Origin of the sequence: Clostridium swellfunianum (assembly GCF_023656515.1) — a bacterium.
GTDB classification, from domain to species: Bacteria; Bacillota; Clostridia; order Clostridiales; family Clostridiaceae; genus Clostridium_AT; species Clostridium_AT swellfunianum.
In genome coordinates this window covers 811715-927057 of sequence record NZ_JAMOFV010000006.1, presented here as the reverse complement: position 1 = coordinate 927057, position 115343 = coordinate 811715, and the positions used below count along the sequence as shown (strand labels likewise).

At 35.9% G+C, this 115343-nt stretch carries 94 protein-coding genes and 1 other annotated feature (2 of these 95 running past the window's edge); of the genes, 18 read left to right on the top strand and 76 right to left on the bottom strand.

Annotated elements, in window-relative coordinates; genetic code table 11:
- The 15 genes from NBE98_RS04205 to NBE98_RS04135 all read right to left on the bottom strand — a co-directional run.
- Positions 1 to 823 carry the 5' portion of an Ig-like domain-containing protein gene (locus NBE98_RS04205; RefSeq protein ID WP_250812898.1) on the bottom strand. Its footprint begins 1943 nt before the window's first position, so 823 of the gene's 2766 nt are visible here — the first part of the coding sequence; the start codon lies at positions 821 to 823; its stop codon lies beyond the left edge, outside the window.
- A gap of 167 nt (positions 824 to 990) precedes the next feature.
- Complete coding sequence (locus NBE98_RS04200) at positions 991 to 1884, bottom strand: helix-turn-helix domain-containing protein (RefSeq protein WP_250812896.1); 894 nt, start codon at positions 1882 to 1884, stop codon at positions 991 to 993.
- Between the two features lie 53 nt (positions 1885 to 1937).
- The gene (locus tag NBE98_RS04195) at positions 1938 to 3014 is read right to left on the bottom strand and encodes an SGNH/GDSL hydrolase family protein (RefSeq protein WP_250812895.1); all 1077 of its coding nucleotides are present in this window, start codon (positions 3012 to 3014) and stop codon (positions 1938 to 1940) included.
- A 29-nt stretch (positions 3015 to 3043) separates the two neighbouring features.
- Positions 3044 to 3730, bottom strand: coding sequence for an N-acetylmannosamine-6-phosphate 2-epimerase (locus tag NBE98_RS04190; RefSeq protein WP_250812894.1), 687 nt, complete (start codon positions 3728 to 3730; stop codon positions 3044 to 3046).
- 4 nt (positions 3731 to 3734) lie between these two features.
- The gene (gene nagA, locus NBE98_RS04185; RefSeq protein WP_250812893.1) at positions 3735 to 4904 is read right to left on the bottom strand and encodes an N-acetylglucosamine-6-phosphate deacetylase; all 1170 of its coding nucleotides are present in this window, start codon (positions 4902 to 4904) and stop codon (positions 3735 to 3737) included.
- A gap of 16 nt (positions 4905 to 4920) precedes the next feature.
- Positions 4921 to 5919, bottom strand: a complete 999-nt coding sequence (locus tag NBE98_RS04180) for a hydroxyacid dehydrogenase (RefSeq protein WP_250812892.1) — start codon at positions 5917 to 5919, stop codon at positions 4921 to 4923.
- Between the two features lie 171 nt (positions 5920 to 6090).
- Positions 6091 to 7557, bottom strand: coding sequence for an extracellular solute-binding protein (locus tag NBE98_RS04175; protein ID WP_250812891.1), 1467 nt, complete (start codon positions 7555 to 7557; stop codon positions 6091 to 6093).
- Between the two features lie 24 nt (positions 7558 to 7581).
- Positions 7582 to 9378 (bottom strand): sensor histidine kinase, encoded by a 1797-nt coding sequence (locus tag NBE98_RS04170; RefSeq protein WP_250812889.1) that lies wholly within the window; start codon positions 9376 to 9378, stop codon positions 7582 to 7584.
- Positions 9379 to 10554, bottom strand: a complete 1176-nt coding sequence (locus tag NBE98_RS04165) for a response regulator (RefSeq protein ID WP_250812887.1) — start codon at positions 10552 to 10554, stop codon at positions 9379 to 9381.
- Between the two features lie 91 nt (positions 10555 to 10645).
- Entirely contained in the window at positions 10646 to 11533 is an 888-nt protein-coding gene (locus NBE98_RS04160) for a carbohydrate ABC transporter permease (protein WP_250812885.1), read from the bottom strand.
- A 12-nt stretch (positions 11534 to 11545) separates the two neighbouring features.
- A complete protein-coding gene (locus NBE98_RS04155; protein WP_250812882.1) occupies positions 11546 to 12499 on the bottom strand; it encodes an ABC transporter permease in 954 nt (317 codons plus the stop codon).
- A 188-nt stretch (positions 12500 to 12687) separates the two neighbouring features.
- Positions 12688 to 14550, bottom strand: a complete 1863-nt coding sequence (locus tag NBE98_RS04150; protein WP_250812880.1) for a beta-N-acetylhexosaminidase — start codon at positions 14548 to 14550, stop codon at positions 12688 to 12690.
- Between the two features lie 35 nt (positions 14551 to 14585).
- Positions 14586 to 15725, bottom strand: coding sequence for a GNAT family N-acetyltransferase (locus NBE98_RS04145; protein ID WP_250812878.1), 1140 nt, complete (start codon positions 15723 to 15725; stop codon positions 14586 to 14588).
- Positions 15726 to 15743: 18 nt separating this feature from the next.
- Complete coding sequence (locus NBE98_RS04140) at positions 15744 to 17657, bottom strand: hypothetical protein (protein ID WP_250812876.1); 1914 nt, start codon at positions 17655 to 17657, stop codon at positions 15744 to 15746.
- Between the two features lies 1 nt (position 17658).
- Positions 17659 to 18555, bottom strand: a complete 897-nt coding sequence (locus NBE98_RS04135) for a Gfo/Idh/MocA family protein (protein ID WP_250812874.1) — start codon at positions 18553 to 18555, stop codon at positions 17659 to 17661.
- Positions 18556 to 18751: 196 nt separating this feature from the next.
- Here NBE98_RS04135 and NBE98_RS04130 point away from each other — a divergent pair, with 196 nt between their 5' ends.
- The 3 genes from NBE98_RS04130 to NBE98_RS04120 are packed head-to-tail and all read left to right on the top strand — an operon-like array spanning position 18752 to position 21951.
- Positions 18752 to 19696 carry an ROK family protein gene (locus NBE98_RS04130; RefSeq protein ID WP_250812872.1) on the top strand — a complete coding sequence of 315 codons (945 nt, stop codon included), beginning with the start codon at positions 18752 to 18754 and terminating at the stop codon, positions 19694 to 19696.
- Positions 19689 to 21263 carry an FAD-dependent oxidoreductase gene (locus NBE98_RS04125; RefSeq protein ID WP_250812870.1) on the top strand — a complete coding sequence of 525 codons (1575 nt, stop codon included), beginning with the start codon at positions 19689 to 19691 and terminating at the stop codon, positions 21261 to 21263. Before NBE98_RS04130 ends, NBE98_RS04125 begins: the two co-directional genes overlap by 8 nt.
- Before the next feature lie 16 nt (positions 21264 to 21279).
- A complete protein-coding gene (locus tag NBE98_RS04120; protein WP_250812869.1) occupies positions 21280 to 21951 on the top strand; it encodes an SGNH/GDSL hydrolase family protein in 672 nt (223 codons plus the stop codon).
- Between the two features lie 134 nt (positions 21952 to 22085).
- On the opposite strand, the gene NBE98_RS04115 is transcribed toward NBE98_RS04120, so the two are convergent.
- The 17 genes from NBE98_RS04115 to NBE98_RS04030 form a co-directional block, all read right to left on the bottom strand.
- Positions 22086 to 23354: an MFS transporter gene (locus NBE98_RS04115; RefSeq protein ID WP_250812866.1), complete on the bottom strand. Its 1269-nt coding sequence runs from the start codon at positions 23352 to 23354 to the stop codon at positions 22086 to 22088.
- A 272-nt stretch (positions 23355 to 23626) separates the two neighbouring features.
- A complete protein-coding gene (locus NBE98_RS04110) occupies positions 23627 to 24595 on the bottom strand; it encodes an ABC transporter ATP-binding protein (protein ID WP_250812864.1) in 969 nt (322 codons plus the stop codon).
- Position 24596: 1 nt separating this feature from the next.
- Entirely contained in the window at positions 24597 to 25646 is a 1050-nt protein-coding gene (locus NBE98_RS04105; protein WP_250812862.1) for an ABC transporter ATP-binding protein, read from the bottom strand.
- An 11-nt stretch (positions 25647 to 25657) separates the two neighbouring features.
- Complete coding sequence (locus tag NBE98_RS22380; RefSeq protein WP_284703596.1) at positions 25658 to 26938, bottom strand: ABC transporter permease; 1281 nt, start codon at positions 26936 to 26938, stop codon at positions 25658 to 25660.
- Positions 26939 to 26941: 3 nt separating this feature from the next.
- The gene (locus NBE98_RS04090) at positions 26942 to 27871 is read right to left on the bottom strand and encodes an ABC transporter permease (RefSeq protein ID WP_250812859.1); all 930 of its coding nucleotides are present in this window, start codon (positions 27869 to 27871) and stop codon (positions 26942 to 26944) included.
- 92 nt (positions 27872 to 27963) lie between these two features.
- Positions 27964 to 29832 (bottom strand): peptide ABC transporter substrate-binding protein, encoded by a 1869-nt coding sequence (locus NBE98_RS04085; RefSeq protein ID WP_250812857.1) that lies wholly within the window; start codon positions 29830 to 29832, stop codon positions 27964 to 27966.
- Positions 29833 to 30080: 248 nt separating this feature from the next.
- Entirely contained in the window at positions 30081 to 34427 is a 4347-nt protein-coding gene (gene polC, locus NBE98_RS04080) for a DNA polymerase III subunit alpha (protein ID WP_250812855.1), read from the bottom strand.
- Between the two features lie 124 nt (positions 34428 to 34551).
- Positions 34552 to 38853, bottom strand: a complete 4302-nt coding sequence (locus NBE98_RS04075) for a 2-hydroxyacyl-CoA dehydratase (protein WP_250812852.1) — start codon at positions 38851 to 38853, stop codon at positions 34552 to 34554.
- Positions 38854 to 39158: 305 nt separating this feature from the next.
- Positions 39159 to 39554, bottom strand: coding sequence for an ATP synthase F1 subunit epsilon (atpC, locus tag NBE98_RS04070; protein WP_250812850.1), 396 nt, complete (start codon positions 39552 to 39554; stop codon positions 39159 to 39161).
- A 14-nt stretch (positions 39555 to 39568) separates the two neighbouring features.
- A complete protein-coding gene (gene atpD, locus NBE98_RS04065; protein ID WP_250812849.1) occupies positions 39569 to 40969 on the bottom strand; it encodes a F0F1 ATP synthase subunit beta in 1401 nt (466 codons plus the stop codon).
- 21 nt (positions 40970 to 40990) lie between these two features.
- On the bottom strand, positions 40991 to 41845 hold the full coding sequence (gene atpG, locus NBE98_RS04060) for an ATP synthase F1 subunit gamma (protein WP_250812848.1): 855 nt from the start codon (positions 41843 to 41845) through the stop codon (positions 40991 to 40993).
- 13 nt (positions 41846 to 41858) lie between these two features.
- Positions 41859 to 43376 (bottom strand): F0F1 ATP synthase subunit alpha, encoded by a 1518-nt coding sequence (gene atpA, locus NBE98_RS04055; RefSeq protein ID WP_250817465.1) that lies wholly within the window; start codon positions 43374 to 43376, stop codon positions 41859 to 41861.
- A 10-nt stretch (positions 43377 to 43386) separates the two neighbouring features.
- A complete protein-coding gene (locus NBE98_RS04050; RefSeq protein ID WP_250812847.1) occupies positions 43387 to 43926 on the bottom strand; it encodes a F0F1 ATP synthase subunit delta in 540 nt (179 codons plus the stop codon).
- 5 nt (positions 43927 to 43931) lie between these two features.
- Entirely contained in the window at positions 43932 to 44408 is a 477-nt protein-coding gene (locus NBE98_RS04045) for a F0F1 ATP synthase subunit B (protein ID WP_250812846.1), read from the bottom strand.
- Positions 44409 to 44464: 56 nt separating this feature from the next.
- On the bottom strand, positions 44465 to 44698 hold the full coding sequence (gene atpE, locus NBE98_RS04040; protein WP_250812845.1) for an ATP synthase F0 subunit C: 234 nt from the start codon (positions 44696 to 44698) through the stop codon (positions 44465 to 44467).
- Between the two features lie 92 nt (positions 44699 to 44790).
- The gene (locus NBE98_RS04035) at positions 44791 to 45471 is read right to left on the bottom strand and encodes a F0F1 ATP synthase subunit A (RefSeq protein WP_250812844.1); all 681 of its coding nucleotides are present in this window, start codon (positions 45469 to 45471) and stop codon (positions 44791 to 44793) included.
- Positions 45472 to 45486: 15 nt separating this feature from the next.
- Positions 45487 to 45855, bottom strand: a complete 369-nt coding sequence (locus tag NBE98_RS04030; protein WP_250812843.1) for a hypothetical protein — start codon at positions 45853 to 45855, stop codon at positions 45487 to 45489.
- Between the two features lie 250 nt (positions 45856 to 46105).
- On the opposite strand from NBE98_RS04030, the gene NBE98_RS04025 reads away from it, so the two are divergent.
- The 3 genes from NBE98_RS04025 (at position 46106) to NBE98_RS04015 (ending at position 48165) form a co-directional block, all read left to right on the top strand.
- Positions 46106 to 46876 carry an ABC transporter ATP-binding protein gene (locus NBE98_RS04025; protein ID WP_250812842.1) on the top strand — a complete coding sequence of 257 codons (771 nt, stop codon included), beginning with the start codon at positions 46106 to 46108 and terminating at the stop codon, positions 46874 to 46876.
- Entirely contained in the window at positions 46863 to 47660 is a 798-nt protein-coding gene (locus NBE98_RS04020) for an ABC transporter permease (RefSeq protein WP_250812841.1), read from the top strand. The genes NBE98_RS04025 and NBE98_RS04020 overlap by 14 nt, the downstream gene beginning before the upstream one ends.
- Positions 47661 to 47808: 148 nt before the next feature.
- Complete coding sequence (locus NBE98_RS04015; protein WP_250812840.1) at positions 47809 to 48165, top strand: tetratricopeptide repeat protein; 357 nt, start codon at positions 47809 to 47811, stop codon at positions 48163 to 48165.
- 7 nt (positions 48166 to 48172) lie between these two features.
- Here NBE98_RS04015 and NBE98_RS04010 read toward each other — a convergent pair whose 3' ends face one another.
- The 10 genes from NBE98_RS04010 to NBE98_RS03965 all read right to left on the bottom strand — a co-directional run bounded on the left by NBE98_RS04010 (position 48173) and on the right by NBE98_RS03965 (position 63019).
- Positions 48173 to 49039, bottom strand: a complete 867-nt coding sequence (locus tag NBE98_RS04010) for a polysaccharide deacetylase family protein (RefSeq protein ID WP_250812839.1) — start codon at positions 49037 to 49039, stop codon at positions 48173 to 48175.
- 89 nt (positions 49040 to 49128) lie between these two features.
- The gene (locus NBE98_RS04005; protein ID WP_250812837.1) at positions 49129 to 50310 is read right to left on the bottom strand and encodes a transglutaminase-like domain-containing protein; all 1182 of its coding nucleotides are present in this window, start codon (positions 50308 to 50310) and stop codon (positions 49129 to 49131) included.
- A gap of 32 nt (positions 50311 to 50342) precedes the next feature.
- Positions 50343 to 53162 (bottom strand): AAA family ATPase, encoded by a 2820-nt coding sequence (locus NBE98_RS04000; protein ID WP_250812836.1) that lies wholly within the window; start codon positions 53160 to 53162, stop codon positions 50343 to 50345.
- Complete coding sequence (locus tag NBE98_RS03995) at positions 53162 to 54514, bottom strand: metallophosphoesterase family protein (RefSeq protein ID WP_250812834.1); 1353 nt, start codon at positions 54512 to 54514, stop codon at positions 53162 to 53164. Before NBE98_RS03995 ends, NBE98_RS04000 begins: the two co-directional genes overlap by 1 nt.
- Positions 54515 to 54627: 113 nt before the next feature.
- The gene (locus tag NBE98_RS03990) at positions 54628 to 55827 is read right to left on the bottom strand and encodes a YgeY family selenium metabolism-linked hydrolase (RefSeq protein WP_250812832.1); all 1200 of its coding nucleotides are present in this window, start codon (positions 55825 to 55827) and stop codon (positions 54628 to 54630) included.
- A 60-nt stretch (positions 55828 to 55887) separates the two neighbouring features.
- Entirely contained in the window at positions 55888 to 57342 is a 1455-nt protein-coding gene (locus NBE98_RS03985) for a sigma-54 interaction domain-containing protein (protein ID WP_250812830.1), read from the bottom strand.
- Positions 57343 to 57724: 382 nt separating this feature from the next.
- Positions 57725 to 59080, bottom strand: coding sequence for a PLP-dependent cysteine synthase family protein (locus NBE98_RS03980; RefSeq protein WP_250812828.1), 1356 nt, complete (start codon positions 59078 to 59080; stop codon positions 57725 to 57727).
- A 41-nt stretch (positions 59081 to 59121) separates the two neighbouring features.
- Positions 59122 to 60354: a threonine synthase gene (locus NBE98_RS03975; RefSeq protein WP_250812826.1), complete on the bottom strand. Its 1233-nt coding sequence runs from the start codon at positions 60352 to 60354 to the stop codon at positions 59122 to 59124.
- Positions 60355 to 60462: 108 nt separating this feature from the next.
- Entirely contained in the window at positions 60463 to 61320 is an 858-nt protein-coding gene (locus NBE98_RS03970; RefSeq protein ID WP_250812824.1) for a 2-oxoacid:ferredoxin oxidoreductase subunit beta, read from the bottom strand.
- A 22-nt stretch (positions 61321 to 61342) separates the two neighbouring features.
- Positions 61343 to 63019 (bottom strand): 2-oxoacid:acceptor oxidoreductase subunit alpha, encoded by a 1677-nt coding sequence (locus NBE98_RS03965; RefSeq protein ID WP_250812822.1) that lies wholly within the window; start codon positions 63017 to 63019, stop codon positions 61343 to 61345.
- A gap of 487 nt (positions 63020 to 63506) precedes the next feature.
- Here NBE98_RS03965 and gltX point away from each other — a divergent pair, with 487 nt between their 5' ends.
- Complete coding sequence (gene gltX, locus NBE98_RS03960) at positions 63507 to 64967, top strand: glutamate--tRNA ligase (protein ID WP_250812820.1); 1461 nt, start codon at positions 63507 to 63509, stop codon at positions 64965 to 64967.
- A gap of 352 nt (positions 64968 to 65319) precedes the next feature.
- Here the strand turns inward: gltX and NBE98_RS03955 are convergent, their stop codons facing one another.
- From NBE98_RS03955 to NBE98_RS03930, 6 genes are all read right to left on the bottom strand, one after another.
- Complete coding sequence (locus tag NBE98_RS03955) at positions 65320 to 66717, bottom strand: FAD-binding oxidoreductase (RefSeq protein ID WP_250812819.1); 1398 nt, start codon at positions 66715 to 66717, stop codon at positions 65320 to 65322.
- Between the two features lie 51 nt (positions 66718 to 66768).
- Complete coding sequence (locus tag NBE98_RS03950) at positions 66769 to 67965, bottom strand: electron transfer flavoprotein subunit alpha (RefSeq protein ID WP_250812818.1); 1197 nt, start codon at positions 67963 to 67965, stop codon at positions 66769 to 66771.
- A 22-nt stretch (positions 67966 to 67987) separates the two neighbouring features.
- A complete protein-coding gene (locus NBE98_RS03945; RefSeq protein ID WP_250812817.1) occupies positions 67988 to 68776 on the bottom strand; it encodes an electron transfer flavoprotein subunit beta/FixA family protein in 789 nt (262 codons plus the stop codon).
- A gap of 27 nt (positions 68777 to 68803) precedes the next feature.
- Positions 68804 to 70354 carry an L-lactate permease gene (locus NBE98_RS03940; RefSeq protein WP_250812816.1) on the bottom strand — a complete coding sequence of 517 codons (1551 nt, stop codon included), beginning with the start codon at positions 70352 to 70354 and terminating at the stop codon, positions 68804 to 68806.
- A 254-nt stretch (positions 70355 to 70608) separates the two neighbouring features.
- Entirely contained in the window at positions 70609 to 71307 is a 699-nt protein-coding gene (locus tag NBE98_RS03935; RefSeq protein WP_250812813.1) for a FadR/GntR family transcriptional regulator, read from the bottom strand.
- 29 nt (positions 71308 to 71336) lie between these two features.
- Positions 71337 to 71801, bottom strand: coding sequence for a pyridoxamine 5'-phosphate oxidase family protein (locus tag NBE98_RS03930; RefSeq protein ID WP_250812811.1), 465 nt, complete (start codon positions 71799 to 71801; stop codon positions 71337 to 71339).
- 212 nt (positions 71802 to 72013) lie between these two features.
- Positions 72014 to 72227 (top strand) — a binding site (T-box leader).
- A gap of 94 nt (positions 72228 to 72321) precedes the next feature.
- Here NBE98_RS03930 and proS point away from each other — a divergent pair.
- On the top strand, positions 72322 to 73719 hold the full coding sequence (gene proS / locus NBE98_RS03925; RefSeq protein WP_250817463.1) for a proline--tRNA ligase: 1398 nt from the start codon (positions 72322 to 72324) through the stop codon (positions 73717 to 73719).
- 58 nt (positions 73720 to 73777) lie between these two features.
- On the opposite strand, the gene NBE98_RS03920 is transcribed toward proS, so the two are convergent.
- Positions 73778 to 75724: a M56 family metallopeptidase gene (locus NBE98_RS03920; RefSeq protein WP_250812809.1), complete on the bottom strand. Its 1947-nt coding sequence runs from the start codon at positions 75722 to 75724 to the stop codon at positions 73778 to 73780.
- A gap of 1 nt (position 75725) precedes the next feature.
- Positions 75726 to 76100 (bottom strand): BlaI/MecI/CopY family transcriptional regulator, encoded by a 375-nt coding sequence (locus NBE98_RS03915; protein ID WP_250812807.1) that lies wholly within the window; start codon positions 76098 to 76100, stop codon positions 75726 to 75728.
- 191 nt (positions 76101 to 76291) lie between these two features.
- Between NBE98_RS03915 and NBE98_RS03910 the strand changes: the two genes are divergently transcribed.
- Together NBE98_RS03910 and NBE98_RS03905 are read left to right on the top strand one after the other, a co-directional pair.
- On the top strand, positions 76292 to 76855 hold the full coding sequence (locus NBE98_RS03910; RefSeq protein ID WP_250812804.1) for an accessory gene regulator B family protein: 564 nt from the start codon (positions 76292 to 76294) through the stop codon (positions 76853 to 76855).
- 27 nt (positions 76856 to 76882) lie between these two features.
- The gene (locus NBE98_RS03905) at positions 76883 to 77026 is read left to right on the top strand and encodes a cyclic lactone autoinducer peptide (protein ID WP_250812802.1); all 144 of its coding nucleotides are present in this window, start codon (positions 76883 to 76885) and stop codon (positions 77024 to 77026) included.
- A 2-nt stretch (positions 77027 to 77028) separates the two neighbouring features.
- On the opposite strand, the gene NBE98_RS03900 is transcribed toward NBE98_RS03905, so the two are convergent.
- Both NBE98_RS03900 and NBE98_RS03895 read right to left on the bottom strand, forming a co-directional pair.
- Positions 77029 to 78294: a sensor histidine kinase gene (locus NBE98_RS03900; RefSeq protein WP_250812799.1), complete on the bottom strand. Its 1266-nt coding sequence runs from the start codon at positions 78292 to 78294 to the stop codon at positions 77029 to 77031.
- The gene (locus NBE98_RS03895; RefSeq protein ID WP_250812797.1) at positions 78281 to 79045 is read right to left on the bottom strand and encodes a LytR/AlgR family response regulator transcription factor; all 765 of its coding nucleotides are present in this window, start codon (positions 79043 to 79045) and stop codon (positions 78281 to 78283) included. Before NBE98_RS03895 ends, NBE98_RS03900 begins: the two co-directional genes overlap by 14 nt.
- A 259-nt stretch (positions 79046 to 79304) precedes the next feature.
- On the opposite strand from NBE98_RS03895, the gene NBE98_RS03890 reads away from it, so the two are divergent.
- On the top strand, positions 79305 to 79490 hold the full coding sequence (locus NBE98_RS03890) for a hypothetical protein (protein WP_250812795.1): 186 nt from the start codon (positions 79305 to 79307) through the stop codon (positions 79488 to 79490).
- A gap of 260 nt (positions 79491 to 79750) precedes the next feature.
- Positions 79751 to 80965, top strand: a complete 1215-nt coding sequence (locus tag NBE98_RS03885; protein ID WP_250812793.1) for a lysophospholipid acyltransferase family protein — start codon at positions 79751 to 79753, stop codon at positions 80963 to 80965.
- A gap of 37 nt (positions 80966 to 81002) precedes the next feature.
- Here the strand turns inward: NBE98_RS03885 and hpdA are convergent, their stop codons facing one another.
- From hpdA to NBE98_RS03810, 15 genes are all read right to left on the bottom strand, one after another.
- Entirely contained in the window at positions 81003 to 81944 is a 942-nt protein-coding gene (gene hpdA, locus NBE98_RS03880) for a 4-hydroxyphenylacetate decarboxylase activase (RefSeq protein ID WP_250812791.1), read from the bottom strand.
- 124 nt (positions 81945 to 82068) lie between these two features.
- Entirely contained in the window at positions 82069 to 83361 is a 1293-nt protein-coding gene (locus tag NBE98_RS03875) for an MFS transporter (protein WP_250812788.1), read from the bottom strand.
- Between the two features lie 74 nt (positions 83362 to 83435).
- The gene (gene hpdC, locus NBE98_RS03870; RefSeq protein WP_250812786.1) at positions 83436 to 83702 is read right to left on the bottom strand and encodes a 4-hydroxyphenylacetate decarboxylase small subunit; all 267 of its coding nucleotides are present in this window, start codon (positions 83700 to 83702) and stop codon (positions 83436 to 83438) included.
- A gap of 5 nt (positions 83703 to 83707) precedes the next feature.
- Positions 83708 to 86425, bottom strand: a complete 2718-nt coding sequence (hpdB, locus tag NBE98_RS03865) for a 4-hydroxyphenylacetate decarboxylase large subunit (RefSeq protein WP_250812784.1) — start codon at positions 86423 to 86425, stop codon at positions 83708 to 83710.
- Between the two features lie 162 nt (positions 86426 to 86587).
- Positions 86588 to 87472 (bottom strand): response regulator, encoded by an 885-nt coding sequence (locus NBE98_RS03860; protein WP_250812783.1) that lies wholly within the window; start codon positions 87470 to 87472, stop codon positions 86588 to 86590.
- Between the two features lie 20 nt (positions 87473 to 87492).
- Entirely contained in the window at positions 87493 to 89535 is a 2043-nt protein-coding gene (locus tag NBE98_RS03855) for an ATP-binding protein (RefSeq protein ID WP_250812782.1), read from the bottom strand.
- Positions 89536 to 89547: 12 nt separating this feature from the next.
- Positions 89548 to 90276, bottom strand: coding sequence for a LuxR family transcriptional regulator (locus tag NBE98_RS03850; protein WP_250812781.1), 729 nt, complete (start codon positions 90274 to 90276; stop codon positions 89548 to 89550).
- A gap of 166 nt (positions 90277 to 90442) precedes the next feature.
- Positions 90443 to 92296, bottom strand: coding sequence for a M6 family metalloprotease domain-containing protein (locus NBE98_RS03845; protein ID WP_250812780.1), 1854 nt, complete (start codon positions 92294 to 92296; stop codon positions 90443 to 90445).
- Positions 92297 to 92465: 169 nt separating this feature from the next.
- A complete protein-coding gene (gene lplA, locus NBE98_RS03840) occupies positions 92466 to 93449 on the bottom strand; it encodes a lipoate--protein ligase (protein WP_250812779.1) in 984 nt (327 codons plus the stop codon).
- Positions 93442 to 95175, bottom strand: a complete 1734-nt coding sequence (gene lpdA, locus NBE98_RS03835; RefSeq protein ID WP_250812778.1) for a dihydrolipoyl dehydrogenase — start codon at positions 95173 to 95175, stop codon at positions 93442 to 93444. The genes lplA and lpdA overlap by 8 nt, the downstream gene beginning before the upstream one ends.
- Before the next feature lie 175 nt (positions 95176 to 95350).
- Positions 95351 to 95704 (bottom strand): carboxymuconolactone decarboxylase family protein, encoded by a 354-nt coding sequence (locus tag NBE98_RS03830; RefSeq protein ID WP_250812776.1) that lies wholly within the window; start codon positions 95702 to 95704, stop codon positions 95351 to 95353.
- A gap of 170 nt (positions 95705 to 95874) precedes the next feature.
- Positions 95875 to 96222, bottom strand: coding sequence for a MarR family winged helix-turn-helix transcriptional regulator (locus NBE98_RS03825; RefSeq protein ID WP_284703692.1), 348 nt, complete (start codon positions 96220 to 96222; stop codon positions 95875 to 95877).
- Between the two features lie 245 nt (positions 96223 to 96467).
- Positions 96468 to 96905 carry a putative ABC transporter permease gene (locus NBE98_RS03820; RefSeq protein ID WP_250812774.1) on the bottom strand — a complete coding sequence of 146 codons (438 nt, stop codon included), beginning with the start codon at positions 96903 to 96905 and terminating at the stop codon, positions 96468 to 96470.
- Positions 96906 to 97004: 99 nt separating this feature from the next.
- A complete protein-coding gene (locus NBE98_RS03815; RefSeq protein ID WP_250812772.1) occupies positions 97005 to 97895 on the bottom strand; it encodes an MBL fold metallo-hydrolase in 891 nt (296 codons plus the stop codon).
- Between the two features lie 228 nt (positions 97896 to 98123).
- Positions 98124 to 98666: a superoxide dismutase family protein gene (locus NBE98_RS03810; RefSeq protein WP_250812770.1), complete on the bottom strand. Its 543-nt coding sequence runs from the start codon at positions 98664 to 98666 to the stop codon at positions 98124 to 98126.
- A 278-nt stretch (positions 98667 to 98944) separates the two neighbouring features.
- Between NBE98_RS03810 and glcT the strand changes: the two genes are divergently transcribed.
- The 3 genes from glcT (at position 98945) to NBE98_RS03795 (ending at position 102856) form a co-directional block, all read left to right on the top strand.
- Positions 98945 to 99799: a glucose PTS transporter transcription antiterminator GlcT gene (gene glcT, locus NBE98_RS03805; RefSeq protein WP_250812768.1), complete on the top strand. Its 855-nt coding sequence runs from the start codon at positions 98945 to 98947 to the stop codon at positions 99797 to 99799.
- A 353-nt stretch (positions 99800 to 100152) separates the two neighbouring features.
- The gene (nagE, locus tag NBE98_RS03800; protein WP_250812766.1) at positions 100153 to 101595 is read left to right on the top strand and encodes an N-acetylglucosamine-specific PTS transporter subunit IIBC; all 1443 of its coding nucleotides are present in this window, start codon (positions 100153 to 100155) and stop codon (positions 101593 to 101595) included.
- A gap of 340 nt (positions 101596 to 101935) precedes the next feature.
- Entirely contained in the window at positions 101936 to 102856 is a 921-nt protein-coding gene (locus NBE98_RS03795; protein ID WP_250812764.1) for a DUF7916 family protein, read from the top strand.
- Positions 102857 to 103031: 175 nt separating this feature from the next.
- Here the strand turns inward: NBE98_RS03795 and NBE98_RS03790 are convergent, their stop codons facing one another.
- Together NBE98_RS03790 and NBE98_RS03785 are read right to left on the bottom strand one after the other, a co-directional pair.
- Positions 103032 to 103250 (bottom strand): DUF2922 domain-containing protein, encoded by a 219-nt coding sequence (locus tag NBE98_RS03790; RefSeq protein WP_250812762.1) that lies wholly within the window; start codon positions 103248 to 103250, stop codon positions 103032 to 103034.
- A 36-nt stretch (positions 103251 to 103286) separates the two neighbouring features.
- A complete protein-coding gene (locus NBE98_RS03785; protein WP_250812760.1) occupies positions 103287 to 103511 on the bottom strand; it encodes a DUF1659 domain-containing protein in 225 nt (74 codons plus the stop codon).
- 194 nt (positions 103512 to 103705) lie between these two features.
- Between NBE98_RS03785 and NBE98_RS03780 the strand changes: the two genes are divergently transcribed.
- Positions 103706 to 105088 (top strand): MATE family efflux transporter, encoded by a 1383-nt coding sequence (locus NBE98_RS03780; RefSeq protein WP_250812759.1) that lies wholly within the window; start codon positions 103706 to 103708, stop codon positions 105086 to 105088.
- An 85-nt stretch (positions 105089 to 105173) separates the two neighbouring features.
- Here NBE98_RS03780 and NBE98_RS03775 read toward each other — a convergent pair whose 3' ends face one another.
- The 7 genes from NBE98_RS03775 to NBE98_RS03745 form a co-directional block, all read right to left on the bottom strand.
- Positions 105174 to 106430, bottom strand: a complete 1257-nt coding sequence (locus NBE98_RS03775; protein WP_284703595.1) for a zinc-binding dehydrogenase — start codon at positions 106428 to 106430, stop codon at positions 105174 to 105176.
- Positions 106431 to 106447: 17 nt separating this feature from the next.
- The gene (gene pfkB, locus NBE98_RS03770) at positions 106448 to 107404 is read right to left on the bottom strand and encodes a 1-phosphofructokinase (protein WP_250812758.1); all 957 of its coding nucleotides are present in this window, start codon (positions 107402 to 107404) and stop codon (positions 106448 to 106450) included.
- Positions 107382 to 107906 (bottom strand): PTS mannitol transporter subunit IIA, encoded by a 525-nt coding sequence (locus NBE98_RS03765; RefSeq protein ID WP_250812757.1) that lies wholly within the window; start codon positions 107904 to 107906, stop codon positions 107382 to 107384. Before NBE98_RS03765 ends, pfkB begins: the two co-directional genes overlap by 23 nt.
- A gap of 20 nt (positions 107907 to 107926) precedes the next feature.
- Positions 107927 to 110002, bottom strand: coding sequence for a BglG family transcription antiterminator (locus NBE98_RS03760; protein ID WP_250812756.1), 2076 nt, complete (start codon positions 110000 to 110002; stop codon positions 107927 to 107929).
- Between the two features lie 560 nt (positions 110003 to 110562).
- Positions 110563 to 111957, bottom strand: a complete 1395-nt coding sequence (locus NBE98_RS03755; protein ID WP_250812755.1) for a PTS mannitol transporter subunit IIBC — start codon at positions 111955 to 111957, stop codon at positions 110563 to 110565.
- 241 nt (positions 111958 to 112198) lie between these two features.
- Positions 112199 to 113383 carry a MalY/PatB family protein gene (locus NBE98_RS03750; RefSeq protein ID WP_250812753.1) on the bottom strand — a complete coding sequence of 395 codons (1185 nt, stop codon included), beginning with the start codon at positions 113381 to 113383 and terminating at the stop codon, positions 112199 to 112201.
- 31 nt (positions 113384 to 113414) lie between these two features.
- Positions 113415 to 114155 carry a flavodoxin family protein gene (locus NBE98_RS03745; RefSeq protein ID WP_250812751.1) on the bottom strand — a complete coding sequence of 247 codons (741 nt, stop codon included), beginning with the start codon at positions 114153 to 114155 and terminating at the stop codon, positions 113415 to 113417.
- Positions 114156 to 114345: 190 nt separating this feature from the next.
- Between NBE98_RS03745 and NBE98_RS03740 the strand changes: the two genes are divergently transcribed.
- Together NBE98_RS03740 and NBE98_RS03735 are read left to right on the top strand one after the other, a co-directional pair.
- Complete coding sequence (locus NBE98_RS03740) at positions 114346 to 115035, top strand: response regulator transcription factor (RefSeq protein WP_250812750.1); 690 nt, start codon at positions 114346 to 114348, stop codon at positions 115033 to 115035.
- A gap of 6 nt (positions 115036 to 115041) precedes the next feature.
- Positions 115042 to 115343 carry the 5' portion of a sensor histidine kinase gene (locus NBE98_RS03735; protein WP_250812749.1) on the top strand. 1132 nt of this gene lie beyond the right edge of the window, so 302 of the gene's 1434 nt are visible here — the first part of the coding sequence; the start codon lies at positions 115042 to 115044; the stop codon falls past the right edge of the window.

Here is a 115343-nt window from a genome sequence, read left to right as displayed (position 1 = left end):
GTGTGCAGAAAGGCCCGTTAAAAAATGCAAACAGGTAATTTCTTACTACTGTCATTCCATATACTGCTCCCATTTTGCTTGAGAAGCCATAATGTGGTTCTCCAGCCTTCGCTTGAGGGATTTGTATTTGAGCTTTCTCTCCTGTATTAGGATTTATCTTCCATACTCTCCCATTAGAAGTTCCTGTTCCTGCATATACATGCCCCTTATAATAAGCAATTGATCTAACATATTGCTCTGCTTTTCCATCATCTCCTGCTGTCTTGCCATTGTCAACCTGGCCATAATCAGTAAATTTTTTCGTTTCAGGATCGTACTTGAAAACTGATCCAGCTGAGTAAACTCCACCATAAACGTTTTTTCCATCTGTAGTTAATCCCCATATGGATTGTGTACCTTGGGAGGGTACTCCCAAATCTTCTATGCCTTTTGTAACTGGTGAATATTTAAATAATTTATGTGATGCCCCTATGTATACACTACCATCTTCTGTTTTTGTATGAGCCCATGAGCTAGAAGCCCCATCTAAAGGAAGGGATCTGAGTAACTTTTGACTGTCCATATCTACTACGTTAAATACAGCTGGAGTACCCGAACTAGCACTTCCAGATACCGTAGTGTATACTACGTTGTTTCCATCTTCAATTCCAAAGGCAGCATCTATAGCCGCAATAGACTGTATAGGAGCTCCGATATGTACCGGCTCACTGTAGACCTTCTGCAGCTTTCCTTCTGCCTTGGCTGGTATTGATGAAATTAATGATGTACTAATCAATACTGTTAAGACTCGACTCAGATGCTTTTTAAAACTAGATTTTAACATTTCTTTTCCCCCTAAAATTAAACGTTTTCCATGTAACCAATTGTAATTTTAGCATATATTTACTTTTATGTATTTGTTTTAACTAGCACTCTAGTTTGTCATTATTAGTGATATAATCTATATAAAAATTGCTCATGTCCGCTAACAAAAGCGAGCATGAACAACTTTTATATTTTAATGGATTTATTCCTTTGAAATGCAGCTGGTGATACACCTACTGCATTCTTAAAGGCTTTGCTAAAAGAATGTATAGACTGGTAAGACAAAGTTTCAGCTACTTCTGAAACACTTTGATTTTTTTCTATTAAAAGCTCTTTAGCTTTTTGTATACGCTTGTTTAAGAAATACTCCTGCAAAGTAACCCCTATCTCCTCTTTAAACGTATGAGAAAGATGTGAATAACTATATCCCAAAGAATTAGAAATCTGTTTTAATTTCTTAATTTTAAATATATTATAATCAATGTAACTAATAGTATTATATATAAGTTCCTTCTTGGTTCCCAGAATATTATTGAACTTATAAATTGGATTCTCTATGTTAGATAAGCTTGTCAAGGTCTTTATGAGTATCTTATTTAAGCAGCTTTCAATCATTAACTCGCTAAACTCATTTGCATTGCTTAATTCATTTAAGGCATACAAAAAGGACTCTCCTATATTGTTTTTATCTTCAAAATAAGGTTTATCTATATATCTTATGGTACGAAGCTTATCCATAAATAGCTTCTTATACCTGCTGCTGCTTTTAATATCAAAGCCAACATAGAAAAATCTAAAATACTCGTCTCCATCCGCATGTATTGAATGTAGTTCTCCAGGTGCATTTATGCAAACATCACCTTGGGCAAGGAAATATTTGCTTCCATCAATAATAAAACTTCCTCTGCCTTCATAAATGTAGCTTATCTCAAAGCATTCCTGCTCATGTTCTTCAATTAAATAGCCTTTTTTACAGCTTAAATCACCTATTTGATATAGCCTAAAATGGCTATATTCTTTAGGGTTCTGTCTATATAAATTATCAAAATGGAAAATCTTTTTTGATTCATAACCTCTCATAATTAAGAATCCTCATCTCCTTTTAACAAAGCAAGATAAACAATTTTTTAACTCTATAAAATTCCTAGTAAAGCCTTCTCTAGGTTATCAGCCATTCTCAAAAATCCTAAGTCGGTAGGATGAACCCCATCAACGGTGCACTCCTCATAATCATTACCTAAAAGGTTCTCTCCATCATAAAAATAAATGTGTGAATCGCCCATTTCCCTGAAGCTTTCTACAGTATTTTTCTGTAGTAATTTCCTTTCAAGGCGCTGCCTATGGAGCTCACCGTTAAATCTTTCCATAGCATATGGCGCCCTTGAAACAACTAATATAGGTACATTGGCATGAGCTTTTCTATAAATTTCAATAAATTGCGTTAAGGTTTTGCTTAATAGTTCAGTGCTCACACAATTGCCTTCATAATCTAGTACAAGACAAGCAGGCTTATCAATCTCTGTAAGAATTTGTGCAACCTCAGGTTCTCCTTTTCCATTTCCAGAAAATCCGAGGTTAAATATTTCCATATTTAATCTTCTACTAATAATATTGGTATAGGCCATTCCTGGTCTTGAAGCACATCCTCCCTGTGTAACTGAAGTACCATAAAAAATAATTCTCTTATCTGAAGTATAAGAATGCGGTTCTTCTAAGCCTGCTGTTTCTTCTACTCCAATAAGCACTTCCTCTACACCCTTATAAAGAGGAAAATTAATAACAACATTTTTCCAAGCTTTACTTTTCATTTCAAAAAGCTTAATTTCATATTCAGCCTTAGTATGATCATATCTGGTTGTATTGCAATAAAATACTTTGTCAGCAATGCCAACATAGAAGTCAAACCCGCATTGACCTGTAGCAGGCATATGAACCATATTAGCAATGCCTGATAATTTTACTCTTATAAAAAGTTTCTCACTGTCTGTTCTGAATCGTATCTGCCCACCTGCTATGCAATTCGCTAATAAATCTACTTCTTCTGGTATTGGATATTTAGGTGACTTAGGCAATCTTCTATAAATATGTTCCTTTGCAAACCAAGGGAATCCCCCTAATTGAAAAGGCTTCTCCTTTGGTGACAACCATTTCAGTTCCACCTTATTCCCTGTTTCTATATTCATGTTTTTGTCTATTTTTTGAACATCCAATTGCTTGCTTTCCACCTCATCACCTTTAATTAAAGACTGCTTAAAGCCTTTACAAATCTTTCTGTTATCTCCCTAGGTCTTGTCACTGCTGTGCCAACTACCACTGCAAAGGCCCCCATATTTATTGCTTTTGCTGAATCTTCCCTTGTCCATATTCTGCCCTCGGCTATAACAGGTCTATCAATGTTTTCTGACAGCTCTTTTATAAGCTTAAAATCTGGTCCATCTAATTTCTCAGTATAAGAAGTGTATCCTGAAAGTGTTGTAGAAACTATATCAAAGCCAAGCCTCCAGGCTGTGATTCCTTCCTCAAATGTAGATACATCTGCCATCAATAAAAGATCATCATATTTGCTGCGAATTTCTTTAATAAATTCTTCTAGTGAAATGTTATTTGGTCTTATTCTATTTGTAGCGTCTAAGGCAATAATATCAGCCTTAGCTTTAACCAATTCATCTACTTCAGTCATGGTAGGAGTAATATATATTTCAGAATCCTCATAATCTCTCTTAACAATTCCTAGAATCGGCAGATCAACCGTTTTCTTTATATAAGCTATGTCTTCATAGCTGTTTGCACGTATGCCAATAGCACCACCTTCTTTTGCTGCATACGCCATTCTTGACATAATATAAGATGAGTGAAGAGGTTCATTTTCCAACGCCTGACAGGAAACTATAATTCCTCCCTTTAAACCTTCTATAATTTTGTTCATATTTTTATCCTCCTATAATATTACTAACTTTTTCTATTATTTTTCCTTTTACAAAGGTTTTTACAACCTCTAAACTACTATTCAAAACAACCAAATCCGCATCTTTACCTATAGAAATGCTTCCTTTCCGATTATCTATTCCTAAAAACCTTGCTGGATTTATGGTCATCATCTTAATAGCATCTTCTAACCTAATGCCAAAACTCACAGCTTTCTTAAGAGAACTATCAAGCATTGTAGTGCTTCCTGCTAAATTTCCTGTGGATGTTCTTGCTATGCCATCTGTAACAGTTATTTTTTCTCCTGACCTCATATAACTATCATTTACAAGCCCTGCTGCCTCTACAGTATCACTTACAATTATCATATTTTCAGACCCCTTTATTTTATAAACCAGTCGAATCACAGCTGGATGCACATGAATTCCATCGCATATAAGTTCAACGGTGATATCACTATCTAAAGCAGCACCAGTTGCACCTGGCTCTCTGTGATTTAGTCCTGTCATTGCGTTAAAAAGATGAGTAGCATGGCTTACTCCATTTTCAATAGCATCTTTAGCAGTATTATAATCCGCAGAGGTATGAGCCATAGATATTCTAATTTTCTTATTACTCAATTCTCTTATAAACTCCATCGCTCCACTTGTTTCAGGTGCAAGGCTTATAAGCATAATATTATTTCCAGAGACTTTCTGAAGCCTATTAAATTCCTCAACTGAAGGCTCTCTTAGAAACTTCTCACTTTGTGCACCTTTAAGTTTTTCTGAAAAATAAGGTCCTTCCATATGTATCCCTAAAACCTCAGCACCTTCAACTTCCTTTTCAATACAAGCACCTATATTTTTAAAAGCCTTAGCAAGTGTTTCATAGATTTCAGAACGTGAAGTTGGAAGAAAAGAGGTTACTCCATGACTGGCCATAAACAGAGATATTTCATTTATAGCCTCAAAGCTTCCTTCCATGCAGCCCCTTTTACTGCAGCCATGAGTGTGAATATCTATAAGTCCAGGAATGAGCATAAATCCTTTAAGATTTAGACATTCCTCATGTTGCTGCTGCATTGTATAACCTTCAGATTCATATATTTTTTTAATCACACCATTTTGAATCTCAATATCTACATTGCAAAACTTAAAATTTTCATTAAGAACCTTTGCATTTTTAAAAATCATGTTAAATCCTCCAGATTTACTGCTTAGTCATGGATAAACCATAACTCCTTGGAATCTCCATTTCTGTTTTTTTTCCCTTAAAAATACTATTTATATTCTCTATAAGCTTTAAGGTTACATAGGAACGTCTATCAACTGTTGGACCTCCCATGTGGGGAATTAACAGGACATTTTCAAGCCTTCTCAGCTTACTATCTATGGGAAGAGGTTCTGTTTCAAACACATCTAAAACAGCTTTAAATCTTCCTTTCTCAAGCTCTGTAATAAGCTCTTTTTCATCAATTATGTTTCCTCTTGCTGTATTAACAAGTAGAGCACCATCAGGCATCAAGCTTAAAAGCCTTTTGTTAATCATGTGATAAGTATCTTCTCTTTGAGGTAAATGAAGTGATATAATATCACTATTTTTAAAAACATCTTCAAGTTCTACCCTTTCAACTTTATGTTCCTTAAGAATTTCTTCAGAAACAAAAGGGTCGTAGACAATAATTTGGCATCTAAAAGGAAACAGAAATTTGACTAGATATCTAGCTACAGCCCCAAAACCTATGAGACCTACCTTCCTATCCAGCAGGCTTTCATTAATAAAATTATCCTCACGCCAACCGCCATGTTTAACTTTATTGTCATAATAGGAAAGCTCTCTTAATGCACATAGTGTATAGGCAATTACGCCTTCAGCCACAGACTCTGCATAAATATCATTTCCGCTTAAAACTCTTATACCTTTGTCATATAGCGCCTCTGAAGCAATGTTAGCCACAGAGCCTCCTGTATGAGCAACTATTTTTAACCTATTTGCCTTTCCTAATACATAAGAATCTAACTGTGCACATCCCCAGCCAGTAATGCATACATCTGTATCTTTAAGTCTTTCTCTTAGCTCTTCCTTTGTAAAATGCCTATTTGAGGTGTTCCAAACTATATTACCCATAGGTTTAAGCTTTTCCACTACCTTTTTAGTAAAGAAACTTTTTCTTGTATCACCTTCAGGCTGAGCAATCAATATATTCATAAAGCATTCCCCCTGGTATTCTATTCTGTACCAAAAGATTATTAGTCCTTTTGATTATTGTATGTTTTATATACGCAATAACTATTATTCAATGTATTTCTCTAATGTGACTTAAAAAAGTTATTTAAAAAATCAGCCCAAGAAAGGCTGATTTTTAAGTTGTATTAAATACTATTTCTTCTTTGTAGCATACCAGTCGTTTGCTTCTTTTTTACTTTCTGCTCCGCCCTCGTTTTTCCATTGCTCAACGAATTTATTGTAGTTTTCAAGCTTTTCCGCTCCAGCTATAGCCTTTAATATATAATCATTTTCAAGCTTTGTTATCTTTTGGCTATATTTTGCTACTGTTGCAAGTGGTGGTGCCTTAGTTAAAGGATCTTCAACTGCATAAGGCATTTGCTTTTGGATTTCTTCAAAGGCTTCATAAAGAACTTTATCCTTTCTTACTCTTAAGAGCCATAAATCTTCATAAGCCTTTTGATCTGTACTAGTTATAAACCAGTCTGCATTTCCTCTTTCTTCATTAAACTTTGGTAGTATAGGGAATAGTTTTCCATCAGCTTCCTTCTTATAAGTAACGTTTTCTTCTCCAATTGCTAAATTCTTAAACAATTCTGGTTGAACCTTTAAGTCCATATATTTCATAGCATCTTCCTTGTGCTTTGAAGCCTTAGGAATTGCTATATACCAGCCAACACCAGTTGCTTGAACCCAAGTTCCCTGCTTTCCATCTTTGCCCTTTAAACCAGCAAACATAGTTATTTTTGAGTTAGGGAAATTTTTATTTAAAGCAGTAGTAACAGCAGGTGCTACTCCCCAGCCGTATGTCATCATAGCCGCCTTACCGCTTGTGAACTTTTCTTGAACCTTTGCAGAATTATTTACTGGCCATTCTTTATCTATAAGCCCTTCATTATATAGCTTATTCATAAAGGTTATATATTCTTTCATTCCTGGCTCTTCAAGTCTATGTGTTATTTTTCCATCTTTAACTTCCCATGGAGTTACAACCCCAAAGGCACCTGATATTTCATGAATAACACTTTCAAAGCCTGTTAATGGAATTATGTTCTTCTTGTCTTTAATTGTTTTTAATAAAGTATAGAATTCATCTGTAGTTGTTGGAACCTTCATTCCGAGTTCGTCTAAAATATCTTGTCTTACGGCGATAGCAGAAGATGTAAATGGTCTTGCTGCTTTTTCAGGAATACCATATATCTTTCCATTTACCTTTGCAGTTTCAAGGCTTTCTTGGCTATTAACCTTTAATAATGTCTGCCCGTGTTTCTTTAAAAGATCATCAAGAGGTTCTAATGCTCCTTCGTTAGCTAATTTGCTGTATTGGGAACCTGACAATTTTACAATGTCGATTTCTTCTTTGTTAGCCATAAGAAGATTAAGCTTATCATTAGGATTCTCAATTGGAAGGGCTTCATATTTTACCTTATAGCCTGTTTTTTCTTCTAGCATTTTTGCTACAGGGTCATTGTTAGGATCAAAGTTTCTTTGAAATCCAACTTGTCTTAATACTGGTTTTTCAGCAGAAGTACCTTTGCCTTCAGTTCCTTTTGACTGACAGCCTGCTAACATACTAGCTGCTATAGATGCAGTTAATACAAGAGTAAGTATTCTTTTCATTTTTCTCCCCCTAAATTTAAAATTTTATATGTTTCTTTCCATGTCACTGCTTAAAGACAATGCTGGGAAAGTTACATTCACTATTGTTCCTTGGCCTATCTTGCTTTCGTAAGCCAGTCCGTACTCTTTACCAAAATAAAGTTTGATTCTTTCATTAACATTTTTAATTCCATAACCACCTCCTTTATCCTTAGCTAATAATTTATTTAAAGCTGACTCATCCATACCCTTACCATTGTCTTCAACAGTAATAACTATTAGGTTATTATCTAGTTTTCCAGTAATTTTTACATAACCTTTCTTGCTTTCACTTTCGTGTATGCCATGAATAATAGCATTTTCAACAAGCGGCTGAAGAATTAGCTTCACTGTTGCCATTGTATTAAGTTCCTCTGACATATCAACAATAGCTTCAATATCACCATCAAATCGTTTAGTTTGTATATCCAAATACATCTTTACATGAGTGATTTCATCATTAATCGAAACTATATCTCGACCACTATTAAGGCTTAATCTAAAGAACTTTGCAAGTCTTCCTACAATATCTACAATATCATCTGCTCCATATTTCATGGCCATCCAGCATATCATGTCAAGAGTATTGTATAAAAAGTGTGGATTTATCTGAGCTTGAAGTGCTCTAAGTTCTGCACTTTTTTTATTTATTTCTGCCTGGTACTTTTCTTTTATTAATGTTTTAATATTTTTAATCATACGATTAAAATTCTTCTGCAGAACACCAATCTCATCTGTACTATCTACAGGTATAAATACATCCCAGTTTTCAGCCTCGATTTTTTTCATATTTTTTGTAAGGTGTCTAATTCGTTCTGTAATAGTTCCTGATATATAGTAGGCTGCAACAATGGCTGCCACTGATACGATAAAGGTTAATATAATAATAAAACTTGAAATTTCATTACTGCCCTTTATAATTTCCTTTACCGGTATCAACGCCACTAAAGTCCAATCGGTATTTTCAACTGTCTTATGATATACAATTGAGGTTATATCGTTAATCTTCAGCCTCTCATGGCCTTCATTATTTTCCTTTATGCTCGAAAAATATTTTTCTTTTGAAATATCTGTGCCTATCTTTTTAGAGCCAGCCGATGAAATAATTTTTCCGTCATTATTTATAAGAAAAACCTCACTAGATTCAGTTATCCCTACTTGACTTACTATTTCATAAATGCTTCTTTCTAGAATATCTACAGATATGACTCCAAGATGTCTTCCATCAAAGCCACCGCTGTTTATGCTTCTAACTATAGACATAAGACTTTGTTTTTCTCTTGCATCCTTAAAATCATACTCATAGGTAGACCGCCAATATATGCTTCCCTTGCGATCCAAAACATCTTTATACCACTTTTCAGAGCTTGCTTTAGCTTCACTTATAATTTTGTTTCCATCACCTGCATACAAAAAGTTGTTGTTTACATAAAGTCTAATGCCATATATTTCTCTGCTGTTTTGCATAGAATTAAGTATTTCAATTAGCCTATTGTAATCATCAATCTGTTCCACCAAAGGATAGTTCTGTGGTGATTTTGACAAGATACTTTGAATTTCCTTATTCATAAAAAGCATGCTAGATACGTCTTTTACGTTGTTTAACTTATAGCTTATAAAGGTATTAGCTTGCTCAAAGGCACTTTTAGTAGATTCTATAGTTTGGTTTTCAAGTACTTCTGAGGATTTTTTATAGGTTAATACTGCAATGGTAGTTATTGTAAAGCCGATAAAAAGTAGATAGGATAGAAGAATCTTATTTCTTATTTTTAAATTTTTTATAATATTAATTTTCATTTTCATCTAATTTTTATCCCTGTATTCTGATGGTTTATAACCAAAGGTCTTTTTAAATACCTTTGCAAAATAGTTTGGATCATTAAAGCCAACTTTGTCAGCTACCTCATATAGTTTTAATGTTAGGTCCTTAAGAAGTTCCCTTGCAGCCTCCATCCTTACCTCAGTTAAGTAATCATTTACGGTTCTACCAGTTTCTTTTTTATATAAAATACATAAATACTGTGGGGTTAAATATACAGATTCGGCGATGGAATTCACACCTATATTGTTTTTATAATTATTCTCAATATATCTTTCAATGCTTCTTATAATTGCCCTATCCTTATTTAAATCAAAAACAGCAACAGGAATTTTCATTTTTTTATTTATCGATTTTACAGCTTCCTTAGCCTGCTTATAGGCTTTACCTATATTAGAGATTCCTTCCACGAAATCGCCTATTCCTGCTGCCATATCCGTTTTATTGTTTCCCTTAATATCATTTACTATTTTAGAACATAGTATTTTTATTGCTTCTATTGTTCCATCTTCGGGAGCTGAGCCTATAACTATAATTTCTCCCAGTTCTATACCAGCTATATATTTTATATTTTCCTTATCAAACTCTAAGCTTATTTTTTGTAATATACAATGTTCATACTGATAGTTTGACAGTGTAAAAATTACACAGAAATACTTTCCATCGAGAGGCAGCTGCACTCTTATATGCTTTAAACCATCATTTACTCTGTCTAAGTCAATCACTTCATCCTTAATAAGATGATCAATCAGTCCTCTTTGTAAATATGCTAGCTTTTTTTTATCCTCTCTACAGCTTTCAGCAGTCCTTTTTAAAAGTTCTTGAAACTCTTTAAGGTTTACTGGCTTTTCTACATAATCTACAGCTTTTATTTGAATTGCAGATTTTAAATACTCTTTATCTGAATAGCCGCTTAAAAATATGATCTTGCAATTTGGTAGAAGTTCTTTTAAATGCTCTGCAAGCTTAATGCCGTCCATCTTAGGCATCCTTACATCGCATATAGCTATATCAGGATTAGTACTTCTGGCTAATTCAATCCCCTCTAATCCATCAGTAGCCTCTCCCACTACCTCGATGCCTGCACTGCTCCAGTCAACATAGTTTAGTAATCCTTTTCGAGTCATTTGCTCGTCATCTACTATAATGGCCTTAACCATAGTTTCTTCATCTCCTTATCATGCAACTAATAGTTATATTATAAGTTAATTTTCATAGTTAAGAAACCATACTAAAAGTTAGTTACATACTTTAACCTTTCACAGAGCCTATTAATACTCCTTTAACAAAGTATTTTTGCAGGAAAGGATATACACATAGTATTGGGACTGTAGCTGTAACTATAGATGCAGCCTGCACAGCTTCCGGGACAACATTTAGTTGGCTTTCTATGTCTGGATTGAAGCCTCCCTGCTTTAAAACATCCATTGTAGAAGTAACTAATTCTTTAAGATAAAGCTGAAGAGGTTTTAACTTTGGATTAGTTATATACATCATTGCATTAAAATAGCTGTTCCAGTGTGCTACTGCAAAGAATAACGTTATGGTCGCTAGTACTGGCATAGATAGCGGAAGTATTACTCTAAATAATATTGTAAAATCTGAAGCTCCATCTATCTTAGCAGATTCTTCTATACTCTCCGGCAAGCTTTCAAAATAATTTTTCATTATTAGCATATTGAATACATTTACCATTGCTGGTAGTATAAGAACCCATATTTTATTTACAAGCTTAATCTTTTGCATTACCAAATAAGTAGGTATTAATCCTCCGTTAAACAACATAGTAAATATAAATATTAAAAGGTATATTTTTCTTCCTCTCAATCGAGGTTTTGATAAGGGATATGCAGTAATTACTGTCATAATAATCCCAAATAATGTTCCTAAAGCTGTAATTACTATAGTAACTATAAAGGAATTCATAAACTGCTTATTGCCAAGCACAAACTTATAGGTTCCTGTTTGAAAATCTATAGGCAGCAGTGTTACCATTCCTGAAACTACAGCAGCTTCGCTGCTAAAAGATTTTGCTATAAGATTTACAAATGGAAACAAGGTTAGAAATCCAAAAACCGTAAACAAAATATAATTTATAACATTAAATATTCTTTCTCCTTTTGACTCTTTAATCCTCAATGGTTACCCTCCTTACCATATGCTTCTTCCTAAGAACTTCTTGCAAAGGTAGTTTCCGCCAACAACTAGTACAAAAGCAACTACTGAGTTGAATAAACCTACTGCTGTTGAAAAACTATAATCGGAGGTTCCAAGCCCGACTCTATACACATAAGTTCCTATTACGTCTGATACATTGTAAACAACTGGATTATACATAGCTATTATCTGCTCTGTTCCTGCTTCAAGCAGTGAGCCTAATCTTAAAATAAACATAAGCACAACTGTTGGTGCGATACCTGGTATAGTAATACTCATTATTTGCTGAAACTTGTTTGCACCGTCAATTCTTGCGGCCTCGTACTGTTCTTGCTCTATGCCAGTTATTGCAGCAAGATATACAATTGTACCCCAGCCTACTTCCTTCCACCCTTCTGTACTAACAAGAAGTCCTCTAAATAGCTTAGATTCCATGAAGAAAGGAATAGCGTCTCCACCTAGTCTAGTTATAATACTATTTACAATGCCTCCATTAATAGAAAGAATATTCATAAATAGCCCGCTTACAATAACCCAGGATATAAAGTGCGGCAAGTATATAACAGTTTGTACAGATTTTTTGAAAACAATACTTTTTATTTCATTTAATAGTACTGCCAAAACTATTGGTATTGGGAAAAGGAACACTATCTTATAAATGCTAATAAGTAGCGTATTTCTCAATACATTAAGGAACTCAAGCGATGTAAATAACTTTTTAAAATTTGCAAGCCCAACCCAATCACTTCCTGATATACCTGAGAAGATATTAAAATCTTGAAAAGCTATTATAAGTCCATACATAGGCGTATACTTAAAGAGGACTAAACATAGCAGCCCTGGTATAAGTAATAAATGCAACTGCCAATCTTTTTTGAAGTCAATCCATACTTTGCTTTTAGTTTTTAAAGATTGGTTCGACTGTGTTTTTTTTGATGTTTCCTGCATTAGTTTCATTCCTTTCTAAGTAGTTTTTCTATAATTAATTCTATCGAAAATTTGAAAACCTTTAAATATAACAAAATTACGATTATAAGGAATATATTAAGGTGTTACTTTTTATTTAAAAATTTACTCTTCACGGTGTTTAAAAAATAGTAGAACCTGAGAAATTCAGGTTCTATAAAGCGTAATCATTATTCAATTGTTCTTAAAAAATTACTTATATAAATGAAACTCTCCTTTATTCTTATAAGTTCGCTTTCCTTGTTTCTTTCTCTCCATACACTGCAGTAATCAGCCAGCCAGTATTCAATTAATGAAGCTAACTTTGCCGGCTCTAGTACGGGCTCTACCTTTTCAAAACCAAAGCTATATTTCTTTATTGGCAAAAATGCTGCCTGTGTAAGAGCTATACCTCTGGCGGATACTATAAATTCCTTCATATCTAATTTTCTATGTTCTGGTATTATTGCAGCAAGTCTTAACAGCTCCTTTTCAATTTCAAGAGCCTTATAATAAGCTTCACTTGCCTTGTTATGATCTATATTTCTTACCACTTCTAACCAAGGATTTATAAAATCCTTATCAACTATATCTTTTTCTTTCCAGAAGGTTAAATAAGACCAATGGAAAGGTTGCTGTCTTGATAGCTCTCTTAGAGTGTTCATCAAGTTTTCTGCTCTTTCTCCAAACTCTAATACAGAAATAGCCTTGTCAGCCTTTTCAATATCCTTCTCTCCATCCGGATTCCAGGAAAGTGAAGCTCCAAAAATCATACCAGGCATGGAATTTCCAAATAAATTAACATGCCCATAGTCACCCCAGTCTGTATTTAGAACTCCTACAGCATTGTAATTCCTTCCATACTCCACCATTTTTCTAATATTAACAGAAGCGTTGTCCATTTCATTCATTAATCTATTCCAGCCAGTAACTGCAGGACAAACATACTGAGGAACTCCAGATTCTGCTATAGTTCTTGTATTATCCTCAGTTACAGAAGCATGATAACCCCAGTTTAGGCAGGTTACATCCTTAGGTATTTCCGATAATAATTCTGGATGCTTTAATATTATATCTCCCCAGAACATTACCTCTTTATCATATCTTTTAACAGAGCTTATCACTTTCGTTAGAAAGTCAGTATAAAGTCTTCCTTCGCCGACTTTTTTAGCTAATTCAGCATTTTTACCTTTTCCAAGATCAAAAGTTTCATCGCAGCATATATTGAATTTCTTTGAAGTGAACAATGGGACAAATTCTTCCAGCATGCTTTGTACTAACTTTAAGCTTTCTTCATTAGAAACATTTAAAGTATGATGATTCATTCTGTCAATCCAAGAGTGGGACGAATCAGTATCAACCTGAAGTTCTGACAAATGAGCAAAGGATTTAGCTGTAAGAACTTCATACAAATGTCCAAAGGTTGAAAGAGAAGGTATGAGCTCTACATGTCTTTTTATACAGTACTGATCTAATTCTAATATTTCTTCAGCAGTTAGCGGATCTTTGTCTACCCATACTTCGCTTAAATTCTTAAAGGCAAAGCTATGCTCTATATAAAGCTGAAGATGATTAATTTTGTAGAAAGCTAATCTATCCACAAGCTCCTTTAAGGTTTCAAGGGTTGGTACCTTTCCTCTTGTAACATCGTGGTAAAAGCCTCTATTCTTAAAATAAGGGCTGTCCTTTATTGTAATGGCGGGAACCTTAATACCGCTTTGTCTTATGATTTGACGAAGTGTTTGTATTCCATAAAAAAGCCCGGCATCATCAGCACCAATGACTTCTATTCCATGCTCGTCAATATTTATCTCATAGCTTTCACTTTCTCCCGTCTGCTTTTTAATAAGTATACAGCCTTCATGTTTTTCCATAAAAGCTTTGTTAATATTCAGTACAATACCTGTTGATTTTTTAATTTCTTCTTTAAGAAGTACAGCAGCCTCAAAATCATTTGAGCTACACCTTGCATTTAAAACAATCTCGCAATAGTTATCAATAAAAAAGCTTTCCTCCTTATTGATAATTGTCTTAGGAACCGGCAATAAATACATATTATATCCTCCTATATTAATTGAAATAGTACTATTTATTGGTAATTCAAATTTCCGGGCCATACAAAAGGCAGCGGAAACACGTTTTTTATAAATTCTTTAATTAAAGGCTTATTGCTATAAGAATCCTCAAAGCTTTCTCTGTTTCCAAATATAATTTTTGTTATTGTCTGTATATTATTTATTTCAAGCTTTTCATCTTTTATAGTTATTATATATTTTCCCTCTTTTTCAGCAAAAGCTAAATTATCTGTAATTTCGCTGCTTACATGTTGTTTAAAATAATTCATTAAATCTGTCATTAAGCCTTTGAAGTCCAATATTTTTATAGTTCCAAGAATATCGCAATGACTAACTTCGATATTAGAATCACTTAATACTGTTACAGCCCCGTCATTAAAAGTACATTGATATTGTATATATTCTAATGAATTTATTCTCATTGCTTCCTTTAAGGCCTTGTAAACAAGCTTTCTATCTCCTGCAGCTTCTTTTATATAACCCCATCTGCCTGCTTCATTATCAGCAATTCTTAAAACAATGTATGCGCAGTAATCTTCATAATCTTTAACCAAATAGGTTTTGAAGGTAAAGTAAGCCCAATCTGTGGTAGCTCCTTCAAGAAGTCCTTTAAATTCTTTAAGGGTCCTATAGTACCTTGTACTTTCCCTGCTGTATATCTTAGTCATTGCTTCTAGCAAACCATCATCATACTCTACAAGCTGGATATGCTCTTCTCTTTCTTTTAAAGGCTTTATAATAAATTTAAAACACTTACCTGAAACAGTACATCCTCTTCTTAAATACAAGCTTCTTGCTCCAGACACAAGCATTAATCTAATGTTTTCTTCCTTCATAATTCTTTCGCAGTCATCCATCAATAGAGATGCATATCCTTTTCCTCTGCTATTGTCATCAGTGCAAACCGCGCCAATTGATGCAGCATTTATCGGAATCCCTTCTATTAAAATTGTACTTTTATAATAGTTTACATTTGCTGCTGGAGTTCCACCTTCAAAAATCACTCTCATATTGTCAAGATTGCCTTCACTCAACATAAGCTTAAACTCTTCTCCCATGGTATTGTCATATCCATAAGGAGCTCTAAAAACTTTATTAATAAGTTCTATTACCTTATCCAGCTCTTCTTTTTTACAGGCTCTTGGTCCTTCCATGCTCTTCCTCCACCTTTATTAATAGAATTTTTTTATTTTATCGAAAGCAAGTCCCATCATTAGTCCAGCTGCAATCTCCGCCACTGTCCAGCCTGATTCAATAGCCCATGGCCCCCAGCCCGCATCTGCAGGAGAACCAAAATACTCCATAATATCTGGATCAAACCCTCTTGCCCAGGCACCATTTATTTTTTCATCTTCACTTTGTATTTGGGAGGAAATCATAAATTTAGCCGTATTTTCCCAAAACTTTTTAAAAAAATCATCCTTTGTAACAAGATAGGCTTGGATAAAAGCCAAAGGCAGCCAGTTGTTAGAATACAAAAGATCTACAACAGCATCTCCGTTTTTGGAAAGAAGAGAGCACTCTCCGTCTCCTTTTGTATTTCTCATTGAAGCTTTATAACCTTCATCCCACTCAAGATATGCACCAGAAGAATGTTTAAAGCTTTGAAGATCCTCAGAAGCCTTATAAAGCCAATTTTTATGAATTTCTTCTCCTGTTACCCAATATAACAAGCTCAGTGGAAAAATGAGTCTGCAGTATTCTTCTGTCTGACTTTGCTCTCTTGTTGTTTCAGGGTATGCTTTCATAATGGCAGTTAATCCCCTTACCGCCACAGCCCTAAATTCTTCTATTTTAGTAAGCTTATAGCCTAGAAGAAGTGCTGCGTGATAATAGGCATTATAATGGGCACTCGGAAGATTTCCTGGAGTATTGTTAAGCTTCTTTATCTGTTCTTCAGTTAAATCTATATTATCTGTTCTAAATACTCTCGTACCATCAGTTCCTGTGGTGTTAATAAGGAAGTATAAAATATCTATACAGTCGCTTATATACTCTTTTCTTCCAGTATAAACGCACTTAAGCATGTATGGTATAATAGCCCTTGCAACATCATCCTGGTAGCATACCTCCCAAGCCTGGTTTGTCCATCTCATCATGCCTTTAAGATGGTTATCTTCTCTGCAAACCATATAATCAAAGCAAAAACTTGAAAGGCTATCTGAAATTTTTAAACTTTCTTCATTCCCATTTACTAGGTAGTCCATAAAGTAAGCAAGCGAAACCTCCCCAGTGCAGTCTGTCCTTATTAAATCAAAATATCTTTGTACACCATTGGAATAAATCTCAGTAGCAAGCCCTTCTCTTACTCCACCTTTTCCATTACTTATTAATATATCTGCTTTTTTAAACCAATTCATAGAAGCTTGAACACAACTTTTAAGTTCTTCTTCAAAATCTCCTTGCTCTACGTTCCCTTTTACAAAGTAGTGATTTTTTATAGAGATTTTAATATTGTGCCCGGTAACCCAGTCTAGTATATACTTCACAATGTTTCTCATCTTAAACATAGGAGAGAATCTTGCTTTAGCAAAGTTTGAAAGTCTAAAGGAACAAATCATAAGATTTTCCTTCTCCAGCCATAGAGCTCTATTTTCAACTTCTTCACAAGCCACCTTTAATTTATCTTCCTCAATACTTTTATGGCAGTGCACATTTACATATTGAAGTATAGGAGAATTCTTTGCTATTGTTATAGCATGGGGTCTGATCCTCATTCCACTTTGGTCATCCAATATATCCCCATATGCCATATCCTCAATTTGCTCCTCCTTTAAGCAAAATGCCAATCTTTCATATCTTGTGCTTGAAGGAGTTTCAAAATATACTGTACCTATGCTGCCGCAATATTCTGCCAAAATACGTTTTCCTTTCTTAAGCTGTTCTTCCACCAGTATTCTTTCTCTAGCTTCAAGTAAAATTGGAGTCTCTGCTGTACCGCCTAATATAATAATGGAACCGTATTCATCAAAACTGTCATTATTTATTTCTCCTGGCTTAAAAATAGAAATCTCTAACTTGTTGTCCTTTAGGATTGTAAGTATGTCACTCTCATCATTAGTTATAACTGCAATTTTATTATTCAATTCATTCCACCGCCCTAATAATTATTTCACTTTTAACTTCGAGGGATTTTACTATAGCATTAAATACCCTAACCACCTTAAGCATATTATCAAGCTTAAAAGGTGCCTTCCTTGTTCTAAGCATTTCAACAAATCGTTGAAGTCCTTCCATATATACCTTTGATATATCTATTTCATAAGTTATATTCTGTTTTTCTCCATAAATGTTTAAAGTACCCTTATCTAATTTCTCTATAAAATTTAGACTTACTTCATAATCTTCATACTTTAACACAGAAATCATACCATCGGAGCTTATACTAGAACTAACAGCCTTAGGATTATAACCGAAAACTTCAAGAGCCATTTCTACAAGATGAGCTCCATAAAAATAAATTCCGCCATAGGGATCGTTAAAGCCTGCATTAAAGCTTATTGAAGCTGCTTCGATTCTTCCAAGATTATTGCTTTTAACTATATCCTTAGCCCTTAGAATTTTTTCTGCATATTTGCAGGTTGAACCACCTGTTACTAAGGTATTATATCTCTTTGCTGCCATTACTATTTCTTCTGCATCCTCATCCTTTACAGTAAAAGGTTTATCTATCCAAGTAGGTATTCCTATCTTTATAAAGGGAAGAGCATACTGTGCATGAAGATTTCCATCTCTAAACACAACCATAATAGCGTCAACTTTATCTAATAGCTCCTCAGCTTTTTCAGCTATAAATTCAATTTGCGACCTTTGTGCCACTTCTTTTGTCCTCTGTTCATCATGACCATAGATAGCTGTTACCTTGCAGTCCTTGAATAATAATCCCCCATTTTCAGGCAGAGGGTTATTTATTAGCTTTGAAAAAACTTCAGCATGGGAGCTGTCGGAACCTAGGATTCCTATTCTAAAAACACTTTTTTTCATCACCTATTATCCTTCTAAATTTTAAATTATAAGCTTTCCTTCTTTATAGCTAATTTTAGACACCTTTTCAAGCATACAAAAGAAACTGGTTAATATATTACTGAAAAAATTAATATAGTAGTCTATACTGATACCGCTATAAAAGCTATATTTATAAGGTGTAATTATATAATATTTAACATTGTGGGAGGTAACTATGAAGAATATTGCTTGTTTTGACGTAGGAGGTACCTTTATAAAGCTTGCAATTATCAATTCTAATGGAGAAATTCTTTATAAAAATAAATTTTCAACTCCTTTGATAAACTGCAGAAAAACTATTCCTGAAGCTATAATTTCTCAAACTAAAGAACTTTTGAAAGAGTATGAGATTGATTCCTTAGGAATAAGTACAGCAGGTGTGGTAGACAGTGATAAAGGAGAAATAATTTCAGCCTCGGGAAATCTGCCTGGCTATACAGGAGCTAAACTATCAGAGGTTATATCCAAAGAGCTAAATATCAATGTGTATGTTGAAAACGATGTAAACTCCGCTGCTCTTGGAGAGATGTGGAAGGGAGCTGCAATAGGAAGTGATACCTTTCTTTGTTTAACCCTAGGAACAGGAGTTGGGGGTGCTATTGTTATAAACAACAAGATTTATAAAGGTATAGGTTCTGGCGCTGGAGAACTTGGACATATGATTCTTGTAGAAAATGGAGAAGATTGCAACTGTGGATCCTTTGGATGCTACGAGAGATACGCCTCTACCTCAGCTTTTATAAGAATGTATCTAAGAGGAGCTGATTCTCAAGGCCTCAAAGTAGAAAATATAACCGGTGAAGAAATAATGGATAAGGTATTTGCAAAAGAAGAACTAGCCTGTAAGGTTTATGATGAATTTTTAAATCATGTTGTCAATGGCTTAGTTAGCCTTACCCATATTCTTGACCCTGGCTTAATCGTTATAGGCGGCGGCATATCTGCTCAAGGCGATGCCTTTTTTAAAGAGATAAATAATAGGTTTCAAACAAAAGTTATGAAAGCCTATGCTTCTCATACCAAAATTGTACAAGCTAAGCTTAACAATGATGCTGGAATTTATGGTGCTTGCTATATAGCTTTAAAAAACCAAAAACAGGAGGTAAAAATAAATGCTTAAAACTCTTTACTCAGATGTGGTTATTATTGGCGGAAGTCTTGGGGGAGTCTCTGCTGCTCTTGCTGCTGCAAAATCAGGTAAAAGCGTTATCATGACAGAAGATACTCACTGGATTGGTGGTCAGCTTACCAATCAGGCAGTGCCACCGGACGAGCACCCTTGGATTGAGCAGTTTGGCTGCACAGCCAGCTATAGAAATTTTAGAAATAAAATAAGAGATTATTACAAAACCAACTACCCTGTAACTGAGAAAGCTAGAAACAATATTCATTTAAACCCAGGAAATGCTTGGGTAGGAAAGGTATGTCATGAGCCAAAGGCAGCTTTAAGCGTATTAAATAATTTGCTTGCTCCTTATATAAGCGCAGGAAAGGTAACAATACTCACTAGTTGCAAAGCTGTTTCAGTTGAAACCCTTAAAGATAAAATAATTTCAGTAACTATAAGAAATTTTGACAGCCTGGAAGAATATTTGCTTGTTGCTCCTTACTTTTTAGATGCAACAGAATGTGGAGATTTGCTTCCTCTATCAGGGACAGAATATATTACAGGCTCTGAATCTATAGAGCAAACTGGAGAGCTTCATGCACTGCCTGGTAATGCAGAACCTCTTGATATGCAAGCTATAACTTGGTGCTTTGCCGTGGATTATATAGAGGGAGAAGACCATACAATAGATAAGCCAAAAGACTATGAATACTGGAAAAATTATAAGGCTGATTTTTGGCCTGATAAAAATTTAAGCTGGCAAATTCTTGTTCCTCATACTTTGCAGCCTAGAGAATCTGTATTGTTTCCTCATGAGGATAAATTATCCTTGTGGGAATATAGAAGAATTGTAGATAAAAACAATTTTGAGCCTGGAACCTTTCAAAGCGATATAACATTAGTTAACTGGCCGCAAAATGACTATTGGATTGGACCTATTTTTGAACTAAGTGCTGAAGAAGTAGAAAAACATCTTGATAATGCAAAACAGTTAAGCCTTTCATTGCTTTATTGGCTGCAAACAGAGGCTCCAAGGCCTGATGGAAAAACAGGATATCCTGGTCTTAGATTAAGGAAAGATATTGTCGGTACAGAAGATGGTCTTGCAATGCAGCCCTACATACGTGAATCAAGACGTATCAAAGCTGAATTTACAATACTTGAACAGCATATAGGGGAAGAAATGAGACAGGGAAAAACTGCTGAGGAGTTTAAAGATAGTGTAGGAATTGGGTGCTACAGAATAGATCTTCATCCTAGCACTGGTGGAAGATCTTATGTAGATATTTCCTCACTTCCATTTCAGATACCATTAGGCAGTCTTATTCCTATTAGAATGAACAATCTTTTGGCTGCCTGCAAAAATATTGGAACTACACATATAACAAATGGATGTTATAGGCTTCATCCAGTAGAATGGAACATTGGAGAAGCTTCTGGTTATACCGCTGCCTTCTGTCTTGAAAAGAATATAACTCCTCGTGAACTAAGAAATAATGAAACCTACTTGAAGGACTTTCAAGCTCTTCTCATTAAACAAGGTATAGAAATTGAGTGGCCTGCCCTACATCCAGTTTAAGAAAAGGAGGCTAGAGATGAGTAGGAGTAAAACTATAGTAGCCTTTGGGGACAGCCTTACTTTTGGCTATGGTGTTAAAGAGGAAAATAAATGGACAAATATCCTTGCAAAATCCTTAGGCTGCAGGGTTATAAATTCCGGCGTATGTGGAAATACTTCCTCGGAAGGTTTAGTTAGAATTGAAGAAGATGTGCTTAAATATAAACCTGATTATGTAATAATAAATTTTGGCATGAATGACCACTTTATAAAAACTGACGGAAGCAAAGAAGCAAAGGTTTCCTTAGAACAATTTGAAGAAAATATAGAGAAAATTATTTTTCTTACAAAACAGATTAATGCAGTTCCTGTCCTTGTGACTCCTAACAAAATAATAGAAGGAAACATAGGCGATGAAAATTGTGGCGGTGGCGCAACCTATTACTACAGAAGACATCCTTATTATTTATATAAAAATATAGGTGGTGCTAATGCCCAGCTTAAGAAGTATTGCAGTAAAATAGTTGAACTCGGTCTAAAGCATTGCATTGCAACTTTAGATATAAATAAGCTTTGCGAATCTAAGTCTTTGTATTCTATTATAATTAATCTTACAAACAGCAATGAAGATGATGGAGTTCATATTAATGAGTTAGGCGCAAAATTTTATTCGGAAAATATCTATAAAACCTTAAAAAACTTGTTATGATTGTATGTCAAAAATTCAAACAAGGTTAAATAATTTAAGAGAAGCGGTCTAAAAAATATCTTTTTATGCCGCTTCTCTTATTAAGCTAAAAACTATATCCAAATTTATGTTATATTAATTTAAAATATATTTGGTTACATCTCTTCATTTACCACTGCCTGTACTTTTACTCTTGGTTTTAAGCCTTTATCCTCATTTATTACTGCAAGCTTTGCAACGGCAAGATTTACAAAGGATGCTACAGCGGCAAAAAAGAATATATATTGAGGGCCAAAGGCAGTCCAGATAATTCCCCCTATATATGCACATACTATGGATACAATATGATCCATGCTCATGCCAAATGATAAAGTTGGAGTTATCTCAGATTTATCCACTGCAATGGAGCGGAGATAGATTGTTTTTATCATGCTCATCTGCATTGACATACGGTCTAATATAATTAGTACAAAGGTTAAAATAACAGGTATGCCTACCTTGCTTAAAATTCCTGAAGAAAATCCTGATGCCAGGAAACCATAGGCAATATATACTACTATAAATGATAGCGCATCTGCATAAAGCATCTTTCTTATACCATATCTATCAAGCCATCTGCCAAGGGCAGGAATAAAGAATATCCCTATAAAGGATCCTATTATACCGAGAATTGCAATGGTGTCAGCCCTTTTGCTTAAAAGATCGATAAGTACCCAAGGTCCATAAACGGCCATTATCTGTTTTTGTACACCTGTCATTATAGCAAGAATATAATAGTATTTATATTCCCTTCGGAATACAAATTTTAGCTTTCTATCTTGCTTGATTGGAATTTTTACAATTTTGTTCATATAAATAAACAAGATGAATACAACTGCAAAAATTAATGCTCCAATAACAAAAGTAATCTTTACAGGTGATGTGAGGCTGAAAATTCCAGTCCTAAAGCCAACAAAAACTAAAATACTTGCAAACATGCTGAAAGCTGTGCTGACTCCTTTATACTGCCCCATTCTCTTTCCTACTTCCTCGCCTTTTATAAGAGACATGCCTATACCGTCAGACAGTGGAAAGAATAAGTGCATTCCCATAGAGTTGACGAAAAGAAAAATGCACATTACTGCAAAAGGCGGAGTTAAAAAGCCTAGCAACAGCAGTCCTATGCAGCTTAAAAGCTGGGCAATTATTGATATTCGTATATCCCCTATAAATGAAAGTAAGGAAATAACAACTGTTGAAAGAATTCCAGGCAGCTCTCTTGGAAATTCAATTAATCCTCTTTGAAAGGCATTTACATTATAAGCTTCCTTGAAGTAGTTAGAAAAAATACCGTCACTAAGCCCAAGTCCCAGGGCAGTCAGTGCCAAGATAAAAAAATAAACCACAATTTCTTTTTTTGCCTTCTTAAATAACCCAATCCTCAATATACATTCCCCCTATAATAAACTTTAACAACATATATCACTTCTATAATCATACATGGAAGATGAGAAAAAATGCAATGTATGTTTATATATTTCTTTTTAGCAGTTACCCAAGTAAATACAATGTTCTTAAAAGGACTTAGAAAACAGAATAATTAATGGCATGCCCAGTATGAACTGCTGCCTTTATGGAAACAGTTTTATTATTTCAACTGTGTACCATAAAAGCAGCATATCAGCTTGAGCATGCCATTTAAAAACTTCAATTAAATTTAATCATAAAGATGACAAGCCACAAAATGGCCTGGCTTCAACTCTCTTAACTCTGGTCTATCGTCTTTGCATATATCCTTTGCTTTAGCACATCTTCCTGCAAATTTACAGCCATTAGGAGGATTTATTGGGCTTGGTACATCCCCCTCAAGTATTATGCGGTGACGGCTTTGCTGAACATCCGGGTCTGGAATTGGAATTGCAGAAAGCAGTGCCTGAGTGTATGGATGCAGTGCATTTTCATATACTTCATTACTGCTTGATAGTTCCACTATAGCACCTAAATACATAACAGCTACTCTATCAGATATATACCTAACCATAGACAAATCATGAGCAATAAATAAGTATGTGAGTCCGTATTTATTTTGAAGGTCCTGCAGGAGATTTACTACCTGAGCCTGAACAGATACATCAAGTGCTGAAATAGGCTCATCACAAACTATAAAATCTGGATTAACAGCAAGAGCTCTTGCTATTCCAATACGCTGCCTTTGACCACCGCTAAATTCATGTGGGAAACGGTTTGCATGTTCTTTGTTTAAACCAACTAACTCTAAAAGTTCGTCTATCCTTTTGGTTCTTTCTTCTCCCTGTAAAATATCATGAACATCTAAGCCTTCAGCAATTATATTGGAAACCAGCATTCTAGGATTTAAGGATGCGTACGGATCTTGAAATATCATTTGTGCTCGTTTATTGTACTCTTTCTTTTCCCTGCCAGTTAATTCATGAACATCTTTACCATTAAATTCTACAGTTCCCCCAGTAGGATTATATATCCTCAAAATTGTACGTCCGCAGGTTGACTTTCCGCAGCCTGATTCTCCAACCAAGCCTAAGGTTTCTCCTTTATATATATCAAAGCTTATGTCATCAACAGCCTTTAAAACTCCCTTGCCTTTTACCTTAAAATATTTTTTTAGGTTTTGAATTTTTAATAGTACTTCTTTCTTTTCACTGCTCATACTACTTAACACCTCCAAGCACTTCTGAAGGGATTTTTTTAACTTTTAAAGCATCTCTTGAAACTTTAGGTGCATCTGGATGACTAAGCCAGCAGGCAGACGCATGACCTTCACTTATAACAAAAGTAGGAGGCATTTTAGCTCTACAAATCTTCATTGAATACTCGCATCTGTCTGCAAAAGGACAGCCGCTTGGAGGTGCAAATAAATCTGGAGGTGTTCCTTCGATAGATTCAAGTCTGTTTTCATTTTTAACTATATCAAGCCTTGGCACAGAATTTAGAAGTCCCCAGGAGTAGGGATGCTTTGGATTATAAAAAATATCCTTTGAACTTCCATATTCAACAACCTTGCCACCATACATTACAATAACCCTTTGAGCAATATGAGCAACAACACCCAAATCGTGGGTTATCATTATTATAGAAGTATTTATCTTATTTTGCAGGTCAAGCATTAGCTCAATTATTTGTGCCTGTATAGTAACGTCTAAAGCAGTAGTTGGCTCATCTGCTATTAAAAGCTGTGGATTGCAAACTAATGCAATAGCTATCATTGCTCTCTGCCGCATTCCCCCTGAAAACTGATGAGGATATTCTTTAAACCTTTGCTCTGGATTTGGAATCTGAACAAGTTTAAGCATATTAATTGCCACTTTTTTAGCTGCTTCGTTATCTAATTTTTTGTGTTTCTTTAAGCCTTCCATTATTTGCTTTCCAATAGTCATGGTTGGGTTTAAAGAAGTCATTGGATCCTGAAATATTATGGATATTTTACTGCCTCTTATATCTCTCATTTCTCTTTCAGACTTTTTAGTTATATCTTCACCATTAAACAATATTTCTCCGCCTTTGAATCTTGCTGGCGGTTCAGGATTTAATCTCATTATGGATTTTGCAGTAACAGACTTTCCACAGCCTGATTCTCCAACTATAGCAATAGTTTCTCCTTCATACAAGTCAAAGGATACTCCTCTAACAGCTTGTATTTCGCCAGCGTAAGTATCAAAGGAAACACTCAAATCTTTAACCTCTAATAACTTTTTCTTCATACATCTCACCCCTACTTTCTAAGCTTTGGATCCAAAGCATCTCTAAGTCCATCGCCAAGTATATTAAATCCAAGCATTGTAAGGCTCAGGGCTATGGCTGGCATAAGAAGCGTATTAGGATACTGTACAAAGACCTGAGCTCCCTCGTTAACCAAAGATCCCCAGGAAGCAAATGGAACAGGAATTCCTAATCCTATAAAGCTTAAGAAAGCTTCGGTAAATATCATCGCAGGCACCATCATAGTCATTTGAACAATTATTGGACCCATAGTATTAGGTATTAAGTGCCTTAAAATAATCCTTGTTTTGCTAGAACCAATAGTTTCAGCTGCAAGCACATACTCTGAATGCTTAAGCCTCATAACCTCTCCTCTTACAATACGTGCAATTCCCATCCAGGAAGTTGCAGCAAGAACTATAATAATAGGTCTTAAGCCTTGCTTCATTACCTGAAGCAGCAATATAATGTAAAGAAGGTCTGGCACTACCATTAAAACTTCAACAAATCTCATCATTAAGGTATCTGTTCTTCCCCCAATATAGCCTGAAATGCCTCCATACATAATTCCAATTATTGAAGTAATGAACACTGATAAGAATGCTATAAAAAACGAAACCCTTCCACCTTCCCAAACACGAGTAAATATGTCACGTCCAAACATGTCTGTTCCAAACCAATATTTTTTATTAAATTTCGTTTCTCCTATACTTTCTATAGTTAGGGTACTGCCCTTTACTTTGAAGTTTAGTCCTCTAAAATCAGGATCTTTTTGAAGCTGTTTATCAGCCTCAGCCTTTAATTTTTCTACTATCTTATCCAAGCTGTCTCCAGGTTCTGTCTTAACCTGAAACCTAAATTCCTTTTGATCTCCCTGCTGAGCTTCTTCAGCTTTATTACCTATCTTAACACCTATAACACCAGTTTTCGGGAGTTCTATACCTTCAAAGGAAATTTTTGTTTTTCTAAGATCATGATTATACTTTTTGTAAGTAAAGGCGCTATTTTCAGTAAGCATAATGCTTCTTTTACTGCTTAAAATCATAGTTTGATTCTGTACATTTAAATCCTGATTTCTGTAAGTGTGCCCATATAGTGTCTTTGATATTATTGGCCCTATCAGCGACATCACTATCATAAAAACAAGAATCCAGAAGGAGATCATGGCTGGTTTATTCTTCTTAAGCCTTCTAAGCGCATCCTGTAGATAAGACATGCTAGGACGACTGATTTTTTGAGCTGCCTCTAAGTTTTTACCTTCTAGCTCAAACAAAGACTTATCAATAGTTTCCATAGCCTATTCTCCTCCTTCCATACTGCCTCTAAGCCTTGGGTCAATAAAGCCGTAAGCAATATCAACAATCAACATTGAAGCTATTATAAGTACTGCATAAAAAAGAGTTATTCCCATAATCATTGGATAATCCTGAGAAAGGATTGTATTTACAAAATACTCACCAAGTCCTGCTACTGCATATACTTTTTCGACAACAATTGATCCAGTAATAATACCTGCAAACAGAGGTCCTAAAACGGTTACAACTGGCATAATAGCATTGCGTATAGTATGTTTCCATACAACTTGGGGCTTTGTAATACCTTTAGACTTTGCAGTTAAAATATAATCCTGGCCATTTATCTCAAGTGTAGTTGTTCTCATCATTCTCGATACAAAGGCTAAAGTACCAAGGGAAAGGGTTATGACAGGAAGGATAAAAGAACGCGCTGTATTGTCCACAGTTACAGGAAGCCAACCAAGCTTAACCCCAAAATTGTAGGAAAGGAAAGGACCCATAACAATATTAGGAACTGATACTCCAAGTATAGCTATAAATATTACTAGGTAGTCAATCCATTTGTTGTGATTTAATGCTGCTACAAGCCCAAAAAATATTCCAAGGGTAGAAGCTAAAAGCATAGCTCTCCAGCCTAAAGCAAAAGATTTAGGAAAGCTGGTTTTTATAATTGTTGTAACAGATCTTCCAGGAAACTTTATAGAGGTTCCCAAATCACCATGAATCAAATTGTTTAAATATATTCCATACTGCTTCAAAACAGGTTCATTTAGCTTATATTTATCCATGAGAGCCTGTTTCACTTCTGGTTTTAACTTAGGATCATTAAATGGATCTCCAGGCAGTGCTTTCATAAGTAAAAAAGTCAAGGTAGCTATAACCCATACAGTTATAAAGGCATATAGTAATCTTTTAAGTATATACCTAAGCAAACTAATCCCTCTTTTCTATTATTTTTACAATTTTATCTATAAAGGGTATATGTTGCGGCATATACCCTTTATAATTAAGTCTTAAATTAATGCTACTTCTTTTCTGCCATCTTAGCATTCATGTCTATGTCTGCCCAGTAAAAATCAGTATTAGCTCCAATACCTCTGCTAACAACACCAGTTAAATACTTTCTGAAAGTCCAGTGAGCCATTCTATAATAGTTAGGTGCAACAACCATGTCTTCAATAAGGATTTTTTCTGCTTCATAGAAGTATCCCATACGTTTAGCTTTATCTTTCTCAGTTGAAGCCTTTGTAATAAGCTCATCGTACTTTGGATTGCTATACTTACCATAATTGTTTCCATTCTCGGTTGTAAACAGCTCTAGGAAAGTCATTGGATCTAGGTAGTCTGGTCCCCATCCATCTGCACAAAGGCCAAAGTCTCCAGATTGCAATCTGCTGAGCTTTTCAGACCATGGAACTGGAACTAAATTAATGCTTATACCAACCTGTTTCCAGTCTTCCTGATACTTTTGAGCAATCTTCATAGATATATCCCCAGTATCAATAAGCATATCCATTGTAGGCAATTCTTTCAGTCCAAGCTCTTGAAGTCCCTTAGACAAGTATTCCTTAGCTTTTTCCTTTTGATTATCTGGGAATAAAGATACTCCATTTTCTTCGCGGAAAGATTTACTTAGTCCAAGGAAATGGCTTGGAATTATTCCTAAAGCAGGCTCATCACCTAAGTTAATCTTCTCAACAAAGCTCTTGCGGTCCATTGCATAAGCCATAGCTTTTCTTATATTGGCATTTTGAGTAATCTTATTGTTAAAGTGATTAAAATCTATATAGAATATGCTATAGTCAGGCATATTTACTAGTGGCTGTAAATTATATTGATTTAAAACTGCAGCATCTTCGAATTCTTTTAGGTCTGTTGATTGAATTGCTGCACCATCAAGCTTGCCAGTTTTTAATAAATTTGTTCTGGTTGATACATCATTTACAACCTTTAAATTAACTTCATCAATTTTTATATTATTCTTATTCCAGAACTTATCGTTTTTAACAAACTTAAAGCTTTCCTTATGCTTCCATTCCTTAACAACCCATGGACCATTTGATAATAGTCCAGCAGCTTCTAATGTATAATCTCCAGCTTTCTTATGCTCGTTATAGAACTTTTCATTCATTGGGTAGTAAACTGGGAATGAAGTTAAGCCTAAAAAGAATGGCACTGGAGAATCTAGTTGTATTTCAAGCTTTCCATCCTTCTCTTTAGCGCCAACTTTAGCCCATAAATCATCTTTCATTTTCTTATATTCAGCTTGTTCTGCATCTGTCATAGTTTCAATTCTCTTTGAAACCTGAGATTTTAAATCTTTTTTCTTATCTGCATTGGTTTCAGCCTTATATTTCTCATTTAAAGCTTTGAAATTTGCATCCTTGCCAAGCAGGAAGGACTTCTTTGTTACAGCTGCATAGTCTGGAGCGCCTTTGATATATTGAAGCATGAAGCTATAGGGTGTACTTTCTTCCATAGCAAGTCTCCATGCAAAGAAGAAATCAGCTGCTGTAACTGGATCTCCGTTGCTCCACTTTGCATCCTTGTTTAATTCGAAGGTATAAGAATTCGCAGCTTCGTTAAAAGTCCAAGACTTTGCTACTGCTGGTTCATATTTGCCTTCTTCCTTTCCAGAACGAGTCAAGCCTTCCATAAAGAAATTTAGTGCAAACATATCCGGCTGGCCTATCATCTGCTGAGCATCCAAAGTTTGTGGTTCATCGCCAATTACATAATCAAGTACCTTAGGTCCTGTGTACTTTTGTTGTTCATTACCTGTTCCATTGCTTGGAGTTGGGGCTGGGCTAGTTTTACTATCGCAGCCAACCAAAGCTGTTGACAGGACTAAAACCGCTGTAAGTACTGATGCAAGCAATTTTTTACTTCTCATTTCTTTTCCCCCTAATTAATTACTAAAAATAGTTACTCCACTTCTGCCATCTCAAACAGCCTCATTTAATATAATTAATAATATGTTCATAAATTTTACTCTATGCTAACATTTTTAAATATTAGTTAAAAAAATATCTAGTATACCTTTATTAATTATCTGCATAAAAAATGACATACCGTAGTCGGCATGTCATTTTTACTCTCTAAATATGTTTTAATACTAGGTTATATGTTAACAGTAAACTATTATGCAAGCATATCAAATATGCTTAATTGATCACTTTCTGGAAGGCCTCTTAAGCAATCAAACTTTTTCAACAAGTCTATAGCAGCATTTCCTATCTTAGCACGTTTCCTTACCTCTTCAATGGAGTTGAAAGGCTCCCCTTTAGCAGCATTATATATACTTTCTGCCGCTACATTTCCCATACCTGCTATGCTGTTTAAAGGCGGTCTTATTCCATCATCCTCAACTATAAACTTTGTGGCGTGTGATTTATATAAATCAATTGCAAGAAATTTTATTCCTCTTTCATACATTTCTAGAACCAATTCCAAGTCATCATACATATCCTTATCCTTAGGAGCAGCTTGGTTTCCCATCATCTCAATTTCCTTCATTTTTTCCTTGACTTTTTCTTTCCCAAAAATCATAAATTCTGCATCAAATGCCTTAGCCCTTATGGAGAAGTAGGCTGCATAATAGGCTTTAGGTATATGAACTTTAAACCACGCTATCCTAAAGGCCATAGTTACGTAAGCTGCAGCGTGGGCCTTAGGGAACATGTATTTTATCTTTTTACAGGATTCTATGTACCATTCAGGTACTTGGCATTCCCTCATTAAAGCTTCATACTCAGGAAATTTTGGATCCTTTAAAGCCTTTCCTTTACGTACAGTTTCCATTATCTTAAAGGCAGTGTTTGGCGGCAAACCTTTTTTAATAAGGTAAACCATTATATCGTCTCTAGTACAAACAGCTTCACTGATGCTGGTAACTATGCCTCCATCAATTAGATCCTTTGCATTTCCAAGCCAAACGTCCGTACCGTGGGAAAGACCTGATATACATATTAAATCCATAAAAGTCTTAGGCATTGTATCCAGAAGCATCCCTCTAACAAATTTTGTACCAAACTCAGGAATACCAAAACTCCCTACCTTTGAGTTAATCTGCTGCGGTGTTACTCCTAGTGCATCGGTTGAAGAAAATATAGACATTGTTGCCTTATCATCTAAAGGTATAGTTTTAGGATCTACTCCTGTTATGTCCTGAAGCATTCTTATTACTGTAGGATCGTCGTGGCCAAGTATATCAAGCTTCAAAAGATTCTGATCTATTGAGTGATAATCAAAGTGAGTTGTAATAATATCTGAATTTGGGTCATCAGCAGGATGCTGTACCGGACAGAATTCAAAAATTTCACGTCCTTTTGGAACTACTATTATTCCACCAGGGTGCTGACCTGTAGTTCTTTTTATACCAGTGCATCCCTTTGAGATTCTCATAATTTCAGCCTTGTTTACTTTAACCCCTTTTTCCTCAAAGTACTTTTTAACATATCCAAAGGCTGTTTTTTCAGCTATGGTACCTATAGTCCCAGCTTTAAAGGTTGTGCCTTTTCCAAAAATAACCTCTGTATATTTATGTGCCTTTGCCTGATATTCACCAGAGAAATTCAGGTCTATATCAGGTTCCTTGTCTCCATTAAAGCCCAAGAAGGTTTCAAAAGGTATGTCTATCCCATCCTTAGCCAACTGTTCTCCACAAACTGGGCAATCTTTATCAGGAAGGTCAAAACCAATTTTATAACCATAGTCTGAAAAATCCGAGTGCTTGCATTTAGGACACCTATAATGAGGAGGAAGTGCATTTACCTCTGTTATACCTGTCATATAAGCCACCACGGAAGAACCAACAGAACCTCTAGAACCAACTAAATAACCATCCTCATTTGATTTCCATACAAGCTTCTGAGCGATGATATACATCACGGAGAAGCCGTTTTTAATGATAGAATCAAGCTCTCTTTCAAGCCTTTTCTCTACTAATTCTGGCAGAATATCTCCATAAAGTTCATGAGCTTTGTCATAGGTAATGTCCCTTATAGTTTGCTCGCAGCCATCTATATGCGGTGTAGCCTTTTGAGGTGAAATAGGGCTAATCTGCTCGCACATGTCTGCTATCATATTAGTGTTTGCTACTACTACCTCGTAAGCTTTTTCTCTTCCCAAATAGGAGAATTCTGCAAGCATCTCCTCAGTGGTTTTTAGATATAAAGGCGCTTGATTATCCGCATCCTTAAAGCCCTGTCCTGCTTCAAGTATACGCCTGTATATTTCATCTTCAGGGTCAATAAAATGAACATCTCCTGTAGCAACTACAGGCTTGTTGAGCTTTTCTCCCAGTGCTACGATTTTCTTGTTTATTTCCTTCAAGTAATCCTTATTAGGTACTTGCTCCTGCCTTACTAAATAATCATTGTTTCCTAGAGGCTGTATTTCCAAATAATCATATTCTTCAGCAATAGCTTCAATTTCCTCATCGGATTTTCCTAAAAGTATTGACTGATAAAGCTCTCCTTCGCTGCAGGCACTGCCTATAATTAACCCCTCAGAATACTTTTTGTACATGCTTTTTAATATACGAGGCTTTTTATAAAAATAATCTAAGTTTGAGTAAGATACTAATCTGTACAAATTTTTAAGTCCTACATAGTCCTTAGCTAGTATTATTGCATGATAGGTTTTAAGCTTTTTAAACTCTTCTTTTTTAGCTTGCTCATCAGAACCAAACCTATCTACATCCTCAAGTGTTTGAGCTCCTCTTTCCTTAAGCTTATCAAGCATTACCTTAAACACCTTAACAGTAGTGTCAACATCATCTAGGGCTCTATGTGCAACTTCAACCTTTATTCCAAGATTTTTAGCAATTCTTCCTAGCTTATAGGTTTTAAAATCTGGAAAGACTTCCTGTGCCAAGGTCAGCGTATCTACATATGTAAAATCAAATTCATAGCCCAAGACTTTAGCATTATACTTTAAGAAGTTAATATCAAAAGCAGCGTTATGAGCAACTAGGACAGTATCCTTAATAAACTCCAATACTTTAGGAAATACCTTATCTATAGTTTCTGCATCCTTTACCATATCATCAGTAATATTTGTAACCTCTATAACCTTTGCGGGAATAGGCTTTTCAGGATTTACAAAGCAGCTGAAACTGTCTATCACCTTGCCATTTTGGTATTTCATTATTCCTATTTCAGTTATTTTTTCTGTTACTGGTGAGAAACCTGTGGTTTCCAAGTCAAGTATGCAATAAGTTGTATCTATGCTCTGCCCCTTTTGATTTGTTACAGAAGGCTTTTTATCAGGAGCTAAATAAGCTTCCATACCGTATATAACCTTCATGTTTGGATTATCTCTTCCTAAAAGCTTATGAGCTTCAGGAAAAGCCTGAACTACTCCATGATCTGTTATAGCAATTGATTTCATGCCCCAGCTCATAGCTCTCTTAATTAAATCAGTAGCACTAGTCATAGCATCCATTTGGCTCATTTGAGTATGCATATGAAGCTCTACTCTCTTTACTTCAGAATTATCCGTTCTCTTAATCTTTTTCCTACCTTCTGTCTCAATTATTGTATTAGCAATAAGCTCAACTTCACCAGAAAAGTTGCTGTAGCCAGCATTTCCAACAAGCTTAGCTCCTTTAGCGCCTTTAAGCCTTGATAATACTTCACCCTCTTCACCAGGCTTTAAAAAAGATTTACAGGTCATGGAACTTGAACCATCATACAAGTCAAAAGAAACTAAGGTTTTTCCGCTCTTTAATTCCTTTGACTCCAAATTAGAGATTTCTCCCTCTATGCAAATTCTACCTTCATCTGGTGTAATATCAGTAATTTTTATTACAGGTTCCTTAATTTTTGAATTTCTACCTAAAATTAAGAACGGATCACCCTTCTTGCCATCACCTTCTGCTTTTGCATCCTGCTTGTTTTCTGAAGTTTCTTTAGAAACTTTTGCTGCATTATTGCTTAATGTGGCTTTAATTTCCTTTTTAATAGACTGCATTTCTTTTTCTCGTATTTCCTCTTGCTGTCTTATAAAGTCTTCTCCAGTTACTCTATCAACGAAATTAATTTTATAGGCTGTACCATATAAATTTTTTATAGCCTCATAAACCTTTTTATCGTAATCCATAGCTCTTAAAAAATTAGATACTTCCATGTTAAAGTTGAAATTTATTGTACCATTCACAACTTCATACTCACTGTTACTAAGCACCGCTTTTAAGGCTGGATATTTTTCTGCCAGTAGGAACACAATGTTTTTAAGCTCCTCTTCTATAGGCTTTTTCTCTGTTCCATCAGCATACTTAACAGTAATTACAGAGTTTTCCAAAGCAAATCTTCTCTTTATAAAGCTATTTAAGTACTCAAATTCTTTCACATCTATATATTTTTCCGAGCTTATCTTCATTTCAAGGGTTTTAGTTTTCTTGCTTAATACTACTCCTTCTACAGTTGCAGTATTAATGTTCCCTCCCACCTTATAATCACTAAAAATTTCGTTTACTTTCTTCATGGCATTTTTATCCTTCTCTCAAAAACTTTTAGTACCCTACTATTATATAGGTTAGGTTCACTTTTGTCATGTAGGAAAAAGAGGTATATAGGTGCTTCTTTTTTAAAAGCACCTATATACCTCTTTATTTCATTGATAATTGTTCATTTTTTGTTTTTAATTCTTCATAAGCTGCCTCATGGAGAGCCACACTACTTTCTTCATATTGAAGATTTTTAAAGGCAACAGACAGCATAAGCTTAATTCTATTTAGCTGGTTGACCTCACTGGCTCCGGGGTCATAATCTACCGCCACAATATTTGCACCAGGATATCTATGCTTAAGCTCTTTTATCATTCCTTTTCCTGTCACGTGGTTAGGAAGACAGGCAAAAGGCTGCATACATATAATATTTTTAACTCCGCTTTCAATAAGCTCTACCATTTCAGCAGTTAAAAACCATCCTTCCCCGGTTTGGTTTCCGAGGGATAGTATAGGTTCTGCACCTTCTGCAAGCTGCCTAATACTCTTAGGAGGTTCAAAGCGCTTGCTCTTATGAAGAGCTCTTTTCATTTCTTTTCTGTAATATTCCATTCCTAGAATTGCTGCATTGCTTAGCACTTGCTTTTTTCTTGATCCCGCAAGATACTTGTATTTAAAGTTTGCATCGTAAGCACAGTAAAGCAAAAAGTCCATTAAATCTGGCATTACAGCCTCGCAGCCTTCGCTTTCTACAACTCCTATAGCGTTATTGTTTGCTGTAGGATGGAACTTTACCAGTATTTCTCCTACTAGACCTACTTTAGGCTTCACAATATCTTTTAGTGGCAAACTATCAAAATCTTCAACTATTCTTCTTATATTTTGCTTAAATAATTTATGCTCGCCGGTCTTTACTGCTTCCTTACATCTATCTGCCCAGGATTCATATAAGAGATTTGCTGAGCCTTCAATTTTTTCATAGGGTCTTGTTTTTAAAAGCACTCTCATTAGAATATCGCCATAAGCCAAAGCCATCATTGCTTTGTTCATAAGTCCTGGAGTTAACACAAAGCCAGGATTTTTTTCCATTCCAAGTGCGTTTAAAGATATTACTGGTATATTTGTATACCCAGCATCCTTTAAGGCTTTTCTTAAAAAACCTATATAATTTGTAGCTCTGCAGCCCCCACCAGTTTGAGTAATCAATACAGATAAATTATTAGTGTCATATTTGCCAGATTTAATTGCCTCCAATATTTGTCCTACAACTACTATAGTTGGATAACAAGCATCGTTGTTTACATACTTTAATCCTTCATCTACAGCTTTTGAATCTACAGATGGAAGTACTACAACATTATAGCCTGAAGCTTGGAAGGCTTCTTGTAAAAATTGAAAGTGAATTGGAGACATTTGTGGCGCTAAAATTGTGTGATGTTCCCTCATTTTTTCAGTGAATGGAACCCTCACTTGCTTATCCTCAACAAATTTTCTTTTAAGACCGTTTCTTTCTCTTTCTTCCATTGCCGCCCTAAGTGATCTAATCCTTATTCTTGCAGCCCCTAAATTATTGCCTTCATCTATTTTGAGCACTGTATAAATTTTCCCATACATATGAAGGATTTCCTGAACCTGATCCGTAGTAACTGCATCTAAACCGCAGCCAAAAGAGTTAAGCTGAACCAACTCCAAATTATTCTCTTGGGCCGCAAAGCTTGCGGCGGCATAAAGTCTTGAGTGATAAACCCATTGATCTACTACTCTTAATGGTCTTTCAACCTTGCCAAGCTGAAAAACAGAGTCCTCTGTAAGCACAGCCATGTCAAATTCAGTTATTAAATTTGGTATGCCATGATTTATTTCGGGATCTATATGATAAGGCCTTCCTGCAAGAATAATTCCCTTTTTTCCGGTTTCTCTCAGGTAGCTGACTACCTCTTCACCTTTTTTTCTAATTTCCTCTCTGCAGCTTTCCTGCTCTTTCCAAGCCTTCTCTACAGCATTGTCAATTTCTGATTTTGATATATTTAAGAACTTAAGCTCATCAAAAAGCCTCTTTTTAAGTTTATCTTTATTATCCAATGATAAGAAAGGGTTCTTGTAAACTATTTTCTCATCCTTTAGTACATCCATATTGGTTCTTATAACCTCTGCATAAGAAGTAACTATAGGACAATTGTAATGGTTTTCTGCCAGTTCCTGTTCCTTTTTTTCCAAAGGTATGCATGGATAGAATATAAATTTAACTCCACGCTTTATTAAGCTCATTATATGACCATGAACAAGCTTGGCAGGATAACAAACCGATTCTGAGGGTATTGTTTCAATTCCCATTTCATATATACTTTTTGAAGATCTCGGAGACAATTCCACCCTAAAGCTTAGATCATTAAAGAAGGTAAACCAGAAAGGGTAATTTTCATACATGTTTAACACTCTTGGTATTCCCACAGAACCTCTTGAAGCTTCTTCTTTTTTAAGTGGTGTATAATTAAAAATTCTTTTATATTTATAATCAAAAAGATTTGGCACTTCATTCTTTTTGCTAGTTAGCCCCAACGGTCTCTCACAACGATTTCCAGATATAAATTCCTTTTTATCGTTGAATTTATTTATTGTAAGCAAGCAGTTATTTCCGCAAAGCCCGCATCTTCTCATAGATGTTTCTACATTAAAAGAGTTCACTCGTTCTCCCGACAACAAAGTTGAAACTTTTCCTTCTACATATCTTTCTTTGGCTATCAAAGCTGCCCCAAAAGCACCCATAAGGCCTGCAATATCAGGTCTTACCGCTTCCCTTTCAGATACTAGCTCAAAAGCCCTTAATATAGCATCATTATAAAAGGTTCCTCCCTGAACAATTATCTTTTCGCCCATTTCCTTTGGATTTCTGATTTTAATAACCTTAAGCAATGCATTTTTAATAACAGAATAAGAAAGACCAGCAGATATATCTCCTACTGTGGCCCCTTCCTTTTGAGCCTGTTTAACTCTTGAATTCATAAATACAGTGCATCTTGAACCAAGGTCAACAGGTTTTTCTGCCTTTAGTGCAGCCTGAGCAAATTCTTCTACACTCAGATTTAAAGAATGGGCAAAGGTTTCGATAAAGGAGCCGCAGCCTGAAGAACATGCTTCATTGAGCAGTATGCTGTCTATAACCCCATCCTTAATTCTTAGGCACTTCATATCTTGTCCGCCTATATCAAGTATAAAATCCACTCCTGGCAGAAAGAATTCCGCAGCTTTATAATGAGCTATTGTTTCTATTTCGCCTATATCTACTGATAACGCAGCTTTTAACAAAGCTTCTCCATATCCAGTTACAGTGGAATTCCTAAGTCTTGCATTTCTTGGCATTACACTATATAGTTCCTTTAAAATTTTTATAGAACTTTTTAAGGGACTTCCTCCATTGCTGCCATAATAAGTGTACAGTATTGTACCTTTTTCATCTATTAATACTGCCTTAGTAGTAGTTGAACCAGCATCTATTCCTAAAAAGCAGTTCCCATGAAAATCTTTAATACTTTTTCTTTTTGCTTTATTACTTTGGTGCCTTTTTGTGAACGCTTCATATTCCTGCTCATCCATAAATAAGGCTCTTAGTCTTTGAACTTCATGTGAAGAAGCTTGTTTTAGTGCTGGTATTCTATCCATTAAAGTGGTAAATGCCATATCCTCACTGTCCCTTGAAGCTATGGCAGCTCCCATAGCTACAAAAAGCTGTGAATTCTTTGGAAAAATTATTTTTTCCTCTGTAAGATTCAAGGTTTCGATAAATCTCTTTCTTAGCTCTGAAAGAAAATAAAGAGGTCCTCCTAAAAATGCAACTTTCCCTCTAATAGGTTTTCCACATGCAAGTCCACTAATAGTCTGATTAACGACTGATTGAAAAACAGATGCTGCTATATCTTCTTTTGCAGCACCTTCATTTAAAAGCGGCTGAATATCCGTCTTAGCAAAAACACCACATCTTGCCGCTATAGGATATATAACCTTATAGCTCTTAGCTAGTTCATTTAAGCCTAAAGCATCTGTCTGCAGAAGAGATGCCATTTGATCAATAAAAGCACCAGTCCCCCCTGCACAGGTTCCGTTCATTCTTTGATCAACACCATCATCAAAATAGGTTATCTTTGCATCTTCGCCACCAAGTTCAATAATTACATCAGTCTGAGGTATATACTTTTCTACGGTCTTAGTCCCGGCAATTACTTCTTGAATGAAGGGGACATTCAACCATTTGGCTACAGCAAGTCCACCTGAGCCTGTTATATTTATCGTAACACTGTTATTTTCAAAACGGCTATAGGCATCAGTTATTAAATCTACAATTGTCTTTTTTATATCCGAATAGTGTCTCTCATATCTACTATAAAGCATGTTTAAGTTCTTATCTAAAACTACCAGCTTAACAGTGGTTGAGCCTACGTCAAGCCCCATATGCAGTAATCTCTCCATATAACTTAAGCTTTACAAAAGCTTTGTCCCCCCTCATGAAAGTAATAAATTAAGGTTTAATATACACACCCTAGTACATTATACTAAGCTTACTCATAAATGTTATTTACTGTATAAAATATATTACTAATTATATAACTTTACTACATTTTCTTCAACTATATATAATGTGATAAAGTTCTTACACTAGCAAAGTATCAAAATATCCAATTTTCAAGGATTTTTGTGACACTTCTAGTGTATTAGAACTTTTGCATTATATATAAATAAAATTCCAAGCAGCAACGATGCAACTTGGAATTTTATTAGTGTTTTGTTTTTATTCTAGCTAAAGCTCTTCTTAATTTTAATTCAGCTTTTTTGTGATCAGTGCCTGACTTATGCAAAAGATTTACAGCCTCTTCTTTAGCATGTTTAGCTCTGCTAATATCTATTTCCTCAGGCCATTCAGCTGTTTCGATAAGCATAGTAATGTAATTATTATATACTTTAAGAACCCCAGTTGAGGTAAAAACTTTATGGCGTACACCATCTGAAGTAGTAAACATAGTTACTGTTGGTGTCAATGAAGTAATCATTGGCATATGTTTAGAAAGAATTTCTAATCTTCCTAATTCATTTTCAGTACTTAGCTCCTTCACTTCTCCAGCAAAAACTTCTCTTTCAGGAGTTAATATAGTAAGCTTTAATGCTTCACTCATTTATAATCTCCCCTTTACTCAGCCATCATCTTCTTTGCAGTTTCAACAGCCTCGTCAATAGTTCCTACAAAAAGAAAAGCTGCTTCTGGAAGGTCATCATGCTTTCCTTCAAGTATTTCCTTAAAACCTCTAACTGTTTCCTTTACAGAAACGAATTTTCCAGGAATACCTGTAAATTGTTCTCCTACTGTAAAAGGCTGAGATAAAAATCTTTGAACCTTTCTTGCCCTTGCTACTACTAGCTTATCTTCATCAGATAATTCATCTATTCCAAGTATAGCAATGATATCTTGAAGCTCCTTGTATCTCTCAAGAATATGCTTAACATCATTTGCTACCTTATAGTGCTCTTCACCCACAACTCTTGGATCAAGGATTCTAGAAGTTGAATCAAGCGGATCTACAGCCGGATATATACCAAGCTCCACTATTGCTCTTGATAAAACTGTTGTTGCATCAAGGTGAGCAAAAGTAGTTGCGGGAGCTGGATCTGTCAAATCGTCTGCAGGCACATAAACCGCTTGCACAGATGTTATGGATCCATGCTTTGTGGAAGTTATTCTTTCTTGAAGAGCTCCCATTTCAGTGGCTAAGGTTGGCTGGTATCCAACAGCGCTTGGTATTCTTCCAAGCAATGCTGAAACCTCTGAGCCCGCTTGAGTAAATCTAAAGATATTATCAATAAATAATAGTACATCCTGTCCCTGATCTCTGTAATATTCAGCCATAGTAAGACCAGTTAGAGCAACTCTCATTCTTGCTCCAGGCGGTTCGTTCATCTGTCCGAACACTAATGCAGTTTTGTTGATAACCCCTGATTCTTTCATTTCATAGTAAAGGTCATTACCTTCTCTTGTTCTCTCGCCAACACCTGTAAATACAGATATTCCTCCATGCTGCTTAGCTATATTGTTTATAAGTTCCTGAATCAATACTGTTTTACCTACTCCTGCACCACCAAAAAGTCCTATTTTACCGCCTCTTTGATAGGGTGCTATAAGATCAATAACCTTTATTCCTGTTTCAAACATTTCTGGTGAAACGGATTGTTCTTCAAAGCTTGGTGCTGACCTGTGTATTGGATAATATGTGCTAGCCTTTACAGCATCACCACCATCTATAGCTTTTCCTAAAACATTAAACAGTCTTCCTAAGCATTCTTTTCCTACTGGAACTGAGATTGGCGTTCCAGTATCAACCGCTTCCATTCCCCTCTTTAAACCTTCAGTAGAATCCATGGCAATAGTTCTAACAACATCGTCTCCTATATGCTGTTCTACTTCTACAACTAAAGGCTCTCCATGAGAAGTTTTTATCTCAATGGCATTGTAAATGCTAGGTAGATTTTCTGAGTTAAACTTTATATCTACAACAGGTCCTATAACCTGTACAACCTTGCCTATGCTTTCAGACATGAACTCACGTCCTCCCAATCCTTATTTCTGAGCTTCAGCTCCGCCAACTATTTCTGATATTTCCTGCGTAATTGCACTCTGTCTGAGTCTGTTAAACTGAAGCTTTAATTTATCTAATAGTTGATTTGCACTCTTTGTAGCACCATCCATTGCAGTCATTCTTGTTGCCTGTTCGCTAGTTTTAGATTGAAGCAAGCAATTAAGCACCTTTTCTCTCATATATAGCGGAATCATATCCTTTATAACCGACTCAATTGTAGGCTCAAAAATAGTAAATCCATTGTTGTCCTTGGTGCTTTCTCCACTGCTAAAAGGCAGAAGCTGCTCAACTACAATATCCTGCTTTGCCTGTGATATAAAGTGTGCATAAATTATCTTTATTTGACCAACTTCTCTATTTTTATACATCTTCCATGCAACCATTGCAAAGTCATTTGCATCTCCTAATGTTGGTATATCATGAATATCTGTATACTTTAAAGCAACCTCATAATTAAATCTGCTAAAATAAGAAATACCTTTTGCTCCTATTACCATAATAATGGAGTTTTCCTTGTCATCCTTTATTTCTTCTACAGCTTTGTTTATTATATTGGCATTAAAGGAACCACAAAGACCTGAATCTGAAGTTAAAACAATGTATAATTTTTTCTTGCTGCCATTCCCATCCTTATATACATTAGGACTTGTGTGGCTTATCAAAACATCTTTTAGAACTTCTTTGAAGGAGTCAGTGTACTTTTGATTTTTCTCTAATTCATCCTTCGTTTTTCTAAATTTTGAAGTGGCAACAAGTCCCATAGCCTTCGTAATCTTACTTGTATTAGTTACAGATTTAATTCTTCTTTTTATACCTATAAGTCCAGAGCCTGCCACATATAACCCCTCCTTAAGCCTCTTCAGCTAAGAACACTTTTTTAAACTCTTTGATAGCTTCTGAAAGGCCTTTCTTTATATCCTCGGTCATTTCCTTCTTTTCAAGAATAGCTTTTCCAATTTCTGCATGATGGGTACTCATATATTCTAAAAAGCTCTTTTCAAAAGCCTTTATCTTGGAAACAGGAATATCCATTAAAAAGTTGTTAACCGCCGCATAAAGTATCATTATCTGCTTTTCTACAGGCATAGGATTATATACGTCTTGCTTTAATATTTCCGTTATTCTCTTGCCCTTTTCAAGTCTTCTCTTAGCCTCTTTGTCAAGGTCTGAGCCAAATTGTGAAAAGGCAGCTAATTCCCTATATTGAGCTAGATCAAGCCTTAATGTACCTGATACCTGCTTCATAGCTTTAATCTGAGCGCTTCCTCCAACTCTTGATACTGAGATACCTGCATTAACAGCAGGTCTTTGTCCTGCAAAAAACAACTCCGACTCGAGGAATATCTGTCCGTCTGTAATAGATATAACGTTTGTAGGAATATATGCAGTAACGTCACCAGCCAAGGTTTCTATAATAGGAAGGGCTGTTATTGAACCCCCGCCAAGCTTATCTGATAATTTTGCAGCTCTTTCAAGAAGCCTTGAGTGAAGATAAAAAACGTCTCCTGGATATGCTTCTCTTCCTGGTGGTCTTCTAAGAAGCAGTGCCATTGCTCTATAAGCAGCAGCATGCTTGGATAAATCATCATATACAATTAAAACATGCTTTCCCTTATGCATGAAATACTCACCCATAGAGCATCCAGCATAAGGAGATAAGAATTGTCTTGGAGCTGTTTCAGAAGCAGTAGAGGATACTATTATTGTATAATCCATAGCACCCATTTCAGTTAATGTATTATATATGTGAGCAACAGTAGACTGTTTTTGTCCTATAGCAACATATATACATATAACATCCTTACCCTTCTGATTGATAATTGTATCAATAGCAAGAGCAGTTTTACCAGTTTGTCTATCCCCTATAATAAGTTCTCTTTGTCCTTTTCCAATAGGAATCATAGAGTCTATAGCCTTGATACCTGTTTGAAGAGGCTCCCTAACAGACTGTCTGTCAATAACTCCATGAGCCTTAACTTCAGTATCTCTATATTCCGCAGCTTTTATAGGACCCTTTCCATCAATTGGAATACCCATTGCATCTACTACTCTTCCTAAAAGGGCTTCACCAACTGGAACCTGAACAACTCTACCAGTTTTTTTAACAAGATCGCCTTCCTTTATTCCTCTTTCACTTCCTAGAAGAACTGCACCAACGTTATCTCGCTCTAAATTTAAAGCCATTCCATATACACCATTGGAAAATTCAAGAAGTTCTCCTTCCATACATTCATCCAATCCATATATTCTGGCGACACCGTCACCTACTTGTATTACTGTACCTGAATCTACAGTCTCTAATTTATTTTCATATCGTTCTATTTGTTGTTTTATAATAGACGTAATTTCTTCAGGTCTTATATTCATCATTTCACCTCTATTCTGTCTTAAGGGCTAGCTTCTTCATTTTTTCAAGCTTTGATTTAATAGTACCATCAATAATTTCATTTTCTACCCTTACAAGCACTCCGCCTAGTATGGCCTCATTAATTGTTTCCTTTAAAATTATGCTTTTGTTATATTTTTTTTCAAGCTTGGCTTTAAGAACACTTCTCTCTTCATCAGTTAAAGGAACTACAGTTTCAATAAAAGCTTCAACTGTGTGCTTTCTCTCCAAATGAAGCTTATTTATTTCTTCTAATATGCCATCCAACTCTAATATTCTATTTTTTTCAATTATTATAAGAAGAAATGACAATACACTATTTTCAACACTGTCCTTAAAGATGCTTTCAAACAGTTGCTTCTTTTTAGAAGTACTTAAATCGGGATGTTTTAAAATTTCTAATAACTCTTTATTATTATCAATAATATCTACAACTTCAGCTAATTCCTTTAAGCATACTTCCACCTTGCCTTTTTCTTCTATATGTTCATAAAAAGCAAGGGCATATCTTCTATCTAAATATTCCAGCATAATATTTACCCTACCTTAGCAATGAAGTCCTTAATAAGTCTTCTATGTTCTTTTTCATCTATAGTGCTTTCTAAAGCCTTTGAAGATAACAGAAGTGCAAGATTTACAGCCTGAGTCTTCATCTCATCTGTAGCCTTTTCTCTTTCTCTTTCAGCATCCATCTTCGCTCTTTCTATAATGAATTCCGCTTCTGTCTTAGCCTTAGTTATTATTTCATCAGCTGTTCTTTCAGCCTTTACCTTTAAGTCCTCTACAATAGCCTTTCCTTCTTCCTTAGCATTTTGTAAGTGTTCTTCATTTTGAAGTTTTATTATTTCAGACTGCTTCTCAAGTTCTTCTGCTCTTTTAATTCTTCCTTGTATTTCTTCTTCTCTTGAAGATATAACCTGAGTTACTGGCTTGAAAAGAATTCTTCTCATAATTAAATAAAAAATACCAAAGTTTATTATAGTAGCTAAGACAGTTAAAGGGTTTATTTCCATAATTAAAATCCCCCCTTCTGGGCTATATTTTAGTATCTAACAGGCACCAAATAAAATTATAATACTATTTTCCCAAGTATCATTATTGCAATTAATAGTCCGTAAACTGCAGTTGCTTCTGCGAAAGCATTACCTATAACTAACGCTGTAGTTATTTTACCACTTGCCTCTGGTTGTCTTGATATAGCTTCAACTGCTTTTGCTGTTGCATTTCCAGTTGATATACCTGCTCCTACTCCTACTAATACTGCTATAGCTGCTGCTATTGCCATTAATCCTGCTGCACTCATTATTGTTTCCTCCTTAAAATAAAAAAATTATTATTATGATTTATAATTTAGCCAATGCACTTTGTCATTAGCTTAATATAGCTGTATAAATATTAATGCTCCGATATAATTTTAATGTTAATCATGGTAAGCATAGTGAATACTATCATTTGTACTGTACCATCAAATATATCGAAATAAACATGACCTATTATAGGCAGTCCAAGCTGAGCAAACCAATTTATGCTTCCAAGCCCTTCATAAATAAGACCCATTATTACGACTCCTGCAGTTATATTACCAAACAATCTAAGGCTTAACGAAACTGGCAGAAGCACCCTCTCAAGCACATTCATCGGTGCTAGAAAGAAAAAGGGTTTAAAAAGTCCTCCAAAATAATGTGCTATACCAACTTTTCCTATTGCATAAGCTTGTATTATCAAGAAAGTTGTCAAGGCCATTCCCAAGGCTACACTAAAATCTTTTGTCGGAGGATGAATGCCAAATAATCCAGTTAAATTCATGGTAAGAAGAAACATAATAAGACTTCCTACATATGGTGCAAATGACTTGTATTCTGGGCCCATAATCTCACTAATAAAGCTCTCTATACCTTGAACTATTAACTCGGCAATATTTTGCTTCTTTCCTGGCACCTTCTTTAAGTTTCTTGTTAAATAATACGCCACCAGAGCAAATACCACAATTATTGCCCATTGAATAATTATATTTTTAGAAAATCCATAATGATGACCTAATATTGGTATTTCAAATAAATACTCCTCTGCTTCCACACACTCACTTCCTTTCTAATTAACTTTTTTATCAAATAATGCATATAGGATGAGAGCAATAAAATGTGAAGTGAACCCAAGCATATAAACAAGTATGAAGTACATATTATCCTTGAATAGTAAGATGGGTATTAAGCAAATTAATAACACGCTCAAAATTTTTACTAACACAAAAAAAATGCTAGGTGATTTATTTATTATGACTACTCTTTCAGTTAGTATTCCACCAATTATAAAATTAATCACTGCAATCGATAGTCCTAATAATAATATCCCAGCATATTGTCTGTATGTAAAAAATAAAATTGAGGAGATAATTAAACCAGTTAAGAAATCGTAAAAGAAAATCCTTCTAAGCATTGATTTAACTTTACTAATAGCCATTCTAGCTCCCCCTAAATCATATAAATTAATTATATGCCGTTCTGTTATTAATTCAAGCTCAAAATTTGGTTAAAAAAGTCGATTTAATCTTGTGTAAGCGTTTTTATACCACTTTTCATTTAATATTCTTCGCTAATGTATTTTTTAACAAAATAAACTGTTTATACATATACTGAAGTATCCTTATTGTTTGCTTTTACAACAAAAATTATTATCTTTTAATATCAATGTTAAATAAAGGGGTGTCTAAATGAAAAAAGTTGAAGTAAGCCATATATATATGAACTATCATTCATTAAAGGGTGAAACAGAAGCTCTTAAGGATATAAACTTTACTGTAAACGAGGGTGAGTTTGTAAGCATAGTTGGTCCTTCGGGCTGCGGAAAATCAACGGTTTTGAACATAGTAGCAGGACTATTAAAACCATCTTCCGGGAATGTATGCATTGACGGCTCAGAATGCAATGTTATCTCTAAAAAAATCGGATATATGTTTCAAAGAGATCATCTCTTTGAATGGCTTAATGTATGGGATAACATAGCTTTAGGTTTAAAAATTCAACAGAGCTTAGATAATAAAGCTGTTGAAAAAATCAACCAGCTTCTAAAAAACTATAGTCTTTGGGATTTTAGGAAGCATAAGCCAGATGAATTGTCAGGAGGTATGAGACAGAGAGTTGCTTTAATCAGGACTCTAGCGCTCGATCCTGATGTGCTTCTTTTAGATGAACCATTTTCGGCTTTAGATTATCAAACAAGATTAAATGTAAGCGATGAAATATACCAAATAATAAAGCAGGAAGAAAAAACAGTAATAATGGTAACTCATGATATTTCTGAGGCAGTTAGCATGTCAAACAGAATCATTGTTTTATCTAAAAGACCTGCAACAGTAAAAAAGATAATTGATATTAACTTTGAAAAGGAGTACGCTACGCCATTAAAGCATAGAGAAGCTCCTGAATTTAGAGTTTATTTCAACAACATATGGAAGGAGTTGGACTTGAATGATAAATCATAGTTTGGAGCATAAACAATATTTAAAGGAGCTAAAAAATAGAACCAGAAAAATAATAATAAGCCGATTGGTTATACTTGTAGTCTTCTTTGTTTTATGGGAAGTTGCAGGATATTTTAAGTGGGTGGATCCATTTCTTACAAGTACACCCTCCCGTATGTGGCGAAGTCTTATAAAGCTCTACGGGGAAGGCCAGCTTTTTAAGCACATATTTGTTACCTGCTTCGAAACAATTCTAGGCTTTTTGTTAAGCACTTTATTAGGAGCAGTAATAGCAGTTATGCTTTGGTGGTCAGATTTTGCAAGCAAGGTACTTGACCCATATATAGTAGTCTTGAATGCGCTACCAAAGGTTGCGCTTGCTCCAATAATAATATTTTGGATGGGTAACGGTATGAAAGCCATTGTATTGGTTGCCTTATTAATTTCTATAGTAGTAACTATTATAAATGTGCTAAATGGTTTTAAGGAAGTTAGTGAAGACAAAGTTAAGCTTTTAAAAACCTTTGGCGCTACAAAGCTTCAGGTTTTAAAACATCTTATTATTCCTGCTTCTGTGCCTACCTTGATTTCTACCTTGAAAATAAATGTTGGCTTATCATGGGTAGGGGTAATAATGGGAGAGTTCTTAGTATCTAAAAGCGGCTTAGGCTTCCTAATAGTCTTTGGAGGTCAAATTGCTCAACTGGATACAGTTATGCTAAGCATAATTATTTTATCAGTGCTTGCTTACGTTATGTATGAAATAGTAGCGCTCCTAGAGAGGAAGTTTATACACAAGTATTAAAAGTTAGTATAGTACATGTATAACTCCTGCATTTTTTGGACAGTATCTAAATGGAATATTTTTCATAATACTTAAATATAAATTAATACAAAGCACAAAGGATTTTATATTTAAAATACTGTTTATTTAAAATTGCAGGAGGATGTACATGAGTTATTTCGAAAAAGCAAATGAATCATATAATACTCAAGACTATAAAAGAGCTATATCGCTGTATCAAAAAGCTGTCGAAAACAAAGATAATGAAGCAGCCTCAATGTATAATGCTGCTGTATGCTTCATAAAGCTTAAGCAGTATGAAAAGGCACTGCCGCTTTTAAAGTCAGCCTTACTTCAAAAGAGAGACAGTAAATATTTCTTCAACTTAGGTTACTGCTACGCTATGCTGAAGGATAACAAAAAAGCATTAATCTATTTTAATACAGCTTGGGCCTTAGATAATAATGATAAGGATTGTGAAAAAGCCATAGATTTAATAATAAAAAATTATGCAAAAAAACCCTAGAATTTTATTATTCTAGGGTTTTAAAAGTATAACCTTGAGTTTTCAAATAATCTATTATTTCAGGAAGAGCTTGTACAGTTGTTTGTTTTAATGGAGCATCATGCATCAAAATTACAAGTCTATTTTTTCCCGCCGAGGTTGTTTTTATATTTTGAACAAGCTTTTCAGCAGGCCAGTTTCCCTTGCCTTCTGCATCTCCATTTAAAGCATTCCAATCTATATAATGATATCCTGCTTCAGTAACAGCTTGTCTATAATTTTCCCGCTGTTTTCCAAAGGATCCTCCTGGAAATCTCATTAGTTTGCTCTCATGCTCTCCAAGTATATTTTTAATAGCAGCATCAGCAGTATTTATATCATCTACAAAATTTTTAGGATTTGAGTATAAATGCTTATAATCATGACTATAGCTGTGATTGGCTATAGCATGTCCTTCATTTTTTTCTCTAATAAGCAGATCCTTTTCATTCTCTGCCATCTTCCCCACAACAAAGAAAGTAGCTTTAACCTTTTTCTCCTTTAAGATATCTAAAATTTGCGAAGTTATCTCTTTAGTAGGTCCATCATCAAAAGTTAAAAATGCTTCTTTAGCATTAGCATTGCCTGAATGTTTATCATTTTCTTCAGCTTGGCTTTTGCCCGTGCCATTATTATTTAAATTATCTTTGTCAGAAGCAACTTTTATATTTTCCTTTTCTGATTTTTCATGCTTAGTATCTTCATCCAGCTTAACAGGCTTCAAATCTGCATTAGAACTCTTAGCAGCACCAACTATAATATTTTTTCTAGTATACTGTTCATTAGCGCTAGAACATGAAACAGAAAAAGCACCTAAAACCACAGCAAGTCCAATTAATAATATCTTTTTCGTCACAGTACCATCCCCTATTTTTCATATGATACAATTATACATCATATACCATAAAAAATCACGAGGATAATGCAAATTTCTTCATATTTTTACTACCATTGTCCAGCAATTTTTGCATCTCTGTGATCTAAATCAAAACGCCTGCTGTTAAAGTAATTTCCTCCCTTATAAAAAGTTGAATCAACCTTATACCATTTATCTTCTTCTGGAATATACACCTCATTCCAGGCATGGCTTACCCAGTTTACACCATTGAAGCCTTCTCCAGTTACAATTCTTACCTTAAGCCCATTAGCTCTTGCCATAGCAACGTAAAGGCATGCGTAGTCAAAGCATATGCCTTTTTGGGTTTGAAAAGTAGGAATAGCACCAGATTTTATATCAAAATCGTTGCCTAAAACCGCCTCAGCCTTATCATAGTCATAGCTTATATTTGAGCCTATCCAATTATATATCAGTTTTGCTTTATCTCTATTTGTAGAAGCCTTGCTAACAAGCTCTTTTGCAAAGCTGTCTATTTTAGTGTTTGACTTTATTCCCTCGTCCAAGGTGACACCATTATAATAAACTATAACCCTTTTATTTGACGCAATATCGACAATAGAACTTCCTAAATCCTTTGAATCGGCATCCTTAACTACAACTTTAAAGGAGTTGTTTAATATATTTGGAAGCTGCTTTGCAACTGTTGAATTTGTTGCCGGTAAAACCACTTCCCTACAGAGATAATTATAAGGTTTAGAGTCTTCCAAGAAAGCACTGTATTTTCCTGTTAAGTTCAGCATAGAAAGAATATTTATTATAAAGGTTATAAAAAGCACATAAACAATGGCCTTAGGAATCTCTATAATCGCCCCGCTAAACCTTTTAAAGCTAGCACTTTTGTTTTGCATAAACCTCTCTAAAACATCCACTACAGGGTATAGAGTTATTCTATTTATAAGCTCTATTAAAAAACTTATAAGTTTATAAAATACAAATACCATAATTGGTATAACCACAGCATAAAAAATCATATCGTTAGTTTCCATATACCTTAAAAGCTGCTTTGGAATAGCCTCGTAAATATCCTTGTATATTCCCTTGTCATGCTCGATAAATATCCTCTTAGAAAAAATTATTCCGACAAACAAGGCTGCAATAAAGGCAATATTGCTTCCAACCTCCTGAATGTCTCCTTTTAAGCTGTTTGAAGAAAACTTAAACAAGAATCCTTTTACTATTGGAAAAACAAATGCTGCCACTAATATAAGAGTTATAGGGTTAAATCTCAAATGCCTCACCTCTTCTCCTAAAGCCTTTTGATTTAAAGCAAATAATTCACAAGTTCCTTGCTGTCAGACAACTCAAAGCTTCCTTTTTTAAGCTTCCAATATTGTACCTGGCTGCTTACTTCACTTATAAGTTCAACTAGTTCTGAATGACAAGTTAATATAAAAATTTGATTGTCTTCAGCCATTTCACAAATAACTCTTAATGCATTTTTCATATGAAGGCTGTCAAAATTTACAAAAGGATCATCTAGAACTATGGGCAGCTTCTCTTTAATGTCCTTTATTCTGTTAAGCCTTACAGAAAGAAAAAGCTGTTCTCCTGTACCCCTGCTGAGCATGCCAACGGAGTCTTGAATCTGACCGTCACCAAGCATAGCCTTAAAATCATTCTGTAGTAAATTCTCTCCAGGCAGCAGTGCTTTATACTCTCCACAAGTAATTTTATTAAAAATTTTCCCAGCTCCGCCTAATATAGTATCCTTAGCTGTTTCGATGAAGTTTTTTTGCACGGTTTCCAAAATGAATTCTGCAGTGCTTAATACTGAATACTTAACTGCAATTTGTCTTAAAGCTGCTCTCTGCTCATCTATTATTCTTTGTGCATCTATTAATTTTTCAGAGGTGGACAGTTTTTTTATTTCGCTGGATAATGCTTGCTTTTGATCTTTCAGCCTTTCAAGGCGTCTGTTTTCTTCCTCAATTCTTATGTTTACACTTTCGTATTTTCTATCTATCTGTTCCTGAGAATTAAAGTTATCAAAAAAAGCTGTTAGCGATAAAAGCATATTTTCTTCTCTAATATTATATTCATTGAATATAAACTCCAATGCTTTTTTTATTCTTTCGTTCTTCAATATGCTAACAAATTGTCTATCAATATTTTCGATTTTTTCTTCAATAAACTTACATTGATTGTAAATTCTATACTGATTAATAATAATGTCTATCACTTGTAATATTACGTTGTCCTTAGGAATATTTAAGAGGGTACTAAGCTTATCTTTTACTACATTAAATTTCACTTCTGCTTCAAGAAGCCTTTCTGCCTGAGAAAGCTGAACAATTAACTCATCAATTTTTATGCAAAGATCTTTAAAATTTTTAAAGTTATCCTCATCATAACTTCTATTAAAACCTTCAATATTATTTACAAGCTCATTAGCCTTAATCAATTCCCCATTTATCTCCTGTTTAAGCTTATCTAAATTTTTACCATTGAAGCCCAGGTTTAATATATCCTTTTTAAGCTCCTTTATATCTTTAAAGTACTGCAAAAGCCCCATTGAAGATATCTCTCTATTAAGCTTTAACTTATTTTTATAATGACCAAGCTCATTCTTTGATTCCTCAAAACTGCTTTTAACCTTGTTATAATTATCTTCTTGAAGCTTTATCCTGTTACTTAGAGCATTCATCTGAAGGATTAAACCATTATTTTCTGGATGCTGACTAGCCTTACTCGAATAATTCATCACAAAATACAAGACAGCCGCTGTAATTCCAATAAGTGCTACTGCTGCTCCAAGAGGCTTGCTTAGCCAATATAACAAAATTCCAGCTAAAAGTATTCCAGCAGATACATACAAATACTTATTCATAATGCTTCCTGTATCTGATGCCTTTTGAACTTTTGCCTCCTTCTCCAGCATTTGCTTTTGAAGCTTTAAGCTTTCAAGTTCCCTTTCAAGGCTCTTTTTTTCTGCCTCTAGTTCATTATATTCCTCTACCAGATTTATTAGTTTATCTTGTTCAATGGAATCGCAATCTATATCTATTACTTCTATGAAATCCTCCCTAAAAGAACTGTTTAAAGCATTCATCCTTGTATGAAGCTGCTGTTTATCTCTGTTATAGCTTGACTTCAACGAATTGTAGTTTTCCATTTTCTCAGATAAGCCTGAAAGCTTCTTTTCAAAGCTTCGAAGCTGTTCTTTAGAATTAATGAGCCTGAGATAAAAGTTCTCATCATTAATTCTCTTATTTTCAAACTGCTCCCGTAATTTCTCATATTGATTTAAGGCTTCCTTATATTCTTCATAAAGTCCCTCGATTCTTTCCAGTGAAGGAAAATCTCCATTGAATTCCCTAGTAATTTTACTTTGCAACTCTTCATGCTGGAGTAGAAGGCTTCTTTTATCAGCATAATGGCTATAGTAGGATTTTGCTATTTCCAAGGCTGTAATCTCATAATTAAGCTTTCCTAAAATATCATTACAAGCCTCAATTTGATTCTCAAGTATCTTTAATTCATTACATCTATTTTCATATTCCTGCAACTGCTTAAGAGACTCTTCCCTGCTGTTAATCCCTTCAAGAAGCTTATCATAATAAGGCTTAAAAGCTTTTGTAGTAGGATTGCCTTGTTTTCCACCCAGCTTTTCCTTTTCTTTTCTAAATTCATCTGTAAGCTTAGGTATATGGACAATATCCTTTAAACCTGCCCCAAGCAACACAGACTGCAGTTTTTCTTCTTCACTTTTCACATTAGATCTTTTTAGTTCATCCAATGTAATGGTATAAAGCTGACTATAGGTATATTTATCTACAGTCCCATAAATTGGCCTTGATATAGCCTCCCCCTTTGAAGTCACCTGAGGTTCTCTCAAAGAGCTCAGCTTTACAGTGTACTGGTCGCTTGTTTCATCAATTAAATCTGCTTCAGCAAAGTATTCACTTTTTACGTCTCTTATTCCCTTAGTAAAACCATAGGGAAGATGTCGTAAAATCTCTAGAAAGGTAGTTTTACCCGAACGATTTAACCCGCCTATAACTACTATTTTGGAATCTATATTATCCATTAAGGAATTTCTATAAATGCCCATATCTCCAATGTATAGTCTTTTTAACTTCATTATTCTTCACTCCTTTGGAGCACTGAATCAACAATCATCTGCTCGGCTTGTCTAACAATACTAGCTAACATTTCTTCCTCCAACTGCAGCTTTTTAAAATTAATATTTTCAAGATCTTCTGTTACTTCCCAAAGACTGCCTAGTCTTCTAACAAGCTGCTGCTTTAGGTCTTCCCACTCAAGTACTTCCTTTGCAAAATCAGCTAAAGCCTTTACAGCAGTGTTTTGAGCTTTTAATATTTCAAAATCTTCTATAGGTCTCCCAATATTAAAATCTACAGACTCAGTAAACAAAAACCTATCCCTGTTTAAAAGCCTTCCATTCAAAGCTTCAACAAGATAATCGCTCGTCTCTTCATCTTTATCATTAATAAGCTTGTAAAGTTCACTTCTGCCGATTATATTCCATCTTACAACGTAGCCTTTAAAAAAATCTTCATAATTACAGTTTTCAAATTGAATTCCTTGAAGTGAAGCTTCATTTGTATTAAAAATTTCTTCAGCCTTTACAAGCAGTATATTTTCTAAATCACTAAAATTTCTATGCTCATGAGCTTCAAGCTTGTCTAAGTCTACAGTTACCTTCTTCCACACAACTTGTGATAAAGGTATATATTTTATAGTCTGTATGCAGTTATCTTCTGCCTCAACAAGCACAGCACCTCCAAAGCCTTCTTCACCAAAGTCTGTACCTTGAGGTATTCCTGGGAATATTATAGCCGGCTCTTCCCTATTAACAATTTTAAGCTTGTGGATATGTCCCAAAGCCCAATAGTTTATATTCTCCTGATTTTTTAAATCTTCAGCACTGCAGGGTACATAGTTATTGCTTCCATCCAGTTGAGTGTGTAAAAGGGCAATATTTAAAGTAGAATCTTTAGGTACAGCATATTTTTTAAACATCTTTCTGCTTTTCCAATTTTCTCTATAGGATTGTCCAACAATTCTAGCTATAACCTCTCCTTTATTATTAGTGTGTTCTATCACCTCTGGATTTTGAGTACTAAACACATGAACATTTTCGGGCAAAGTAAATAGCTCTGAATTTTCCTTAATAGGATCATGATTTCCTCCTATAGCATATACCCTTATATTATGCTGCTCTAACTCTTTACATTGATTTATAAAAAAGCTGTTAGCCTTTACAGAACGTGATTCTCTATCGTAAATATCACCGCTCATTACAATGAAATCCACCTTTTCATCAATAGCAACGCTGCAAAGCCTTTCAAAGCAGTTGTAAACCGCATTATTAAATATATCTGCCAAGCTTTTGTTTTCAATCCTGCCAACATGAAGTATGCTTCCTAAATGTATATCTGCAGTATGTATAAATCTTACTCTTTTGGTCATATACGCTTTCCTCCGAGCTGTAAGTCCTCAATCTTAAATATCTTTTTCCTTATTATAACATATTAAGCTCATGGATAGCTTCTATCCATGAGCTTAAAACATATTTTTATCTTCTATTTTAGATTTTTAATTAACGTTACAGGAAAAGCAGTATAGAACTTACAAGCCTCAACCAGGTGTTGTACTGCTATCTGATCCTTTGGACTATGAGCATGTATTTCATTTGCAGGTCCAAAGCCTATAGTTGGTATTCCAAACCTTCCCATTGTAGCAACTCCATTTGTACTAAAGGTCCATTTATCTACCTTTGGTTCCTTATCAAACATATTCTTATAGGTTTCTACTGCTGATTCCACAAGTACATGATCCTCTCCTACTACCCAGGTTGGATAATATTTTTCTGTTGGATAAACTAAGCCCGTATAGCTTGGCTGAGCATAAGTTAATACTTCAACTATAGCCTCTTCAGCACCAGGCAATGCTTTAATTTCAGCAACTGCCGATTCCATAGTTTCGCCAAAGGTAAGTCTTCTGTCTAACTGAATTGTACATTCATCTGGAACTGCGCACTGTGAAGGTGATTTAAAGAATACCTGAGTTACTGTGACTGTACCTTTGCCAAGGAATGGGTCATCCTTTAAATTTTCATTTAGCTTTTCGATACCTTCAATAATAGGTACCATTTTATAAATGGCATTTATGCCTCTTTCAGGTGCACTGCCGTGGCAGGACAAACCCTTTACTGTAACTATCATTTCCATTCTTCCTCTGTGCCCTCTATATATGTTAAGGTTTGTAGGCTCTGTTATAACAACAAAGTCAGGCTTTATGCCATCCTGCTCAATAATATACTGCCAGCAAAGGCCATCGCAATCTTCCTCCATTACTGTGCCAGTAACATACAAGGTATAATCCTCAGTTAAACCTAAATCCTTTATTATCTTGCCTGCATAAACCATGGATGCCATTCCGCCCTCTTGGTCTGAAGCTCCTCTGCCGTATATAACACCATCTTTTAAATCTCCTTCAAAAGGATCTACCTGCCAAAGAGAAGGATCGCCAACATCTACAGTATCAATATGAGCATCCATAGCAATAACAGTTTTTCCACTGCCTATTCTTCCAAGGATGTTGCCCATCTTATCTATAATTACCTCATCAAAACCAACCTTCTCCATTTCTTCCTTTATCCTTTGTATAACCTTTTCCTCATTGCAGCTCGTACTTGGTATTCTAATCATATCTCTTAAAAAATTAGTCATATCTTCACCATATGTTTCACTCAGCTCAGCTATTCTAGCTTTTATATCCATACTATACCGCCTCTCTTTATAAATAATTCCACAAATATACTAGCAATTGCTGTGCCAAAACTACAGGTTATATGAATCTATACCATAAGAGTTAATTTTTCTATATAGGCTTGCCAGACTTATTCCTAAAGCCTCTGCTGCTTTTCTTTTATCCTCAGTATTTAACCCGTACCGTTTTAAAGCTTTAATTATTGTCTTCTTTTCTATGCTTTCAAGTTTTAATTCCTCTTCTTCAGCAAGGCTCTTATGTTCTTCAACAAGTTTAGGCGGTAAATTTTTTCTTGACACCTCCGTATCACTGCCTAGCATATTCACTATATACTCAACTGTATTTTCAAGCTCTCTAACGTTTCCATTCCATTGGTAAGTTTTAAAAAGCTGTATAATCTCAGCACTAACTTTAGGTACTGGAATTTCATAAATTATGCAGTATTTCTTAAGTAAAACTTCCATCAAAAGTTCAATATCTTCCTTCCTCTCCCTAAGAGGCGGTATTCTTATAGGTATAACGTTTATTCTATAAAATAAATCCTCTCTAAACCTTCCTTCACCAACAAGCTCCTCAAGCCTTTTGTTTGTAGCGGTAACAACTCTTACCTCTACTCTTACAGCCTTATTGCTTCCAACAGGTATAACCACTCTGTCCTGAAGCACTCTTAAAAGCTTAACCTGAAGCATAAGAGGCATATCTCCTATCTCATCCAAAAAAATTGTTCCACCACTTGCAAGTTCAAATTTCCCAATTTTCCCACCCTTGCTGGCACCGGTAAAAGCGCCATTTGCATAGCCGAAAAGTTCACTTTCCAGCAAGGTTTCTGGAATGGCTCCGCAGTTAACAGCAATAAAGGGCATATGGCTTCTTTTGCTTTCAAAATGTATAGCTCTGGCAAAAAGCTCTTTTCCTGTACCGCTCTCACCTGTTAGAAGCACATTAGCATAGCCGTCTGCAATGTTTTTAACCTTCTGCTTAAGCTCTATTATTTCACTGCTTCTCCCTATAATAGAATCCAGCTTTACAACACTGTTATCATAGGCAGCATTTTTTATTAGCCTTTCCTTGTGAAGCTCATCATAGTTTTCCTTTGCTTTTGAAGCTATAAGCTCAGACATTCTATCCAGGAAATCAGTGTATTCCTTAAGCTTTGCCAATATAATTTTCTTCTGCTCATCTGTATAACTAATTAGAGCAATAACCCCAATTACTTCTTTGTCAACTACAACAGGAGTACAGCATTGAAATTTCTCAGGACAGTAATGCCTTCTTCTGCAATCAGTACAAAATTTATGAAATCCGGGGTTTTCCAGCACCAGCTTTTTCCCTGTGTCAATTACCCTTTTGTATATTAAACATTCCCCATCTAAGCCCTTTCCTGTTAAATTATCATGTTTTCCTGTGCCAGCTACCCTATTTAAAAGCTTATCCAAAATTTCCACATCTACCTTAAGGACCTCAGCTATAAGCTCACCCAGCTTCAGTACATAGTCCTTAATATCTATCAGGCTGTATCTATTCATATACCCCACCCTAATTAGCTTTCTTATGTTAAATATATTCCTATAAAATTCTAATAATGCGAAAGTATAGTCAATTTGAGAAGATTAAAATTAGGATATATTTAATAACAATGTTGAAATCACGCATGTTATTTGTTCTCGTAGAAAGCATTGAGCGAACATCAATAAGACTTGACTTCTTTTATATAATTCTGCGTTAAGAAATTTTTACTGTTTGAGCAAAGCAAGTTTAAAAATTTTAGCAGAGTTATATAAAAGATGTCCTAGTCTTATATGTGCAGCGAACGCTTTCCTAGAGAATAAATAACATGCTTGCTTCAACACAGTTATTAAACATAGCCTAAAATTAAAAAAGCTGCAGGCAAAGTCCTGCAGCTTCCTATTATCTCATCTGTTTAATTTTATCATTATAATAGCTAACCTTTGCATATTCTTTATCCCAGAATTCCATGTGCTTCATTGAATCAAGATATTCCTTGCAGTAGCCAAATCTTAACCAGTCGTTTTCCTTTTGAGCAAACAATCTTTCTTTGGCGTCCTTTCTTCTATAATCAAATACATTGTCATCCTTTTGTCCAAGGAATATATCTTTAATCCATCTTCTCATAACAAAACCCTCAACCTCAAGATATCTTGAATTTAAATTCTCAATAACAGAATTGTATCTGTCAAATCCATCTGTAGCTATTGTAACTACATTATCATCTGGTCCAAGCTTTAAATACTTAGCCATTTTTATGGCTCCGAGAATATTGCAGATACCCGATGGCCCAAAGAGCTCCTTCATATAATTTGCAGTTTCTTCGGCTATTCCAAGCTCTACTAATGCCTTAGTTCCATCATGAATTATCTTAATGCCTTGAACGGTTTCCTCATCATTTATTAAAACTACAAAGTCTGTAGTTAAAACATTATGGATAAGGGTGCACATCTTATCTCCTATGCCTTCAATTCTATGCTGTCCTCTACCACCGTTAGCAAGTGTTGAACATTCATAAGGCTCAAGAGCAGCAACCTTGCACTCTGGGAAAACTGTCTTAATCTGATCGCCTGCTGCTATTGTTCCAGCTGAACCTGGAGCAGAGGTAAAGCAAGCAATTCTACCATTTCCAATTCCCTTAACAGCTTCAATAGCAGAATTTCCTGTAACATGTCTGTGGAAGCGGTAATTTGGGAACAGCTCAAACTGTGCTAGTGCCCTGTTCTTAGGATCTTCCTTTAATTTATAGGTTCTTTCAAGTGTTAGGATAACGTCTGACTCTGAACCTGGTGTTAAATCAAGCTTAGCACCATATTTTTGTATTCTTTCATATCTCTCCTTGCTCATGTTGTCAGGCATAATAACTACTGCCTCATAACCCATAAGCCTGCAAATATATGAAACGCCTATTCCAAAGTTCCCTGTTGAAGGTCCAAGTATTGTATGCTCACCTGGAACTATATCTCCATCAACACAGCCTTCAATAAGAGTGGAGTAAGCAGGACCAACCTTGTGAGAGCCTGATGGAAAGCCTTTTCCAAGCATTACCACTATATTTGCATCTACGCCAGTAAGCTCTTTGGGAAGAACTATTTTTCTAACTTCGTTGTTTTCATCCTTCCAGGTTATATTGAAAAGATTAATGGAATCAAATTCATTTTCTTCCAGAGCCTCAATGGCTTTTTCTCTAACCCTTGAGTTGATGTTTTGCGGATTCAGCATTTCGTCGTAGTTTGGTCCAAATGGAATTTTACACATAATTTTACCCCCCATATTTAAAAATTTATATATTCTTATATTTATTTGTTTATATATTTAATAAGCTCAGCCAAATCTGGTTTAACCTTTTCTGGTTTTTGAACTGCCTTCATTGCCGATTTAACATCCTTAAGTCCGCTGCCTGAAACAATTAAAGCAACTGTTTCATCTTTATCCACAAGACCTTCTCTCACCATCTTTTGAAGCCCTGCAAAGCCTGTTACGCCAGCTGGTTCTCCAAATACTCCTGTATATCTTGCCAAAGCAGTCATTGCCTTAAGTATTTCTTCATCGCTTACATCTATTGCTATTCCCTTACTTTCACGTAAAGCATTTAAAGCCTTGTAGCCGTTTCTTGGTATACCAACAGATATACTGTCTGCTATTGTATTCGGCGTTTCATATTCAAAGCTTCTTAAACCCTTTCTATAAGCTCTGTTAACAGGATTTGAGCCTTCTGCCTGAACCGAAACCATCTGAGGCAGCTTATGAATAAGCCCTAAGTCATAAAATTCTTTAAAACCCTTCCATACACTCGATATTGAACAGCCATCCCCAACAGACATAATAACTTTACCAGGAACATCAAAATTCAGCTGTTCACAAATCTCAAAGGCAGCTGTCTTTTTTCCTTCCACTAAATATGGATTTATTGCACAGCTCCTGTTGTACCAGCCAAAATGATCTACAGCCTTAAGACAAAAATCAAAGGCAGTATCATAATCTCCATCTACTAAAATCACATGGCTCCCGTATATTAGAAGCTGAGTAATTTTTGCTTCCGGAGCATTTGCAGGAACAAATATATAATTTTCTATGCCCATACAGGCAGCAAAGCCTGAAACTGAGGAAGCAGCATTGCCTGTTGAGGCAGCGCAAATAACCTTCTTATCAAGTTCTATAGCCTTTGCAACCCCCACAGCTGAAGCTCTGTCCTTAAAGGATGCAGTTGGATTTCTTCCATCATCCTTAACATATATGTTTTTTATGTTTAATAATTTTTCTAACCTTTCGGCTTTATAAATAGGTGTCCACCCAACTTGAAGAGGAGCAATTCCTTTTTCACTTTCCACCGGAAGTATTGGCATATACCTCCATAGATCTTTTCTTTCATTGCTTTTCAAATATTCTCTGTTTAACTTTTTAGAAACTACCTCAAAATCATAAATAACATCAAGAGTGCCCTCAATGCCACAATCATCGCAGTGATACATAACCTCTTCGCTGAAAGTCTTGCCGCACTTGGAGCATTTTAAATGTTTAATTTTATCCACCCTATCCCCTCTTTCTTCTTTATATAAGTACCTTGTATTAATAAAGCAAATATCATACCAAAAAATAAAAAAAGCAGATTAATCCTTTGATCAATCTGCTTAATAATATTATCTAAAATCCTCTAAAAATCTCTTTGCATCCTGAGGCTTCCACTGCCTATCAAGAAGTGATTTGCCTTCTGTTAAATGTGAGATTTCATCAGTATACTCCGTTTTTTCTTCCTTGTATATTACTCCAAGTGGTATCTTGTTTTCCCACTCCATGGCCTTTTTAATAGCTTCAAACTTATCAGTTGGATTATAGTCTTCATCAAGCTTGTAGGTGTTTTCTTTGTACCATTTGAAGGTATTTACATGGTTAAAGGTAACACATGGCTGGAGTATGTCAACTAATGAATAGCCCTTATGAAGTATAGCCTGCTTCATGATATCTACTAAGTGCTCCTTATCTCCTGAGAAGCTTCTAGCTACAAAGGTTGCGCCTGCTGTTATAGCAAAGGCTAAAGGCTTAAAGGCTTCAATATTTGTTCCATCAAACTGCATAGAGGTCTTTTGACCCTTTTCAGTAGTTGGAGAGCCTTGGCCCTTTGTAAGTCCGTATATTTGATTGTCGTGAACAAAATGTGTTATATCTATATTTCTTCTTATATTATGAAGCAGGTGATTTCCACCTTCTCCATAGGAGTCGCCGTCCCCTGAATTAATAATAACCTTTAAGTCTTTATTAACAAGCTTAATTCCTACTGCTGGCGGCACAGCTCTACCATGCAGACCATTAAACCCATTTACATTTATATAGTGTGGAAGCTTTGCAGCCTGACCTATACCTGATGATATAACCACTTCATGTGGTAAAAGCTTCAATTCTGCTAATGCCTGTTTTAAAGCTGCAAGTATGCCAAAGTCTCCACAACCGGGGCACCATGCACATTCTTCATGAGACTCATATATATTTAAATCTAACATTATCCATTCCTCCTTGTAATTTTTAAGCTTCTTTCTTAACTTTTTCAGCAATTTCCTGCGAACTCAACTGTCTGCCGTCATATTTCAAAATGCTTCCTGTCATACCGATTCCAGTTTCCATTCTTATAAGCTTAGCCAGCTGTCCATTAAAGTTTTGTTCTACATTTATAACCTTTTTCGCAGCAGCTGTATACTTTTCAAGAAGCTTTGTTGGAAGAGGATATAAATCTCCAAATACTAAAGCACCAACTGAAACTCCATCCTTTTGAAGCATTTCAACTGCTTCCTTTAGTGGCCCGTACATTGAACCCCAGCCTAATAAAAGAATTTCCGGCTGTTGTGCTCCGAAATAGTCAGGTTCAACTAAATCTTCCTTTAAAGCTTCAAGCTTTCTCATTCTTTTTTCCATTTGAGCATTACGAACCTCAGCAGATTCTGTAATTTGACTATCCTCAGTATGCTCATCGCTATCTATTAGTACTACTGCACTTTCAAATTTCCCTGGAAGTATTCTTGGAGATATTCCGCTTTCAGTAACCTTATATCTCTTATAGCTTCCGTCTGCTTCTAAAGCATCCTCCTGTGACAGATACCTTTCTATTTTTATCTTGTCAAAATCAAATTCCTCTACAGTAACCATAGTGTCTGCCAAGTATTGGTCAGTTAAAAGTATAACTGGAATCTGATATTTATCTGCTAAGTTAAGCGCTCTTGCTGTTCCATAAAAAGCATCTTTAACATTTCTAACAGAAAGCACCATTCTTGGACCTTCACCATGTGAAGCGGTAGTTAAGAAGCTTAAATCGCTTTGTTCTGTTCTTGTTGGAAGTCCTGTTGCAGGACCTGGTCTTTGTGAGTCCACTAATAAAAGAGGTGTTTCTGTAATGCTTGAAAGCCCTATAGCTTCAACCATAAGAGAAACTCCACCGCCAGAGCTTCCTGTAGCTGCTCTTGCTCCTGCATAGGAAGCTCCTAAAGCCATATTTATGGCTGAAATTTCATCTTCAACCTGCTCTACTATAATTCCAGCGTCTGAGGATACCTTTGAAAGGTAAGTCATTATGCTTGTAGCAGGTGTCATAGGGTAGGCTGAGTAAAAATCTAATCCTCCCGCTAAGGCTCCCATAGCTATTGCTTCATTACCATTTATCAAAATATGCTTATCTTCCTGTCCCTTAGGAAGCTCAAATTGTTTTCTAGAAGCTTCTTTTCCTTTTTCAAAGGCTGTAATGTTAGCTTGAATTATTTTCTCATCCCACTTCTTGCTAAACAGCTTTTCGATATTTTCAAACTGAATTCCAAACAGCTGAACTAAAGCTCCAACTGCAACTGTGCCAAATACCTTAGGACTTCCCGCTTCTACTGCAATTTTCTTAAGCGAAACTCTTAGCATTCTGTTATCCTCAGACTTTACAGAATCATCACATATCAAAACACCCTTCTCCTGCAGTCTTTCCAAATGAGTGTCTACTGTAGTTTTGTCCAATGCAATTATTACATCTAAAGCAGAATAATGTGAGCTTATTTCCTCATCTCCAAATCTAATTTGAATAAAGTTATGCCCTCCACGAACTCTTGACATATAATCCTTTGTTGTATATACATAATACCCGCTCTTTTTAAGAATTCTTTCAAACAAAGCACTTATAGTATCCATACCTTGCCCAGCAGAACCACCTATTAAAATATTGTATTTCAACTCATTCAACTCCTTTTTCATATTTTTATTGATAATTTCTTTTAATTGATAATTATTATCCATTGATTTCATTATATATCATTTCCAAAATTAATCAAAGCCGAAAATGACTGAAATTTTCAAACTACTTAGAAATTACTTCATATTTCTTTAAAACTCTCACTAAATCTGTTATATCTAATTTTAAAAACTGTTATAGTGCGTATTAACAAAGCTATAATTTCTAATATATTAGGCATATAGTACAGTTTATACATATACTTAAATAGTTTTATACAATATAGTTTTTCTGCTGCCTTATTTCACTATACTCCCTTCTAAAACTTGACATTAAAAATCCCATATTATATGATAAAAAGAGTAACTAAATCCTCTCTTTTGAGAGGTTTTTATTTTATAATGGTTATACTTTAATTAAGGATACAATGGATAGCTTAAAATTATTGAAGTTATTTTTAAGCCTCCAATAAATAAAGGAGTGAAAGACATGGGTAACCAAAAAATCAGAACACGTTATGCACCAAGTCCAACTGGCTACATGCATGTGGGTAATCTTCGAACAGCATTATATGCTTACTTGATTACAAAGCATGAGGGCGGAGACTTTTTATTAAGAATAGAGGATACTGATCAGGAACGTTATGTTGAAGGTGCTGTTGATGTTATATACAACACAATGAAAATGACAGGCTTAATTCACGACGAAGGTCCAGACATTGGAGGCCCTGTTGGTCCATATGTTCAAAGCGAAAGAAAACCACTTTACGCTGATTATGCCAAGAAGCTTGTAGAAAGAGGAGAAGCCTACTACTGCTTCTGTACAAAGGAAAGACTTGAATCTTTAAGGGAAGCTGCAGAGGATTCAAAAGCACCTGTTAAATACGATAAGCACTGCCTTCACCTAAGCAAGGAAGAAATTGAAGCAAACTTAGCTGCAGGAATACCATATGTTATAAGACAAAATAACCCAACAGAAGGGACAACAACCTTTGATGATGTTATATATGGAGCAATCAGCGTTGACAACTCCGAGCTTGAAGACATGATACTACTTAAGTCCGATGGATATCCAACCTACAATTTTGCAAATGTAGTAGACGATCATCTTATGGGAATAACTCACGTTGTTAGAGGAAGCGAATATTTATCCTCCTCTCCAAAATACAACCGTCTTTATCAAGCCTTTGGCTGGGATATTCCTGTTTATGTTCACTGTCCTCCAATCATGAAGGATGCTCAAAACAAGCTTAGCAAGAGAAACGGCGACGCTTCCTTTGAAGATTTAATAGCGAAAGGCTATCTAAAGGATGCAATTGTTAACTTTATTGCGCTTCTTGGCTGGAGCCCAGGAACAAATCAAGAACTCTTCTCCCTAGAAGAGCTTATAGAAATATTCGACTACAAGCAAATAAACAAATCTCCTGCTATCTTTGACCCTGTTAAGCTAAGATGGATGAATGGAGAATATATAAAGAAGCTTTCTGTAGAAGAGTTTCATAAACTAGCTGAGCCTTATTATGCAAAAGAACTTAAGCATCCACACATGGACAGCTTTAAAATAAGCAAGCTTCTTCAATCAAGAGTTGAAGTTTTAAATGAAATTCCAAGCTTTTTAGATTTCTTCAATGAGCTACCAGAGTACTCAAACGAGCTTTATATTCACAAAAAGATGAAGACTACTCTTGATAACTCACTAGTTAGTCTTGAAAAGATTCTTCCAGTGCTTGAAGGTTTAGAGGATTGGACTCATGAAGGTCTTGAAAAAGCTATAACAGCTACTATTGCAGAAATGGGCATTAAAAACGGCTTAATGCTGTGGCCAATCAGAACTGCTTTATCCGGCAAAGCTTCTTCTCCAGGTGGAGCTTATGAATTAGCTGATATTCTTGGAAAAGAAGAATCCTTAAGTAGAATCATAAAAGGTATTGAACAACTTAAAAATGCTTAAAACAAAACGTACCAGTATTTAGCTGGTACGTTTTTATTTATGCCTTTGTTAAAGGATACTGCTGACGTGAGCAGGAGACTTGCATCGTAGAAAGCATTGAAACAAGCAGCTACAAGACTAAAACTTCCATTTTCTTAAGCTGCGTTAGAAATCCAATATTGTTCGAAGCGAAGCAAGTTTATTGGATTTAGCAGCTTAAGAAAATGGAAGTTTTAGTCTTGTTTGCGCAGTGAAGCTTTCCTAGATGCAAGTCACCTGCGGAATATCAGCAGTATCCTTTAATAAAATCTTACATATTTATCTTATAAAAATAGAAGCCTCAAGCATCAAGCTTGGGCTTCATTTGTATTTCTTATTGGCAAACCTTGCCTGGATTTAATATATTCTTGCTGTCAAAGGCAAGCTTAATGTTTTTCATTAGAGTTATATACTCTTCACTGTATTGTTCGAATAAATATGGTCTCTTAGCGTATCCAATTCCGTGCTCGCCGGAAACAACTCCATTAAGCTCTCTAGCTCTCTTGTACATAGCCTCGAATACCTCACTAAGCTTCTTTTCCCACTGCTCTTTAGTCATGTCGTCTCTAAGAACATAAACGTGAAGGTTTCCGTCACCGGCATGTCCGAAGCTTCTTATTCTAACGTTGAACTCTTGCTGAAGCTCATGGGTGTATCTTATAAAGTCTGCTACACTGTTTCTTGGAACACAAACGTCACACTCGTCCATTTCAGTTGTAGTAGCCTTAACAGCCTCAAGGAAGGCTCCTCTTGCTGACCATATAGCCTGTTTTCTCTCATCTGTATCTGATATTAATACGTCTAATGCTCCTTCAGCTAAGCAAAGCTCTGCAACCTTTTCATAGTTTCTTTCAATTTCTTCTGTGCTGTTGCCGTCAAAGGTTAATAGAAGGTAAGCATCAGAGGAGTTATCTGGGAACTTTTTATCAAGGTACTCTTCAGCTGCAAGTATAACTTCCCTTTGCATAAACTCTATAGCTGTTGGTACAGCCTTTGATTTTATTATCTTTGGCACTGTATTTATAGCCATTTCAAGATTTGGGAAGGGTATTAAAAGGCTTATTGCTTTCTTAGGCAGAGGCAGCAGCTTTAATACCGCCTTTGTTATTACAGCCAGCGTTCCTTCAGAGCCGCAGATTAAATCCTTAATGCTGTAGCCTGAGCTGTTTTTAACAACCTTTCCTCCAACCGCAAGTATTTCTCCATTTGGAAGTACAAGCTCTAGTCCTCTTACATAGTCCCTTGTAACACCATACTTTACAGCTCTCATGCCTCCAGCATTAGTGTTTATATTTCCACCTATAGTAGCTGTTTTCTCACCTGGATCTGGAGGATAGAAAAAGTCTCTTTCCTCAACATACTTAGCTATTTCCATAAGAAGTACACCTGGCTCTACTGTTAAAGTTAAGTTGTCTTCATCAAGCTCAAGTATTTTATTCATCTTAGTCATATTAAGCATTATGCCTCCATGCAGAGGCACAGATGCTCCAACCAGCCCAGTGCCTGAACCTCTTACAACTACAGGAATGTTGTTTTCATAAGCATGCTTCATAACCTTTGAAACTTCCTCGGTTGATAATACCTCAACCATAACCTCAGGCATTCTGCTTATGCCTCCAAGCTCATCATGGCTATAGTCCTCGTTGATTTCTCCTCCAACAAAAACTCTGTCCTTGCCTAAAAGCTCTACTAAAAATTCTACATCTTTTTCATCTATTTTCTTGTAACTCATAATCCCTATCCCTCCTGGATTCCTTATACTGTAGCTAACGATTATTAATCGTTAAGCCCCCTTAGCCATCTTTATCTTTTCAATCAGCTGAGGAACTACTTCGTAAATATCCCCAACAATTCCATAGTGAGCTATATTAAATATTGAAGCCTTTTCATCCTGGTTCACAGCAAATATATACTCAGCACCATTCATGCCTGCTGCAAACTGAACTGCACCGGATACTCCAAGAGCTATTAAAAGCCTTGGCTTAACAGTTCTTCCGCTTAAGCCTATCTGCTTTTTAGCATCGAGCCAGCCAGCTTCAATTAAAGGTCTTGTTCCAGCAACCTGAGCACCCAAAAGATCAGCCAATTCATACACAAGAGCCATATCCTTTTCAGATTTAATTCCTCTTCCACATGCAACTATAACCTCAGCATCGGATATGCTTTCTTCCTTTTCCTTGTGAGTTACCTTTAAAACCTTAATATTTGAACTTAGCTTTGAACTGTCTATATCACAAATTGTTATTTTGCCAAAAGCTTCAGTACTTCTTTCTGGAGCATTCATAACTTTATATCTCACAGTAGCAAGCTGTGGTCTTGTGTTCGGAGTATTTATTTGAGCCATTATATTTCCACCAAAGGCAGGTCTTATTTGAATGAGGTCTGTGTTTTCCTTTATATCAAGCACTGTACAGTCAGCTGTAAGACCTGTTCTAAAACGCGCAGCCATTCTAGGAGCTAAGGATCTCCCAACAGTTGTAGCTCCAACTAATATAGTTGATGGTTTAACCTTATTTATAAAATCTTCAAAAGCTGCTGCATAAGGCTCTATTCTAAAGTCCTTCAGCTCTTCACTGTCGTAAACAAATACTTCATCTACTCCATAATGTAAAAGCTCCTGAGCCTTGTCCTCTATATCTGCCCCTAAAAACAGAGCATACACTGGAAAATCAACCTTTGCAGCCAGTTCCTTGGCCTTTCCAATAAGCTCAAAGGTTACAGGGTGTATGTCTCCTTCCACGTGGTCAACATAAACTGCTATGCCATTCCACAAGCTTTTGTCAATGCTCTTTACTTCATCCTCTACAAATTCCATAACTCCTGCTGGACCTTTTCTAACGCATATCTTACACATTTTACAGCCAGCATTTATTTCTATTTTACCATCCTTGTCTTCTATAGCCTTAAATGGACATATTTTAACTAATTCCTGAACTATTTCACTGTTTAATTTACTTTCATTTACTACTAGTCTTCCCATTTAACCACACCACCTTTTAGATTTATACAAACTTTAGTTCCTTAAACTTCTTTGAAAGCTTATCTACCAATTCCTCAGAGCTTCCCTTCCACATTTCCCTGTCACCGTTAGCCTTAGGCGGGAATATTCTCTCAACCTGTGTTGGTGAACCGTTTAGTCCATACTTCTTTTCATCTTGATCTTCAAAATCCTTAAGGCTAATCATCTTTATCTCTCTGTTCTTAGTCTCAAGCTTTCTCTTGTAAGAAGGAAGTCTTGGCTGGAATATATTCTTATCCACTGTTAGTAAACATGGATATTTAATTTCTGCAAGCTCTATAGTGTTTGGCATATCCATTTCTACAATTACTGACTCTTCTTTTATTTCTACAATCTTAATAACATTTGCTATATGAGGTATTCCAAGATATTCAGCCATTTCAGGGCCAACCTGAGCTGTATCTCCGTCTGTAGTCTGTTTTCCGCAAAGAATCATATCAAAGCTGCCCAGTTTAATTACAGCCTGAGATAAAGTGTATGAAGTTGCCAAAACATCTGCTCCTGCAAACTTTCTGTCTGAAACTAAGGCTCCTTCGTCTGCTCCCATCATAAACGTTTCCTTAATAACCTCCCCGGCTTGTGGAGGTCCCATGGTTATAGCAGTTATCTTTCCACCTGTCTGTTCCTTGATTCTTAGAGCAGTTTCAATAGCATATAAGTCATAAGGGTTCATCTTAGAATCTACTCCATCTCTTTTTAAAACCCCTGTCTTTTCATCAACTTCTACCTTTGTTGTTCCTGGTACTTGCTTAATGCATACTAGAATATTCATCCTTACATCCTCCCAATTAAAATTAAATTATCTGATAAAAAAGCTTCCTATATAAACCAACACACCTAAAAGAACTACATAGCCTGCGCAGAACTTTAAAGTCTTGTTAAGGATCTTGCCCTCTGCGCCTGCAAGACCTGTAGCAGCTGTAGCGACTGCTATGCTTTGTGGAGATATCATCTTACCTGCTGTTGCTCCTGAGGTATTTGCTGCAGCAAGCCAAGTTGGATTAACGCCTATTGACTGTGCAACCTCTGTTTGAAGCCTTCCAAACAATACGTTTGATGAGGTATCGCTTCCTGTTACGAAGGTTCCAAGAGCTCCTATGACTCCTGAAAACATTGGATAAAAGCTTCCGGTAATGGTGACAAGAATTTCAGCAAGACTTCTTATCATTCCGCTGTAGTCCATAACCTTAGCCATAGCTACAATAGCTATAACTGTTATTGTTGAATTTTTGAGCTGCTTTAAGGTTTTTCCAAAAACAGTCACTATGTCCTTCACCTTAGCACCTTGAATTATTCCCCCTATAACCGTTGCTATTATAATCAATGTTCCAGGAGTAGCAATCCATTTAATATCATAAGGCTTTGCCCCTGGACCTGTGTAAATTAAAATACTGCTCTTTATATTAGAAAGAGGCTTGTATATAAATGGTACTAACTGACTTGATAATATTATGAATACGAAAACTAAAATGTAAGGTAGCCAAGCTAGTATCCCTTCTTTGAAGCTTATACTTATATTCGTTGCTGCTATCTCTTTTTGCGCAGCTCCCCTTGTCATTTTTGCTTTTGTATTCATCCTTTTAGCGATTATAATTGTTACAGCCATACTGCATACGCTGCCTAGTAATGCTGGAAGCTCAGCCCCCATAAACCTTGCAGCTAGTATTTGTGGAACTGCAAAAGCTAGTCCTGATGCCAATGATATTCCTACAACACCTCTAAGTCCCTTTAAGCTCTTAGTAGTTATGAGTACTAGCGCCAGAGGAATTAACACTATAAAAAGAACTAATTGAAGACCAACAAAATAGCTTAGAACGTTTACATCTAGATTAGCTATTTTGGCAAGCGATATTACTGGTGTACCAATTGCACCAAAAGCTGTTGGCACTGTATTAGCTATCAAGCATATAACTGCTGCAAATACTGGTTCAAAACCTAAAGCTGCTAATATGCTAGCTGGAATTGCAACTGCAGTTCCATAACCTGCAACTGCTTCAAGGAAACCTCCGAAGCCCCATGCAAGTATAAGCACTTGAATTCTTTTGTCTGTTGTTATTCCTGCCAGCATGTTTTTAATAACGTCCATGCTCTTTGTATGAAGCGCTAAATTGTAAGTGAAGATTGCTGCAATTATTATAAGTGCTATAGGCCATACTGCCATAACTACACCTTCGAGAGCTGCAGTTGCCGCATTCAGCATTGGCATCTTCCAAAATAATATGGCTTCAATTAAGGCTATTACAAGTACAGAAGTACATGCCTTATGCGCTGGTATCTTTAAAACTCCTAACGAAATCATAAGCCAGGCAATAGGCAGTAGTGCAAGTAAAAACAGTATTAAATTATTCATAGTCCCACCCCAAGTTATAATTTTATTGGACACGGCATTTTGGTAATATGGTATGACCAATTTCAATTTGATAGTAACATAATATTTTGATTATTTCTACGATAGTTAATAAGTTAACAGCATTAACGAAAACATTTTCAAAAGCATTTTTCGACTAATTTTGCATATATTGAAATAACTAGCTTTCAAGTATATACTGAGATATAAAAAATCACAAACCCAGTAATTTAATACTAGGTTTGTGATTTTTTAAACTACTTATTTTCTGAAAGATATCCAGTAATAAAGTCTAAATGCTTTCTCATTGCTTCTGCAGCCTTGCCCTTGTCTCTAGCTGCTAGGGCACTGTATATGTCTTCGTGATGCTTAAGTAATACTTCTTTGTTTTCCTGATATTTAAGTATCTTTTCTCTAGCATCCTTAATGAAGGCATCAACTAGTGAAGACACTGCGCTCAATACGCTTACTACCAGAAAATTTTCCGAAGCATGGGCTATTTTATAATGCATCTCTGTATCAAGCTTTGCACTATACTCATTATCCTCGCTTATTTTCATCTGCTCTATTATTGCTTTAATTGCTTCTAAATCTTCATTTTTAATCTTTTCAGCTGCAATTCTAGCAGTTTCAACCTCTATAATTTTTCTAAGTTCAAGTATTTCTTGAGGTTTGCTGTTTTGAAGTGTAAACATTATGGATAAAGGCTCAAACAAGCTATTTTCAAAGCTTTCTCTTATAAAATTCCCTCCGCCCTGTCTGCACTCCACTAGTCCAATAATCTGAAGCGCCCTTATAGCTTCTCTTATAGAAGTTCTACTCACCTGAAGCTGCTCCACCAAATCTCTTTCAGGCGGAAGTCTGTCGCCTTTTTTTAGCTTTCCGCTTACAATCATTTCTTTAATTTGCTCTATAACCTGCTCGTAAACCTTTGTGTTTTTTACTGGAGTAAACATAAAGTACCTCATATTATATATTCTTATATTTATCTTCTTGCCTTGCCAGTCATCTTATCTATTTGTATTTTAACCACGCAAGTTTTGCTTACAGCTCTATCTATATAAAGCAAGCCTTCCTTCTTAAACTCGGGAGAATACTTGTCTGCTATAGCCAATAAAGCTTCCTTCTTTTCCTCACCTTCAGCCTCAGAAGCTGTTCCAAAAACTATTACGCTTTCATATTCTGTGCTGAACTCAGCTGGAAGCACCTTTGTTTTTCCAACTACGCATAAGGATACCTTATTATTATGCCTTATGTTATCAAGCTTGCTTCCTTCCACAGCACAGTGAAAATAAACGCAATCGTTATAATACACATAGCTAAGCGGTGTTGCATAAGCATATCCATTTTCACCTATGGTTGCCAGCACGCCATATTCTCCTTCCTGTAATATTTCTATTATATCCTTATCAAAGATTTCTCTAGCACTTTTTCTCATGGGCTTAAACATTTTGACATCCCCTATCATATTATGTTAATACAATTATAGGAAAAGCTTTTGAATCGGTCAACCCTTAATATAACTTCATTTTAAATAACTCCATCCTCTTCAATAAAGCTTAATTAAATGTTGTGAGCTGTAAATATTTATATATTTTAATCATATAATATTGACACAATAAGCTTTTTGCTCTATCATTGTTATAATGTAAGTGTAAATATTACTAAACTGTGAAGAGGAATAGTAAAGATGTAATCTTTCTCAGAGAGGAAGCCGCTTGGTGTGAGGCTTCTAGAGATTTGTTTTGAACCCGCCTCGGAGTTCTGCAGCGAATTAAGCTGCAGCGGATTTCTGCCGTTACAGAACCGAGTGAATGCAGTCTTTTTGTTCTGCATTAATTAGGGTGGTACCGCCGACTAAGCTTCGGTCCCTTTTGGGACTTGAAGCTTTTATTTTTGCACAAAATAAATTTGAGGTGATAATTGTGAGTAAGGAAAAAGAAAAGAAATTAGTAGAAGCCATAACCTCCATGGATGTGGATTTTGCGCAGTGGTATACAGACGTTGTTAAAAAAGCTGAGCTTGTTGACTACGCAAGCGTTAGAGGCTGCATGGTTATAAGACCATACGGCTATGCAATTTGGGAAAACATTCAAAAGAATTTGGATACAATGTTTAAGGAAACTGGACATGAGAATGTATATATGCCAATGTTTATTCCAGAATCCCTGCTTCAAAAGGAAGCAGACCACGTAGAGGGCTTTGCTCCAGAGGTTGCCTGGGTAACTCACGGTGGGAGTCAGGAATTAACAGAAAGATTATGCGTTCGTCCAACTTCAGAAACACTATTCTGCGACCATTATTCAAAGATAATTCAATCCTATAAGGATCTTCCAAAGCTATATAATCAATGGTGCTCCGTTGTTAGATGGGAAAAGACAACTAGACCATTTTTAAGAACACTAGAGTTCTTATGGCAGGAAGGTCATACTGCTCATGCTACTGCAGAAGAAGCTCAAGAAGAAACAATAAGAATGCTTAACGTTTATGGCAAGCTTTGCGAAGAATACTTGGCAATACCCGTAGTAAAAGGTCAAAAGACTGACAAGGAAAAGTTTGCAGGTGCACATGCAACCTACACTATAGAAAGCTTAATGCATGACGGCAAAGCTCTGCAGTGCGGAACTTCCCACAACTTTGGCGACGGCTTTGCAAAAGCCTTCAACATCCAGTACACTGACAAAAACGGAAAGCTTCAATACGTACATCAAACCTCCTGGGGTATGACTACAAGACTTATCGGAGCTATGATAATGGTTCACGGTGATGACAGCGGACTTGTTGTTCCACCAAGAATTGCCCCAACTCAGCTTGTTATAATTCCAATAGCAATGCACAAGGCTGGAGTTTTAGAAAAGGCAGCAGAGCTTAAGGATAGATTAAACAAAGTTGTCAGAGTTAAAATGGACGGCAGCGACAAGACACCAGGCTGGAAGTTTAGCGAATATGAAATGAAGGGTGTTCCATTAAGACTTGAAATCGGTCCAAAGGATATAGAAAACAATCAAGCTGTTTTAGTTAGAAGAGACACTAGAGAAAAAATAGTTGTATCTTTAGATGAACTAGAAGTTAAGATACCAGAAATTCTTGAAGATATTCAAAAATCCTTGCTTGAAAAAGCAAGAACTGCTCAAAATGAAAAAACTACTACAGCTGTTAATATGGATGAATTTAGAAACATTCTAGATAATAAAACTGGTTTTGTTAAAGCTATGTGGTGTGGAGACAGAGCCTGTGAAGACAAAATTAAGGAAGAAGCTGCTGCCACCTCAAGATGTATGCCATTTGAACAAGAGCAGGTTGCTGAAACCTGTGTATGCTGCGGAAAGCCAGCTAAAAAGCTTGTTTACTGGGGCAGAGCTTACTAATCAAAAATGCGAAAGGTGTTCTAAAAAACTTAGAACACCTTTTTTGCATTAAAGCACTTTATTTATCATAAACGGAAAAGGTAAACATGCCCTTATTATCTGCTGTCACTATTGAATAGCTGATGCTATCCTCTTTTTCATTCTTAGTTATGTCAGCTATTTTGTATTCATTTAACTCATTATTTGAAGCAGTACCTGGTTCAGACCTTGTATAATCCACTAATAGCTTTACTTCTAAGCCATCAATAATTATATCGTATATTAAAGCGTCGTTGCCTTTAGCATAGGTTGTTATTCTCTGCATTTCCTTGGTATCTGCCTTTCTTTTTTTAAAGCTTTCATAAAATGCTGTAAGCTTTTGTGAATTGTAGGTTTCACCCTTATAAAATACTACATCCCCATTGCTTAAAGAAACAGGTGCATTATAATGCTTAGGCAATTTATCAAGCGCCGTAAAATTTCCCTTTGAAGCTTCTAATGACTGCTTATAGGCTTTATCAGAAAGCAAGGCCTTTTCAAGAAGTTTTATATTTTTCTCAATATCGGAAATGCTTCCAAAGCTCTCTTCAATTGAGGCTTTTGTAAAGGTAAAAGCTGAAGTATAAGCCTCTTCAACAAGTTTTCCATCAGAATTAGAATCACGGAAGTAAAAGGTTGCTTCCTCCAAGTTACCAATCATGCAAAACAAAACTAAAGCGTTCTTTTGCATAATGGAAAAATCAGAGCTGAAAGGATCAATAGTATAGCCTTTGCTGTCATCTGACGTCCCATATTTTGACTCATAGTATACCTTTAGCTTATAAGGCCTTTCATCCGTATCCATTGAAATATATCTCTGCCTATAGTAGCTGTTTGGCGCGGGCATCAGGTTAGCTATGGCAGAAACCTTAGAGTTGTTGCCTATATATGGTGTTTTATATTTAGAAATCTCCGTTAAATTATAACTAGCCGCAGATAGCCTTTCAGGTTGCCTTTTATGCCCTACTCCCGCACCTAAGCAGATTGAGCCTGCCATCACAAGGCTCAATATAAATATAGAAATTCCCACAGCAAATTTGGATTTACCGCTGTACTTCATAATTGAAACCAGTCTATCCTTCAGCTTGTTTTTATCTTCGGCCATAGTAGCACCAAATAAGCCACTTGGGCATTTATTATCTGCAGCAATAGATATTAGTGTCTCTCCATAGGCTTGCTTTTCCTTAGAATTTAAACTTTTTATTACAGCCTCATCACATGCTAGCTCGCAGGCATGGTTAATCTCCCTTTTAATAAAATACATCAATGGGTTAAACCAATGAATGGATGCTGCAGCAATGGTCACACATTTAACTGCTATATCAAACCTCCTGAAGTGAGTTAATTCATGCAAAAGAATATTTTTTAGCTGCTTTTCATCAAAATTTTCATCTGGAATTAGGATACAGGGTTTTCTTAGCCCTATAAGCATTGGAGTTTTAATTAACCTATTTCTTGCTAGTCTTACATCCATACGTCCTCTAAACAAGGCTGAGAGCAGCCTGTTTTCTTCCAAGGTTGCTGGTTTATTTGATCTCTCTATGCACCTTAAAAATCTTGCATAACCGGATAAGTTGATTCCAAACACAATTATTGCTCCAATAAGCCACAATTGTACGCTGTAAGAATTTATTAAGATTAAAATTGTCCGCAAATCATAAATGCTTGCCTTATTTAAAACTTCTGTGAAATTTTCTTTATCATTAGATTGAATTGCAGCAGCTCCTTCATTTATTACTGCTATTTCAGGAGCTGAACCTTTACTGCTTATTTCCAATGAGACTTTTTCACCATAAAAAGCCTTGTTCATTAGGCTTTGCTCAAAGGAAAAGGGCAGCAGCAACCTAAAAAGTACAATAATCCATAGGTAATATTGTATAGCCTTTGAGATTCTGTGCTTTATAAAGGGTTTAGCAGCAAAAATAATCATTGCAAGTATACTTCCAGACAAGGAAAGTGATAGCACAAGCTTAATAATGCCATTCATGCTAATCACCTACCTTAAACATGCTTCTAAGCTCCTCTATCTCTGAAGCTTTAAGCTTTTTGCTACCTAAAAGCGATGCCACAAGATTTTTTACACTTCCGCTATATAGCTTATCAATCAAACTTTGAGTAATATAATCGTTATATTCAGCTTCACTTACTAAAGGACTGTAATAGAACACTTCTTTTTTTACAGCTTCAACTGCGCCCTTCTCACAAAGCCTTCTAAGAAGAGTCTTAATCGTTGAAGTTTCCCATTTGCTTTTCTCCTCTAGTGTTTTTCTAATATCCGCAATGGGAAGCTCTCCCCCAGCCTCCCACAATACACGCATTATTTCAAGTTCTGAGTCCGTTATTTTTGAAGCAAGCTTGTTCATGTACTTATACCTCCTTTAGGTTACAGGTGTAACCTTATAAGATTAGTTTACACCTGTAACCTCTTTGAGTCAATATGTGGAAGTCAATTAAAAAAGTAATATTTTTAAGAAGGCTTGTACTAAATTTACTTTGCAAGTCATATGTTTATATAAAGAAGCTTCTTTAAATGAATTTTAGGTGGTTCTTTAATATGATAGACAAAATAGCCTTGCAGCTTACCTCCTTCATATGCACCGAGGCTTATGACAACACCAAAGATAGGGCTAAAATACAGTATGCCTTAAGTGTTATTTTAAGTGAAGGCTTTAAAATTATTTTCCTATTATTGTTTTTTAGTGTTATACATAGACAAAGCTACTTTTATTTTTCTCTTGTAATCTTAATGTCTATTAGGGTGTTTGCTGGAGGAGTTCATGTAAAGGGAGCTCTTAATTGTCTGCTTTTAACAGTTCTGATGTTTTCCTTTACCAGCATAGCTGCGCCATTAATGCCAAGGCTTCCTTATGTCTGCTATGTGCTTTCCGGCATAGCAAGTCTTGCTATAGTCTTGGTAAAGGCACCAATATGCAGCGTAAGACGCCCTATAAAAGACAAAAAAATAAAGCTGAAGTACAAGCTTATTGCAGCCATATCTACAGCTTTATGGATTGTTATTTTGTCGTACTTAGAAGCTCCAGCTTATGTAAACTGCGGCTTCAGCACTATCATTGTACAAAATATACAGCTTATGCTGGTTAAAAAAGCAAAGTATTAAAATTTTCCAAACTTAAGGAGGTTTATTATGAGAAAATTAATGAAAAGCTTAAGAGCTAAAAATGTAGCTTGCACACTATGCCTTGGAGTGAGTGCATTCCTGCTGCCCTTCTATGGTTCCTTCCTATTTCTAGGAGAACCAGAAATACCTGAGTGCTTAATAGAAGACTAATTTCACTTTAATTTTATACTGAAAACTGTATAGTTGTTTTCATAAGATAGTTGAACCTTGCCATTACAGCCTTCAACTATCTTTTTTACGTTGTAAAGTCCATAGCCTCTATTGTCGCCTTCCTTTGTTGTATAGCCTGCATTAAAAATTTTCCCTATATCTTTTGCTTCAACCCTGCTTCCTGTGTTGCCGATTTCTATAATACAGTTGTCCTCAAAATAGCCTAAATTTAAAAATACCTTCTTACAACCCTTTTCTAAATTTACAGCCGCCTCAAAGGCATTGTCCAAAAGATTGTTCAAAATCTCAGAAAGCTCATGATCCTTAAAAGGAAAGCGGCATTCCCCCTGAATGTTATAGCTGAATTCAATATCATGCTTTGAAGCTTCATTTATTTTATTATATATAATAGCCGCTACAACAGTATTGTCTATCTGAAGTATCTTCTCCATGTTTTCCAAAGACATATTTAGAGAAGCAATATATTTAGTTAACTCTTCTTTTAAATTTTGCTCATCAGCTACAAGCACAAGGCTGTATACAGTATTTAGATGATTTTTAAAATCATGCTGCCTTCTTCGTACATCCTCCAGCAGCTCTGCAATAACTGGAGAATATTTTCTATATTCTTCTAAAGACTTCTTTAATTCTTTATTTTTCATATGATATTCCATAAAAAACAGATTTGCCAGAATAAAAATTATAGGTATGATAAGATACAAAGCTATCTCGTCTAGAAATTCAAGTCTTTTAAAATTCCATACCCATTTCGCTATAAATATATAAATAAGAAGGTTTACAGAAAAAAAGTATATTTTTGAGCTTTCCTGCTTAAAAAATATAAAGAGTCTTCCATAAGAAGTAAATTTGTAAGCGCTTAGACTAAGCAGCATGCAAATAAAGTTTGCCATGAGATAGTTTGTAAATATGTCTTTTGACATAAAGCTTTGGCTGAGCAATCTAATTAAAACTATTAAACTAAGCTGCATTATTCCAAAGATAGATAATACCAGTCCAAATTCCAGCAGCAAATACTTTATGTTCTTTTTAAAAGCCAGCTTAATAGACAAAAATAAAAACAGATAGTTAGTGAAAAACTGTATTGGAGGATAAATGAGGCTTGTTATAACAACAACTATAGAAGCGCACACTACTATTGCAGTACTTTTAAACAGCCTGTTTTCATATTTTTTATTAAAGATATTCCAAAGCAGCATAAAGCTTGCCAATTCAAGGAATGCAAGAATGAATATCTTATAACCGCTCAATTATCTCCCCACCTTGCCCATTGCTGAATTTATCCAGAATAGCTTTTTTATAGTTATAGCCTAGCAATGCAGTTTCACTGGTATTGTAAAAATAAATCTTATAGGAGGTTTTATCAGTAGTCTTTTCTATTTTGCTTATATATTTTGTATTAACAAGGAAAGACCTGTGACTCTGAATTATATTTTCATCATTTATCATGGAATATAGCTTTTTTAGCGATAAGTAATTTATAGTGAAAGCTCCATTTATAGTATGAATAATTGAAGTTCTTATAAAAACCTCAACGAAGATTATCTCGCTGACATAAATTTTCACCTGTATATTCTTAACATCAACAATTATATACTTTTCCCTGGCCGCTGTTACCGCTACCTGAGCCTTACCCTCTGAAAGCAGAAGCCTTGTTAGCTTTTGTATATACTGCTTGTTGTAAGGCTTTAGAATGTAATCATAACAATGGATTTTCTTAAAAGCAGAAAGCATATAATCCTTATAAATTGTTACGAAAACTATCCAAGTAAGCTTATACCTATCCTTCTTTCTCATTTCTAGAGCAAAATTAAGACCAGAGTCCTCATTTAAATTGATATCGATATAAAAAAGATCTATTCTCACCTGCTCAGCTATTTCAAAAGCCTCAGAAATACTAGAAGCTTCATATACATTGAACATGTCACCCGCTTGCCTTATTATTTCCGACAGGGTTCTTAACTGAATACAATCATTTTCTAGAACTAATATATTGTACATATATTCACCATACCCCTTTATACAAATTTGTCATGGATATAAATATTCTACAAATATTTGGAAATACCTTCCTAAATTTTATAACAAAATTAGCTTGTCTAAATATTTGATGACAAAAATTAGAAGTTTTATGCAATTTTCAATATACCAAAATCTATATGTGCTACAATTAAATTACAAACATATACCTTTTTTCAAATCTCTTCAAAATGTGAGCGGATTGCACTTGTTTATAAAAATATAAAAGGAGTGTGGTCTTGTGAATCTAAATTTTATTATTGCTGTTCTTTGTGTAACAATGCTGGGAATTGTTGCTATGCTGCTTGGCTTCTGCTACAAGCAGGAGATAATGAAGGCTTTATTTCAATCCAAGACAAGCATAAAGCCTGATGAATTTTCCTCTGAAATTACCTTAAACCTAGATAAAAAAGAAAGCAATAAGTAGCTCCGCCAAGCTTCCTATTGCCTATTCTAGTAAAACTATTTAAAAGTTCATAAGCTAAATTGCACTGTCAAGCAATCCGCTCACTCATTTATTATATCACAGCATTTACCATTACTTCAATAGTTAGTTAAATTTTTATTTTTAAGAAATGCTAATAGTTCTAAGCATTGCGTAAACATAAATAGTAAGCTATCCTAATAAGGAGAGGCAAAGCTTAATTACCTTTAATTAAGCTTAGTAATAATATGGGGGACATAGTTATGAATGAAACTAAGCAAATGAATAAACTTGATTATGGCAATGCTCCAAATAGGATTCTGTATTTCATGGTTGCCAAGCTTTCTTATATATTTTTAAAAATAAAATACAGAATCAAAATCGACAATAGTTCCTTAAAAAATATGAAGGCTCCTTATATAGTGCTGGCAAATCATCCTTCAGCACTTGATCCTTTCATACTTACAGCCACTATGTATCCTCACAAGGTAAATATTCTTGGTACAAACCACTATTTTAGAATTCCCATACTTAGGCCTCTTTTGAAACTGGCAGGAATCGTGCCCAAGGTTCAAGCCTATAAAGATACTAGGGCAGTACGAATGATGAACAAAGTAATAGCCATAGGAGGAATTCTTGTTATTTACCCTGAAGGACGACGTTCCACCGATGGCAGCCAATACACAATTTCCGATTCAATTGCAAAACTTATTAAGCTGTATAAGGTTCCAGTAGCAGCGGTGGTTTCTAATGGAGCTTACCTGTCAAAGCCACGTTGGACTTCTTTTCCCCACAGAGGGTGTATTGAGGTTAACACAAAGGAAGTTTTGTCAGCAGAGCAGATTAAGGAACTTAGTATCGAAAAAATTCATTCTGCTGTATGCAGCTCTATCTACTATAACGACTACCAATGGAACAGGATTAAAAAAGTAAGCTTTAAGCATAAAAAAATAGCTGAAAACATACACAATATTCTTCATCAGTGCCCGGGCTGCGGCAAAGAAAAAGCCATGAGGTCTAATAAAAATAGATTGTATTGCAAATTCTGCGGAAATGCTGCTTTAATGGATGAGTACGGTTTTTTAAATCCTGAAGCTGAAAGCTCTGTAATATTTGAAGATGCAGTTAAGTGGCTTAAATGGCAGAGAGAAAAAGCAAAAGCTACTGTGCAGGCTATTGATTTTTCAATAGTCTCAAAGGTTGTAAAGCTTACTCGGGCTGATGCCTTTACAGGCCCATATAGAAACGCTGGTCATGGAACAGCAGCTTTAACTAATGAAGGCTTAACCTTTAATGGAATAGTAGACTCAAAGCCTCAGGAAATGTTTTTTCCTATGTCGGTAATGTATTCCATTTCCTCAGAGTTTGGGTCAAACTTTGAAATTACAGACGGTAAAAATACCTACTGCTTCTTTTTAGAGGATGGGCAGGATGTTGCTAGAATTGAGCTTGCTGTACATACTAATAATATAGAATAGAAGAAGCGGTGATTATTGCTGTCACCGCTTCAGTTTTTTAAAAGCCCGTTTCATTTCCAACATAACAGGCAATTCTTTTTTCCAAAAACATATCCTGCAGCTGTTCAAGCTTTTCTGCAGCTGTAGCTTCTTCAGTGCTGTAGGCATATTTTTTTCCAAGCTGATTCCACTTTGAATCTCCCATTCTATGAAATGGAAGCAAGTTAATTTCAAAAAGTCCCAGCCTCTTCATAAAAGCTATTATAGCCAGAATATTTTCCTCTGTGTCATTGAAGCCCGAAATAACAGGCATTCTTAAAACAAGTCTGCCCTTCCAGCTAGACTTTACTAGCGCCTCAATATTTTTAAGGATCAAATCGTTAAATTGACCAGTCTTCTCCTTATGCTTTTCTCTGTCCATATGCTTTATATCAATAAAAGCAAAATCTATATAGTCCATAGCTTCCAAGAAAACCTCAGTGTCAATAAAAGCCGTAGTTTCAATAGCAGTGTTAATGTAAGCCTCCTTGCATCTTTTTAAGGCTTCTAACAGGAAATCCTTCTGATAAAAAGGCTCTCCTCCGCTAAAGGTTACTCCGCCTTTTGAACCCCAAAACTGTCTGTCCCTGCTTAAAATTTTCATTAGCTGGTCTACTGTGTAATACTTTCCACATATCCTTAAAGACTCATTATAGCAGGCCTTTGCACATTCAAAGGTGCTGCAGCTTCTGCAGGCATTCCAGTTTATTTCAAGCTTATCCGCCTCATTAAAGCTTACAGCATTTTTAGGACATACCTGTTGGCACCTTACACAGCCTTGACTATGCTTGCACTTTGGCTCAGCAAACATAATTTTTTGCTTGTTCAGCCAGCTTTCAGGATTTGCACACCACTCACACTCTAAATAACAGCCGCACATAAAACAGGTAGTCCTGCAGCCAGGACCATCATGAACCGAATAGCTTTGTATATCAAAAAACAAGCCCTTCTTTTCCTCCATAGTCATAACCTCCCCAACGCATCCTAAGCTCTAATCAATGAAAAGCGGAAGATAAAATAGACTTTTATTATCCTCCGCTTCATTTCACCTATTAAAATATCTACATATTCTTATATTCTTTTATTTAATTATTTAAGGTCTTATTTGCAGGCTCTGAAGCCTTTGCATTTGCTGACAGCGGCAGCAGCAAAGCAAATATTGCTGATAAAACAAAAGCACAGGTAGCAAAGATTATAGAATTAAGATAGCTTCCTGAACTGTCATATAGATATGCACCCATATAGCTGCCAAGCGCTGGCCCTATAGCCATAACTACAAGAGTAGCAAGCCCCCATATTCTTCCCAAAGTTTTATTTCCATAAATTGCTCCTGCATAACCGGCAACTCCACCTGGTTCTATAGCCCAATAAGTTGCAAAAAGAATACATGCTATTATTCCGAAAACTATTGATATCTTGCTTAATAGTAAAAGCCCGCAGGCAACAATTCCTATTATAGGAGCAAAAATAATCATTGTTTTTCTTGCCTTTGCTTCATTGCCAAATTTACTTACAGCTCTATCTGCTATTTTACCCATTATAGGCATTGTAAAGATTCCTGCAATACCTATGATTATATAAAGATTAGTAGCTGTATTTAAAGACATCTTTACATCTGTTGTCCAATACTTAACTACCTGAGTCCAAATTAAAAATTCTCCTACCATACTTCCAAGGAAGGCAATAATCGCTCCCCAGATTGGAAAAATACTAAAGGCTTCCTTAACTGTCCATACCTTTTGAGGTGCATTATTCTTTCCTTTAATAGAATCCAAGCCAAAAGGTTCAAGGTCATAATCCTGTGGGTTTTTCTTTGCAACTATAGCTGCTGCTACAAGGAATACAAACACCACCACTGCAAGCCCTCTCATTGCTACTCTCCAGTCCATAACCTTAATAACCTGTTTAACTCCAAGGCTTAAGAACACCTGAGCAACTGGAGCACCCATAAAGGCAATTCCCCACATGCTGGCGTAGGATTTGCCAACATACCATTTTCTTACTGAAACCGTTGACGACACCCAAAGCATACCTGTTCCAACACCTGCAAAAATAGCGTAAGGAATTAAGTATCCTAAATAGCTTTGTGCAAAGCTTGTAACAAAGAAACCTAAAGCTGCACAAACAGAACCTATTGCATAAGCAGGTCTCGTACCCCACTTGTCAATTATCATTCCGCTAAAATAAGCTGTAACTGCATACACTGTCATCATTAAGGAATAGCCTAGAGTAAGCTGTGAGGCTTTCCATCCAAGGCTTTGAGACATAGGTACCTGAAGCACGGAAAAAGTTGATCTGAATCCAAAAAGACAAAATACAGCAAGCCAAGAAGCAAGAACTACCATATGGCCTAAATACTTAGCTCTCTTATCCTCCATTTTTATATTCCCCCCATTATAAATAAAAGGGGCAAATAAATATGCTTAAATGCCCCTTTTCATTTTTATTTGCCTTAAACTGATTTATAGCCTTCGCAAGTAGCAGCGCAGAGATCCGCAAAAGTCCAAGCTTCCTTTTTAAGTCCAACACAGGTTCCTATATTATCGTTGTTTGGATTAATAAAGTTTTTGCAGTTTCTGCATTTGCAGGCCTCATTAAAGTTTCCGCAGGTTTCAGTATCTATAAACACCATAGAGTTTGTAACTCTGCAGATGCCCTTTGCAGCATCCACTGGTGCAAAATTAACACAATCATTATGCTTCATATTTTCCTTTGCCATATTAATTACACCCCTTCATATTCAGTTCTTGCTATAACTTCGTCTTGAATTGGCTTTCCTATTTCACACCAGTACTGTGTAAAGCCTGCAACACGCACCATCAAGTCTCTATAGTTTTGCGGACTCGATTGAGCTTCCTTTAATACCTTTGAGTCTACAACGTTGTATTGAATATGGTAACCGCCCTTTCTCATATAAGCACGAGTTAAATCAAGAAGCTTTCTTGAGCCTTCTTCACCCTTAATTGCACTTGGGTGAATCTTTAAGTTCATCTGAGAATTTTGGGACATACTATGATCCCAAACTGTGGCGGATGTAAACAATGCATATGGACCATTCTTATCTGTTCCTGGATAAGCAGACATTGAACCGTCAGCATAGGTTGTTCCTGCCAATCTTCCATCTGCACTTGCAAGTGTAGCAGCACCTTGTGCTCCATGGGTTGAAACAGAAATTTGGCAAGCATACATCTTCTTTCCATACAAGGATTCATAGTCATGGCACATATTGCAGAACCAGTTTTCATAATCCTTTAACAGATTGTCTACGTATGGATCATCATTTCCATACTTAGGAGCCAATAAGCAGTCTCCATAAATTTCATCATACTTAGAACTGTTGTCTCTCTTTTCCTGGTCAGCTAAGGAATAGCTTCCAACCTCAGCAGCAGTCTTAAAGCCGAAGTTATTAAGAATAGCTTCCTTAAGCTCATCAAGAGTATACTTATTATCGTCATATACAAGCTTCTTTATGGAAGCAAGACTATTTATAGTATTTATAGTTCCACAGCTCTCAACATTATAGGTTGCATTATATCTATATCCTAAATTGCCTATATGATGGCCTTTGTCCAAACAGTCCGGCTTAAGCATTGAACTGAATACTGCCATGTTCTTCTTTCTCCAAATATCGTGCTGTATGTTATTAGTTCTAGCAAGCACATCGCAGGTTAAGTCATAGTAATCCTTAAATTGTTCATATAGCTCCTCAAAGGTTTCAAGCTTCTTATTGTGAGCAGGATAAACCTGAAGGCCAGTTCTATGGTCTTTTCCGTTTGTAACAACCAGCTCAAGAACTTTAGGATTAGCTATAAAGTGAACTCCAACAGAAGTAGGCTGTCCTGCTCCTCCTGAAACCCAGTATTTCTTTCCGTTTAAATGCAGTTCCTTCCAGCAGCATGGAGAGGTTTCCAAACAGCCGCCAATAGCAACCGCTCTAGCTTCGTCTATTGTCATGCCTTCAGGTCCATATTGGTTTATCATGAATTCTATAGCTCCACGATTGTTCATCCATGCAGGATAGCCAGTACCGGTCTTATCGCATTCTATGCACTTTAATAGGAATTCCTCAGGCAGCTTTTCATCGTACATGCAGGACAAGGTTGGCTGTGGGCTGCCGCAGGTAATACCAGCTTCAACTATCAAATATTCAAGTCTGTTAACAGCAGGGGTTCCATCCTTTTGAAGCCCGCCAAGAGTTAGATTGTTAAAGGTATTTCCGGAAAGAACTCCGCCTACAACTCCGGTAGAAGCAAAGCAGTCTATAGTTGTAAATTTAACTCTGTGAAGCTCAAGAAGCTCCAATACTTCTTTCTCAGTAGTTCTTCCTGCTGCTATGTCCTGTTCAAACCATGGATAAAGCATCTGTCCAAGTCTACCAAGGGACATTCCAGATATAGCATCTTCATTAAGCACTGCAATATGAATAGTGTAGGTTAACTGAAGAGCTTCTCTAAAGGTTCTAGGCTGTTTGTGAGCTATCCACTCCAAGCACTCAGCAATTTCTATATATTCAGCCTTCTGAGTTTCATTCTTTTCTGCCTCAGCAAGCTGTTTTGCATGCTTTGCATAATTTAGTATCCAGGCTTGTATACCTTCCAATATAAGCTTAACAGCTTCATAGAAATATAAACGATCCATTCCAACAAGACCGTCGCCGTCAGCATTTCCTGCAACAGCAGCCTTGCATTCCATAGCCATGTCTATTAGGCCATCAAAACCATATTGCATCGGATAATAGTAATTAATAACTTCTCTTCCTTGTGGAAGTGTAAAACCTGAGTCAAACATGCAGATTAAGGATTTCATTATATTTTCTTTTACTTGATATCCTGGCACCATCTGCTCATATTTATGTCCTAAATCATCAACGGAACGGCCAACCCATTCCTTTGCAAGCTTAACTAAAACAGGTATTTCCTCCTGTCTCATTCCAAACTTTCCGGCGATAGAAACTATTTTTCCAAAACTTCTTGTAACGTTACCTCCGCCTGTACCAAATTTACTAAGCTCTCCTGCGCTAGCGCTTCCCCTGTTTAAAGCTTCCTTGTAAAGCTCATCCTCCTTTGCTACGAAAAAACCCTCTGAAAGCCAAGGCATAGGGAAGGAGCCTCTATAATAATTAGTTTTCTGCATAACCAGCTTTTCACCTGGAAGAATATTCGGTGTTAAGTGTGAAAATGCACACTTTAAAGCTTCAGCTCTTCTAACAACGTCAACCTCTCCCTCAAGCTCATTCCATCTTCTAGTGTACCAATATGGAAATTCCGTATTAGCAGTTGATAAGGTGTCGTAGTATATGTCTCTTAATCTGTTAGCTCTTGGTGTAGGCTCCTTTGTTACCTCACGAGAAATCATTTCCTCTGGAGCCTCACCGCCAAATTGAAAATTAATTGGTAAACCCTTTTCGGCAAGAATATCTGCCAATTTTGTTTTTACAGCCATACCATAAGCCTCCCCGCTCTTATATGTGTACAAAACTACTTTTATAAGTTGTTCTATCTATAGATTATAGATATTTAGGAGGCAGACTTATATTAGGCTAAGGTTGTATTATATTCCTAGTGTAAAGCACACTAGGACCTTGGTTGTATTGTTGTCCTACAACTAAAGTCCTAGTTTTATACTTCTTACAAAGCTCTCATCCTTCAGTACCTGGCTAATTGCCTCCAGCACCTCAGTGCTCCAAAAGCCCTCTCTGCATTCCTTACTTAAGCTCTGCTCGGCAGTATCCTTGCTGCCTGATTGTTCCCATAGCTCCACAAACCTGTTTACTGTGGTCAAAACCTGCGCTTCCAGCGATGCTTCTGCACGGCACTTTCTATCATGATGCCTTTCAATAAAAACCTTAAGCCACTCTCCTGCTTTTAGAGGAGCAATAATGCTTACGCCTTTGTCTATATGCTCCTGCTCAGAATCTGAAGCAAGCTTTCCAATATCCATTAAACAAGCAGCTGTAAGAATTTTCTCTTCCTGCTCATCAGTTATTGAAAACAGCTTAACAACCTTTTCGCAGTAGTTTTTAACATTTATAGCATGACTATAAAGCTTTTCATCCTTAAGTTTCATAATAGCTACAAAGCTTTTTACTACACTTTTCATATTTTCCATCTCATTAAGCTTTTTTCTAAAGTTTACCGCCCATTCTACCCTATTCTTTAATTCCTGATAAACCACAGGCCTTGATAAAAATACATCTGCTCCAGCGTTAAACCCTCTAATTCTATCCTCTACCTCATTTAAAGCTGTTATCATTATTACAGGTATATCCTTGGTAGTCTGTCCCATCTTTAATTTCTTGCAAAGCTCAAAACCATTCATACCGGGCAGCATAACATCCAGCAGTATAACAGCAGGCTCAAGCTCTAAGGCAGAGTTTAGCGCCTTAACACCCTCATCTGCCGTAAAAGCTTCGTAACCCCAGGCAGCAAGCAAATCCTCCAATATCTCGCAGTTTTTCTTATTATCGTCTACTATCAGTATCTTACTCACATGGTCACCCCCTATAACTTTTAGGAAACAATAATACTTGATTTATTGCTCTCATCAATATCTAAAGGCAGTGTAACAATAACTTCCGTACCTCTTCCAGGCTGGCTTAGCAAGAAAATCTTCCCGTTGTGCAGCTCCACCAGCTTTTTTGTAAGAGGAAGCCCTAGCCCAGTACCACCGTATTTTCTTTCATAAGAGCTGTCAACTTGTTCGAATTCAATAAATACCCGTTCCTGATCCTCTTCTTTTATGCCAATTCCATTATCCTTTACGGTAAACTTTGCAAAAGAGCCTTCCTTTACAGCAGCTACAGATACTTGTCCGTTTGCAGGTGTGAACTTAATTGCATTAGATAACAAATTACATAATATCTGTTTCAATTTATTGGCATCAACCTTCAGCATAAAATCTTCAGGCATAATCCTTGCTTCCAGACTTATATCCTTACTATAGGCAAGGCTTTTAACTATTGTCATGCTTTCCTCAACAATGCTGGAAATCGTATAAACTCCCAAGTTGAGAGTCATTTTTCCAGACTCAATTTTGGAGATGTCTAAAATATCATTAATTATATGCAGCAAATGATTGCCGCTGTTTAATATATTTGTTATGTATTTAAGCTGCATATCGTTTAGAGGTCCAAAAACCTCCTCCTTCAAAATTTCAGAGCAGCTTATTATAGCGCTTAATGGAGTTCTAAGTTCATGACTCATATTAGCTAAAAAGAGAGACTTAACCTTTCCTGCTCTTTTTAAAGCCGCTACAGCCTCATATAAATCCTGTGTTCTAAGACTAACCTTTTCCTCCAAGCTTTCATTCAATAAATACAGCTCCTTTGAAAGCTTCTGCTGCATTGCATGCTCACCTTCAAGCTTTTCAAAATAAATTCTTCTTTCTTCTTCACTGTTTTTTAAATCAGCAGCCATTTTTTCAAAAGCCTCCAGAAGAATTGTTGTTTCGCTGTTTCTAGCTTGCAAAAACCTTTCTTCAACCTCAATATCTCTGCTTCCTTTAGCTATTTGATTGGCAAGCTCCGTGGCCTTAATAATAGGCTCAGTAATCTTATTAGCATAGTACCTTGCAATGAACGCCATCAAAATTAGACAGCATAGGGAAACCACAATAATGATAGTCTTTTGTGTGTTCATTATTATGGAAAATTTATTTTCAGGAATACCTACTCCTAAAACAGCAATCTTGTTGCCATCACAGTTTACTATAGGCTTGTCTAAAAAAATATGGACCTCACCATCGTAACTCTCCCTGCCATAATAGCCATTTGTGCTTTCTTCCAGTCTGCTTATGGGTACAGGTATGGTGCTTCCCACAAAGTTTTGTTTCTTAGGACTTCTGATATTAGAAGCTATTCGTATTCCGTCCACCGAAATAGCTAAATAGGAATTTTCAACATTGCTTGTATATATCTCAGGAAAATAGTTGTTGTTGTTTGCTAGAGAGCCTAAAACAAAGAAACCAATAATTTTATTTCCTTCCCTGTTGTACACAGGAGAAACGCTTATTGCTGCTAAAGCTTTAGTTAAATATTTAGTTGTGTTGTTATTGCTTATTAACACCTTAAATCTGTTGTATTCTTCAGAGTTCTCATCAAATAAGTCCTCTAGGTTAAATACCTCCTCAGAAATTACAGTACTTTGTACTGTTTTAGATTTCTCAATTAGATCTTTTATTCTTGAAGCTTGAGAGTATTTTAGCTTAGGCATATTGAGAATTAATTCACCCTTCTCATCAAACACCATATATAAGTCCAGGTAACTATATACTTTACTAATGTTTTTAATGGTTTTCTCCAATTTCAAAGAATCCATTTTCTCAACTGCCACTGAAAACTCTTCAGACTTGCTTGTCTCAGAAGACAGCCTCTTCATTTCATTTAATCTATCCTGCATTAAATTTCGAGCTATTATGAAAGCATTTTGGAGATATCCCTGGGCTGCCCTTTCAATTTCATTATCTAAAATAGTACTAGATAATAAAAACACTAAAAGCATAGGTACAGTGATAATTACAGAAACCAAAATCAAAATTCTTTTTCTTATCGGCATAATATCACCTAATCAACTTACTGCACTATTTTTGCAAGATATAACAATTTCTAATCTGTCCTTCATCTTTAGCTTTCTTAAAATATTTGTAATATGTGTCTTTACTGTTTTTTCACTTATATTCAAATCAGAGGCGATTTCCTTGTTAGACATTCCTGAATTAATTAATTTAACTACTTCAAGCTCTCTAAGGCTTAACTTTTTATTTAGCAGCATCAAATCGTTATGATTGTCCGCCTTCTTTTCTTCGTTAAAGGAGTATATATTTTGCTCTATATTTATAAGGTTGAAGATATTTTCAAGCATCTTAACAATCTCGTTAAGCTTTGATTCGCTAAGTACTTGAATGCCCTTTACAATCTTTTCGTTTGCAAGTTCTATATTTTCCTCAAGGTACACTCCTCCTCCAAGGCATACAGCTATTATTTCCTTTTCGCAAAATATAGGGATAGCAAAATAGGTCACCCCTGTATAACAAGTATATATAAGAGATTCTTCTTTTTTTAATAAATGCTCTAAAATACTTTGCTGTTCACGTTTACATCTTTCATGATTTTTCTTAAGAATATAGTGGCAAAACAGCGAGGAATTAGACCAAACAGTTAATGACTTTCCTTCTAAAGACACTATCCCCAAGCTAATATTAAACAAATCAGCAAAACAATCCTGAAAAGACTGAACCTTTCTCTTTCCGCTTATTTTAATCCATTCCTGGCATTTTGAAAAATCAGGCTGGCTCATTACTAACCCCTCCGTTCTGTAGAAAAAGTACTTAGTTAATATTGTAACACATTGGCAATTGTTAGAAAACACTAAATAGAAGGTCAAGCATTATTTAAATTAATGCCTGACCTTCTATTTTATTTGGTTCTTATATAGACCCCAGCGCTATACTCACCTTTTAGCTCTATTTAAAATAAACTCTAGCAGTTATAACCCCATTTTTGCCTTCTACTATATTATCTATAGTAATGCCAGTGTAGCTTCTGCTGTCAGTTCCCCACTTGTAATAAGAAGTGGTATTAATGCTGGACTTAATGCTTGGAGTTAAGGCTGTTACCTTTGCTGTACCTGGAAAAACGTCTCCTGAATCCCCGTCATTAATATACTTTTCCATATCCCATCTTCCATCTGCTTGAACTACAGAAATACCATAGTGGTTTTCACCTGTTTCCTTATCCCTATAGTTTGCACCTCTATTATTCCAGTCCCAGTTAGCAGCTTCATTTGGTCTGTGGAAGTTTCTTACTAGAACATTCTCATCTACATGGTAAATTACCAAGCCATGCAGGTTCTTTCCATCCACAGTATAAGCAAGACCTTTGTCATAGCCAAGCTGCTGGCGGTTTTCAAGCAGGAAATATTCCTTGCCGTTTGAACCTGGCACAACTATCTTGTAGTAATTTGGAGCCGTAGATTGAGCAACTGGCTGAAGTGTTATTGTCTCTGTCTTGCCGCTTAAGGATTCCTTTGTAATAACCTTAGGCTGCATAAAACCTAAATAATACTTAGACCAAGCATCCATATGAACTGGTGAGAAGCCGCTAAAATATCGGTTCAATAATTTATTACCTGTATCTATATCTCTTCCATAGCTTCCGCCAGCCATAAGTGTAAACATGCCTGTTCCTTCTGAATCATAGCCATAATCATACTGATCTGGAAGGCCTAATACGTGTCCGAACTCATGAGCAAAAACTCCAGGATCTACTGGTGAAGGCTCTCTTTTAGGGATTCCTGCAGGCTTGGTATAGTATTCAGTTATATCCTGACCAACCTCTGGACAAATGTTGTAAGTGTTAACTACAACACCATCCACAACCTTGTAGCTTAAACTGCTGTCTTCAGGATAGCTTCCTGTCTGATAGTATTGGCCGTAATAGCTGGCACTTAAAATATCCCACTTATGAGACCATATAATGCTAGGATCTTGGCTGTATTCAGCTCCTGTTCCTCTATGAATCACAAATATATTTGGAACAATCCTCTTAATTCCATCCGGAGTAGCGGTTGCATCGCCATAAAGGTCTGCAAAATCTCCAGCCTTTGCATCCACTGCATATTGCGAAAAATCAACTCCAGCTTTGTCAGCCAAGTCTATTGCATCCGCAATCAATTCTCCAATATGAGCATCTCCATTGTCGTTGTAATATTCTCCTTGCTTTAGATAGTAGCTGTATGGCTTAGGCAGTGTATACCAACCCTTTACATCTACATTAATCTTAAACTGATCATAGCTTACTTCTTTATAATAATTGTTTAAGGTTCTATTTGTAGGTACTGTTATTCCTAATTTTTCAGCTTCAGTCTTTATCCATGAAAACATATTCAGCTGATAGGGATCATACTTGCTTCCGTTTAATAAACCTTCAAACTGATTTACTGGAATCTGAGGATAATTAACACCTGGTACATCGCTTATCTTGCCCTCTTTATTTTCTACAGGAAAATCAACTAGAATAGCTATCCCCTTTTTATCCTTCCCTGTTACATCTAAAGGCGTTAGAGGACCTATATTTCCTGGTTTTATATAAGCCTTTCCATTGTAGCCCTTTAAGTCCTTACCCTCTACCTTTAGTCCTTTAGCTCGTGCTTCCGCCTGAAGCTCCTTATCCAGTTTTTGATAGCTTGGCAGTGTCTGCACAAATTTCTTTGGGGTTGATGCTGAAGCACCCTCTACCTTTTGACTGCTCCCACCTGTTGCTGCTATAGAAAATAGCATGGTTAATGAAACTAATAATGCCAATGGTTTTCTTTTCATTTTTTACCCCCTTTTTGCATCATTCTTTTTATGACGAATGATACCTATTAAAAATATATTAATTTTCTTGCAAAAGTATTAATATATTTTTAAATATTTAAAGAAGGATTTATTGGATGAAAAGCCTGTTTGTTAGCCGCAATTACTATATGTTAGCCTGTGCTTTATTTTATTGAAGCTTATTACTTATCAAGCTGCATAAATCTAGCTTTATTTGTTCATTATTAATTATTTTTTCTATAGCTTCAATTATATTTCCGCTTTTAAACTCTGTGTTTTCAAGTGCTCTTTCCAAGCTTTGAAAATCTTCAAGTTCAATTGCATCTGTAAAAAACCTGCATTTTTCTATTTTCCCATCTGAAAACTCAATATATAACTCAAGCATTCCCCAAGGAAATTTTTCTTCTATTGATATTGAAAAGTCAGGGCTTTCCGAAAAATTCCACTGCCAAGAGCTGTATTTTTCAAGGTAAGCCTTTAAATCTACTGTTTTTTCATTTAAAGCTACAACTTCAGCCTTTGTTTCATAAAATTCATTGAAGCTGTCAATGAGAGCCTCCTTCAAGCTATCAATTGTTATATTTTTAGAGATTTCTTTAAGATTAACTACTCTGGAGGCAACAGAATCAATTCCTTTTGACTGAAGCTTCAGCGGCGATACCGTTAGGTAGGTTGTAAGCTTTGACAAATCAACGTCTACAAGCAGAGTTCCATGATGGCAGCTTACTCCATTTTCACTTACAAAGGCATTTCCTGAAAATTTTCTATCCTGCACCATCAAATCATTTCTACCGTTAAAGTACCCCTGTATTCCAAACCTTGAAAGCCCCTTTAAAATTAAGCTCATATTATCTATTACATTATAATTTTCTTCAGCAGCTATAAAGGTAAAATTCAAATTTCCAAGATCGTGATAAACAGCTCCGCCGCCGGACAATCTCCTTACAAGCTGAACCTTATCCTCATTAAGCTTCTTAATATCACATTCTTTATAAGGATTTTGGTTTCTTCCAATAACAATGGTATTTTCATTCTGCCACAGAAAAAACACTACTTCATCCGGCGCATTGTTCTCCATAAGCCACTGTTCAAGGGATAAATTAAACTTAGGGTCAAAGACTTCAGAAATATATATTTTAAAGTTCTTATGCAAAATGAATCCCTCTTCCATCAAGGCTTAGCAAGGCCTCATGAATGGATTCCGCTGCTGTTGGGTGAGCATAAATCACATGGGCAGCCTTATCCATAGTCATACCTGAAGCTATGATATTACTTATAGTGCTTAGCATGTCAGTGCCATGCACACCAACGATTGTGCCTCCTAGTATTTTTCCTGTTTCCCTGCTTCCAATAAGCTTTACGAAACCTTCTACTTGTCCCATAGCTTGAGCCTTTCCGTTTGCCATAAAAGGGAACTTTCCTGCAACATAATCCAGTTTTTGAGAAAGTGCTTCTTTTTCAGTAAGCCCAATGTGCCCAATCTCTGGTGCTGTAAATATTGCACTTGGCACTAGGTCGTAGTGCATCTCATTTTCTACTCCGTTTATATGATCAGCAGCAACTATTCCTTGATGAGAAGCTACATGTGCCAATTGAATAATATTTGTTATATCTCCAATAGCATATACATTTGGATTGCTTGTTCTCATATAACCGTCAACCTTAATGCCATTGCACTTTTCATTTAGCTCCACATTAAGCTTTGCTAAGTCAAGAGCTTCTAAGTTTGCTTTTCTTCCAACTGCCATTGCTACTTTTTCGCTGATTAAATACTTTGCTTCGTTATTTTCACTAACTTCAACAATTTTTGTTCCATCTAAAGCTGTTTTAATGGATACCGCCTTAGCACTTTCATATATATTTATTCCTCTTTGAATAGCAGAGGCTTTTATAACTTCTATAACATCCTCATCCATAGTGTTTAAAATCTGTGGGAAATATTCAACTACATTTACCTTTGCTCCTAAAGCATTGTAAATAAAGGCAAATTCCATTCCAATAACTCCGCCGCCAATAATTGTAATAGAGGCAGGTACCTCTTTTAATTCCAATAAATCCTGGCTAGTAAGAATATCCTTACTGTCAGCACCTTCAATTGGAAGAGAAGATGGCTTAGAGCCTGCAGCTATAATGAGCTTTTTAAATTTGATAACTGCGTCTGTTGATTTATTTTTCACAGTTAAGGTTTCCAAATCCTTAACCTCTGCTCTGCCGCTAATATACTCTATCTGGTTAACCTCCATTAAATGCTCAATTCCGGACACTAAGGTATTTACTACTTCATCTTTTCTTTTCATTATCTTATCAAGTGAAAACTTCACCTCTAAAGCTTCAAGCCCAAAGCTTTCAGCGTGTCTTATCTTTTCTATAACCTCAACGCTGCTTACAAGAGCTTTTGTAGGAATGCATCCATGATTCAAGCAAGTGCCTCCAAGTCTGTTTTCCTCAATAAGCACTACTTTTTTGCCGCCCTGAGCCGCTCTAATAGCAGCAACATAACCTCCAGGGCCCCCTCCAACAACAGCTACCTCAGTCTCATAGGTTTTAACCGCTGGCTTAGCAAGCCCAAAGGAATAAGTTGTCTTTCTAGTCTCTTGCTGAGTTCTTTGCTGAGGCATTGAAGCTCCTGGCTCACTAACCAATTCACCTTCAATTCTTCCAATAACTTGACCTTTCTTTATGGTATCTCCTTCGTCTATGGTTAACTCCTCTAAAATACCCTTGTATTTTGAAGTATATTTCATGGTTCCCTTGCCAGACTCAATTGTAAAAATCACATCTCCAGAGCTTACAGCATCTCCCGCCTTTTTATTTATCTTTCCAACCTTTCCAGAGCTGTCGTGGCCTGAAAGCTTTTCTATCTCTAAATTGTACTTCATCTAAACCTACCTCCCAAAATTTAGTTAAATAAAAAAGGGCATAGCCCTTTTTTTACTTAGAGTTCTTTTTAAAATAGTGTAAATATAGAGTGGAAGTTTAGATTTTCTTGCACAGCGAACGGCTTCCTAGCTGAAACTACCACTCGATAAATCTACACTATTTTAAAACGCAGTCTTATTTAAAATCTCCCTCAAACTCTTTAATGCATTCTTGAAGCAAGGTTACTGAATATGCCATTGATGGTCCTCCGCCAAAAGCAACTGAAACCATAGCTGCTTCTATTATTTCTTCCTTTGTTGCACCTGCTTCAAAAGCTTTGTACGCATGGTATACTATGCAGTATTCACATCTGTTGTAGCAGCCAATTGCAACACTCATTAATTCCTTTGTTTTTAAATCAAGAAATTTTGGTTCGTATGTAGTTCCTAGCAGTCCCATGAAAGCATTTACATTTTCTGGATTAGTTGCTGCTAAATTTTCAAGACCTCCAACAAATGAATTTAACATTTCTCTAACATTATAAGCCATTTTTTATTCCCCCTATATTGTTTGCATATGCAATGTTTAGCATAGCAAGTATTTGTCTTAAGTATATCACATTGCTTGTGAAATTTCAAACAATTTAAATAAAAAAATAAAAACACTTTCTTAGGAGCATATTTTATGGCTCTGTAAGCAAGTGCTTTTATCATCCTTGTTTATTTTTCGATATTTGAAAGCATCTTTTTTAATACTTTTTCGTAAATCTTAAGCTCCTCTTCCTCTATTCCATCCAAAAGGTCATCGTTGAACTCAGTTCCAATAGGTATTAAGCTTGAAATTAACTTGTCGCCTTTTTCAGTAAGCTTTATATATACTTCTCTTCTATCGGCGTCATTTCGTTCTCTTTCAATAAGATTATCTCTCTCCAAACGGTCAAGAAGCCTGGCTGCACTTGAATCTTTTACAGCCATAAGATTAGACAAGCCTCTTTGCGAAATTAATTTATTTGTTTTTACATAGTATAATGCAATCCATTGAACCCGTGTAATACCTGCTTTTTGCAGCCTTCGACCGAAAGCTTCTGAGATTTGCTTAATAGCATTCTCAGTAATATACCCTACTCAACTATCCAGATTAAAATACATAGCTGCCTCCAAACTAAAATAGTGACTAAACACTATATAAAATCATTAATAACGTTCATTTATGAAAAAATTGTATCATTAAAGTGTACATAGTGCAATATTTTGGCTCTTTAGGAGGTGCTGCAGTAGAATTTAAACAGGCTGCAGCTTTTCTAAACTTCAAACTATCTTAATCTTACCAAATCCCTATAAATATGCTTAATGTCATAGGGTTTTTCTTCTCCAAACAGCTTCCACCTTAAAAAATCATCCAGCCATATGGCAAAGGGAGTAAGAAGGAACCATAAAAGTCCATAGGCCACGCAAACCTGACCCTTAATGTTGCCCCAGCTGTTTGAATAATCCCAAATTCGCAGCTTGAGCCATAGATTTAAAATAACTCCTGAAACAAACTCTACAGTAAGAATTATTAAAGTCCCTAATATGCACTGCTGCCAAAGCTTCAGCTTAAGCTTCCCTGGAAACTCATCCAAAAGTCCAATAAGCACGCAGCACAAGCCTCCAACAAAAAGCATGGCAATGTTGGTCCAGCCTCTCCAAAAGCCCTCTGCAGTAAAATATATCATTCCCATGACAAATCCTAATATAGAAAGCTTTTTCATGTTTGCCTCAAACTCCTTCTCCTAGGTAAATTTATATCAATTGTAGTATAACCAATTAATATAAATTAATATAAAATTTGAGAAAAAAGTTTATGGAAGCTATTTTGTATATTTTAAAAATCCATTATCCATAGTTAACTTTAATTTTTCTATCTCATACAAATACTCCACATAAGATCTAAGCATTCTTTCGATAAAGAAGTATCTATTTACATTTTCAACTCGAATGCGAAAGCTTTTAATGACAGCTTTCATTATGTCCTCCATAGTCATAGAACCCTCAATTACTTCATATATGCTGTTTGCTCTGCTTTCATAAAAATCTATATTGTCATCAATAAGCTTTTTAATATCCTCATACATGCCTTTGTGTGCTACCACATACTTGCTGCACTTTAAATCATAAAGCTTTGCTTTGCTCTTCATGTCCTCGCTGAGTATGAAGGCATAAGGCATTTTTGCTCCCTGCATTACTTCATAGCTGATTAAACAATCTCCCAGGTAAGCAACATCGTCAGGAGTTATAATACAGATGTGTGCAGGACTGTGGCCAGGAGTATGTATAATTTTAAAGTTAATGCCGCATAATTCTACGCTGTCTTGGTCATTTTCTATAACAACATCTGTCTTGCAAACCATATGTCCATAATGCCCTTTTACATCCTTTAAGGTCTGACTGCTGTAATAAAGCTTAAGATTAACCTCAGAGCTGCAAATATGTGCTTCATAGGCAGACATGGCAATGAGGCAATTGTACTTTTCTTTAAGATATGCATTGTTTCCAATGTGATCTATGTGAGCATGGCTATTTAAAATAGCGGCAACCTTAAAGCTGTTTTCTTCAAGAACCTTCTCTATTCCCTCACGCTCGCCTCTTTTCCAGCCTGTGTCCAGCATTATTATTTCTTGCTCATTAATTTTATAAAAAGGTATGTAGGTCATGCCTGTATCAATGCAAAAGGTATTCCCTTTAACTTTAATTATGTCCATCTATAATGTCTCCTTTCTCCTGTAAGAAGCAATGATTTTACCACCGCTTAAATCTTATTATTCCCTATTTAATTCCTATAAAATATGGCTTATGGAATAATTAGCTAGATACATTATACAATAATACTTGGTGAATCAATTAAAATTTGGAATATTGCTTCACTAAAAATATTTTAATGCACACCCAAAAGCCAGCAGCTTCTATAAACTGCCGGCTTTTAAAGCTTGCTAAGCAGACTTAATAACACCACAGGCTAGCCTTCTGCCTGCTGCTCCAGCAGGCTGCGATCTGTAATCATCCGGGCTTTCATGTATTATTACAGCCTTGCCAATAATCTGAGCCACGCTGAACTTATTTGTAAAGAAGTTCATTCTTGCATAGCCATTGTTTGAAAAGAGAACTGGAAAATCCCCTGCATGATTGCCATGCGGCTCATTGGTTGGATTCCAGTGCCCTCCTGCAGCCATAAAAGGCTCCGCAGGATTGCCTACAACGCAAATTCCTTTTTCATGCAGATGAAAGCCATGAGGGCCTATAGGCGGCTTTCCTTCTTCTGCTGGCTGATAAGGCGGCAGTCCATAAACCTCCACGGAAACCTCTACTCCGCCTGTAACATCCTTAAAGGTTACAATTCCTCTAAGATTAGGTGCCAAGGGTCCTGCAACCATATTAGCTGCAGCTCTTGTCTGTTTCACAGGCATATCCGTACTGCTTCTCCAGCCATAGTAATAATTATTTAAATAAGAGCATTGATATTGATTAAAACTCATAGCCATCCTCCTATGCTTCTTCTAGGCTCATAGCAATTTCATTGCTATTTCTTTAAACTACATATATACAATGCGAAAGCTCTAATACATTAAGCATTTTATATAATACAGTTTATTCTATGAAAGAAGGCAGGAAGTTGACACCGCATAATATAACAACAGGCATAATTAATATTAATCATGAAATAGTCTTTACAGTAATACCCAAACTAAGTTATTATTAAGATACTAATATTTATTTCCTATATTAGTAAATTAAACTTACAAAAGGTGAGAATATGAGAACAATTACTGATTCAGCCATTGTGGTGAAGGTTTACAACAATAATATAGTTTCTGTGGACATGAATGGAGTTGAACGAATACTTTTTAACAAAGGTATTGGTTTTGGCAAAAGGATTGGTGACGTTATACAAAAAGGAACTGAAATTGAAAAGATATTTGTCATTGAGGATAAAGATAACTTAAGAAGCTTCGAGCAGGTAGTAAATAGTGTTGATGAGGAGTTTTTATCACTATGTGAAAAGATGATATCCTTTATAGCAAGCGAGCTAAAAGAAGATTTGGATGAAAGAATACACGTTGCGCTGGTTGATCACCTAAACTTTGCAGTAAAAAGACTTTCAAACCAAGAGGTAATAGAAAATCCATTTATCATGGAAGTAAAAGCCCTGTATTCTCAGGAATATATGCTTGCTGAAAAAGTTGCTCAAATGCTTCAAGAAGAAACCAAGATAACTATTCCAGACAGCGAAATTGGCTTTATAGCTCTTCACATTCACTCCGCTAGAAACAATGGAAGGCTGTCTACAATACTAAGAAGCACTCAGCTTATAAATCTTGTAATACAGTACACAGAGCAGCAGCTGCAGCTTAAAATCGATAAAACTTCTTTAGATTATGCCAGATTTTTAACCCATTTACGCTTTGCAATTAAAAGAATTCTGCTTAACATACCTATAACAAATGACTTTATAAGGCAGATAAAATCCAAATATAAGCTGTCCTATAAGGTAGCCAAAGGAGTATCAAAGATACTAACGGAAAGGCTTGAAAAAGACGTTCCTGAAAGTGAAACAGCTTACTTAGCCATGCACATAGAAAGGCTAAGAATTGCAACCTTGGAATCATAAAAAATATTTTTTTAAAATTAGGTATTGCTTTAGCACAAAATATAAGCTATTATAATATTATAATCAAATATTTAATTTACAGCGTGTAACCGATTAGATTTGGGCAATAGCTGAAAAGGATAGAACTAATATATCCTTTTCAGCTTTTTTATTTGCCCAAATTTATAAAAGTCACTGTAAAAGCATAAACTGTATTTAAGGATCTTTATAGGTTTTAAGTTCAACTATTAACTCATACATGCTCAAAAGTGTTGAAACCTCACTATTTTGAGTCATGTATAAGTTAAGTTTCACAATTGAAACCCTATATGATCCATTAAATAAAAATTAAATAACAGAGGGGGGACTTCATTATGATGAAGTATCTACAAAGACTAGGTAAATCCTTAATGCTTCCAGTAGCTGCTTTACCTGTTGCAAGTATTCTAATGGGTATCGGTTATTGGATAGACCACGATGGCTGGGGAGCTAACAACGTAGTAGCTGCTTTTCTTTTAAAAGGCGGCGGGGCAATAATTGACAACATGGCAATACTATTTGCTATAGGTGTTGCTGTAGGTATGTCAGATGACAACGATGGTACAGCAGGACTTGCGGGACTTGTTTCCTGGCTTGTAATTACAACCTTATTATCTCCAGGTGCTGTAGCAATGTTTAAACATATTAAAGTAGATGCAGTTGCACCAGCATTTTCAAAGACTCAAACTCAATTTATAGGTATACTAGCAGGTTTAATTGGTGCTTATGCCTACAACAAATTTAAAGGAACTAAGCTACCAGACTTTTTAGGTTTCTTCAGCGGTAAGAGAAGCGTTGCCATAGTAACAGCAGGGTTCTCAATTATTGCAGCTCTTATATTATTCTTTATATGGCCTGTTATTTATGGAGCATTGGTAGCTTTCGGAAAAGCAATTATTGCTACTGGTTCTATCGGTGCTGGTATATATGCTTTCTTTAATAGACTTTTAATACCATTTGGTCTTCACCATGCACTTAACTCTGTTTTCTGGTTTGATATTGCTGATATAAATGATATCGGTAAGTTCTGGGGAACCAAGGCAGGCGGAGTTTTTGGTCAAACAGGCATGTATATGACTGGATTCTTCCCAGTGATGATGTTTGGTCTTCCAGCAGCAGCATTAGCTATGTATCATACTGCTAAAGATAATAAGAAGAAAATAGTATATGGCTTATTGATGGCAGGTGCTTTATCCTCATTCTTCACCGGTATTACAGAACCACTTGAATTTGCTTTCATGTTCTTAGCTCCTGGATTATATGTAGTTCATGCTGTTCTCACAGGAATTTCCGTAGCAGTATGCGCAGCACTCCCAATAAGATCAGGATTTAACTTTAGTGCAGGTTTTGTTGATTGGTTCTTAAGTTTTCAAGCCCCAATGGCTCGAAACCCATGGCTGCTAATCCCTATCGGTTTAGTAGTTGCAATTATCTACTATGTTGTATTCCGTTTTGTTATTACAAAGTGGAACTTAAAGACTCCTGGTAGAGAAGATGACTTAGAAGATGAATTTAATGTACATCTTGCAAACAATGACTATACTCAAGTAGCTGAAACTATACTAAAGGGTGTTGGCGGAAAAGGAAACGTAGTATCTGCTGACAACTGTGTAACAAGACTTCGTTTAGAAATCAAGGATTACACATTAATAAATGAAAAAGTTATAAAGTCTGCAGGAATTTCTGGAATTATAAGACCTAGCAAAACTAGCTTACAAGTTATTGTTGGTACTCAAGTACAATTTGTTGCAGATGAGTTTAAGAAGTTACTTAGATAGTTAAACTAAAGCTAGCGGCTCGTCTGCTAGCTTTTTTATATTTGGCTAAAGTTTTAGAATAATGTTGATTTACAGCGGGAGAGGTACAAAGTATAAGACGCTCGCTGTGTAAGAAAGTCTAAGCTTTCCTTTGTTTAATAACCCTAAGCACTCTAAACTTGTTTCACTTCGAACAGTAGAGTGCTCTTAACGGGTTATTAAAGTCGGAAAACTAAGACTTTCTAGACTTCGCTTAATGTCTTCCACTTTGTACCTCTCCCGCTATATCAACATTATTCTAAACTTTTTACACTTTATGCTTACAAACTAAATTTACAATGGTAATAGAAAGGAAATGAATATGACTAAAAGATTATTAGACTGCAATACCTCGGATATTTTAAATATGGGCAAGACTCAAATTCTGGAAGCCATAGCTGCAAGCGAAGGAAGAGTTGTTGTAACAGAGATAATTGGAGCTTTTCAGCCTGTGCTTTTTAACTTAAGCAATGCTGAGCTTGCCTGTGCCTTCGGTTCCGACATGCTGCTTTTAAATTTCTTTGATGTATATAATCCTGTTTTCAATGGAATACCTAAGGTTCTTAAGGAAAATATTATAAAGGAAATAAAGAGGCTTACAGGCAGAATAGTAGGTATAAACCTAGAACCTGTAGATGTTTCTCAAGAGACTATAGGCGAAATCAATGATATTTCCATAGGTAGAAAAGCAACTGTTGAAACTGCTTTAAAGGCCTATGAAATGGGAGCAGACTTTATTCTTCTAACAGGAAATCCAGGCACAGGAGTTTCTAACAAAGAGATAATAAGTACTCTTAAAGCTATTAATAATTCTCTTGGAGATAAGCTTATTCTTGCTGCAGGCAAGATGCATGCGGCTGGTTCCCTTAATGAAGCTGGAGAAAATATTGTAACTAAGGCAGACATAACCGAATTTATAAATGCTGGAGCCGACATAATTCTTCTTCCAGCACCTGGAACTGTTCCAGGCATAACAATGGAATATGTAAAGGAGCTTGTAAGCTTTATTCACAGCCAGGGAAAGCTTGCCATTACAGCCATAGGAACCTCACAGGAAGGTGCAGACAGCCAAACTATAAAGCAGATAGCTCTAATGTGCAAAATGACAGGCACCGACCTGCACCACTTAGGCGATGCTGGCTACACAGGCATTGCTATTCCAGAAAACATAATGGATTACAGCGTCGCTATTAAAGGCAAGAGACACACCTATACAAGAATGGCCAGATCCGTTAACAGATAAAGCAGAAAAAACCCTCGGTGCTATGCCGAGGGTTTTCTTTATAGGGGCAAAACCTGCACCAAAAGCCATATAAGTGCTATAATTAATAAGGTCTCGCTTGGCAATTCCTTTATTTTAGCTATCATATTCTCACCTCAGATTTGTAGTTTTTACACACGTTTTTATGTTAAAGCTATTATTGAATCTCAATCTTAGTAGTCTGTCTTTGAGTCAATTGAGCTCCAGACTTAGCCACAAGGGCCCCGCCTTTACCAGTGAAGATGTCCTGAGCTATTATAGTATCCATTAAAGCTACTATGTCAGCCTTGGCTAAGGTTTCCTTCACTCCTGATATAGTCATTGGCACTTTAGCACCTGCCGAATCTACAAAAGTCATTGTTAGTGAATATTCCATTGCTTTCCCTCCTTTCTTTTATAAGCTAGCTTGCTATTAGGCATTAAGAAGCTTTGAAGTCTCATTTAGATAGCTGTCTCTGCTTTCAGCTGCCAATACAGTCTTGATAGCTTCTGCTACCATAAGCACATTTTCAGGTGCAGCCTCAGGTTTTACTCCAGAAAAATTCTTCTTTTTATAAACCTTAGCTCCTCTAGCGTCAACTCCATTTTCTATTTCTATAAAAAAGGAAGCTGTGGTAAGTTGTTTGCTTACTGCCATACTAATTCCCTCCTTTCTTTTAGCCTTCACTTATAAATATGCAGCTTTTGAAGCCTTTTCAAAATTTTTTAAAAAATTTTTTGGACACAAATATTTAACATTATGTTTACTGTCTCTTACTTTGACATAACTGGTACAAGTTGCTATACTGTTTTTATGCCCAAAATTAAGTACATATGTGAAAGGAGTTTAATATGGAAAAAGACATAACCAGCAAATTAGGCAGTGAAAGCATCGGCAAGCTATTGTTTAGCCTTGCAGCACCTGCCATTGCAGCTCAGCTTGTAAATATGCTTTACAATATTGTAGATAGGATTTATATTGGACACCTTCCAGGAGTAGGAGCGGCTGCCTTAACCGGTGTAGGCGTTACTTTCCCTATCATAATGATTATTTCTGCCTTTAGTGCTCTCATAGGAATGGGAGGAGCTCCACGAGCTGCTATAAAGATGGGACAGAATGATGATAATACTGCTGAAGAGATTTTAGGAAATTGTTTTTCCGTTCTTATAACATTTTCTATATTGCTTACAGTGTTTTTTTTATTTTCAGGAGAAAAGCTTCTTCTAATGTTTGGAGCAAGCTCTGAAACCCTGCCCTATGGTTTAAGTTATTTAAACATTTATGTATGCGGAACAATATTTGTACAAATTGCCTTAGGTCTTAACAGCTTTATTTCAACCCAAGGCTATGCAAAAATGAGTATGATTACAGTTATTATAGGAGCTATAGTAAACATAGTTCTTGATCCAATATTGATGTTTGGCTTTGATATGGGTGTAAATGGTGCGGCAATTGCAACAGTAATCTCTCAAGCCGTTTCCTCCTTATGGGTTCTAAAATTTTTAACTGGCAAAAAAACCAAGCTTAAAATTCGTAAAAAATATTTAATGCCTAAAAAATCCGTTATAATTCCTGTGCTTTTACTTGGCATAGCGCCTTTTATAATGCAGAGTACGGAAAGCCTTTTAAATATCACCCTTAATTCTTCCCTGCAAAAATATGGCGGAGATATGGCAGTAGGATCAATGACCATTCTTTCAAGCTTAATGCAGATACTTATGCTTCCTTTAATGGGCTTAACTCAAGGAGCGCAGCCAATTATAAGCTATAATTACGGCGCAAGAAATAATGACCGCGTTAAAAAAGCCTTTAAGCTGCTTATTAAATCTACAGTAAGCTTTACTTTTGTGTTTTGGTTGCTTATGATGCTGCTTCCAAAGCTGTTTGTCTCCTTATTTACCTCTGATGCATCACTTGTAGAAACAACAATATGGTCAATAAAAATTTATATGGCCGCTGCCTTTATAATGGGTGCGCAGACTGCCTGTCAGCAAACCTTTATTGCAATAGGACAAGCAAAGATTTCCTTATTCCTTGCTCTTTTACGTAAAGTAATCTTATTGATTCCATTAATATATATTCTTCCAAATTTCTTTGAAAACAAGGTTTTTGCTGTATTCCTTGCAGAGCCTGTAGCAGATATAATTGCAGTTTCTACTACTGTAGCTATGTTTGCAGTGCATTTTAAGAGAATCTTAGCAGAAAATTCAAAAGGAGCTGCTGTAAAGGCTTAGCTAAAGCCTAGAAGTTTTGCTCTCTAAAAAGGCGGTGACACATAATCACCGCCTTTAATTATTTCTCTATTAACTTTTACTAATTTTACTTCCAGTTTTGAAGTAAATACTTTTCAGCCTCAGTGCACCACAAACCCTTATTTTTCTTTACTATAGCAGCAAGCTCAGCAAAGCGGGCATCTGTCTTTCCCTTTTCTTCAAAATCTTCAATTGCAGTAAGCTCCATATTTATGTGTGTATATATAAGTTTCTTCCCTCCAGGAATCTTTGGAAGGCTTAAGGTTGCTTCTGCAACGCTGTCAAGACCTCCAATATGTGTTACCATAACTGCCGGATTAATTAGCTTTTGTTCAGTTAGCTTTAAGGACTCAATTAAATCGTCGGTATTTCCGCCTGTTGTTCCCATAATGTGAGTTGAGGCATAGTGAACATTGTAATAGTTGATTTCACCTGAAAACTTTGTATCTGTAGGACCAGCAAAGAAGTTAAGGCATCCGTCTCTTCCAAGTATTTTATCAGCTTGTTCCACAACAGATTTTACTGGAGCAAAGGCAAATACATCGTCATAGCCTGTACCTTCAGTAAGCTCCACTAAATATGCAGCTGGGTCCTCTAAATCTCTAGTATTCACAAATACTAGCTCAACTCCGCAGCTTTTAGCTTCTTCTTTAGAAAATATCTGCTCTGCTCTACTTAATCTTCTGTGGTCTACATCCGTAACTACCAATAGTCCTGGTCTTCTATCGCAGTGAAGAGCGTAATCTATTGCTCCAAGTCCCATTGGACCGGCTCCAGCAAGAATGGCTGTCTTGCCGCCTTCTTTTATTCCCATATGATGCACATATTTTCCCATCTCAGTATGGTAGTTTGCATGGAAAGCCCCAATTATGCAGGACATAGGCTCTGCAAGAGAAGCTTCGTAATATGAATCTCCCTCATAGTTTAAGAAGCAGCCTAGCTCCATAACCTCTTGTGGAATTACTGCGTAGGTAGCATCTCCGCCAAAGTACATATAGGAGTAGCCTGGTGATGCCATGCTTCCTTTATAGTTTAAGGCTGGCTGCTGAGCAAATTTTGTTCCCGGCTTAAACTGATCCTGCCACTTCTTTCCTACCTTAACTATGTTTCCAGCAAACTCATGTCCTATAATTATAGGATTCTCCTGCACATCCTTTGGCACTCTCTTATGATTCTTGCCAAGAATTGCACACTTGTAGCTGGACATGCAAATGCTGTCTGATATAATCTCAACTAATATTTCATCCTCCTTTATCTCAGGAAGCTCAAATTCTTCTAATCTTAAATCGCTTGCACCATATAATCTAACTGCTTTAGTCTTCATAATAACTACCACCTTTTCTATAATTTTATATATTCAAATTTCACTTTCTTCTTAAGCTCTAAAATATCCTTAAGCTCTGCTGGCTGAGTTCCCGAGGTCATAACATTAGCAGCACTTACTGCAGTGGCCAGTACAACAGTTTCTTCAATTGAATACTCTTTTTCACAAGCTATTGCCAGAGCTGCCACCATGGAATCTCCAGCCCCTACAGTGCTTTTAACAGGAACCTTTAGTCCTTCAGAATAAACTATATTATCCTTGTGTATAAATAAAGCTCCATCTCCGCCAAGGGATACCACAATTCTCTCTACTCCATATTCATGAAGCTTCTGTGCAGCCTTAACTACTTCCTCAAGGCTTTCAAGCTTTTTACCACAAAGCCTTTCAAGCTCGTGGATATTAGGCTTAATTAAGTATGGGCCTGATTTTAAGCCTTCCTTTAAAAGTTCGCCATCTGCATCTAAAATCACCTTTGCTCCAAGCTGCCTGGCTCTTTTTATCCATGTACCATATATATCCTTTGGTACTCCAGCTGGAGTGCTTCCTGATAAAACCAATATGGCTTCATTACTAATTGCTCCAAAAATACTTTCTTCAACCTTACCTAAGTCCTCAGCTGCTACAACACTTCCCGGTTCATTTATATCTGTATTGCTGTGATTTGCGTTGTCTATAATTTTCAAATTTGTTCTTGTTTCTCCTTGAATAAAAACAAACTCATTTTCAATATTTAAGGAGTCCAAATAGCCTTTAATAAACTCTCCATTTTTTCCTGAAAGAATCCCAAGTGCTCTGCTTTCTTCTCCAAGGCTTTTAACAACCTTGGAAACATTGATGCCCTTTCCTCCCGCATCTACTCTAATTGAAGATACTCTATTAACACTGCCTGTCTTGAAATCATTAATTTCAACGGTCTTATCTATTGCAGGATTTAAGGTTATAGTAATAATTTTAGTTTGCAGTGAAGGTTTCATATATATAGTTCACATCCTTTGTTGTCTTTAGCTTATTAAGTTTTTCCTCATCCTCATCGCCAATAACTGTAGCTATATTTGAAAGAATATCCATGTGCTCCTCGCCAACACCTGCTATGCCTATAACAAGGTAAGCCTTTTCCTCACCAAAATCTACTCCCTCTGGAAATTGAAGCACTACGATACCTGATTTTTTAATAAAATTTTTTGCTCTTCCTACACCATGGGGAATTGCAACTCCACACCCAATATAGGTAGTCAGATCATCTTCCCTTTCTATCATAGCCTCTATATAGCTTTCGTCAACACATCCGCTTTCAACTAGAAGCCTGCCTGCCATTCTTATAGCCTCATATTTATTCACTGAAGGCAGATTAAGCTTTATATTACACTTTTTTAATACTTCATTTTCTGTATTATCGCTTGCACTTCCTACTGCAACCATATCTTCTTTTACACTTCCTCTTTTATTATTAAAACCCGAAAAAAATTTAAAGCTCATGATGCTCCTCCTTGCTGCGCTTAATTTATATTCATATTGTAAAATTCCTCTAAATAGTTGTTAAGTTTTTTGTAAACCTCTTTCTCTGAGCCATCTTGAAGGCTCACTAAGAATTCTGGTGCTTCAATAAGCTTGCTGCTTATCAAGCTCAATATTTCTATGTGCTGCTTAGGACAATTGTCTGGAGCAAGCATTATAATTGCTAATTTTATCTGCTCCTTCTCGCTGTCAGCATTTAAGGAGTACAGTCCCTTATTAATTCTCACTGCTCCAAAATATAGCTTACTTACTCCCAAGGTCTTGCAGTGGAGAAGCGCTGCGCCAAAGCCGCTCAATACAGTACTGCCTTTTTCTTCTCTTGCAATTAAATCCCTTTTTATTTGTAAAGTACTGTCTTTATCTGTAGAAAGCTTACTGCTTATCTCTTCGATTGCTTCCTCCATAGTGTTAAAGCCTGCATAATCGTATAGGAAGAAATTATTTAAAACCTGCAATATGCCTTCTGCATAAATATTTAATCTTGAAAGCTTTTCCTTTAAATCAATTGTCCTGCTTTGAGTATTTACATTTGCTGCAGGCTTATTTTTTAGCTGCTTTATTAAAGCTTCCAGCTTATCCTTGTCTTTATCAAATAATAGCGGATTTACCACAACTACTGGAAGCAGTACTGCTTCTAGAGGTACAGTAGAAATAATAAAATCCACACCCTTTTCTATTAGCCTGCTTTCCTTTACACGCAGCGAGGATATAATGTCTACTACCTGAATATTGTCATATTCCTTTTCAATTCTTGTAGCCAAAAGTGCCGAAGTTCCCATTCCCGTGGTACAGGAAACTGCAGCCTTAAAAACTTTTTTTCTTCCTGAGGGTTTTCTTTCCAGTGCTGCACCTAAGTGCATTGCAATATATGCTATCTCAGAATCCGGCAGCTTCATGCCTATATAATTTTCAATTGGTACAACGCATTTAGCTGCCAGCATAAACAGCTCTGAATAATGCTCCTTTATTTCCTCCAGCAGCGGATTTCTTATATCCATATTCATCTTAAGCCTGTTTATCGTAGGTCCAAGATGGTTTATAAGTCCTGTTAAAGACTGCTTATCATACTCTAAAAAGCTACCTGTTTCAACCTCTGCCACCTTAAGCATTTCTTTTGCCAGCTCCTCAAGCACTGTGTTTTCCCTTTTGCTCTCAAAGCCCTTTGAACCTCTTAGATGCATAGTAATATATCCTGTCTCTTGTTCTGGAATCTCTATATTAAACACCTTTGATATTTTTTCAGCCAGATTAGCTGCTATTTCAAATTCTCCATAACCCTTAAGTTCCTTAAGATAAGTCTTGTCCATGCTTATCTTTTCATCCTTTTTTATCCTTTGAATGGCCAGAGCTAAATGTACAAGCAATCCTATATAAGCGTTATCGGTTAATCTATAATCAAGTGCTTCTTCATGTTCAAATATCAAAGACTCTAATTTTCTAATTGTATCTTTTTCTATTAAATTCAATAATCGTTCCCTTGTATTAACTTCAGTAGATAGGTTCTCTCTTATCAAATCCAAAAGCTGTGCTTCATTTATATTTTCATATATTAAATTGGCTATAGCCTTTCTTATTTCATATTCCTGACCCTCTATATATATTCCAAGACCTGGTTTTCTTACAAGCTTCAAGCTGTAATCCTTAAGCCATTCCTCCACCTTGTCAAGGTCATGGCTTACAGTTCCTTCTGTAACATTGAGCATTTTTGTAAAAATAAAAAGCTTCACAGGTTCATTATTTTGAAGTAGTTCTCCAAGAATCATAATCTGTCTCTCCTTTGGAGAGTAGCTTTTAACTTCCTTGCCTTCTTCAAGATTTCCCAAAATGTTTTTCCTTGCCTCAAGGCTTCCCTTAAGCCTTATGCCTATGCCAGCCTTCTTTTCCAGGCTGCAGCAATAGCTTTCAAGCCACTTATCAATATCTCTTAATTCTCTCAGTACCGTTCTGCTGCTTATGCTCAGCTTCTCGGCAATGCTTGAAATGGTCACATATTTATATTCACTGCAAATTCTTATAAGTATGTCCTTTTGCCTTGCTGTAATCTTAATCTGTCCCATATCAAACCACCACCTATTTAATAATTTAACCAGTTGTGCTAGTTCAGCCTCTAATCTCCGCAAAAATGTATACAGTATGCTTCATGAGCTATTCGCTGCACATGAAGTTCTAAGGCTCGGAATAGCCAAGAACTTTTAGTTGTTTACTTAATACTCATTTCACATACTTTATACATCTCGCTGGGTTAGTTTCTTAATAGCACAACAGGTTGGTTTAATTCTGTTTTAAAATAGTGTTGATATAGAGAGGTAGGTTCGTCGTAGAAGCCATTGAGCGAAGCCTAGAAAGTCTTAGGTTTCCGACTTTTGAAGTACGTTAAGAGGCTTCTACTGTTCGAAGCAAAGCAAGTTTAGAAGCCTTAGGACTTCAAAACAAAGGAAAGCTTAGACTTTCTTGTGCACAGCGAACGGCTTCCTAGATGAAACTGCCCCTCTATAAATCAACACTATTTTAAAACAAACACAACATTCAAGCTATATCTAGGAATACTGATGAAGCAAGCATGTGCAGTTGAAGCTTTCCTAGGCATCACAGCGCCTGCCTAATTAGAGCAGTAAGCTTATGATAATCTCTTAACTAAAGCGTCATACTCTGGACTGTTCATGAAATTCTTAATTGATATATGCTCAGCATTTGGAGCCTTGCTTCTAGCTCTATCAGTAAGACTTTCATGAGTTACAACTATTTCTGCATCAGCAGGAACTTCATCAACAGCGCAGTGAATTACTTCTATATTAAGCCCAGCTTTTTTAAGCTTGTTTCTTAATGTAGTAGCACCCATAGCACTTGAACCCATTCCAGCATCGCAAGCAAATATTATTCTGCTTACAGTTTTCTTTGAAGAAACTGTCTTAAGATCCTTGACCTTTTCCTTTGCATCAGCTAATTCTGAATCATCAAGCTTGTTAGCGCTTCTCTTTACAAAGTAAGAAGCAACTAAGAAGGAAACTACAGTAGAAATAATAACTCCAGCTAATACTGCAAAGTGTCCGCCCTTTGGTGTCATTGTCAATAATGCAAAGATACTTCCAGGTGATGGAGCTGCAACAAGCCCTGCTCCTAATATGCTAAAGGTTAATACTCCACTTGCACCTCCAGCTATAACAGCTAACAGCAGTACTGGGTTCATAAGAACATATGGGAAGTATATTTCATGTATTCCACCAAAGAAATGTATAATAATTGCTCCTGGTGCTGATTGCTTTATCATGCCCTTTGAAAATACCCAGTAAGCTAAAAGTATTCCAAGTCCTGGTCCTGGGTTTGTTTCAAGCAGGAAGAATATTGACTTTCCTAATTCCTTAGCTTCGTTGATTCCTATTGGTCCAAGAACTCCGTGATTAATAGCATTGTTTAAGAAAAGAATTTTTGCTGGTTCTATAAATAAGGATGCAAGAGGCAGCAAGCCTGCATTTACTATTGCGTGAACTCCATTTCCCAAGGCTTTATTTAAAGTCTCAACTATTGGTCCTATTCCTGAATAAGCAAGCAGTGCTAAAAGCATACCTATAATTCCTGCGGAGAAGTTATTAACAAGCATTTCAAAGCCTGCTGGTATTTTACCTTCTAATGCGCTGTCAACCTTCTTTATTATCCAGCCTGCAGCCGGTCCAACTATCATTGCTCCTAAGAACATCGGTATGGACGCTCCAACTATAACCCCCATAGTAGCTATGGCTCCAAGCACTCCACCTCTTGCTCCGCCAACCATCTTACCACCGGTATAACCTATTAATAGAGGCAGTAAATATTTAATCATAGGGTCTACAAGTTTTGCTAAGTATTCATTTGGCATCCAGCCAGTACCGATAAATAATGCCGTAATAAGCCCCCAAGCGATAAATGCGCCTATATTAGGCATAACCATACCGCTTAGAAAACGTCCAAATCTTTGTATATTTTCTTGGGTCTTCCCTTTTGTTTTGGTTTGTGGGTTAGTTTGTAGATTTGACATTTTATTTTCCTCCCATATATTAACTTCGTAATATATAAAATAGGCTTCTGCAGAATTCCCTTTCATTACGTTAATTAAATTATAGTATACGAAACGTTTTCATTCAATGTTAAGATACCATAGACAAGTCCTTAGTCATTAGTGACAAAATTAAATAACGCCTAATTGTCTGTCTTCAAAGTTTAGTTATGCCCAAATAAAAATAAAGCTAGCAGTTTATCGAAATCTGCTAGCTTTATTACTACATTATCATCTTATCTATAGCATTTTTTAGTCTTTCCAAAGCTTTCATAAGCACTGAGGTTGGGCAGGCTAAATTCATTCTTTCAAAGCCGATTCCTTCTTCTCCAAAGATATAGCCTTCGTCAAAGAACAGCTCCGACTCATGCATAAGCTTCTCAAGTTCATCCTTATCTAGGCCAAGTTTGTTAAAATCCATCCACTGCAAATAAGTACCCTGAAGCTCAAACACTTTAATTGCAGGAATGTTTTCCTCAATATATTTCTTAAGCTCTAGGTGATTATGGTGAACTATCTCAATAAGCTCCTCCAGCCAGTTTTCACATTGTGTATAGGCTATTTCGCAGGCCTTGTAGCCAAAAATATTTAAGCTGAAAAAGCCGTTTGATTCAACTTCCTTACGATATGCATCCCTGATTTTTTCGTTTGGAATTATAATATTTGAGGTCTGCAGCCCTGCCAAATTAAAGGTTTTGCTTGGTGCAGTACATACTATCATATTGTTTGCAAGCTCCTCAGACAAAGAAGCAAATACTGTGTGCTTATAGCCAGGCATAATAATATCAAAATGTATTTCATCAGAAATAATTAAAACCTTGTTTCTTAAACAAATTTCTCCTACTCTCTCAAGCTCTTCTGTTGTCCATACTCTGCCAACAGGATTATGAGGGCTGCAGAACAATAATATTTTGTTGCTTGGATCCTGGGTTTTCTTTTCTAAATCTTCAAAATCAATTTCATAGGTTTTACCGTTATTTGTCAGCTGACTTTTAACAACCTTCCTATCATTCTTTTCTATAGCCATGTAAAAAGGATAGTACACCGGACTCATAACAACAATACCATCACCAGGCTTTGTAAGTGCCTTTATGGCTGAAAAAAATGCGCTAACCACACCAGCTGAGCCCACAATCCACTCTGGTTTTATGTTCCAAGCATGTCTTTCCTTCATCCAGCTGCAAACAGCCTTATAATAGTTTTCCGTTGGTCCTGTATAGCCTAAAATAACAGAATCAAGATAATTCTTTAAACCTTCTATTATCTCAGGCGGATTCTTAAATTCCATATCTGCCACGGAAAAAGGAACTGTATCCTCTGAAATATTTGGATTCCATCCCTTCATCTGTTCCCACTTTTCTGAGCCTGTATTTGCTCTGCTAATAATAGATGTAAAATCGTATTTCATACATTTTCCCCCTTTGCATAATATACACCATCTAACTCTCTACCTTAACTACCTTGGAAGAAAGCATTTTATAAAAACCTTTTGCAAATATTTTGTTTAAAGGCTTAATTGAGCAGTCAAAATAGTACAGCTTATTAAGCCAGTTCTTATGCTCCCAATATTCCTTATCTATAGTAAGAATCTTTTCTGCCAGCACCTTTTGTACCTGAAAGAAAATCAATTGATTAAGCTTAGGGTTAAACTCATTTCTTTCCTTGAACAAGTGCTTTACAAAGCTGTCATACTCAGATGACTTTATAGGGCTATTTAAGCTGTTAACAGTTCTTCCTATGCTGCCAGCAGGAAAGCCCCCCCACTGAATTGCTGTTTTTTCTAAATACTTTATGGTTTCCTTTAAGCCTGATGCCGCAGTTGTAGCAACCAGCAGCACTGGCTTTCCAACTAATTCAGGTCTGTGAAACCACTTGCAGGTTCTATCAATAAAAACCTTAAGCTTTCCGCTTACCCCTCCCATATAAATAGGAGAGCTTAAAATTATTCCGTCGTATTCCTTAAGCTTATCCATTAAAGCCTGAGCATCATCCTTATGCGGACAACACTTTCCTCTAAGGCACTGCTCACAGCCTAAACAATCCTTTACCTCATAGTCAAACAGGTTTACAATATCTACTTCAATGTTATTTTCCTTCATAGCTTCTTTAAGCTTTTGAAGCAAGCCATAAGTATTTTGCTTACGCCTGCTGCTGTTTATAGCTATAACTTTTTTGTTCATGCTGCTCCCCCATTTTATATTCTATAAATAGTATATCATATCCATTCTGTATTGTAACCGAATTGTAATTTGTGTAAACTTCATAATTACTATAATATATTTATAGGTACATATGGAAACATTATTCCTTTTGCGAATATGATTAGCGGTTTTGCACTCAATGTATCAAAAGATTTTTAAGGGGTTAAGTATGCAGAAAAAAATTATGATAATAGAAGATGAAGACAGCATCCGAGGTTTTTTAAGAATAAATCTCCTTCGGGAAAACTTTATAGTTATTGAAGCAGCTTGCGGAGAAGAAGGACTAAGTAAAATCAGGCTGGAAAATCCGGATGTTGTACTACTTGATGTTATGCTTCCAGGTATGGACGGCTTTGATGTTTGTGCTGCTGCGAGAAAAGAATTCCCTCAAATGGGTATCATCATGCTCACAGCCAGGGGCCAGGATATGGATAAGATATCTGGTTTAGAATCGGGTGCAGATGATTATGTTGTAAAACCCTTTAATCCAATTGAACTTATTCTTAGGGTAAAAGCCCTCCTACGTAGGACAGGCGAAGATATAAAAGCTGAGAACGACAAAATTATAGAAAGCGGAGCACTTAGGCTGGATTTATATGCCCAGACCGTATTCAAAAACAATAATGAAATATCACTTACTCCAAAGGAATACCTTCTTATAAAATTATTTATGGAGAAACCAGGTAAAGCCTTCACAAGAGATGAACTTCTTAATATTGTATGGGGATATGACTTTATAGGCGATGCTAAGATAGTTGATGTAAATATAAGAAGATTACGAGCCAAGATTGAAGAAGATTCCTCTAACCCCACCTATTTAGAAACGGTCTGGGGTACGGGGTATAGATGGAGGAAATAGTAAACTATGAAGGAAATTCTAGGTAAGAAAGCAGGTTCAAAAAGCATAAAAGCCAGGCTGGTACGGAATTTTATGATTGTCATCTTTATTAGTGTCATAGCCTTTGAAGCACTGCTGATATATTTTACTAGATATTATTTTTATAGTAATGTGGAGGGCATACTAACAAATCAAATCAAGATTTCTGCTGACTTTTACTCAAAGTATTTTTCCAATGTATCGCTAGAAGATAATGTATTGGATAATGTGGATGTGTTCTGGAGTCAAACTTCTGCAGAAGTTCAAATAATTGCCCCATCCGGAAAAGT

What these genes read in the sequence shown, in the direction of transcription:
- NBE98_RS04145 (WP_250812878.1), bottom strand. Translation starts at nt 15,725, where the DNA reads ATGGAAGGACCAAGAGCCTGTAAAAAAGAAGAGCTGGATAAGGTAATA.
- NBE98_RS04000 (WP_250812836.1), bottom strand. Translation starts at nt 53,162, where the DNA reads ATGAAGTTAAAAAGACTATACATTGGAGATATGGGCATTTATAGAAAT.
- NBE98_RS03885 (WP_250812793.1), top strand. Translation starts at nt 79,751, where the DNA reads ATGAATGAAACTAAGCAAATGAATAAACTTGATTATGGCAATGCTCCA.
- NBE98_RS03815 (WP_250812772.1), bottom strand. Translation starts at nt 97,895, where the DNA reads ATGGACATAATTAAAGTTAAAGGGAATACCTTTTGCATTGATACAGGC.
- atpE (WP_250812845.1), bottom strand. Translation starts at nt 44,698, where the DNA reads ATGAGTGCAGCAGGATTAATGGCAATAGCAGCAGCTATAGCAGTATTA.
- glcT (WP_250812768.1), top strand. Translation starts at nt 98,945, where the DNA reads ATGAGAACAATTACTGATTCAGCCATTGTGGTGAAGGTTTACAACAAT.
- NBE98_RS04120 (WP_250812869.1), top strand. Translation starts at nt 21,280, where the DNA reads ATGAGTAGGAGTAAAACTATAGTAGCCTTTGGGGACAGCCTTACTTTT.
- NBE98_RS03845 (WP_250812780.1), bottom strand. Translation starts at nt 92,296, where the DNA reads ATGAAAAGAAAACCATTGGCATTATTAGTTTCATTAACCATGCTATTT.
- NBE98_RS04200 (WP_250812896.1), bottom strand. Translation starts at nt 1,884, where the DNA reads ATGAGAGGTTATGAATCAAAAAAGATTTTCCATTTTGATAATTTATAT.
- NBE98_RS03755 (WP_250812755.1), bottom strand. Translation starts at nt 111,957, where the DNA reads ATGTCAAATCTACAAACTAACCCACAAACCAAAACAAAAGGGAAGACC.
- NBE98_RS03895 (WP_250812797.1), bottom strand. Translation starts at nt 79,045, where the DNA reads ATGTACAATATATTAGTTCTAGAAAATGATTGTATTCAGTTAAGAACC.
- NBE98_RS03905 (WP_250812802.1), top strand. Translation starts at nt 76,883, where the DNA reads ATGAGAAAATTAATGAAAAGCTTAAGAGCTAAAAATGTAGCTTGCACA.
- NBE98_RS03915 (WP_250812807.1), bottom strand. Translation starts at nt 76,100, where the DNA reads ATGAACAAGCTTGCTTCAAAAATAACGGACTCAGAACTTGAAATAATG.
- NBE98_RS03745 (WP_250812751.1), bottom strand. Translation starts at nt 114,155, where the DNA reads ATGAACAAAAAAGTTATAGCTATAAACAGCAGCAGGCGTAAGCAAAAT.
- NBE98_RS03820 (WP_250812774.1), bottom strand. Translation starts at nt 96,905, where the DNA reads ATGAAAAAGCTTTCTATATTAGGATTTGTCATGGGAATGATATATTTT.
- NBE98_RS03760 (WP_250812756.1), bottom strand. Translation starts at nt 110,002, where the DNA reads ATGGGACAGATTAAGATTACAGCAAGGCAAAAGGACATACTTATAAGA.
- NBE98_RS03995 (WP_250812834.1), bottom strand. Translation starts at nt 54,514, where the DNA reads ATGACCAAAAGAGTAAGATTTATACATACTGCAGATATACATTTAGGA.
- NBE98_RS03810 (WP_250812770.1), bottom strand. Translation starts at nt 98,666, where the DNA reads ATGAGTTTTAATCAATATCAATGCTCTTATTTAAATAATTATTACTAT.
- NBE98_RS03790 (WP_250812762.1), bottom strand. Translation starts at nt 103,250, where the DNA reads ATGGAATATTCACTAACAATGACTTTTGTAGATTCGGCAGGTGCTAAA.
- hpdC (WP_250812786.1), bottom strand. Translation starts at nt 83,702, where the DNA reads ATGGCAAAGGAAAATATGAAGCATAATGATTGTGTTAATTTTGCACCA.
- NBE98_RS03775 (WP_284703595.1), bottom strand. Translation starts at nt 106,430, where the DNA reads ATGAAGACTAAAGCAGTTAGATTATATGGTGCAAGCGATTTAAGATTA.
- NBE98_RS04175 (WP_250812891.1), bottom strand. Translation starts at nt 7,557, where the DNA reads ATGAAAAGAATACTTACTCTTGTATTAACTGCATCTATAGCAGCTAGT.
- NBE98_RS03955 (WP_250812819.1), bottom strand. Translation starts at nt 66,717, where the DNA reads ATGAGTTACAAGAAAATAGATGAAAAAGATGTAGAATTTTTAGTAGAG.
- NBE98_RS04165 (WP_250812887.1), bottom strand. Translation starts at nt 10,554, where the DNA reads ATGGTTAAGGCCATTATAGTAGATGACGAGCAAATGACTCGAAAAGGA.
- NBE98_RS04155 (WP_250812882.1), bottom strand. Translation starts at nt 12,499, where the DNA reads ATGCAGGAAACATCAAAAAAAACACAGTCGAACCAATCTTTAAAAACT.
- NBE98_RS03930 (WP_250812811.1), bottom strand. Translation starts at nt 71,801, where the DNA reads ATGTTTAAGCCCATGAGAAAAAGTGCTAGAGAAATCTTTGATAAGGAT.
- NBE98_RS03985 (WP_250812830.1), bottom strand. Translation starts at nt 57,342, where the DNA reads ATGAATAGATACAGCCTGATAGATATTAAGGACTATGTACTGAAGCTG.
- NBE98_RS03920 (WP_250812809.1), bottom strand. Translation starts at nt 75,724, where the DNA reads ATGAATGGCATTATTAAGCTTGTGCTATCACTTTCCTTGTCTGGAAGT.
- hpdA (WP_250812791.1), bottom strand. Translation starts at nt 81,944, where the DNA reads ATGGAGGAAAAGAAGGGCTTGTTTTTTGATATACAAAGCTATTCGGTT.
- NBE98_RS03875 (WP_250812788.1), bottom strand. Translation starts at nt 83,361, where the DNA reads ATGGAGGATAAGAGAGCTAAGTATTTAGGCCATATGGTAGTTCTTGCT.
- NBE98_RS03795 (WP_250812764.1), top strand. Translation starts at nt 101,936, where the DNA reads ATGACTAAAAGATTATTAGACTGCAATACCTCGGATATTTTAAATATG.
- NBE98_RS03780 (WP_250812759.1), top strand. Translation starts at nt 103,706, where the DNA reads ATGGAAAAAGACATAACCAGCAAATTAGGCAGTGAAAGCATCGGCAAG.
- NBE98_RS03980 (WP_250812828.1), bottom strand. Translation starts at nt 59,080, where the DNA reads ATGTGTAAAATTCCATTTGGACCAAACTACGACGAAATGCTGAATCCG.
- lpdA (WP_250812778.1), bottom strand. Translation starts at nt 95,175, where the DNA reads ATGAAGTACAATTTAGAGATAGAAAAGCTTTCAGGCCACGACAGCTCT.
- NBE98_RS04015 (WP_250812840.1), top strand. Translation starts at nt 47,809, where the DNA reads ATGAGTTATTTCGAAAAAGCAAATGAATCATATAATACTCAAGACTAT.
- atpD (WP_250812849.1), bottom strand. Translation starts at nt 40,969, where the DNA reads ATGTCTGAAAGCATAGGCAAGGTTGTACAGGTTATAGGACCTGTTGTA.
- NBE98_RS04025 (WP_250812842.1), top strand. Translation starts at nt 46,106, where the DNA reads ATGAAAAAAGTTGAAGTAAGCCATATATATATGAACTATCATTCATTA.
- NBE98_RS03855 (WP_250812782.1), bottom strand. Translation starts at nt 89,535, where the DNA reads ATGCCGATAAGAAAAAGAATTTTGATTTTGGTTTCTGTAATTATCACT.
- NBE98_RS03970 (WP_250812824.1), bottom strand. Translation starts at nt 61,320, where the DNA reads ATGTTAGATTTAAATATATATGAGTCTCATGAAGAATGTGCATGGTGC.
- NBE98_RS04130 (WP_250812872.1), top strand. Translation starts at nt 18,752, where the DNA reads ATGAAGAATATTGCTTGTTTTGACGTAGGAGGTACCTTTATAAAGCTT.
- NBE98_RS03950 (WP_250812818.1), bottom strand. Translation starts at nt 67,965, where the DNA reads ATGGGAAGACTAGTAGTAAATGAAAGTAAATTAAACAGTGAAATAGTT.
- NBE98_RS04110 (WP_250812864.1), bottom strand. Translation starts at nt 24,595, where the DNA reads ATGAGCAGTGAAAAGAAAGAAGTACTATTAAAAATTCAAAACCTAAAA.
- NBE98_RS03830 (WP_250812776.1), bottom strand. Translation starts at nt 95,704, where the DNA reads ATGGCTTATAATGTTAGAGAAATGTTAAATTCATTTGTTGGAGGTCTT.
- NBE98_RS03910 (WP_250812804.1), top strand. Translation starts at nt 76,292, where the DNA reads ATGATAGACAAAATAGCCTTGCAGCTTACCTCCTTCATATGCACCGAG.
- NBE98_RS04180 (WP_250812892.1), bottom strand. Translation starts at nt 5,919, where the DNA reads ATGAATATATTGATTGCTCAGCCTGAAGGTGATACAAGAAAAAGTTTC.
- NBE98_RS04170 (WP_250812889.1), bottom strand. Translation starts at nt 9,378, where the DNA reads ATGAAAATGAAAATTAATATTATAAAAAATTTAAAAATAAGAAATAAG.
- NBE98_RS03940 (WP_250812816.1), bottom strand. Translation starts at nt 70,354, where the DNA reads ATGAATAATTTAATACTGTTTTTACTTGCACTACTGCCTATTGCCTGG.
- NBE98_RS03990 (WP_250812832.1), bottom strand. Translation starts at nt 55,827, where the DNA reads ATGGATATAAAAGCTAGAATAGCTGAGCTGAGTGAAACATATGGTGAA.
- NBE98_RS04050 (WP_250812847.1), bottom strand. Translation starts at nt 43,926, where the DNA reads ATGCTGGAATATTTAGATAGAAGATATGCCCTTGCTTTTTATGAACAT.
- nagE (WP_250812766.1), top strand. Translation starts at nt 100,153, where the DNA reads ATGATGAAGTATCTACAAAGACTAGGTAAATCCTTAATGCTTCCAGTA.
- NBE98_RS04085 (WP_250812857.1), bottom strand. Translation starts at nt 29,832, where the DNA reads ATGAGAAGTAAAAAATTGCTTGCATCAGTACTTACAGCGGTTTTAGTC.
- NBE98_RS04045 (WP_250812846.1), bottom strand. Translation starts at nt 44,408, where the DNA reads ATGGAAATAAACCCTTTAACTGTCTTAGCTACTATAATAAACTTTGGT.
- pfkB (WP_250812758.1), bottom strand. Translation starts at nt 107,404, where the DNA reads ATGAAACCTTCACTGCAAACTAAAATTATTACTATAACCTTAAATCCT.
- gltX (WP_250812820.1), top strand. Translation starts at nt 63,507, where the DNA reads ATGGGTAACCAAAAAATCAGAACACGTTATGCACCAAGTCCAACTGGC.
- NBE98_RS03850 (WP_250812781.1), bottom strand. Translation starts at nt 90,276, where the DNA reads ATGAGCCAGCCTGATTTTTCAAAATGCCAGGAATGGATTAAAATAAGC.
- NBE98_RS04125 (WP_250812870.1), top strand. Translation starts at nt 19,689, where the DNA reads ATGCTTAAAACTCTTTACTCAGATGTGGTTATTATTGGCGGAAGTCTT.
- NBE98_RS04020 (WP_250812841.1), top strand. Translation starts at nt 46,863, where the DNA reads ATGATAAATCATAGTTTGGAGCATAAACAATATTTAAAGGAGCTAAAA.
- proS (WP_250817463.1), top strand. Translation starts at nt 72,322, where the DNA reads ATGGATGTGGATTTTGCGCAGTGGTATACAGACGTTGTTAAAAAAGCT.
- NBE98_RS03785 (WP_250812760.1), bottom strand. Translation starts at nt 103,511, where the DNA reads ATGGCAGTAAGCAAACAACTTACCACAGCTTCCTTTTTTATAGAAATA.
- NBE98_RS03945 (WP_250812817.1), bottom strand. Translation starts at nt 68,776, where the DNA reads ATGAATATTCTAGTATGCATTAAGCAAGTACCAGGAACAACAAAGGTA.
- atpA (WP_250817465.1), bottom strand. Translation starts at nt 43,376, where the DNA reads ATGAATATAAGACCTGAAGAAATTACGTCTATTATAAAACAACAAATA.
- NBE98_RS04135 (WP_250812874.1), bottom strand. Translation starts at nt 18,555, where the DNA reads ATGAAAAAAAGTGTTTTTAGAATAGGAATCCTAGGTTCCGACAGCTCC.
- hpdB (WP_250812784.1), bottom strand. Translation starts at nt 86,425, where the DNA reads ATGGCTGTAAAAACAAAATTGGCAGATATTCTTGCCGAAAAGGGTTTA.
- NBE98_RS04105 (WP_250812862.1), bottom strand. Translation starts at nt 25,646, where the DNA reads ATGAAGAAAAAGTTATTAGAGGTTAAAGATTTGAGTGTTTCCTTTGAT.
- NBE98_RS04030 (WP_250812843.1), bottom strand. Translation starts at nt 45,855, where the DNA reads ATGGCTATTAGTAAAGTTAAATCAATGCTTAGAAGGATTTTCTTTTAC.
- NBE98_RS22380 (WP_284703596.1), bottom strand. Translation starts at nt 26,938, where the DNA reads ATGGAAACTATTGATAAGTCTTTGTTTGAGCTAGAAGGTAAAAACTTA.
- NBE98_RS03740 (WP_250812750.1), top strand. Translation starts at nt 114,346, where the DNA reads ATGCAGAAAAAAATTATGATAATAGAAGATGAAGACAGCATCCGAGGT.
- polC (WP_250812855.1), bottom strand. Translation starts at nt 34,427, where the DNA reads ATGAAGAAAGTAAACGAAATTTTTAGTGATTATAAGGTGGGAGGGAAC.
- NBE98_RS03750 (WP_250812753.1), bottom strand. Translation starts at nt 113,383, where the DNA reads ATGAAATACGATTTTACATCTATTATTAGCAGAGCAAATACAGGCTCA.
- NBE98_RS04190 (WP_250812894.1), bottom strand. Translation starts at nt 3,730, where the DNA reads ATGAACAAAATTATAGAAGGTTTAAAGGGAGGAATTATAGTTTCCTGT.
- atpC (WP_250812850.1), bottom strand. Translation starts at nt 39,554, where the DNA reads ATGAGTGAAGCATTAAAGCTTACTATATTAACTCCTGAAAGAGAAGTT.
- NBE98_RS03765 (WP_250812757.1), bottom strand. Translation starts at nt 107,906, where the DNA reads ATGAGCTTTAAATTTTTTTCGGGTTTTAATAATAAAAGAGGAAGTGTA.
- NBE98_RS04075 (WP_250812852.1), bottom strand. Translation starts at nt 38,853, where the DNA reads ATGGAGAGATTACTGCATATGGGGCTTGACGTAGGCTCAACCACTGTT.
- NBE98_RS03935 (WP_250812813.1), bottom strand. Translation starts at nt 71,307, where the DNA reads ATGTTTACTCCAGTAAAAAACACAAAGGTTTACGAGCAGGTTATAGAG.
- NBE98_RS04150 (WP_250812880.1), bottom strand. Translation starts at nt 14,550, where the DNA reads ATGTATTTATTGCCGGTTCCTAAGACAATTATCAATAAGGAGGAAAGC.
- nagA (WP_250812893.1), bottom strand. Translation starts at nt 4,904, where the DNA reads ATGATTTTTAAAAATGCAAAGGTTCTTAATGAAAATTTTAAGTTTTGC.